Annotated in this window: 82 protein-coding genes, 1 tRNA gene and 3 pseudogenes (1 of these 86 only partly in view); 52 read left to right on the forward strand and 34 right to left on the reverse strand. The window is 66.7% G+C overall.

The genetic code is table 11. The features are described 5' to 3' along the window. Positions 1-1,528, forward strand: the final stretch of a protein-coding gene (mfd, locus tag ACZYY4_RS14870; protein ID WP_463810760.1) for a transcription-repair coupling factor. Its footprint begins 2,159 nt before the window's first position; only the last 1,528 of its 3,687 coding nucleotides appear in the window; the start codon falls outside the window, past its left edge; the stop codon is at positions 1,526-1,528. Next, positions 1,525-2,415 (forward strand): nucleoside triphosphate pyrophosphohydrolase, encoded by an 891-nt coding sequence (locus tag ACZYY4_RS14875; protein WP_463810761.1) that lies wholly within the window; start codon positions 1,525-1,527, stop codon positions 2,413-2,415. The genes mfd and ACZYY4_RS14875 overlap by 4 nt, the downstream gene beginning before the upstream one ends. Before the next feature lie 8 nt (positions 2,416-2,423). Here the strand turns inward: ACZYY4_RS14875 and ACZYY4_RS14880 are convergent, their stop codons facing one another. Beyond that, positions 2,424-3,944, reverse strand: a complete 1,521-nt coding sequence (locus tag ACZYY4_RS14880) for a PPE domain-containing protein (protein WP_463810762.1) — start codon at positions 3,942-3,944, stop codon at positions 2,424-2,426. Between the two features lie 134 nt (positions 3,945-4,078). Here ACZYY4_RS14880 and ACZYY4_RS14885 point away from each other — a divergent pair. From ACZYY4_RS14885 to ACZYY4_RS14915, 7 genes and pseudogenes are all read left to right on the forward strand, one after another. Next, positions 4,079-4,714, forward strand: a pseudogene (locus ACZYY4_RS14885) (DUF2275 domain-containing protein); the annotation flags it as partial. Between the two features lie 177 nt (positions 4,715-4,891). Then, positions 4,892-5,461, forward strand: coding sequence for an RNA polymerase sigma factor SigC (gene sigC, locus ACZYY4_RS14890; RefSeq protein WP_463810846.1), 570 nt, complete (start codon positions 4,892-4,894; stop codon positions 5,459-5,461). A gap of 139 nt (positions 5,462-5,600) precedes the next feature. Beyond that, positions 5,601-6,335, forward strand: coding sequence for a lytic transglycosylase domain-containing protein (locus ACZYY4_RS14895; protein WP_463810763.1), 735 nt, complete (start codon positions 5,601-5,603; stop codon positions 6,333-6,335). 94 nt (positions 6,336-6,429) lie between these two features. Next, positions 6,430-7,719, forward strand: a complete 1,290-nt coding sequence (eno, locus tag ACZYY4_RS14900) for a phosphopyruvate hydratase (protein ID WP_463810764.1) — start codon at positions 6,430-6,432, stop codon at positions 7,717-7,719. 18 nt (positions 7,720-7,737) lie between these two features. Then, complete coding sequence (locus ACZYY4_RS14905; protein ID WP_463810765.1) at positions 7,738-8,400, forward strand: FtsB family cell division protein; 663 nt, start codon at positions 7,738-7,740, stop codon at positions 8,398-8,400. Next, on the forward strand, positions 8,393-8,884 hold the full coding sequence (locus ACZYY4_RS14910) for a DUF501 domain-containing protein (RefSeq protein ID WP_463810766.1): 492 nt from the start codon (positions 8,393-8,395) through the stop codon (positions 8,882-8,884). The genes ACZYY4_RS14905 and ACZYY4_RS14910 overlap by 8 nt, the downstream gene beginning before the upstream one ends. Further along, positions 8,881-9,831 carry a Ppx/GppA phosphatase family protein gene (locus ACZYY4_RS14915; RefSeq protein WP_463810767.1) on the forward strand — a complete coding sequence of 317 codons (951 nt, stop codon included), beginning with the start codon at positions 8,881-8,883 and terminating at the stop codon, positions 9,829-9,831. The genes ACZYY4_RS14910 and ACZYY4_RS14915 overlap by 4 nt, the downstream gene beginning before the upstream one ends. Positions 9,832-9,835: 4 nt before the next feature. Here the strand turns inward: ACZYY4_RS14915 and ACZYY4_RS14920 are convergent, their stop codons facing one another. From ACZYY4_RS14920 to ACZYY4_RS14970, 11 genes and pseudogenes are all read right to left on the reverse strand, one after another. Beyond that, the gene (locus ACZYY4_RS14920; protein WP_463810768.1) at positions 9,836-10,291 is read right to left on the reverse strand and encodes a DUF1942 domain-containing protein; all 456 of its coding nucleotides are present in this window, start codon (positions 10,289-10,291) and stop codon (positions 9,836-9,838) included. Positions 10,292-10,342: 51 nt separating this feature from the next. After that, a complete protein-coding gene (locus ACZYY4_RS14925) occupies positions 10,343-11,026 on the reverse strand; it encodes a response regulator (protein WP_463810769.1) in 684 nt (227 codons plus the stop codon). Continuing rightward, positions 11,026-13,527, reverse strand: coding sequence for a sensor histidine kinase (locus tag ACZYY4_RS14930; protein ID WP_463810770.1), 2,502 nt, complete (start codon positions 13,525-13,527; stop codon positions 11,026-11,028). Before ACZYY4_RS14930 ends, ACZYY4_RS14925 begins: the two co-directional genes overlap by 1 nt. A gap of 37 nt (positions 13,528-13,564) precedes the next feature. Further along, positions 13,565-14,749: a PPE family protein, SVP subgroup gene (locus ACZYY4_RS14935; RefSeq protein WP_463810771.1), complete on the reverse strand. Its 1,185-nt coding sequence runs from the start codon at positions 14,747-14,749 to the stop codon at positions 13,565-13,567. 40 nt (positions 14,750-14,789) lie between these two features. Then, complete coding sequence (locus tag ACZYY4_RS14940; RefSeq protein WP_463810772.1) at positions 14,790-15,617, reverse strand: PE family protein; 828 nt, start codon at positions 15,615-15,617, stop codon at positions 14,790-14,792. A gap of 112 nt (positions 15,618-15,729) precedes the next feature. Then, positions 15,730-15,924 (reverse strand): annotated as a pseudogene (locus ACZYY4_RS14945) (hypothetical protein); the annotation flags it as partial. Positions 15,925-16,097: 173 nt separating this feature from the next. Then, positions 16,098-16,382 (reverse strand): WXG100 family type VII secretion target, encoded by a 285-nt coding sequence (locus ACZYY4_RS14950; protein ID WP_085265358.1) that lies wholly within the window; start codon positions 16,380-16,382, stop codon positions 16,098-16,100. A gap of 15 nt (positions 16,383-16,397) precedes the next feature. Next, positions 16,398-16,694 (reverse strand): WXG100 family type VII secretion target, encoded by a 297-nt coding sequence (locus ACZYY4_RS14955; protein ID WP_463810773.1) that lies wholly within the window; start codon positions 16,692-16,694, stop codon positions 16,398-16,400. A gap of 48 nt (positions 16,695-16,742) precedes the next feature. After that, positions 16,743-17,999 (reverse strand): PPE family protein, encoded by a 1,257-nt coding sequence (locus ACZYY4_RS14960; RefSeq protein WP_463810847.1) that lies wholly within the window; start codon positions 17,997-17,999, stop codon positions 16,743-16,745. Positions 18,000-18,091: 92 nt separating this feature from the next. Next, positions 18,092-19,336, reverse strand: coding sequence for a PPE family protein, SVP subgroup (locus ACZYY4_RS14965; RefSeq protein ID WP_463810774.1), 1,245 nt, complete (start codon positions 19,334-19,336; stop codon positions 18,092-18,094). Between the two features lie 9 nt (positions 19,337-19,345). Further along, positions 19,346-19,645 carry a PE family protein gene (locus ACZYY4_RS14970; RefSeq protein ID WP_463810775.1) on the reverse strand — a complete coding sequence of 100 codons (300 nt, stop codon included), beginning with the start codon at positions 19,643-19,645 and terminating at the stop codon, positions 19,346-19,348. A 496-nt stretch (positions 19,646-20,141) separates the two neighbouring features. Between ACZYY4_RS14970 and ACZYY4_RS14975 the strand changes: the two genes are divergently transcribed. After that, on the forward strand, positions 20,142-20,447 hold the full coding sequence (locus ACZYY4_RS14975) for a DUF732 domain-containing protein (protein WP_463810776.1): 306 nt from the start codon (positions 20,142-20,144) through the stop codon (positions 20,445-20,447). 362 nt (positions 20,448-20,809) lie between these two features. Here the strand turns inward: ACZYY4_RS14975 and ACZYY4_RS14980 are convergent, their stop codons facing one another. Continuing rightward, on the reverse strand, positions 20,810-22,633 hold the full coding sequence (locus tag ACZYY4_RS14980) for a DUF262 domain-containing protein (protein WP_463810777.1): 1,824 nt from the start codon (positions 22,631-22,633) through the stop codon (positions 20,810-20,812). A 171-nt stretch (positions 22,634-22,804) separates the two neighbouring features. Beyond that, positions 22,805-23,905, reverse strand: a complete 1,101-nt coding sequence (locus ACZYY4_RS14985; RefSeq protein WP_463810778.1) for a DUF2971 domain-containing protein — start codon at positions 23,903-23,905, stop codon at positions 22,805-22,807. A gap of 1,890 nt (positions 23,906-25,795) precedes the next feature. Here ACZYY4_RS14985 and ACZYY4_RS14990 point away from each other — a divergent pair. The 4 genes from ACZYY4_RS14990 to ACZYY4_RS15005 are packed head-to-tail and all read left to right on the forward strand — an operon-like array spanning position 25,796 to position 31,696. After that, positions 25,796-26,164, forward strand: coding sequence for a recombinase family protein (locus ACZYY4_RS14990; RefSeq protein ID WP_463810779.1), 369 nt, complete (start codon positions 25,796-25,798; stop codon positions 26,162-26,164). Next, positions 26,161-29,025, forward strand: a complete 2,865-nt coding sequence (locus ACZYY4_RS14995; protein WP_463810780.1) for a DNA methyltransferase — start codon at positions 26,161-26,163, stop codon at positions 29,023-29,025. The genes ACZYY4_RS14990 and ACZYY4_RS14995 overlap by 4 nt, the downstream gene beginning before the upstream one ends. A 50-nt stretch (positions 29,026-29,075) precedes the next feature. Continuing rightward, a complete protein-coding gene (locus tag ACZYY4_RS15000) occupies positions 29,076-30,305 on the forward strand; it encodes a hypothetical protein (protein ID WP_463810781.1) in 1,230 nt (409 codons plus the stop codon). 59 nt (positions 30,306-30,364) lie between these two features. Next, positions 30,365-31,696 (forward strand): ApeA N-terminal domain 1-containing protein, encoded by a 1,332-nt coding sequence (locus ACZYY4_RS15005; RefSeq protein WP_463810782.1) that lies wholly within the window; start codon positions 30,365-30,367, stop codon positions 31,694-31,696. Between the two features lie 217 nt (positions 31,697-31,913). Here ACZYY4_RS15005 and ACZYY4_RS15010 read toward each other — a convergent pair whose 3' ends face one another. Further along, a complete protein-coding gene (locus ACZYY4_RS15010; RefSeq protein ID WP_463810783.1) occupies positions 31,914-32,408 on the reverse strand; it encodes a septation ring formation regulator EzrA in 495 nt (164 codons plus the stop codon). Positions 32,409-33,315: 907 nt separating this feature from the next. On the opposite strand from ACZYY4_RS15010, the gene ACZYY4_RS15015 reads away from it, so the two are divergent. The 7 genes from ACZYY4_RS15015 to ACZYY4_RS15045 all read left to right on the forward strand — a co-directional run bounded on the left by ACZYY4_RS15015 (position 33,316) and on the right by ACZYY4_RS15045 (position 38,801). Next, positions 33,316-33,930 carry a uracil-DNA glycosylase family protein gene (locus ACZYY4_RS15015; RefSeq protein WP_463810784.1) on the forward strand — a complete coding sequence of 205 codons (615 nt, stop codon included), beginning with the start codon at positions 33,316-33,318 and terminating at the stop codon, positions 33,928-33,930. Next, positions 33,927-34,409 (forward strand): hypothetical protein, encoded by a 483-nt coding sequence (locus ACZYY4_RS15020; RefSeq protein WP_463810785.1) that lies wholly within the window; start codon positions 33,927-33,929, stop codon positions 34,407-34,409. Before ACZYY4_RS15015 ends, ACZYY4_RS15020 begins: the two co-directional genes overlap by 4 nt. A gap of 310 nt (positions 34,410-34,719) precedes the next feature. Next, positions 34,720-35,010: a hypothetical protein gene (locus ACZYY4_RS15025; protein WP_463810786.1), complete on the forward strand. Its 291-nt coding sequence runs from the start codon at positions 34,720-34,722 to the stop codon at positions 35,008-35,010. 107 nt (positions 35,011-35,117) lie between these two features. Further along, complete coding sequence (locus ACZYY4_RS15030) at positions 35,118-35,552, forward strand: hypothetical protein (protein WP_463810787.1); 435 nt, start codon at positions 35,118-35,120, stop codon at positions 35,550-35,552. 1,001 nt (positions 35,553-36,553) lie between these two features. Continuing rightward, positions 36,554-37,942 (forward strand): hypothetical protein, encoded by a 1,389-nt coding sequence (locus ACZYY4_RS15035; protein WP_463810789.1) that lies wholly within the window; start codon positions 36,554-36,556, stop codon positions 37,940-37,942. Next, entirely contained in the window at positions 37,929-38,510 is a 582-nt protein-coding gene (locus ACZYY4_RS15040) for a hypothetical protein (RefSeq protein WP_463810790.1), read from the forward strand. Before ACZYY4_RS15035 ends, ACZYY4_RS15040 begins: the two co-directional genes overlap by 14 nt. A gap of 36 nt (positions 38,511-38,546) precedes the next feature. Beyond that, positions 38,547-38,801, forward strand: coding sequence for a hypothetical protein (locus ACZYY4_RS15045; RefSeq protein WP_463810791.1), 255 nt, complete (start codon positions 38,547-38,549; stop codon positions 38,799-38,801). A gap of 269 nt (positions 38,802-39,070) precedes the next feature. On the opposite strand, the gene ACZYY4_RS15050 is transcribed toward ACZYY4_RS15045, so the two are convergent. From ACZYY4_RS15050 to ACZYY4_RS15085, 8 genes are all read right to left on the reverse strand, one after another. Continuing rightward, positions 39,071-39,718 (reverse strand): hypothetical protein, encoded by a 648-nt coding sequence (locus tag ACZYY4_RS15050; RefSeq protein ID WP_463810792.1) that lies wholly within the window; start codon positions 39,716-39,718, stop codon positions 39,071-39,073. 5 nt (positions 39,719-39,723) lie between these two features. Next, entirely contained in the window at positions 39,724-41,415 is a 1,692-nt protein-coding gene (locus ACZYY4_RS15055; protein WP_463810793.1) for an alpha/beta hydrolase, read from the reverse strand. Between the two features lie 6 nt (positions 41,416-41,421). Beyond that, on the reverse strand, positions 41,422-41,829 hold the full coding sequence (locus ACZYY4_RS15060) for a type VII secretion target (RefSeq protein WP_463810795.1): 408 nt from the start codon (positions 41,827-41,829) through the stop codon (positions 41,422-41,424). A 27-nt stretch (positions 41,830-41,856) separates the two neighbouring features. Then, on the reverse strand, positions 41,857-42,018 hold the full coding sequence (locus ACZYY4_RS15065) for a hypothetical protein (protein ID WP_463810796.1): 162 nt from the start codon (positions 42,016-42,018) through the stop codon (positions 41,857-41,859). A 103-nt stretch (positions 42,019-42,121) separates the two neighbouring features. Beyond that, positions 42,122-42,451: a hypothetical protein gene (locus tag ACZYY4_RS15070; RefSeq protein WP_463810798.1), complete on the reverse strand. Its 330-nt coding sequence runs from the start codon at positions 42,449-42,451 to the stop codon at positions 42,122-42,124. A 150-nt stretch (positions 42,452-42,601) separates the two neighbouring features. Next, entirely contained in the window at positions 42,602-42,868 is a 267-nt protein-coding gene (locus ACZYY4_RS15075; RefSeq protein ID WP_463810799.1) for a hypothetical protein, read from the reverse strand. Positions 42,869-42,941: 73 nt separating this feature from the next. After that, positions 42,942-44,447: an ATP-binding protein gene (locus tag ACZYY4_RS15080; RefSeq protein ID WP_463810800.1), complete on the reverse strand. Its 1,506-nt coding sequence runs from the start codon at positions 44,445-44,447 to the stop codon at positions 42,942-42,944. Between the two features lie 130 nt (positions 44,448-44,577). Beyond that, positions 44,578-44,772 (reverse strand): helix-turn-helix transcriptional regulator, encoded by a 195-nt coding sequence (locus ACZYY4_RS15085; protein WP_463810801.1) that lies wholly within the window; start codon positions 44,770-44,772, stop codon positions 44,578-44,580. Positions 44,773-44,859: 87 nt separating this feature from the next. Between ACZYY4_RS15085 and ACZYY4_RS15090 the strand changes: the two genes are divergently transcribed. The 3 genes from ACZYY4_RS15090 (at position 44,860) to ACZYY4_RS15100 (ending at position 46,895) form a co-directional block, all read left to right on the forward strand. Then, on the forward strand, positions 44,860-45,483 hold the full coding sequence (locus ACZYY4_RS15090) for a helix-turn-helix domain-containing protein (RefSeq protein ID WP_463810802.1): 624 nt from the start codon (positions 44,860-44,862) through the stop codon (positions 45,481-45,483). A gap of 107 nt (positions 45,484-45,590) precedes the next feature. Then, positions 45,591-46,805 (forward strand): tyrosine-type recombinase/integrase, encoded by a 1,215-nt coding sequence (locus tag ACZYY4_RS15095; RefSeq protein WP_463810803.1) that lies wholly within the window; start codon positions 45,591-45,593, stop codon positions 46,803-46,805. A gap of 16 nt (positions 46,806-46,821) precedes the next feature. Further along, positions 46,822-46,895 (forward strand) — tRNA-Leu (locus ACZYY4_RS15100). 5 nt (positions 46,896-46,900) lie between these two features. On the opposite strand, the gene ACZYY4_RS15105 is transcribed toward ACZYY4_RS15100, so the two are convergent. Further along, positions 46,901-47,059, reverse strand: coding sequence for a hypothetical protein (locus ACZYY4_RS15105; RefSeq protein ID WP_463810804.1), 159 nt, complete (start codon positions 47,057-47,059; stop codon positions 46,901-46,903). Between the two features lie 516 nt (positions 47,060-47,575). On the opposite strand from ACZYY4_RS15105, the gene ACZYY4_RS15110 reads away from it, so the two are divergent. The 6 genes from ACZYY4_RS15110 to ACZYY4_RS15135 are packed head-to-tail and all read left to right on the forward strand — an operon-like array spanning position 47,576 to position 53,520. Continuing rightward, positions 47,576-48,556 carry a YncE family protein gene (locus ACZYY4_RS15110; RefSeq protein ID WP_463810805.1) on the forward strand — a complete coding sequence of 327 codons (981 nt, stop codon included), beginning with the start codon at positions 47,576-47,578 and terminating at the stop codon, positions 48,554-48,556. A 41-nt stretch (positions 48,557-48,597) separates the two neighbouring features. Further along, on the forward strand, positions 48,598-50,238 hold the full coding sequence (locus ACZYY4_RS15115) for a long-chain fatty acid--CoA ligase (RefSeq protein WP_463810806.1): 1,641 nt from the start codon (positions 48,598-48,600) through the stop codon (positions 50,236-50,238). Continuing rightward, positions 50,238-51,296, forward strand: a complete 1,059-nt coding sequence (locus ACZYY4_RS15120; protein WP_463810807.1) for an NAD(P)H-dependent amine dehydrogenase family protein — start codon at positions 50,238-50,240, stop codon at positions 51,294-51,296. The genes ACZYY4_RS15115 and ACZYY4_RS15120 overlap by 1 nt, the downstream gene beginning before the upstream one ends. 16 nt (positions 51,297-51,312) lie before the next feature. Further along, the gene (locus tag ACZYY4_RS15125; protein WP_463810808.1) at positions 51,313-51,780 is read left to right on the forward strand and encodes an SRPBCC family protein; all 468 of its coding nucleotides are present in this window, start codon (positions 51,313-51,315) and stop codon (positions 51,778-51,780) included. 7 nt (positions 51,781-51,787) lie between these two features. Further along, a complete protein-coding gene (locus ACZYY4_RS15130; RefSeq protein ID WP_463810809.1) occupies positions 51,788-52,654 on the forward strand; it encodes a class II glutamine amidotransferase in 867 nt (288 codons plus the stop codon). 5 nt (positions 52,655-52,659) lie between these two features. Then, the gene (locus tag ACZYY4_RS15135; RefSeq protein WP_463810810.1) at positions 52,660-53,520 is read left to right on the forward strand and encodes a patatin-like phospholipase family protein; all 861 of its coding nucleotides are present in this window, start codon (positions 52,660-52,662) and stop codon (positions 53,518-53,520) included. On the opposite strand, the gene ACZYY4_RS15140 is transcribed toward ACZYY4_RS15135, so the two are convergent. Next, positions 53,517-54,530, reverse strand: coding sequence for a patatin-like phospholipase family protein (locus ACZYY4_RS15140; protein ID WP_463810811.1), 1,014 nt, complete (start codon positions 54,528-54,530; stop codon positions 53,517-53,519). The genes ACZYY4_RS15135 and ACZYY4_RS15140 overlap by 4 nt on opposite strands. A gap of 274 nt (positions 54,531-54,804) precedes the next feature. Here ACZYY4_RS15140 and ACZYY4_RS15145 point away from each other — a divergent pair, with 274 nt between their 5' ends. Both ACZYY4_RS15145 and ACZYY4_RS15150 read left to right on the forward strand, forming a co-directional pair. Next, the gene (locus tag ACZYY4_RS15145; RefSeq protein WP_463810812.1) at positions 54,805-55,335 is read left to right on the forward strand and encodes a cysteine dioxygenase; all 531 of its coding nucleotides are present in this window, start codon (positions 54,805-54,807) and stop codon (positions 55,333-55,335) included. A gap of 32 nt (positions 55,336-55,367) precedes the next feature. Further along, the gene (locus ACZYY4_RS15150) at positions 55,368-55,799 is read left to right on the forward strand and encodes a rhodanese-like domain-containing protein (RefSeq protein ID WP_463810848.1); all 432 of its coding nucleotides are present in this window, start codon (positions 55,368-55,370) and stop codon (positions 55,797-55,799) included. Here the strand turns inward: ACZYY4_RS15150 and ACZYY4_RS15155 are convergent. The 3 genes from ACZYY4_RS15155 to ACZYY4_RS15165 are packed head-to-tail and all read right to left on the reverse strand — an operon-like array spanning position 55,731 to position 59,228. Further along, positions 55,731-57,398: an alpha/beta hydrolase gene (locus ACZYY4_RS15155; protein WP_463810813.1), complete on the reverse strand. Its 1,668-nt coding sequence runs from the start codon at positions 57,396-57,398 to the stop codon at positions 55,731-55,733. The two genes, ACZYY4_RS15150 and ACZYY4_RS15155, sit on opposite strands and share 69 nt — an antisense overlap. 4 nt (positions 57,399-57,402) lie before the next feature. After that, positions 57,403-58,176, reverse strand: coding sequence for an enoyl-CoA hydratase (locus ACZYY4_RS15160; protein ID WP_463810814.1), 774 nt, complete (start codon positions 58,174-58,176; stop codon positions 57,403-57,405). A 14-nt stretch (positions 58,177-58,190) separates the two neighbouring features. Further along, the gene (locus ACZYY4_RS15165) at positions 58,191-59,228 is read right to left on the reverse strand and encodes an enoyl-CoA hydratase/isomerase family protein (RefSeq protein ID WP_463810815.1); all 1,038 of its coding nucleotides are present in this window, start codon (positions 59,226-59,228) and stop codon (positions 58,191-58,193) included. A gap of 178 nt (positions 59,229-59,406) precedes the next feature. Between ACZYY4_RS15165 and ACZYY4_RS15170 the strand changes: the two genes are divergently transcribed. Then, a complete protein-coding gene (locus ACZYY4_RS15170; protein WP_463810816.1) occupies positions 59,407-60,267 on the forward strand; it encodes a Bax inhibitor-1/YccA family protein in 861 nt (286 codons plus the stop codon). A gap of 97 nt (positions 60,268-60,364) precedes the next feature. Beyond that, positions 60,365-60,436: pseudogene (locus ACZYY4_RS15175) on the forward strand (hypothetical protein); the annotation flags it as partial. A 122-nt stretch (positions 60,437-60,558) separates the two neighbouring features. Here the strand turns inward: ACZYY4_RS15175 and ACZYY4_RS15180 are convergent. Both ACZYY4_RS15180 and ACZYY4_RS15185 read right to left on the reverse strand, forming a co-directional pair. Then, positions 60,559-61,776 (reverse strand): acetyl-CoA C-acetyltransferase, encoded by a 1,218-nt coding sequence (locus ACZYY4_RS15180; RefSeq protein WP_463810817.1) that lies wholly within the window; start codon positions 61,774-61,776, stop codon positions 60,559-60,561. 33 nt (positions 61,777-61,809) lie between these two features. Further along, a complete protein-coding gene (locus ACZYY4_RS15185; protein ID WP_463810818.1) occupies positions 61,810-62,664 on the reverse strand; it encodes an SGNH/GDSL hydrolase family protein in 855 nt (284 codons plus the stop codon). A gap of 183 nt (positions 62,665-62,847) precedes the next feature. On the opposite strand from ACZYY4_RS15185, the gene ACZYY4_RS15190 reads away from it, so the two are divergent. The 4 genes from ACZYY4_RS15190 (at position 62,848) to ACZYY4_RS15205 (ending at position 67,278) form a co-directional block, all read left to right on the forward strand. After that, positions 62,848-63,900 carry an alpha/beta hydrolase fold domain-containing protein gene (locus ACZYY4_RS15190; protein ID WP_463810819.1) on the forward strand — a complete coding sequence of 351 codons (1,053 nt, stop codon included), beginning with the start codon at positions 62,848-62,850 and terminating at the stop codon, positions 63,898-63,900. Between the two features lie 47 nt (positions 63,901-63,947). Next, a complete protein-coding gene (locus ACZYY4_RS15195) occupies positions 63,948-65,342 on the forward strand; it encodes a cystathionine beta-synthase (RefSeq protein WP_463810820.1) in 1,395 nt (464 codons plus the stop codon). A 65-nt stretch (positions 65,343-65,407) separates the two neighbouring features. After that, the gene (locus ACZYY4_RS15200; RefSeq protein WP_463810821.1) at positions 65,408-66,127 is read left to right on the forward strand and encodes an RDD family protein; all 720 of its coding nucleotides are present in this window, start codon (positions 65,408-65,410) and stop codon (positions 66,125-66,127) included. Further along, positions 66,124-67,278 carry a cystathionine gamma-synthase gene (locus ACZYY4_RS15205; protein ID WP_463810822.1) on the forward strand — a complete coding sequence of 385 codons (1,155 nt, stop codon included), beginning with the start codon at positions 66,124-66,126 and terminating at the stop codon, positions 67,276-67,278. Before ACZYY4_RS15200 ends, ACZYY4_RS15205 begins: the two co-directional genes overlap by 4 nt. Positions 67,279-67,319: 41 nt before the next feature. Here ACZYY4_RS15205 and greA read toward each other — a convergent pair whose 3' ends face one another. Both greA and ACZYY4_RS15215 read right to left on the reverse strand, forming a co-directional pair. Beyond that, positions 67,320-67,820, reverse strand: coding sequence for a transcription elongation factor GreA (gene greA / locus ACZYY4_RS15210; RefSeq protein ID WP_463810823.1), 501 nt, complete (start codon positions 67,818-67,820; stop codon positions 67,320-67,322). Positions 67,821-67,958: 138 nt separating this feature from the next. Next, complete coding sequence (locus ACZYY4_RS15215) at positions 67,959-68,381, reverse strand: DUF4307 domain-containing protein (RefSeq protein WP_463810824.1); 423 nt, start codon at positions 68,379-68,381, stop codon at positions 67,959-67,961. 112 nt (positions 68,382-68,493) lie between these two features. Between ACZYY4_RS15215 and mca the strand changes: the two genes are divergently transcribed. Genes mca through ACZYY4_RS15235 form a run of 4 tightly spaced genes read left to right on the forward strand, consistent with a single transcriptional unit; the run spans position 68,494 to position 72,031 of the window. Beyond that, complete coding sequence (mca, locus tag ACZYY4_RS15220) at positions 68,494-69,366, forward strand: mycothiol conjugate amidase Mca (RefSeq protein ID WP_463810825.1); 873 nt, start codon at positions 68,494-68,496, stop codon at positions 69,364-69,366. Then, positions 69,363-69,626 carry a hypothetical protein gene (locus tag ACZYY4_RS15225; RefSeq protein ID WP_463810826.1) on the forward strand — a complete coding sequence of 88 codons (264 nt, stop codon included), beginning with the start codon at positions 69,363-69,365 and terminating at the stop codon, positions 69,624-69,626. Before mca ends, ACZYY4_RS15225 begins: the two co-directional genes overlap by 4 nt. Before the next feature lie 3 nt (positions 69,627-69,629). Then, positions 69,630-71,651: a thioredoxin domain-containing protein gene (locus ACZYY4_RS15230; protein ID WP_463810827.1), complete on the forward strand. Its 2,022-nt coding sequence runs from the start codon at positions 69,630-69,632 to the stop codon at positions 71,649-71,651. Further along, entirely contained in the window at positions 71,648-72,031 is a 384-nt protein-coding gene (locus tag ACZYY4_RS15235; protein ID WP_463810828.1) for a nuclear transport factor 2 family protein, read from the forward strand. The genes ACZYY4_RS15230 and ACZYY4_RS15235 overlap by 4 nt, the downstream gene beginning before the upstream one ends. A 7-nt stretch (positions 72,032-72,038) precedes the next feature. Here the strand turns inward: ACZYY4_RS15235 and trhA are convergent, their stop codons facing one another. Next, positions 72,039-72,752 (reverse strand): PAQR family membrane homeostasis protein TrhA, encoded by a 714-nt coding sequence (trhA, locus tag ACZYY4_RS15240; protein WP_463810829.1) that lies wholly within the window; start codon positions 72,750-72,752, stop codon positions 72,039-72,041. Between the two features lie 70 nt (positions 72,753-72,822). On the opposite strand from trhA, the gene ACZYY4_RS15245 reads away from it, so the two are divergent. The 4 genes from ACZYY4_RS15245 (at position 72,823) to ACZYY4_RS15260 (ending at position 76,158) form a co-directional block, all read left to right on the forward strand. Continuing rightward, entirely contained in the window at positions 72,823-73,641 is an 819-nt protein-coding gene (locus ACZYY4_RS15245) for a (2Z,6E)-farnesyl diphosphate synthase (protein ID WP_463810830.1), read from the forward strand. Between the two features lie 5 nt (positions 73,642-73,646). After that, positions 73,647-75,014: a hypothetical protein gene (locus ACZYY4_RS15250; RefSeq protein WP_463810831.1), complete on the forward strand. Its 1,368-nt coding sequence runs from the start codon at positions 73,647-73,649 to the stop codon at positions 75,012-75,014. 100 nt (positions 75,015-75,114) lie between these two features. Further along, the gene (locus ACZYY4_RS15255) at positions 75,115-75,522 is read left to right on the forward strand and encodes a hypothetical protein (RefSeq protein ID WP_463810832.1); all 408 of its coding nucleotides are present in this window, start codon (positions 75,115-75,117) and stop codon (positions 75,520-75,522) included. Between the two features lie 54 nt (positions 75,523-75,576). Continuing rightward, a complete protein-coding gene (locus ACZYY4_RS15260) occupies positions 75,577-76,158 on the forward strand; it encodes a DUF732 domain-containing protein (protein ID WP_463810833.1) in 582 nt (193 codons plus the stop codon). Between the two features lie 50 nt (positions 76,159-76,208). On the opposite strand, the gene coaA is transcribed toward ACZYY4_RS15260, so the two are convergent. After that, positions 76,209-77,147 (reverse strand): type I pantothenate kinase, encoded by a 939-nt coding sequence (coaA, locus tag ACZYY4_RS15265; RefSeq protein ID WP_463810834.1) that lies wholly within the window; start codon positions 77,145-77,147, stop codon positions 76,209-76,211. A 45-nt stretch (positions 77,148-77,192) separates the two neighbouring features. On the opposite strand from coaA, the gene ACZYY4_RS15270 reads away from it, so the two are divergent. The 6 genes from ACZYY4_RS15270 to ACZYY4_RS15295 all read left to right on the forward strand — a co-directional run bounded on the left by ACZYY4_RS15270 (position 77,193) and on the right by ACZYY4_RS15295 (position 83,161). After that, positions 77,193-78,398: a DUF885 domain-containing protein gene (locus ACZYY4_RS15270; RefSeq protein ID WP_463810835.1), complete on the forward strand. Its 1,206-nt coding sequence runs from the start codon at positions 77,193-77,195 to the stop codon at positions 78,396-78,398. A 46-nt stretch (positions 78,399-78,444) separates the two neighbouring features. Next, a complete protein-coding gene (gene glyA, locus ACZYY4_RS15275; RefSeq protein WP_463810849.1) occupies positions 78,445-79,719 on the forward strand; it encodes a serine hydroxymethyltransferase in 1,275 nt (424 codons plus the stop codon). Between the two features lie 69 nt (positions 79,720-79,788). Next, entirely contained in the window at positions 79,789-80,616 is an 828-nt protein-coding gene (locus ACZYY4_RS15280; RefSeq protein ID WP_463810836.1) for an acyl-ACP desaturase, read from the forward strand. 201 nt (positions 80,617-80,817) lie between these two features. After that, a complete protein-coding gene (locus ACZYY4_RS15285; RefSeq protein WP_463810837.1) occupies positions 80,818-82,125 on the forward strand; it encodes a PhoH family protein in 1,308 nt (435 codons plus the stop codon). A gap of 53 nt (positions 82,126-82,178) precedes the next feature. Further along, positions 82,179-82,994, forward strand: coding sequence for a polysaccharide deacetylase family protein (locus tag ACZYY4_RS15290; RefSeq protein ID WP_463810850.1), 816 nt, complete (start codon positions 82,179-82,181; stop codon positions 82,992-82,994). Between the two features lie 14 nt (positions 82,995-83,008). After that, positions 83,009-83,161, forward strand: coding sequence for a hypothetical protein (locus tag ACZYY4_RS15295; protein WP_463810838.1), 153 nt, complete (start codon positions 83,009-83,011; stop codon positions 83,159-83,161). Positions 83,162-83,411: the final 250 nt, after the last annotated feature.

Genomic DNA, 83,411 nt, shown 5'->3' on the forward strand with positions numbered 1-83,411 from the left:
GATGGCCGGGTTCCCGGTCACCGTCAAGGGCCTGTCCCGGTTCACCGACACAACCGAGTCCAAGCTGGTGATCGACGGACTGGCCGACGGGTCCGTCGACGTCGTGATCGGCACCCACCGGCTGCTGCAGACCGGCGTGGCATGGAAGGACCTCGGCCTGGTGGTGGTCGACGAGGAACAACGGTTCGGCGTCGAGCACAAGGAGCACATCAAAGCGCTGCGCACCCACGTCGACGTGCTCACCATGAGCGCCACCCCGATCCCGCGCACCCTGGAGATGAGTCTGGCCGGGATCCGGGAGATGTCGACGATCCTGACCCCGCCGGAGGAACGCTATCCGGTGTTGACCTATGTCGGCGGCCATGACGACAAGCAGGTGGCGGCCGCGTTGCGCCGAGAACTGTTGCGCGACGGCCAGATCTTCTACGTGCACAACCGGGTCAGCTCCATCGACGCGGCCGCCGCCCGGGTGCGCGCGCTGGTGCCCGAGGCCCGGGTCGTGGTCGCGCACGGCCAGATGCCCGAAGAGCTGCTGGAGACCACCGTGCAGGGTTTCTGGAACCGGGAGTACGACATCTTGGTGTGCACCACGATCATCGAGACGGGCCTGGACATCTCCAACGCCAACACCCTGATCGTCGAACGCGCCGACACCTTCGGGCTCTCCCAGCTGCACCAGTTGCGGGGCCGGGTCGGCCGCAGCCGGGAACGCGGCTACGCCTACTTCCTCTACCCGCGGGATACGCCGCTGACCGAGACCGCCCACGATCGGCTGGCCACCATCGCCCAGAACAACGAACTCGGCGCCGGCATGGCGGTGGCGATGAAAGACCTGGAGATCCGGGGCGCCGGCAACGTGCTGGGGGCCGAGCAGTCCGGGCACGTCGCCGGGGTGGGTTTCGACCTGTATGTGCGGCTGGTCGGCGAGGCCGTCGAGGCCTACCGGGCGGCATTCAACGGCGAGACCGTCACCAGCGAGGAGACCAAGGACGTCCGCATCGACCTGCCGGTCGACGCCCATCTGCCGCCGGAGTACATCAACTCGGACCGGCTGCGGCTGGAGGCTTACCGCCGGCTGGCCGCCGCACCCGACGATGCCGCGATCAACGCGGTCATCGACGAGCTGATCGACCGTTACGGGCCGCTGCCCGAGCCGGCCGGCCGGCTGGTGGCGGTGGCCCGGTTGCGGTTGTTGTGCCGTGAAGTCGGCGTCACCGAGATCAGCGTGGCCTCGGCGACGACGTTGCGGCTGTCCCCGATGACACTGGCCGACTCCGCCCAGTTGCGGCTCAAGCGGCTGCACCCGTCGGCCGGGTACCGCGCCACGACCGCCACTGTGCAGGTACCGATACCTCGTTCTGGCGGGGCCGGCGCGCCTGTCGGCGCGCCGCGCATCCGCGACGTCGAGCTCGTCCAGATGGTCGCGGACCTGATCTCGGCGTTGAACGGCAAACCGCAGGGCCATGTCGATGTGGCCGGGTCGGCGCCGGCCGCTGCGGACAACGCCACGCCGGCCGGTCGACGATGACCGTCGTCCTGGTCGACCCCCGCCGGCCCTCGCTGGTGCCGGTGGAAGCGCTGGCGCTGCTGGCCGGCGACGTCGTCTACACCGAGGAACTGCCGATCGCGGTGCCGTGGTCGCTGCCCGCCGCTCAATCGGTGCTGTCCTGTGCCGGGGATGCCAAGGATGCGGTGCTGCTGTCCTCGGACCGTGGTCATCCCGCCGTCGTGGCCCGCCTGGCGGCCGGCGAGACGCTGATCGCCGCACCGGATGCGCCGGCGGGGGAGCGGCTGATCGATGCGGTCGCGATCATGGACCGGTTGCGCACCGCCGGCCCGTGGGAGAGCGAACAGACCCATGATTCGCTGCGCCGGTTCCTGCTGGAGGAGACCTACGAGTTGTTCGACGCGGTCCGCAGCGGGGATGCCGACGAGTTGTGCGAGGAACTCGGGGATGTGTTGCTGCAGGTGCTGTTCCACGCCCGCATCGCCGAGGACGCGCCGCAGCACTCGTTCGGCATCGACGATGTCGCCGACGCGCTGCTGCGCAAGCTGGGCAATCGGGTGCCGGCGGTGCTTGCCGGCGAGGAGATCTCGCTGGCGGACCAGGTAGCGCAGTGGGAAGAGCGCAAAGCGCTGGAGAAGAGTTCCAGGAACTCGATCATGGACGACCTGTCGACCGCTCAGCCGGCATTGGCGTTGGCGCAGAAGGTACTTCAGCGCGTCACGCGTGCCGGCCTGCCCGAGGATCTGATCCCAGACGCGGTCACCACGGTCAACATCACTGCCGATATTGATGCCGAAAACGACTTACGCACAGCTGTTTTGGAATTCATGGACACCGTGCGTACCGTCGAGAAGACGATCATCGGCGAAGTCGGCGAACAGGAGTGGCGCGCCTACTGGCCGCGTTAGCAGCGTCCTCAGCTCGGGTCTCGGCCCCAGCCGCCCGGCAGCATCGGCATCCGCGGCTCGGTGTCGAGCCCGTCGCCGGCGAGCACGGTGATCCCCGCCGCCCGGCGGCGCACATCGGTTGCCGTGCCGGCGAAGCCCAGCGCGCCGGCACCGGAGTCCGAGGCGCCCGTTGCGCTCGGTGGCCGGCCCCAGTCCGGGGTCACCCCGATGTTCATGTCCATGTACTCGTCGCCGAACCCGTGCTGTTGAGCGCGCTGGCGCCGACGGCGCTTCTGGGCGTGCTGTAGCGCCGCCGCTTCGCCGGGGGTCCCTTGGCTCTCGGTGGCCTCCTCCTCGGCGCCGCGGGATCGGCGGGCGCCGCCGGCCTGCCTGGCTGACGACGAGGCGCTGCTCACCAGATACAGACACGAAGTCGGTCCGAAGCCGACCCCCGGCCCACCGCCGGCCGCTCCGCCGCCGGCTGGCATCCCGCCGCTCGCGGCACTGGGCGCAGTGCTGCCGGCCGACGAGATCGGATCCGCGCACGCGCACACCTCCGAGCCGACCGGCACGACGGTGCCCACGGAGACCGGGGCGGCGGCGGCGCCCGTTACCGGCAGCACCGGAGCCGGATCGAGCACCGGGTTCGCACCAGCGGCGCCGATCGCGCCCAGCGCACCGAGCCCGGCGGCAGCGGCGAGGGCGGGTACCGCCGCCATGACGATCGGGATCGCCAGCTGCACCGCAATCTGTCCTATCGGCCACAACAGCATCAGCGTGTGGAAGGTGGTCCATCCCAGGGCCGCGGCCAGAACCGGGGACATCCCCGGGATCTGCGCCAGCATCTGGCCCACCGCGCTGGCAAACGGAAACGCCTCGATCGGATATCCGTTGACACCCAATTGCCCCCACAGCCACTTGGCGATCGGGTCCGCAAAGCCCATGTTGAACTGCGTGAGCCAGTCGGCGACTTGTTGATCCCAGCCCGGACTGGCGGCGGCCTCACCTGCCGGGGCCACGATCGGCGGCGCGGGTGCCGCGACCGGGACCGACGCCAGCGCCGACCCGGCGACCCCCTGATAGACCGTCATCATCTCCGCGGCCTGAATCCACATCCGGACGTAGTCGGCTTCGTTCAGCGCGATCGGGATGGTGTTGACCCCGAAGAAGTTCGTTGCGATCAGTGTGGCGTGGACCGCGTGGTTGGCGGCCAGTTCGGCCATCGTGGGCATCCCGGCCAGCGCGGCGGTGTAGGCCGCGGCCGCCGTCTGGTGCAGCGCGGCCGCCGCGGTGCTCTTGGCGGCGCTGTCGGTCAGCCAGCTCAGATAGGGCCCGTGTGCGGCCGCGTACTGCTGGGCGCTGGGCCCCTGCCAGGCGCCGGTCTGCACTCCGGCGAGCACCGCGTCGAGTTCGGCGGCCACCTCGGCGTACTCGGCGCTCATCACCGACCAGGCCGACGCGGCTTCCAGCAGTGGACCGGGTCCGGGTCCGGCGCTCAACAGCGTTGAGTGCACCTCCGGCGGCGACGCCAGCCAGACCGGTGCGGTCATCAAACGCACCTCCTTCGGGGATCTCCGGCGAACTCGCGATCTTGCTCGGTCAACCAGTGGTCGCCTGATCGACCGGTTTGGTTCCCGCACGACGAACCTTTGTTTCCCAGCGCCGAATGAGCGACGATGTCGGCATGCGGTGCGAGGTGGTGCGCGAAACCCTGTCGGCGCTGCTCGACGGCGAGCAGCAGGAGCTGCCCGCGCAGCAGGTCGACGCGCATCTGGCATCCTGCCGCAGCTGCCGGCGCTGGCTGGTCGGCGCCGCCGCGCAGGCCCGCAGGCTGACCGTGATCGACAACGGCACCGATGCCACAGGCGGCCCTGACCTGGCCGCACAGATCCTGGCGGCCGCCGGGGTGACATCGGTCACCGGCGAGGTCATCTCCGGCAACCGCTGGTCGCGCTGGGGTTACCGGCGGCTGGCGCTGATCGCGGTCGGGGTGTTCCAGGTGGCTATGGCGCTGGCGCAGATCGTCGGGGTGGACTTCGGCATGGTGTCGGCGCACGGTCACGGGGCCGCCACCGGTGCACATTTGCTGCACGAATCCACCGCATGGCTCTTGGCGCTCGGCGGGGCGATGATCGCCGCCGGCGTCTGGCCGGGCGTGGCAGCGGGTGTCGCCGCGATCGCCGGGGTGTATGCGCTGGCGCTGACCGGATACGTGGCCATCGACGCCTACCACGGCCAGGTGACTGCCGCGCGGATCGCCAGTCATCTTCCCGTCCTGGCCGGCCTGCTTTTCGCTTTGCTGGTGATGCGCGAGCGGACTGGTGGTGCCGGCTCGCGGGCGGCTGCCCCAGCTGCCGACGGTGCCCTACCGCCCGCGGAGGACGGCCGTCCGGGGCAGCGTCGGCGTCGCCGCCATCTGCGGTCCGTCAACCGTTCGAACGGCCCTACGACCATGCGTCGTAGGAGCGGTAGGACGTCGGGTCTAGGGTGGGTGTTCATGGCGGGAGCTGACCGGGGCGCTGGCGACGCTGACGATGCGGTCACCGCGCTTGCCCTTGCTGCCGCTGACGGAGACGCCCGGGCTTTGGAGGCGTTCATCAAGGCCACCCAGCACGATGTCTGGCGGTTCGTGGCCTACCTGTTCGACGGTGTCAGCGCCGACGACCTGACTCAGGAGACCTTCCTGCGGGCGATCGGCGCGATCCCGCGGTTCTCCGGGCGTTCCAGCGCCAGGACCTGGTTACTGGCCATCGCGCGCCGGGTGGTCGCCGATCACATTCGCTACCTGCGGTCGCGTCCACGCACCGCCCCCGGTGCCGACCCCGAGCTGTTGCTCAACCGCGAACGCCCCAGCCGTGGCTTCGAGGACGTTGTCGAAGTGACCACCCTGATCGCAGGCCTCTCCACCGAGCAGCGCGAGGCACTGCTGCTGACTCAGCTGTTCGGCCTGTCCTATCGCGACGCCGCCGCGGTGTGCGGCTGCCCGGTGGGCACCATCCGCTCGCGGGTCGCCCGCGCCCGTGACGCGCTGCTCGCCGATCCGGAACGCGACGAGCTGACCGGTTAGCCGGCGGTTCAGCCGAATCCGCCCTGGCAGGACGAATTTTTCCGGAATTGTTCCTGTGTCGGGGCCCGGTGAAGGCAGTCAATGACGCCGCGGTCATGGAACGATGGACACGAACAGGGCTTCGAGGTTGGGGAGAAGGGTGTCGGCGCTTCGTTGGCTGCGGACCACCGCCGTCGTGGCTGCGACGGCCGTGCTGCTGGCTTCCAGTTGCAGTTGGCAGCTCGGTAACCCCATCCCGCAGGGCGTGCCGCCACCGCCCGGGGACCCGGTGCCGGCGGTGAACACCGAGCTGGTGGCCGGCCGTCCGGCCGACCAGCTGTACCACTGGGCCGCTGAGCGGGCCGCGGTGCTCGACGTCCCGGTCACCGCGCTGGAGGCCTACGCGTATGCCGCGCGGGTCGCGGAGGTGGAGAACCCCAATTGCCACCTGGGCTGGACCACGCTGGCCGCGATCGGCCAGATCGAGAGTCATCACGGCCGTTACAACCACGCCACGGTGGCCCGCAACGGCGACGTGCGGCCCAAGATCCGGGGCGTGCGGCTCGACGGGTCCGGCGGCACGCTGCACATCGTCGAGAACATGCAGCCGGACCTGGCCGACGATGACGGCGTGGTCCGCGCGATGGGCCCGATGCAGTTCATTCCAGAGACCTGGCGGCTCTACGGCGTCGACGCCAATAACGACGGCATCGTCAGTCCGGACAACATCGACGACGCCGCGCTGTCCGCGGCGGGCTACCTGTGCTGGCGCGGCAAGGATCTGGCCACCGCCAAGGGCTGGATGACGGCGCTGATGGCCTACAACGATTCGGAGATCTACGCTCGCGCGGTCCGGGACTGGGCCGCCGCGTACGCGGCGGGCCGCCCGCTGTGACATGTCTGCTACCGAGCACGGTTAGGCTCCCCATTAGCCAACAGGCCGGACCATGCCAATCAGGGCCGGCAAAACCCAGCTCAAGGAGAAGTCAGTGCCCATCATCCAGCAGGTAGGCGCCCGCGAGATCCTCGATTCCCGCGGCAACCCCACGGTCGAGGTCGAGGTCGCGCTGGAGGACGGGACGTTCGCCCGGGCAGCGGTGCCCTCGGGAGCCTCCACCGGTGAGCACGAGGCCGTCGAGCTTCGTGACGGCGGCACCCGGTACGGCGGCAAGGGTGTGCAGAAGGCGGTCAACGCGGTACTGGACCAGATCGCACCCGCCGTCATCGGGATCAGCGCCGACGACCAGCGACTGGTGGACCAGGCGCTGGTGGACCTCGACGGCACCCCGGACAAGTCCAGGCTGGGCGCCAACGCCATGCTCGGGGTGTCGCTGGCGGTGGCCAAGGCCGCCGCGGACTCCGCGGCGCTGCCGCTGTACCGCTACCTCGGTGGTCCCAACGCCCACATCCTGCCGGTGCCGATGATGAACATCGTCAACGGTGGCGCGCACGCCGACACCGGTGTCGACGTCCAGGAGTTCATGGTCGCCCCGATCGGTGCCCCCAGCTTCGCCGAGGCACTGCGCTGGGGCGCCGAGGTCTACCACTCCTTGAAGGCGGTACTCAAGAAGCAGGGGCTGTCCACCGGGTTGGGTGACGAGGGCGGTTTCGCTCCCGACGTCGCCGGAACCACCGCGGCACTGGACCTGATCAGCTCGGCGATCGAGTCCACCGGCCTCAAGCTGGGCACCGATGTGGCGCTGGCACTCGACGTCGCGGCCACCGAGTTCTACACGGACGGCACCGGGTACGCGTTCGAGAAGCAGACCCGTACCGCCGCCCAGCTGACCGAGTTCTACGCCAAGCTGCTCGACTCCTATCCGCTGGTCTCCATCGAAGACCCGCTGTCCGAGGACGATTGGGACGGCTGGGTGGCGCTGACCAACGAGATCGGGGACCGGGTGCAGATCGTCGGCGACGACCTGTTCGTCACCAACCCCGAACGCCTCGAGGAAGGCATCGAGCGGGGCGCGGCGAACGCGCTGCTGGTCAAGGTCAACCAGATCGGCACGCTGACCGAAACCCTGGACGCCGTCACGCTGGCACACCACAGCGGCTACCGCACCATGATGAGCCACCGCAGCGGCGAGACCGAGGACACCACCATCGCCGACCTCGCGGTGGCCGTGAGCAGTGGCCAGATCAAGACCGGTGCGCCGGCCCGCAGTGAGCGGGTGGCCAAGTACAACCAGCTGCTGCGCATCGAGGAGGAACTCGGCGACGCGGCCCGCTACGCGGGTGAGCTGGCGTTCCCCCGCTACGCGCCGGAGAGCAAATAGCCCGTCGGGGCGGCTGTCATGTCCGATCCGAAACGGCCCGAAAAGCGGCGCGCTGCGACGTCGCGGCCGGGCCGGGCCGGTGAGACGGGACGTGCGCGCCCACGCCACTCACCGGTGGCTCGCCGTGGGCCGGGCACCTCGCGCACCCCACCGGAGTCACCGGCCCAGCCCGTCAAACAGTCCGTCTCGGCGGCCGCGGACCAGCGCTTGGAGCTGCGGGTCGGTTTCACCGCGCGACGTGCGGTCATCCTGGCCGCGGTGATGTGCGTGCTCACGTTGACCCTCGCCGGACCGGTCCGCACCTTCTTCGCCCAGCACGCGGAGATGAAGCAGCAGTCCCAGCTGGAAGCGACCCTGCGCGGCCAAATCGCCGACCTGCAGCAGCAGAAGACCAACATGGACGATCCGGCGCACATCCGGGCCCAGGCCAGAGAGCGGCTCGGCTTCGTCATGCCCGGCGAGATTCCCTATCAGGTCCAACTGCCCGCCCCGGTGGAGGTGCCGGGAGAGCCGGGCGCCGAACCGGGCGTGATCGGGCCCAGCGGTGATCCCTGGTACACCTCGCTGTGGCACACCATCGCCGACGCTCCGCATCCGCCGCCCGCCCCGGAGCTGCCCCCGGGCCCTCCCGGTCTTCCCGCCCCGCCCGTCCCCCCCGTCCCGGTTGTACCCGGTGGTTGACCCCGCCGACCTGGAGGCGGTGGGCCGGCAACTGGGCCGAGAGCCGCGCGGCGTCCTGGAGATCTCCTACCGGTGTCCCAACGGCGAGCCCGCCGTGGTGAAGACGGCGCCGAAACTGCCTGACGGAACACCGTTTCCGACCCTCTACTACCTGACCCACCCGGCGCTGACCGCCGCGGCGAGCCGGCTGGAGTCCTCGGGTCTGATGGCCGACATGACCGACCGGTTGCACCATGACCCCGAACTTGCCGCCCGCTACCGGGCCGCCCATGACTCCTTTCTCGCCGAACGGGATGCGATCGAACCGCTGGGGACCACGTTCTCCGGCGGCGGAATGCCCGATCGGGTGAAATGCCTGCATGTGGTGATCGCGCACGCGCTGGCCAAGGGGCGCGGGGTCAACCCGTTCGGCGACGAGGCCTTGGCGATCCTGGCCGCCGAGCCGGCGATGGCCGCAATCCTGGTACCGGAGGAGTGGACGTGAATCGTGTCGCCGGAATCGACTGCGGCACCAACTCGATTCGGCTGCTGATCGCCGACGTCGTCGAGGGTCGCCTGCGCGATGTGCACCGCGAGATGCGGGTGGTGCGGCTGGGCGAAGGCGTAGACGCCACCGGCCAGTTCAGCCCTGATGCGCTGGAAGGCACCCGGGCGGCCCTCGCCGATTACGCCGGATTGTTGGTTGCACACGGTGTTTCGCGGGTGCGGATGGTGGCGACCTCGGCAACCCGTGATGCGGCGAACCGGGACGTGTTCTTCGCGATGACGGCGCAGGTGTTGGGCGCCGCCGTTCCCGGAGCAGTCGCCGAGGTGATCACCGGTCACGAGGAGGCGGAACTGTCCTTCCGTGGCGCGGTGGGCGAATTGTCCACTGCCGACGGGCCGTTCGTGGTCGTCGACCTGGGCGGCGGTTCCACCGAAGTGGTGCTGGGAGACTCGGCCGCCGGGGTGTCGGCCAGCTACTCGGCCGACATCGGCTGTGTCCGATTGACCGAACGCTGCCTGCATTCCGACCCGCCGACCGCCGACGAGGTCAGTGCCGCCCGCAATGTCGCCGGCGAGCTGATCGGGCAAGCGCTGCAAGCGGTTCCGGTTCAGCACGCCAAGACCTGCGTGGGGGTGGCGGGCACCATGACGACACTGTCGGCGCTGGCTCACGGCCTGACCGAATACGACCCGGGAGTCATTCACCTGTCCCGGGTCGGCCTGCCGGAACTGCTGGCGGTCTGCGATCAGTTGATCGGGATGACCCGGGAGCAACGGGCCGCGCTGGGGCCGATGCACCCGGGTCGCGTCGACGTGATCGGCGGCGGGGCGATAGTGGTGCAGGAACTCGCCCACGCCTTAGCCGACCGCGCCGGCATCCACGAGCTGGTGGTCAGCGAGCACGACATCCTGGACGGAATCGCGCTCTCGATCACCGACGCTTAGCAGATCACTTCTTCCAGACGACCTTGTCGTGGCCGCCGGCGTCCCGGTAGACGACGCTGTCCGGCGTGGTGCCGCTCTTGACGTCGAAGTAGATCCGCCCGCTGGTCTCGCTGCCTTGGGCGATCGGCCCGTTGGGCAGCCCGTCGACCTCATTGCCCTTCATCACCGCGAACGTCGAACTGTTGACGGCGCGCGCGTTGAAGTCAGCGATATTCGGGGTGGGAGAACCACTTACCGCCTCGGCAGTCACGTCGGAGTACCAGACTCCGTCGTTGTGACCGCTGGGTTGCAGGTTTTGGACGGTGTAGTCGATGGCCCCGCCTTGGCTTTGAATCTCCTGCGTTTGGCCGAACCCGACGACTGTGGGGTCCGCAGAAGCCGGCGCCACGGTCAGCATTCCTGCCGTCGCGAGGCCGGCCGCTGTCACCGCCGTCTTCTTGGCGATCTGGGAGAACATCACGGCAAAACTCCTTCCGTTAGGTCTGAAAGGAGATATCCGCGTGGGCGGATTTCAAACCTCGAAGCGGTAACCCATGCCCGCTTCGGTCAGCAGATGCTTGGGGTTCGACGGATCGTCTTCGAGTTTGCGCCGCAATTGCGCCAGATAGACCCGCAGATACTGGGTCTCCTTCGCGTAGGCCGGACCCCACACCTGGGTGAGCAGCTCATCGCGGCCGACCAGCTTGCCCCGGTTACGCACCAACATCTCCAACATGCCCCACTCGGTGGGGGTCAGGTGCACCTCGCAGGAGTTCTTGGTGACCTTCTTGGCGGCCAGGTCAACGGTGAACGAAGCGGTTTCGACTATCGGCTGGTCGATCTCGGCGGTGGCGGTGTTACGCCGGGCGGCGGCCCGCAGCCGAGCCAGGAACTCGTCCATCCCGAACGGTTTGGTCACGTAATCGTCGGCCCCGGCGTCGAGTGCCTCGACCTTGTCGGCGGAGTCGGTACGGGCGGACAGCACGATCACCGGCACCGTCAACCAGCCGCGCAGCCCGGCCAGCACCTCGATGCCGGAGATGTCTGGCAGCCCCAGGTCGAGGATCACCACGTCCGGGCGCTGTTCGGCGGCGGCCCGCAGCGCCCCGGCGCCGGTCGCCGCGGTGACGACCTCGTAGCCGCGCACCGACAGGTTGATCTTCAGCGCGCGCAGAATCTGCGGTTCGTCATCGACGACCAGGACACGTGTGCTCATCAGGTTTCTCCTGCCGGTGCCGCCAGGTCCACCACCATGGTCAACCCGCCCCCCGGTGTCTCCGTCGCCGAGACGGTGCCCCCCATCGCCTCCACGAAACCCCGCGCCACCGACAGTCCCAGGCCCACCCCGCTGGTGTTGTCCCGGTCGCCGAGTCGCTGAAACGGATCGAACGCGTGCAGTTCGCCACCGCGCGGCAGCCCGCGGCCCTCGTCGGCGACATTGATCAGCACCCGTTCGCCGATCTGGCTCGCCGTCACCCGGACCACGCTGTCCGAGGCGTAGCGCAGCGCGTTGTCGATCACGTTGGCCAGCACGCGTTCCAGCAGGCCGGCATCGGCCATCGCCACCGTCGGACCCACCTCGACCTTCACCTGGTCTAGGCCGCCACGACCGAAAGTGTTGCTGCGCTTGCCGATACCGATCAGGGCGCGCTGCACCACCTCCTCCAGATACACCTTGGTCAGCGCGGGCCGGATCACCCCGGCGGCAAGTCGGGAGGAATCGAGCAGATTGCCCACCAGGTCGGTGAGCTGATCGATCGACTCTTCGACGGTGGCCAGCAGTTCCGCGGTGTCGTCGGGTGAGAAGGCGACGTCGTCGGCGCGCAGGCTCGACACTGCCGCTTTGGCCGCCGCCAAGGGGGTGCGCAGGTCATGGCTGACCGCCGACAGCAGGGATCGGCGTAGTTCGTCGGTCCGCATCACCGCATCGGCCCGGTCGGCCTCGGCGGTCAACTCCTCCTGGCGGACCAGTCCGGCCGCCTGACGTGCCACCACCGACAGCACCCGTCGGTCGCGGGAGGCCAACTGTCGGCCGACCATCAACATCCAGAACTCGTCGTCGCCGACGTCGATCGAGGTGTCCGCGAGATCCACCGAGGTGCAGGGCTGCTCACCGACCGAGGCGACCACCTCGGGCTTCGCAGATCCGGCCGGGACGCGGACCAGGCTCACGGCTCGCTGTGCGTACGTCTCCCGGACCCGATCCAGCAGCGTGTCCAGGTCCGCTCCGCGCAGCACCGACCCGGCGAACAGCGTCATCAGCTCGGCTTCGCGCGAGGCGCGGCCGGCTTCCCGGGTCCGCTTGGCCGCGCCGTCGACCAGCGCCGCCACCGCGACGGCCACCAGCAGCAGCACGACTTCGGTCACCGCGGCGTCGGTTTCGGCAATGGTGAAGTCGCGGCGCGGCGCGAGCAGAAAATAGTTCAGCAATACCCCGGACAGCAACGCCGAGAGCACCGCCGGAGCGATACCGCCGAGCAGGGCCACCAGTAGCACCCCGACGACGAACAGCGCACTCTGGCCGGTGTCGAGGTAGTGGTCCAGCAGCCCCACCACGATCGCGCAGATTGCGATCGGGACGGCGATTGCGGCCAGCCAGGACACCGCCCGTCGTTCCGGAGGCGAGATCGACAGTGTCCGGAAATTGGGCTTGGCGTCTTCGTCGGTGACGATGTGGACATCGATGTCGCCGGATTGCTGGACCACCGCAGCGCCGACGCCCTCGTCGAGGATGCGTGCCCAGCGGGAACGCCGCGAACTGCCGATCACCAGTTGGGTGGCGTTGACGTCCCGGGCGAAGTCCAACAGCGCGGCCGGCACGTCATCGCCGATCACGGTATGCAGGGAGGCGCCCAGACTGATCGCCAGCTGGCGGAGCTTGCCCACCCACGGGGCCGGCGCACCGGAGAGGCCGTCGCCGCCCAGGACATGCAGCACCAGCAGTTCGCCACCGGCCTTCGACGCGATCCGGGAGGCTCGGCGCACCAGGGTCTCGGACTCCGGGCCACCGGTCACCGCGGCGACGATGCGTTCCCGTGCCTCCCACGTCTCGGTGATCTTCTTGTCGGCGCGGTACTTCGTCAGCGCCGCGTCGACCTGTCCGGCCAGCCACAGCAGCGCCAATTCCCGTAGGGCGGTGAGCGTCTCGCCGCGGAAGTAATTGGCCAGCGCCGCATCGACCTTCTCGGGCGGATAGACGTTGCCATGGGAGAGCCTGCGGCGCAACGCCTCCGGCGCGACGTCGATGAGTTCGATCTGAGCCGCCTGACGCACGACTGCATCGGGGACGGTGTCGTGTTGGATGGTTCCGGTGATTTTGGCGACGACGTCGCTGAGACTTGCCAGTTGCTGCACGTTGACAGTGGAGATCACCGTGATGCCGGCGTCGAGCAACTCCTCGATGTCCTGCCAGCGCTTCGGATTAGGGCTGCCGGCCGGATTCGTGTGCGCCAGATCATCGACCACGACCACCTGCGGGCGTCGTTCGAGCACCGCGGTGACGTCGAGTTCGCCGCCGAGGGTACCGACAGTCTCTATACCCTGGAGCAGCTCCGCCGTCTTGCTACGGCCGTGAGTCTCGACGGCGGCGGCGACCACATCGGTGCCGCGCTCGGCCCGGCGGTGGGCTTCGCCGAGCATCGCATAGGTCTTGCCGACCCCTGGCGAGGCACCGAGGTAGATGCGGAGTTCGCCTCGTGGCTCTCCAGGCTGCCTCACGACGCTCACCAGACCATCATCCCGGCAACCGCGGCCATCAGCCAGCAGCGACGGGCCGCGCCATCACGGTTGGTTTGAATCCGTAGCGCGGATCGCTGAAACCGCGGCCGCTGCGCGCTGCGGCCGCCCCGGCGGTACCCATTCCGGCGGGAACCGCCGCCATCGATTGGCCTTCCTCGACCGCACCGGGGATCCATTCGGAGGTGATCAGTGGTGCCGCACCGGCCTCCGGGGGCAGTGCCCCCGGCCAGGTCGACGGCACGGACAGCCCACCGACCGGGGCCGCCTGGGCCATGCCGGCCAGCACCGGCGCCGACCCGGCTGCTGCAGCACCGGAGACGGCCGGGCCACCCGGGCCATCGACCGAATCCACCAGCATCGCGCCACTGGCACCATTGACGCCGGGTGAGGCGATGGCGATGGCGCTGGCGATGCCGGCGAACAGATGCCAAGACCCGGCGGTCACGCCGTAGGTGCTGTAGGTCTGAATGGCGTTCCAGATCCCGATGTTCTGCGTGGAATTGATGAAATTCGACAGGAAATCACCGGCCTGCGCCGGGCCTGCCGCTGCGCTCAGCGGCGCGGCGAGGGTTTGCACAGTGTTGGGCAGCCCGGAAACCAGCTGCGACAACCCGCTCTGTGTGCTGCCGGCCGCCGCCTGGCCGACCGCGGCCGCCTGACCCGCCGTACCGAGCGGGTTGCTGACCGGGGTGGGTGACGACAGTGGCTGCAAGGTTCCGGCGGTCGCCGAGGAGGCCGCATAGCCGTACATGGCGATGGCGTCCTGTGCCCACATTTCGGCGTAATGGGCTTCGGTGGCGGCGATCGCCGGAGTGTTGATGCCCAGGAAGTTCGAGGCGACCAGGGCGGTCAGTTGCGCCCGGTTGGCGGCGATCACCGGAGGCGGCACCATCATCGCGAACGCCGCTTCGAAGGCGGCGGCCGACGCGGTTGCCTGCGCGGCCGCTTGCTCGGCGGCGGCCGCAGTGGTGTTGAGCCAGTTGATGTATGGCGTCACGGCGGCGGCCATCGACGCCGAGGCCGGTCCCTGCCACTCCTCACCGGTCAGCGCCGCGATCGCCGACTGGTAGGACGTCGCGGTCGTCGTAAGCTCCGCGCCGAGGCCGTTCCACGTCGCCGCTGCCGCCATCATCGGTGCCGCTCCGGCACCGGCGTACATCCGGCCGGAGTTGATCTCCGGGGGTAAAGCGCCAAAGTCCATGTTCGTCAATTTCCGATCGCTGGTAATCGATTGTCTGCCGTCAGCCCACCGGCGGGCGGGGCATCACCTTCGGCTTGATGCCATAGCGCAACCGGCCGCGACTGCCCTGGTCGCTGGACGACGCGGGCATTCCGGCGGGCACGGCACCCATAGCGGCGCGAGGCGCGGCGGCGGCGGTGCCTGTGCCGGCGAGTGCTGCCGGTGTGGTCCCCGTCGGGGCGGCTTCGCCGGCCCAGGCCGGTGGCACCGGCGTGCCGAGAGTTCGCGCCGCCGCCTGGCCCGCGGTCGCTGAAACCGGTGCTGCCGCGGCGACCGGCGTGCTCTGGCTGGCCAGACCCGCCGAGGGCGACGTCAGGGATTCGGGTGCGACACGGTGAACCACCCCGGACGGGGCGGTGATGTAACCCTTGCCCAACCCGGTGAACTCCGAGGCGGCCGAGCCGATCGTGCCGCCCTGCATGGCGGCCAGGATGGCGGAGTTGCTGGCGATGCCGCCCAGCCCGAACGTCGGGTCGGCGGCTCCCGTGCCGGCAGCTGCCAGACTCGTGGCGGTGCCCAAACCGGCCGTCGAGGTGGCCGCCGCGGAGTTGGCCGTTTCGGTGCTGCCGTAGGAGTCGGCGCTGGTGCGCAGGGTGTTGACGAACATTTCCTGGATCACCGCGGCCTGCGCGCTGATCTGCTGGTAGAGCTGTCCGTAGGCGGCGAACTGGGTGGCCTGTAGAACCGAGACCTCGTCTGCGCCCGCCGGGGCGATTCCGGTGGTGGGTGCGGCCGCCGCGGCGTTCTGCGCCGTCATCGCCGATCCGATCGCTTGCAGGTTGCTGGCGGTTGCCGCCATCGCCTCGGGATGGGTGGTCACGAACGACATGACTTCTCCTGGTGGGAAACGGGCGGCCTTCGGCCGAGTGCAGGGTCCACTGTTTCCGCCCGAACGGCGGATAGCGGAGGTCGTTTACGGGTTCTTAACGCCCCTGCCAGGATTATTGACGGTTTATTCGCACAGGAACTTCACAGCGATTCGACGGCCCAAATCCGGCCCAAAAGGGCTCCGCAGCTGTATCGGTGCTGGTCATGGTGTTGCCGGCCGTCTGCACCGGCTGGCCGTGAGCGTTGGCCTGCCGGTAGCTGACCTGGAAGTTTCTTCCGAGTTGGGTGGTGAATTCCTGGCAGGCCATCGGCACGTGCCGGCCACGAGGTCCACCGTGCCGCAACGGTGCCCGGTTAGCAGTGACCCTTGCGCGCTCGTAACGGCGCCGGATCGAACCTTGATGAGTCCTTGACGTCCAGGGAAGACAAAACAACCGGCGCAGCCCCCTCCGCTGCGCCGGTCTGCTTTGTCAGGGCTTGATCAGGCCCAGCTGGAGCCCACGGAGGCGTCGGTGTTGGCCATGTTGTTGCCGGCGGTCTGCACCTTCTGACCATGAGCATTGGCCTGCTCATAGATCACCGCGAAGTTGCGGCCCAACTGCGCCACGAACTCCTGGCAGGCCACCGAACCGGCACCACCCCAGAAGTCCCCGGCAGCCAGCACGTCGTGCACGATCGCCTGGTGCTCGGCCTCCAACGAGGCAGCCTGGGCACGGATCAACGCACCGTGGGCATCCACATCACCGAACTGATAGTTGATCGACATCGGTCAAAGCTCCTTCTAGCTCGACAAGATCTGCTGCGAGGCAGCTTCTTGGCTCTCGTAGTGGTTGGCGTCGCGGATCAGACCATCGCGCACCCCGTGCAGCATGTTCACGATGTTGCGAAACGCCGTCTGCATCTGACCCATGGTGTCCATCGAGGTCCGCTCGGCCAGACCACCCCAGCCCGCACCCGAGATGTTGGTCGAGGACGCCCACATCCGCCGGGCCTCATCCTCCACCGTCTGCGCGTGCACATCGAAACGACCCGCCATGAGGCGCATCGCGTCCGGATCGGTCATAAAACGTGTAGTCATTGCTGTATCTCCTTACCTGAAGTCCGTTGCCGTAGTGAGAATTTGGTCTTACCCGGCGACCACGGGCCGGGCCATCACGGTTGGCTTGAAGCCGTATCGCGGCGTGCTGAGGCCGAAGCCACCCCGGTCGGCGCCGAGCGGCATTCCGCCGGGCATGGCGGCCATCGTTTCGACGTCCTCAGGGGCGGCCGACCAGCTGCTGGCCTGCAACGCGCCGCTGGTGGCGGCGGAGGCCTCCGGTGCGGCCGCGGCCCACGTCGGCGGAGTGGACAACTCCCCGACCAGGGTCGCCTGGCCGACGCCCGCCGATATCGCCGGCGTGGTGGAGCTCGCTGTGAACGCACCGGCTGCGCCCGCCGCGCCACCGCCCAGCTCGCCCAGGCTGCTCAACGGGCCACCGGGGGCCAGCAGGGCACCGATGCCGGCACCTGCTGAACCACCGCCCAAGGCGTTGAAACCGCTACCGGAGAAGAAGGTGGTCATGGTCGGGATCAAACTCGCCGGGGTGAAGGCCGCGGATGTTCCCACGAAGCTCATCCCGCCGTTGAGCGGGTAGGTCAGCAGTGAAACCACCCCGTTGATCGACGCGTTCCTACCGATGGCCTCGATGAGTCCGGCGAGCGTAGATGGGGGCAGGCCCGCATCAGCAGGTCCCGGCGAGGTCAGTGTCTGTAGTGCATTCGGCAGCGACGAGATGGCCTGCGCCGTCTGCGCGGTGTTGCCGGCGGCCGTCGTGCTGGCCTGACTGACCGCGGCAGCCTGGTTGGCCGTTCCATCCGGATTCGTGGTCGGGTTGGGCTCGGTGAACGGTGTCACCTTGGTGGCCGCCGCCGAGGAGCCGGCGTAGCTGTACATGACGTTGGCGGCTTGCGCCCACATCTGCAGATACTGAGCGTCGCTGGCCATGATCGCGGCGGAGTTCTGTCCGACGACGTTCGTGGCCACCAGTTGCTTCTGTTGTGCGCGGTTGGCGGCGATCACCGCCGGGGGAGGGGTGGCCGCGTGGGCCGCCTCGAATGCGGCCGCTGCGGCCGTGGCCTGGGTGGCCGCCTGCTCGGCCTTTGCCGCGGTGTCGGCCATCCACGTCAGATAGGGCTGGGTGGCCGCGGTCATCGACGCCGACGCCGGGCCCATCCACTGTTCGTCGACGAGTTGGGTGATCGTAGTTTCGCAGGACGTCAAAGCCGAGGAGATCTCCGCGGCCAGCCCGCGCCACGCCGACGCCACCGTCATCATCGGCGTCGAGCCGGGACCGGCGTACAGCCGCCCCGAGTTGACCTCCGGCGAAAGGACCGCGTAGTCGATCATCGTTGCTCCTCGCGGGCCTCGAGCGCTCCGGTGAAGTGCGAAGCCATGGCTCCTCCTGCGTTGCGAAAAGATGTGGGCGGCATCATGATTCAGACAACCATGTGTTTCGGCATGAATTTCGGCCTGAACCCGTAACGCGGAGTGCCATAGTTCATGCCCTGTCGGCCGGCACCGGTGGGAATCGGTGGAGGCACGGAGGCCATGTTGTTGTGGGTTTCCGCGGGCACCGCCCACCCGCCGGGCTGCGCGGTAAGAGCCGCGGCGCCGGTCGGAGTGGCTGCCGCCCAGCTCGCCGGCGCGGAGAACGATGTCCCGACCAGCGAGGCCTGGCCCAAGCCCGCGCTAACCGTCGGGGTGACCGCACTTACCCCGAATGCGCTGCTGATCCCCCCGCCGAGCGCGCCCAGGGCGCCCAGGGCACCACCGGGACTCAACGCCGCACCCAGGCCGCCTCCGAGGGCGCTCCCGGTGGCGCTGGTCAACCCCCCACCGGTCATGTAACCGATGAGGCTCGGCAGCAGTGCCGACGGGATGAACGCCGCGCCTGTCCCCATGGTGTTGAACAGGTTGTACAGCGGGGTCCCCACCAAGTATCCGGCGCCGTTCAACGGGTCGTTGTAGAGGAACTGGATGATGGGCGTGATCCAGTCGGTCGAGGCCGTTGACCCGGTGGCGACTCCCGGCGAGGACATGCTCTGGAGTGCGTTCGGCAGTGACGAGATCATCTGCGCCGTCTGCGCGGTGTTGTTGGCGGTGCTGCTGCCGGCCTGGGCGACCGCGGCGGCCTGGGCACTTTGGCCGGCCGGGTTGGTGGTCTGGGCGGGTTCGCTGAACGGGGTCACCTGCGAGGCGACGGCGGAACCGCTGGCGTAGCCGTACATCGCGGCGGCGTCCTGGGCCCACATCTCGGCGTACAGCGCATCGAGGGCCGCGATCGCCGGGGTGTTGATGCCCAGGATGTTGGTCGAGACCAACGCCGACTGTTGCACCCGGTTGGTCGTGACCGCCGCCGGGGGCACCGTGGCTGCGCGAGCCGTCTCGAACGCGGCCGCGGCGGCGCTTGCCTTGGAGGCGGCCTGCTCGGCCTGCGCGGCGGTCGTGTTCATCCAGGCGATGTAGGGGGTTGCCGCGGCGGACATCGACGCCGATCCCGGGCCGAGCCATTCCTCACCGGACAGTTGTGAAATCACCGTCTCATACGAGTGCGCGGCCGACGACAGTTCGGCGGCCATCGTGCGCCAAGCCGAGGCGGCGGACATCATCGGCGTCGACCCCGGGCCGGTGTACATGCGCCCGGAGTTGATCTCGGGGGGCAGGGCTCCGTAATCCAGCATGGGTTCCGCCTAACCGGCCGCGACGGCGTTGGCGGCTTCGGTGGCCGCATACGACTCGGCACTGCCGTTCAGCGTGGCCACGAACATCTCGTGAATGGCCGCGGCCTGCGCGGCAACCGACTGGTACAGGCTGGCGTGCGCGGCGAACTGCATGGCGGTCAGCGCCGAGACCTCGTCGGCGGCCGCGGGAACGACACCGGTGGTCGGCGCGGAAGCGGCGGCGTTCTGGGCATTGAGCGCCGAACCGATCGTCTGCAGGTTGCCGGCGGCAGCCGCCAGGGCCTCCGGCTGCGTAGTCACGAAAGACATTTGGGTTTCTCCTCACGGAACGGATGGTTGTCGGTTCCTGGGACCACGGTCCCGTATCGCTGGGTGATTGTGAAAGCTGGTTAACCGCTTCTTAACCCGGTGCGCGAACTTTTTACGAGGGCCTCCGGCGTGCCCGCCCGGGAGGCATGACGGGCGTCACACCGAACTGTTCTCCTGCAGCTGGTGCCTCCGGGAACCAAAAGCCGTGCATGGCGGTGTTTGGCGACCACCAAAGCCCCTTCGATGCGCAACCCGAAGTGGCTCAAGTCACAAGTGATCCACAATGTGCGGTGGAGGCCATTTCGGCCGCCGGGTACTGATCGTCAAATGTGTTGCCGGACAATGCATTCAGTGGGTAAAAACCGAATTGGCCGGGTCGCCCAACCCGGGTGTGGACGACTGCGTGAGGCCTCGGTAACGCGGATTTAACATATCGATCCGGGGGAGTAAACGGTCCGTAACATGCATTTAACGAACGCTCAGCACACTACGAGCCATGAAACGGTTTCTGCTGATAGCGGGCGTTACCGCCATGGTTGGTCTGGCGGCGCCGGCGCACGCCGACCCGGTCGGCAGCGACGCTGCTTTCCTGACCGCGCTGTCCGGGGCCGGCTTGAGCCACCGAGGCTCTGACCAGGTGGCGATCTCCGCCGGTCACTCCGTGTGCCAGCTCATGGATGGCGGCCTGAGCCCGATGGACACCGTGGTCGCGATACAGACCACCAACCCGGGCTTCACCCTGCAGCGCGCCGCTGAGTTCGCCCGGATCGCCGCCCTCAACTACTGCCCCCAGCACGCTTAAGTCCTACAGTCGTCTGATCCGCCCCCGCCGGAGTGCCGGTGGGGCGCTGCCGCTGTCGCCGCGTTAGATTCGCCGCGAGCCCCCATAGCCCAATTGGCAGAGGCAGCGGACTTAAAATCCTCTGAACTGGGCGTTTGTTGTGTTGGGCCGAGACGAGTGCGGTCGAGCAAGTCCGTTCTAGCTGCGGAAATGGTGTTGACCGCGTTGGTTGGTGCACAGGCTGAACGAAACTGCTGCGGTATCGACTGCGGTACAGCATGGAGGCGCCAGGATTGCTCTGTCCGCGTGGGATTACGGCTCATGGAGTCAAAGCCGCGCTGCGCTAGGTCAGACGGTTTGACGCTCCCGGCTGCGGTACGCGCCTACTCGATATCGGCCAGCTCTTCGTCAATGCTGGCTATCGCGCTCGGTTGGACGACGTCCTCCCCGCGAAGAGCGATGCCGTCGCCGAGGATCGCCGTAATTCGTTCAGCGAGGGCGGCTCTGCGTGCATTGAAGAAGTCATCGAAGCCGGTCGCGTCCTTCGGTAGCGAGGGAATGTGATTGCGATCCAAGTAAGCCTGGTAAGTCTCCGGCGTTGTGAACATAGACCCCGCCCAGTCAGCAGGAGGTTTGTCCGACTTGGAAATATTCACCGGGCCTTCGAGTAGTTGCAGGTTGGGAAGCTGGTCCAGTTTGCTTTGAATGTCGTCGATCGACTCGCCATCGAGGCCGGCCTGCTTCAGGCGTGACCGGGAGAGTAGCGCTCGCGGGAAAACATGGTCCACGTGGTGGACATTGCGTGTGTTGACGTAGGAGAACACCGTCGCCAGCACGGCGAAGGCACGCGGCTTCCCGTACCCGAGCATCAGGATGTCCTCGATCTGTTCAGCGGTGACTACCAGTGACTTGCCGCGTGCGGCCATCTTTTTCTCGATCTCCGCCACCGGGAAGCCGTTTTCTCCGTGCTCATTAATCGCCAGGCGGATGTCTCGAAGCAGGGAGTCGAGTCCTGAACCCCAGACGCCCTGGACGATCAGCGAACGAAGCGTCCAGCCACGTAGTGCGTTGCGGTCGGCGGTATCGGCTACCGCCTCCCGGTACTTCTGGGTGAAACCTCGTCGGTGGACGTAATAGGCAATGGGGATGAGGACGCTCGCCGCAGACAGCGTGGCACCCGAAAGCCCGAAGTCATTCAGCAGTTCAACAGCGACTCTGAGCGAATCACTGATCTCATCCCATTCGCGGTCGAGGATCGCCATGTTCTCCGCCGTGAAGTTCTTGACCTTGAATCCGATATCCTGGATGCCAGCGAGGACCAGCCCGGATTTCAGCACGACGTCCTGGTTGAAGTTGAAGCCCTGTCCGGTCGAGTTGAGGGAATCGATCAGTCCGTGGATGGCGCTTCGGGCATCACGTTCCTTCCACTGCGCCGTTGCGATGGAAAGAAGCAGGTCACTGTAGGACAGGACAGTCCCCGCTGAGTTCACCCGGATGAAGATGTCCAGTACGCGCTCGACATCCTGATCGGTCTCCTCGTAAATGTGGATGCCCGGAGTGCTGTGGATGGCCTTCCACAACTGGCTCAACATGTTCCGCGCCGACCGATCATTGGCAAGCCCAGCGTCACCGGCGAGGTCCCACAGATCACCGAGGTCGTCAGTCTCGTAGACGCGGTGGACCGGGAACCAGTAGCGTGCTTCGTCAACGTCCACCGCGTCGAGCTGGTCCTTGGTCAGGAACCGAAAGTCATAGCGCAGTCCGGGCTCGTTCTCCTCAGCTTCGCGGAGCACGTTCAAATAGAGCTTCCGCGTCGGGTAGTTTTCCGGGTTATTCCGCCACGCGCGCATCCTCTTGTAGGCGTAGGTGCCGCGCAACCCGATGTTCAGCGATGTCAGTCGTTGCTGTCCGTCGAGCAATGCCGTCACCGCGTCGCCTGGTGGGATGTCGAGCGTGGGGCTGTGGCGTCCGTTGAACTCGTTGTAGTTCTTCAGAAATCCGTAGAAGCGGAACTTCCTGGCGGTATCTGCTTCGACCCGCCACGAAAGAAAGCTGCCGATCGGGTAACCACGCATGATGGAGTCGAACAGGCTGACCACCTGCGAAGGCTTCCAGACGTACTCCCGCTGGATGGCCGGGAGGATCAGCTGACCCCTCTGGATACGTTGCAGCGACTCCGCAACGGTGATCGGCGGCAGATAGACCATGCGCCGTGACCCTACCGGCTTCGGCTACGACGGCGGCTGACTTCTCCCCACTCGGGTCGCAGCATCAGCTTCCCCCGTCTCACCTCTAAAGATGTGGCACGGTGTAGCGGAGAGGAAAATCATTGGTACACGCGACGGACGGCTTCCGGCGACGGAAGGGTTCCCATCCACTCACCACCCTCGGTACGGCGTTTTGCTCGCGTGTACGACTCGTGGGTCGTGTCCGTTGGCTATGAGGAGTCGCTGAACAGCGTGCACGACGCGGGCCTGGTCGGGGCCTGGGCCGACGATGAGCTTCGAGATGAGTGCGCCCCCTTCGGGGTTCTTGACGATGACCGACCTGTACGGCACCAAGCGGTGGCCCTTCAGGCGGAATTTCAGCGGATACGTATCACGGAGTAGGAAGTCAGCGAACTGATCACTGTTGCCCGCGACAAGTAGACGCCACTCCTTCTCATCTGAAAACGCGCCATCCTTGCATTGGGCTGCTGCCACGGTTGCCGCAGCAATGAGCGGGCTAGCAGGATGGCGTGGGAGCTTCAGCTTGTGTTCTGGATCCTGTACTCCATCCCAGACTGCTTTCGCTAACGACACCAGTCCTGCGACCCCCAAGGCCGCGGCAAGTAGGCCGGCCGACCCCGGCGCGACAAACGGCAGGCCGTCAATGATGCCGCGTGCTTCATCGCCGTATTTGATCTCGGCAAACGAGCACGGGAACTCCTCAACTCCGGAACTGATGGGGTCGGAGATGGTATACGGGACATCCCGCAGGAGGCTGCCATTGATTCCGATCGCGAATCCTCCACCCGCGCCGTATCGCACCCACTGGCTGAGAGCATCGGACTCAGTGCTGAAGCTTGCACCGCACACGCTCGGTCGAGGCTCGATGCTTCGGTTCTGATCCAACTCCGGGACGCCGAGATACTGGTCTAGGACCGATAGCATTCCATCGAATCGGGGATGTGTGCTCGACGGGGAACTGTCGGGACGTTCCTTCGCGGCACGTTGGTGCATAAGTTCGAGTCCGAATGCCAGTTCGGTGGCGTCGTTCATATCCAGCAGGTCTGACGCCCAAAACTCAAGCGGGCGTGGGCGGTCAGCAACCTGATCATCCTTGCGATCGTTGTTTACGATGCCGAGAAGCCCTGCAGCTGTGGTGTAGTGATAGACGACTTCCGGCAGTAGCGGGAGGGGCTCGCCGTGCGTTCCTCCGACCGTTTGCTCGCCCGCGATCGACTCGCCGGCCTCCACCCGGTCTTCGCCAGCGCTCACGCTAGCTCGAATTCGGAAGAGTCGACCTTGCTCATGACGGGCATTCTTCCAAACGCCCATGACACTGGCTTCGGGATGCCCCTTCGGTAGCGCACTTGCGGGCTGGGTATCAGGACGCCAGGCCCGTGGCGTTGCTCACGACGTCAGCTTCGATGACAACGTCGCCAGACTTGAGGAGTGCTGGCATCGTTCGGCTGCCGATCGATAGCGCCTTCCGGTCCTACGGGCGCCCTCGATGCCTCACCTTGTCCCGAAAACGGTAGTTGCGGGGCGCGCCTCGCAGCATCGCGTTACTCGCGCAAGCCGCACCAAATTCCCCGCTAACCGGTCGACATTGCCAGCTGTCGCCGGATCCATCACCGCTACATCCAGACGATAGCTAATCAGGCATCACCAGGCCGCTCGGCGTAATGATGCATTTGGTTCTTTACGTAACGACGTCGCTTCCTGGCTCACACATTGTGGTGGCCTTCCGGTGGTGGGTGTCAGGCCACGGCCGCCACGTTGGCGACCACAGGCCGACCCTTGACACCCACCACCGGACGCATAAGCGAGGCCAGTTCGTGGAAGGGGCAGCTACCGTCGGGAATGGCGACGGTTCATTGACGATGACCGCAGCGGGCACACCGCTGATTCGGAAGTGCCGCTGCACGATTCACGCTCGTGAACAAGGTCAGCAAGGCCAGCAAGACGTGCGTCGCGGTTACCAAGTCAACGGCCTGGGCGACGACGAGAGCACAGGCTATCGCGATGGCCACTTGCAGCGATGGCGACGCCGCCGACCGGTAGGGCTTCTCGTTCGGGATCTTCGGATCTATCATGTGCAAGAGGTTCCTTTCCAGCAATCGGGACCGTGGAGCTGGCCGACACCGCACGCCATGCCCGGCGTGATATTCGGGTCGGTCAGTTTCCTTTTGTGCCGGATCGTCCGGCCCGCCAGGTCACGTGGATCTCATTTTGAGCGTCGAGTTGGACACGTGCAATAGGACTCGACCGACATACCGACATTTCTACTCGAATTGGGCCGGCAGCTGTGCTCCGCGCCGGTGGGCTGATGTCCAGGCATGTCATGATCCTCACCCCGGCGGGGGTGAATAATCCAACGGTAGCGCCACTTTTCGCCAAAAAAATTCCATCGATGACGCCCTGACCCGTGAAATCGCCGCCGAGTCGCCGCAGGACCCAGGCTTGCCGCCCCGGCAGCAGCGTGACTGCATTCAGGAGCGAGCCACCCGTATCCGGGCCAGCATCACCATACGCAGATGGCGGCTGCTATACGGCTCGGCGACTCACGACCCCGAACGCAATTTCTACTTCACAAACCCCTCGATGGCCTGCCGCGTCACCCCAAACTCGGCCGCGATCCACGCCATCGTGTACCCGACCCAAGCCGACGTGGCCTGGCGCGGCCGCTCACGGGCACAGGCACTCACCGCTCACAATCGGCTCAGGTGTCCGCGTGTACGCCTACGAGCTCTTCCAGAGTGGCATCCTCATCCACGCCGACCGTCTCAATGTCGTCTGCCACGTCAGGCCTCCGTCACCGAGTCAACCCCCCGGTAGCTCGGGCACGGTCTCACGTATGGCAGTCCCGCCGCCGAGTGGCGTTGCCTGTCAACAGCCGCGGACTGATGGTCGTGATGAGTGTGAGGGCTACGGAGGGTGATATCCGTAGCCGCCGGCTCAGGGACGACAGCGTTGGCCGCAGCTCCGTGTGCTCGCGACATCGCGTCCCAGTCGTCGTCTTCGTAGTTGTCTGTCGACCACTGGGCGATCCCGAGGGTAATTTCAAGCTGTTTGCCGCGCAGTTCGCACCACTCTCATCTCCCGTTCTCGACGCGCTTGGCTCAGCTCCCGCGAGATGTCAGAGGTGATACCTACCATTGCGATATGCCAAGATCAGCCGCCTACCTCCTCGTATCCACCACCGGGCTGCCGGTAGACCAGCGGCGCGACGCCATCGCCACCACGGGGACCATCACCCCAGATAAAGCGTTCACCGACACCGCCTCGGGCCGCGCTGGGTCCGCCCGGCCAGGCTCGATCGAGTGCCTGAACTGGTTGTGTGACGGTGACACGCTGGTGGTCGTCGCCGTGGACCAGTTGCGCCGGTCAATCGGGGAGGTCGCCCAGCCAATGCACGACCTCTCCGGGCGCAAGGTTGCCGCGCCCTCGCTCCGCGAGGAAGTGGACGTCTCCAGGTCGGACCGCCGGGCGATGGCGCTCCGAGCACTGCGTCGGGCTCGGGAAGCCGCGTGACCGAAGTGACACAGCAGGCAGGCCCAAATCTACTGTCTCGTGGGACGTTCCGCGAGAACCTCAATAAATTCAGCCTGCTCTGGCGCGAGAAGATCGATGCCTGGGACGACGCCGAGCGGGGACACTCCGAGTCATCGCACGCGCAGACCTTCTGGTCTGGACTGCTGCGCTGCTTCGACATCATTCCCGAGCGGATCAACCTGTTCGAGAAGGACGCGGTGCGTGCCTCGACCGGTGGTAGCGGCAGCATCGACGTGTTCCAGTCCGGGGTGTTCCTCGGCGAAGCTAAGTCGGTGGGCAAGGACCTCGACGCTGCCTACGAGCAGGCGCTGGACTACCTCAAGGGCGGCAGTATCGCTCAGCACGAGTGGCCGAAATTCGTCATCGTCACCGACTTCGAGCGGGTCCGCGTGGTGCAGCAGACCCCCGGCGGGTTCGATATCACCATCCCGCTGGGCGAACTCGCCGATCACGTTGACCAGCTGATCTTTCTCGCCGGGAAGGAGGTCGTCACTCCGCAGGAGGAGAGAGACGCCTCCATCGACGCGGCGAAGATCATGGCTCGGCTCTATGAAGCAATGACCGGCACCAGCGCCGACGACCCGGTAGGAGAGGAGGCCGCAGACGACCCGGGAGAAGAAGACCCCAAGGTGCAGCAAGCGTCGGTATTCCTCACCCGAGTGCTGTTCCTGCTCTATGGAGACGACGCCGGACTCTGGCGCGAAGACCTGTTCTACGAATTCATCTTGAACTACACGCGCGAGGACGGCAGCGACCTCGGTGGGCAGCTCCATACCCTCTTCGACACTCTCAACACCGAGGAGGACAGGCGGTCTCCTCACACCCCGGACATGATCGCGCGCTTCCCGTATGTCAACGGAAGCCTGTTCACCGATTACAACCCGACCGAATACTTCGACGCCGAGATGCGCGAGGCCCTGCTGGACGCCTGCCGGTTCCGGTGGACCCGCATCAGTCCCGCGGTGTTCGGGTCGATGTTCCAGCTGGTGAAATCCAAGGAGGCCCGCCGCGCCGCTGGGGAGCACTACACCTCCGAGAAGAACATCCTCAAGACCATCGGACCGCTGTTCCTCGACGGCCTACGCGCCGAGGCTGACCGGCTGATCCGCAATGCCTCCACCACGGTCAAAGCGCTGCGGGAGTTTCGAGACAGCCTCGCCACACAGATTTTCCTCGACCCTGCCTGCGGCTGCGGCAACTTCCTCGTCGTCGCCTACCGGGAGTTACGCCGGATCGAAACCGACATCATTGTGGAAATTCGTAAGCGTGAAGGCGAGCACGGAGCTTCGCTTGACGCGACGCTGGAGACCAAGCTAACCATCGGCCAGTTTCACGGCATCGAAATCCATTGGTGGCCCGCCAAGATTGCCGAGACCGCGATGTTCCTGGTGGACCACCACGCCAACCGGGAACTTGCGGCTGCCATCGGACAGGCTCCTGGCCGACTCCCGATCAAGATCACAGCCCACATTCACCACACCAATGCGTTACAGCTCGAATGGAAGACCGTGATCCCGGCGGCGGGCGGCACCACCTACATCTTCGGCAATCCACCGTTCGTGGGGCAGTACACAAAACGAGCTGAGCAGACCGCGGACATGAGAGCCGTGTGGGGAGATGACTACGACGGCTATCTCGACTACGTCACAGCGTGGCATGCCCAGGCGATGAATTTCTACGCAGATGGCCGCGCTGGCGAGTTCGCATACGTGACGACCAATTCAGTCACTCAGGGACAGCCCGTCCCCGCATTGTTCGGACCACTGACGCGAGAAGGTTGGTGTATCAAATTCGCCCATCGCACCTTCGCGTGGGACTCCGAGGCTCCCGGGAAGGCAGCGGTTCACTGTGTCATCGTGGGTTTGACACGAGACGCCGCTGTGAAGCAGTTGCTGTGGGACTACCCGGACGTCAACGGTGATCCGGTGCCGCTACCGGTCAGCACCGGGATCAACGCCTACCTAGTTGACGGGCCTTGGGTGCTTGTCCGGAAGTCCATGGCACCCCTGTCTCCAGCCATTGCCGAAGCAAGTTTCGGGTCTAAGCCGGTCGGCATGGGTTTGATCGTCGAGGCAGAGGACTACGCAGCGGTCGCATCCGATCCAATCGCCAAGAAATACCTCAAGCCCTTCCGCATGGGCGAGGAGCTGATCAACCGTCTCGACCGCTGGTGCTTGTGGTTGGCGACCGATGAATTCGACCCGCAGGACATCACCAAGTCTGAAGTCTTGAAGACTCGGGTGACGGCGGTACGTGCATCACGCGAAGCGAGCAGAAAAGAAGCGACGCGACGCAGTGCCACTACATCTCACCTGTTCCAGGAGAACCATCAGCCCGAAAGCGACTACGTGGGCATCCCGGCAGTCGTCTCCCAGACCCGCGCGTACTATACGGTCGCCTATCTTTCCCCGGACATCATTGCCGGGAACAAGGTCTATACGGCGGCTGACCTCGACGGATTACAGTTCGCCCTGCTGTCCTCCTCGATGTTCATCACCTGGCAGCGGGCGGTCGGGGGACGCCTCAAGTCCGACCTTTCATTCAGCAACACGGTCGTGTGGAACACATTCCCTGTACCGAGCCTTGACACAGCGGTCAGAAGCCGAATCATCAAGTCGGGAAAAGATGTACTCGCCGCCAGGGAGTTGCACCCAGAGCGCAGCCTCGCAGACCACTACAAACCGGGCGCGATGGACCCGGCTCTGGTGAAGGCTCATAACGATCTGGACCGGGCGGTAGACAAGGCATTCGGCGCTTCCCGGCGGCTCACTTCGGAGCGGCAGCGACTGGAGCTTTTGTTCCCGCTTTATCTGAACCTCGTGCAGGATGCCGGGTCGTAGTCCCGATGCTTCAATACCCAGATCGCGCACCATGATGGGAACCACTAATAGTGGCTCGACCTGACGAGACCCAGTACCGTCTGATCTTCTGGAGCGGGGATGCCGGCGCAGCCGAACGCCTCGCCGCCCAGGTTTTGCTGGCGTCGGGGTTCGAAGACCCCGACCCGTCGCATCCGTACGGCGGTCCAGACGGGGGACGCGACGCGGTGTTCACGCGAGACAGTGAACTGTGGGTGATGGCTGTCCATTTCCCTCACGGGACAAAGCTGTTCTCGGAGACCAAGGCCAAGTTCACCGCCGACATCGAGTCGGCGAAGAAGCACAACCCGGCCGGGGTCGCGTTTGTCACTAACCAGGAAATCACGCTAGGTCAACGAGATACGCTCCGCGGACTTGTCCCTGGCTTCGAGGTGCTGATCGTCCACATGGAGCGGATCGCCGCGGTTCTCGACCAACCGCGCATGGCGGGCGTTCGCCAGCAGTTTCTCGGCATCGACCCCGGTCCGGTTCCCCTCAACCTCCGCCTCGAAGTATCTGGGATCGGCTACCTCCCCGTCCATGGAGACGAACTCCGCGAGGTACTTCTGGCCTCCGCGGACGAGCGTGACCGCCAAGCTGCCGCCAGCCGGCGTACTGCGCGACCGGGGCAACAGTCGCACTCGACCATGTTGACACGCATCATGGGCAACGACCCGCCGCCGCGTCCGCCATCCCCGGATGAGGTGGAGCAGTTGATCGTCGAGCGGCGCAACCTGGTCGAGAGAGAGTGGGGACGAATCCGGGATTACGTGATCGGCCTGACACGCCCCGCGCTACATTTCACGATCACGAACACCGCCGAGTCCTTCCTGCATGAACTGCGGGTGGTTATCACGTTCGTCGGTGCGCACGGTGCTGAGAAGCTACAAATCGAGGACTTCGAGTACGAGAAATTGCTCGACCCCGATTACGAACGCCCCCAGTCTATTTACGATCCGCCGAGCTTCGGCAACCTCAAGCTTCGCGGTTATCCGATTGAGTGCCAGAACAAGGACTCAGGGCTGGAGGTCAGGATCACCCTGCCTGAGTTGCCGCCGGGCGAAGCGTTCGAGTGGGCCAGCGATGGCTGCGAGGACGTGGTCCTCCTCTCCCCAACAGATGAACCAGTCGGTGTCACCTGGCTTGCGGTCGCGAAGGGGTACGGCACGCCTTTCATAGGACCCACTGACACAGTGCCCACAGAGGAGCTTTCGACCCTTGACGCGGCGGGAGTGCTGTTCCGCTCGGAAGACGGGGATTAGGCGGTGTCACTAACCTCGCCACCTTGGCACCACAGTTGCCCAAACCGACTGGAACAAGTGTGACCGACAAAGATTTCCACGACCTTACAGATCGACTCGGTCGGGTGTGCGACGCTGCGTCCGGAGATCAGATCGGTAGCGGGCGACTGCAAGCCACCAGAGGGCGAATCGTTCTTGAGTACATGCCTGATGATGAGAGCAGTCCACCGCAGCTTGTGATGCCACCGAGTTCGGTAGCCGAGCAATTGATCTTCGTAGATCGTGACGGGCAGGTTGGTCTCGACGGCTGTAGGTTGCGTCAATCCAGTCGTAGAAGTTTGCTGCCGAGCTGGGTTGAGGTCCAGGCGAACCATGCCATCGAGCTGCGCCATCGCGGCCGTGACTTCGCCTTGGTCAACAACGTACGTACCGAGATCGCGGGCCTGGCAGCGTGGGAGACGATCATCACGCCGGTCGTCTCTACAATTCATTACAGCGACGACAACAACCTCTTGACAGGCGTGACTTACGAAGCAAAAGCAGGTGCTCCCAAGGAAATCGGGACGAGTAACGGTTTACGGTTCGTACCATATTTCAGCACCCACTCCTCGCGGAATTCCTCCGTAGCGCGACACGAGATCATCGAGCGAATGTTCGTCGAGACCCGAGTACAGGGTGATCCGGTGCACTTGAACGAGCATTTGGAGACTCATCGCAAGGTCCAAGAGTTGCTGGTCATCGCGTATGGACGACCATGTGGTCAACAACTGATCTCGGTGTCATCCACCACGAAACCGAAACGCGGTGCACGCACCGGCTCGGTCGTTGGGGACCACTGGCGCGGAGCCATTTCCGCATGGTGCGGACGCGGCAGTGCATCGGACCCGATGGAGCTTCCCAACGAGCACCCCCTGTTCTACTTGGGCGACATCGGGGTGGACGGGATTCGTCGGTGGGCTGAAAAGTCATCCGGTTGGACGCGTATCGTGGGTCCGCTGGTCGTCTGGACCTTCGATCACGGTAGGTCCGTCGAAGTCCAGGTTATTCAGATCGCCGTGGCGCTCGAAGCCCTCGGACACAAGATCGCGGTCCGGCGGGGACGCATCCAGCCGAGCGGAAGTCGCCCGTTTCCCGAGTATCTGGAGCTGATCGGACAGACGCTCCGCTGTGACCCGGCACCGGTGATCAAAGGGAGTATCGAAAACGGGGTGCCCGCACACGACGACTACGCAGCGTGGTCGGCTGACTTCAGCGAGGTGTACCGGCAATCTAAGCACGCTGATCACCCGTTGCCCGACGGGGTGCGCGGTGCGATCGCGGCAAGGTCCGGAGCGCTGCTGTTGCGGATGTGGCTGGCGCAGGAGTTCGGCGTTGATCCCGCGACGATCGACGGGTATGCGCGGCTCTCGTAGAGCAAGGACACGTCAGAGTCACGGTCATCGGTTGCGGCTTCGGTTCCGTGAATCGGTTGTCTCATCGAGGTGCGTACGGTCGCCATCCCCGGTGCCCACCGTCTTGGAGCGTATGAGGGCTGTTTTCGTCCCTCGCGCTCCTCGCGGGCATCGTAAACGCAAGTGCGCCCAGCGGCCTGGGGTCAGGATGTGCGCGGGGTTGTGCCGATCGTCGCACTCAGAGTTGAGCCTTGCGAGAAGCCCGTTCAACAGCCCGCCGTTGCTGACGACTCAACGCTGGCGAAGCAAGCTGTGGCGACCGGTCGCCCTCTGTTCGCGCCCGGGCAAGCGCCTCATGCAAGTCTTCAATCTCGCCGTCTTTCCGACGCAGTTCGCTGCGCAGGTTGACGATTTCCACCTCGCGCGCATCGCTGCAATGTGCGTCGAAGGCCAGTCGTTGGCGTAGTTGCTGGACGTCCTCAACGGCTTGCCGATAAGCGGGGTCGTCGGCCAGGGCCTGTTGTCGGTGCGCCGTCGTGGCGAGCCGATCGACCGCCGCACGCAACTCATCGCCGAGCTTGTCCGCGGTGTATCTGATCACCAGGCTTTCCAAGAGCTGGCGGCACTGGAACTCCGAACTCAAAAACAATCGGGCCAGTACGTCCATCGACGGGACCGGCAACCGCGCGTCGGCATCAGGGCGGTGCGCGCGGGGGACCTCGACAACGCGCACCGCCGCACCGGCATTCTGCGCCGCAACACGTTCAGCAGAGGCCAGCCGGCGGCACCTTGATGAACACCAGACCGGCCGTCTGCCGCGGTTTCGAGGGGGCATGTCGAACTCGGCTCCACACCGTGGACATGTGCGGACCGCGTCGATCCGCGCACCGGTGAGGGCACTGCTGTCAGTCACTGATCCAGCGTCTCACAATAACGACCAGGACGGAATGTTATCTGTCTGTGACCTAAGTGCATGAGGTGTGTGGTGCGAGCAGGAATCTAACGACCAGGTGTTGCTGAACAGGGGAGTTGGTGGGCTGGCCAAACTGGCAGGGGTGGCCGTCGAAGGGCAACTAGGGATTGGCCAACAGCGGAAACCCTGACAATGAGTGGTGCGAAGGCCAGAGGCAAGAAGGCGTGGAAGTAGAGACGACGGCGCCTGAGCGTTGTGGCCGACGGCCGGCAGTGCGACGGTGTTGATCTTCCCAGGCGCGTGTGTAGTCGCGACGGGCTCCAGGCGGTGATCGTCGGTGTGCGAAATCGAGTTGTTCGGTTGACGCCACTGTTTGGATCGCTGCAGCGATTGCGGAGGCCGCGCCCAGCGCCGATCACCGGAACTACGGCGGCTGGGTCGCATCCGGCGGACTGTTTTCGAACTGGCACCACGGGCGGCGACGGTGCACCAGCGCTGTGGCGTTGGCATTGGGCGTCGCGAATTGACCCCGGTGATGCACATCCGGCGCGACGAAGAACCCAGCTGGACGTTGCCCACGATGAACCCACCGCAGCACGAGCGACTGTACGACCCAAGCGGGCGGTTGGGCATCCCGGATTCTGTGTTGACGCCGCCGACAAACCCGCGCGCCGGACGTTCGAACGTTGGCACATCACTGGTGGCCGACGCGAGGCACACTGTCGTGATGACTGATTCCCGTCAGCTGCGGAAGGCCGCTCTCGACCGCAAGATCAAAGCGTGCCGCAAGTGTGTTCACCCCGACCGATTGAATGAGCCTGGCGCGACCGAATCAGCACCCGGGTTCGGCTCAATCGACTCGCATGTTGCGATAGTTGGTGAGGCGCTGTGCCGCGCCTGCATGGAGAAGCAAGAGCCTTTCTATCGTGGTAGTGGGCGCGTCCTCGAGCGCTGCTTCAAGCGAGCCGGGGTCGACAAGACCGATCTGTTCATCACGAACTCAATCCACTGTCACCCACCGGATGATCGTGATCCGTACCCGCACGAGAGTGCGAACTGCTTGCCGTTCCTGCGTGCTGAGCTGCGTGACATCGTTCGGCCACGTTTGGTCATAGGCGTCGGTAAATTCGCGAGGGTAGCGCTGCTGCAGATTTACCCCGAAGCGCGACAACTGACCTGGCCGTTTCGAGTGCCGCGCCCACGTCGCGCTGACCCGCCTGACATCGCATATCTGTTGTTTCCGAAGCACCCGTACTTCATCATGACCCGACCCCCGGACGTCCGCGAAGACTACGAGCGCAGACTGGCTCGTGCGATCGAGTGGGGCTTCACAACGACATGATTGGTCCGATTGACCTGAAGGGGTTCACGGGCTGGGTTCCCTTCGCGCAGTTACCGGAAGCTAACGTGCCGACCAAGCCTGGCGTCTACGTCGTCGTGCGGCCGAGTGACGAGCCGCCGGGATTCCTCGATGTGTCGCCTGCGGGGCATTTCAAGGGAAAGGACCCGACCGTCCCGGTCGGTGGGCTGGCTGCGCTGTGGGTGCCCGGTGAGCGGATCGTCTACATCGGCAAGGCAAATCTCGGCGCTGACGGCAAGCGTCATCTGCGCAAGCGGCTGGATGAGTTTCGCAAGTTTGGTGCCGGCGTGCCGATCGGTCACTCAGGCGGGAGGCGCATCTGGCAGCTCGCCGATCACGATGAACTGCTCGTCGGCTGGCGAGTCACCGACGACGCGGACGCCGCGCAAGCCGAGACGAAGATGCTCGCTGCCTTCCGCGCGCATTACGGACGTCTCCCATTCGCGAACATGCGCGGCTGAGTCACCGCGCGGAGATCCGCGCGACCGCGCCAGCTGATCGCCACCAATCGCTGACTGCGCCGCCACCTCGGGCGTGGGGCTGGTTGAGCCGTCTCGAAGACCGTGTCGGGGCTTGCGAGATTCTGGGCCGCGACGCCGTCACTGGTAATCGGTATCCACTACTGCGCAGTGGGTGCAGCCTAAACGCTTCTCGCGCATGCGATGGTGGGCTATCGTAGACTGAAAGTTGTTGCACTGCAGTGAAAACGAGGCAGAAGTAAAGCAATCCGTGAACAAATAACACAATTCGTGAACAGTTCGAGGTGACGACATGGCCGATGTGATCCAGCTAAAGCCGGATGAGCTACCGGAGGCAGTCGCAGGCTGGCGAGCTGACGTGCCCGGCGCGCTCATCTATCCGTCTCTTCCGCCGGTGTCGAGTGTGGCCGTGGCGGCCGTAGGTGCGGCAATGCAGCCCTGGGAGGCGCACTTCGCCGCCCACGCCGCTGAGCGCGCGACGCTGGCCAGCAAGGTAGTGCAGGCCGCGGCCGTTACCAGGAGCTCCCTGAGTTCGGCAGATGAGTCTGGCGCAGCCGGAATCATCGCGTCGGTAGTGGTCTGATGTACCCGGGCTCCGGCGTGCCGCTGGCTCCACCTACTGGTGTTGCACTGCCGCAGTACTCCGGCGTTGGCCCCCGCTCTGCGGGTAACCGCCGCACGATACGGATCGTGGCGTTCCTCACGGCTGCGTTCGCCCTGGGATTGGCCGGCGGGCTCCTCGGTGCACACATCAGCCCACCGCCTGCCTCGCCCGGTCCGGTGACCACCGCCGAGCCTTCTGCGGATGAAGTGCGCGCGCAGACGATCGATCTCTGCACCCGTTTCGCCGCAGCGTACGCCGCAATTCCCGCACCGCAGACTGCGAGCGCCGACATGATCCCTGCGACCAATTACGTGTCGGACGCCTTGCGCGACAATGCCAATGCGGATCCGGCGGTGCGCGCGGCGGTTGTGGAGTCTCTGCGACTGATGCGCGAGCACAGCGCAGCTCTGAGCCATGAGCCGGTTCGCGGCGCGGTGCAGCCTCCGAACGGGTTTCGGGCTGAACCGGCCAACGCGGCGGACGACCGAGTGTGGGACCGCTGTTATGCGTACGGGGGATGAGCATGGATACCGGCGCTATTGATCTCGCCGCCGCGGTCCGGACGGGCCGGTACCCCAGCGACACTGAACTAACGGCATTGGACGAGCAGTGCGGCGTAGCCGCCCAGCATGCAGCGACCTTGGGCGTGGCGGCAACCCGTGCGGCGCACCACTACCGGCCCCGACTCGCGGATGCACTAAAAGGCGGCACCGGCGACGCGCAGGTCGCCGAGGTGACGGCGCAAGCATCGCGGTGGTGTGCCCACGCCGCCGATCATGAGCTCGCCCGAACTGCGGTAGAGAATGCGCTGGGCGAACTGCGCGGCTTGCGGTGCGATCTCGACCTGCTGATTGAGGCGGCGGAGCCGCAGTACAACGCCGCGCTACGGCTCGGAAATACGACTGCAGCCCAAGGAATTCTGGCAGCGACCCTCGCCGAGGCTGACGGGATGGTGACCGAGCGAAGTGCGACTGCAACCGGCCATATCACCGCAGTGAGCTTTTCGACTGCACCCGCTCCACGGCGACCCAGCACAGACACAAGCATTGGCGGATCAGACACGTCGCGGAAGCACGGAAAGCAATCCGACGACTGCGGAGAGGCTGGCAAGGAAGATGCTGCGGGTGAGCCCGCCGAGGAGTCTGGCGACAGCAGGCGGGACATCAAGGTCGACGCCGCGGCGACGAATGGGGATGCGCAGCCACGCGAGATCAAATCCGACACGGCGCTGACTCAGCCCGGTATGCCGGTGACGCCTACGCAGGCGCGGCCCGCGAGTGGTAGCGGCGGGGGCATGCCAGCTGGTCTCGGGTCTGGCCTGGGCTCGGGAGGGCCTGGTGGCCTGAGCTCCGGCATGGGATCGGGGTTGAATCCTGGCTCGCTGAGCTCGGGTCTCGGGTCGGCGAGCACGTCACCGGCTTCTGCCGGTTCCTCGTTCGGGTCTTCGATGCCGTCGCCGTTAGCTGACGCTGGCGCCGGATTCCAGTCGGGCTTGGCCTCGGGTATGGGTTCGTCTGGTGGAATGGTCTCGCCTTCCCCGGCGATGTCACAGCAGCCGCTGGCACCGTTCTCGTCGCAGCAGCCGATGGTCGCCGCACCGCAGACGACTGGCACCGGCGGCCCGGCCGGTGTGCCCCCGATGGTTCCGGGCGCCTCGCAACCGGCGGGCGCGGCCGGTGGTGGGGGCGGCTTTGGCGCTCCCGGGGGTATGGCTGGCGGCGGGATGATGCCCCCGGCCGGAGCGGTGGCCGCCGGGCAGCCGCTAGCGCCCTACAGTCCGCCCGGGGCGGGTGTGCCAGCTGGTGCGGCAACGGGTCCGGCCGGCGGTGGCGGGCTTGGCGCGGGTCCGGCTGGCGGGCCGGGGTCTGCTCCTGGTGGTGGTCCAACGCCGGTGATGGCTGGTGGCTCAGGGACGTCAGCGGCGATGGCGTCGGCGGCCGGCGCGACGGAGGACACGAACCCGGATGTCGTGACGGCCCAGCTGGTGCTCGCTGGCCTGGTGCGGGGCAGTGAGGCCTCGGAGATGCTGGTGGTGTGGGCGGTCGCGGTCCTGCGGTCGCCCTACGGGTCTCAGATCATGGTGGCCAACAACATGGGCGGTGGCGGGTATCTGCCGTCCAAGGTGTTCCTGCCGACTACCGCACACCTGGCGGTGAGTGATCCGGCGCTGCCGATCGGTTGGGCTGCGGATTGGATGGGCTGTCAGCGGCCGTCGAAGATTCTGGCGGACCATTTCGCTCGACTTCGTAAATTGATTGCGGGCGTCTCTGTCTCGGCCATGGTGACCACCGAGTTGTGGCCGGAGCCGCCTGGGTGCGGTGGGGATTTCATGCCGATGCAGCACAGGGATGTTCTTGGGATGCTCAGTCGGGTACCACGACTCGATGGCGGGTATCGGCACCGGCTGGCGGTGCTCGATCAGGGCCTGGCTCAGCGGGTAGACGCGCTGGATCGCGGTGGCGATGTCTCGGCTTGGGCAGCGGCCACGCTGACCGGCACAGTCTTCAAGGAGGCCGCCAAGCCCGACGGCACCGGCTCGGCACTGGTGCAAGCCGCTGACGCTGACATACTCCAGGCGGTCAACGACGGTACGGCCGATGCGGAGGGGTGGGCGGCCTACGACCGTGCTGCAGAGCAGCGGGACAACGGTGCTGCCCTGTGGCCCGATACCCACGCGCCTCGGGACAACGACGGCTCGGACGCGGCTCGGGCGGCGATCCTGTGGTACCAGCACTACTACCGGGCCGGGCGGATGATCGAGCTTGTCCGGTGCTGGAAGACTCGCCCGGCTCGGCTTGCTGAAGTCGTGTATTGCGCGATCACTGCCGGTTTCGGTTCCCTGGTGGTCTCCACGCTCGCTGCAATGGAGCACCACCTGGGCGAGCAAAAGGGGGTCGGTGTCGGTGTCTGACGCGATAACGTTCTCGGAGCCGCACGCGCTGTTTGCGGCGGACCTGTTGACCGAATGTGCGTCGACGTTTCTGCAGATGACTCGCGGTCTAGACGTGGAGCTTGAGCTGGCGGCGAGCACGGCCGCTTCGGAGCGACGGGTAGCGGCGGCGCTGCATGCTCAAGGGGATCGCGGCGAGCTGGTGGCGGCTGCGGCCTACGCCGCGTGGATCGGAGACCACATCCGGCAGCAGGCCGTGCGGGTCAGGGCCGCGGATGTTGAAGCGGCAGCGGGATACTGCGATCCGGGCACAGATGAAATGGCACTGCGGCAACGGGAAATTGCTGAGGCACGCGTGGCCGCCGACTCCTTCGCCTCGCTGCACTTGGCTCCTACTCCACGGGCGCGCCCGGGTGAACTGCAAGGCGAGCTGCATCCGGGCATCCTGGCCCAGCTGGAGCGTGCGCGAGAGTGGTGCGATCAGGCGCTTTGGGCGGCATCGGAGTCCAACACCACGGCCATGGAGGCCGTATGCAGTCATCTCCGCGTGCTGCTGTTTTGGGTGTCGGGCCAGTGTCCGGCGCCGTAACGGCCACGTAAATAGCATGTCAGCGAGGGAGCAGCGATGGCGCAGACGACCGAACCGGCACCGGCGCGCCGGCGAGGGAACTGGCGGCACCGGGAGAACCGGGCGTCGCCCAAGTTGGTGGCGAAACGCGTCACCGAGCAGGATCACGCGGCGCTGGTCCGGTACGCCGAAGACCACGGTGTCAAGATCGCCGAGCTGCTCGCGCCGTTCGTCGCCGAGCTGATCGCCCGCGCTCATGACTACTGCGCGCAGCTCGACACCGCTGCCGCAGTACCGGCCAGGCCCTGCTAGTCGGGATGTGGCCGGACCCATGCCGCCGCGGGCATGATTCATCGGTCACGGACTGTTCTCGATGCCACCCGGCGGTAACCACGGACGCGAGGACGCGCGAGATCATCTCGTGGATCAGGAGCCCGTGGCGGTTTGCTTGATCACACTCGGCGCGGGGATGTCATCGCGCGTGTGTCCACCGGGGCGAGGACACGTACTGCTCTCATGCCTGCGGCAGCCATCGGACCCGTTGGGGGACAGCGGGAACCCGCGAGGACGTCGGCACCCCGTCACCCGACTCCAGCTGTGATCGTCCTCGGGAACGGAATGTCGTCACGTGCAATGTCGTGCGGGAAACACGGCGAAGTCCCAATAACGCTGGGCGGGTATCCCGGCGGGTTGGACGCCCTGATCTGGAAGGTGTAGCCATCCGGCGAATAACCGAACCTGTTGGGTTTACGGAAATCGTCGCGCTCGAAGACCCACCAGCCCCAGCTCTTCCAGATGTCACCTGTCTGGGTGATGAGCTTTTCGGCGTCGACCTCTGAGGGCACAGTCAGGTCGCCGGTTGCCGTGAACTCGACTGGCGGGTTGGTGTTGAGGGGTGAATCGTTGCATGGCACCGCGGTGGTGCCGCCGCTGTATCGACTCGCGTCGAAGGCGATTCCAGGAGGTAGGGCGGTAAGTGTCTTTTTGAGGTATGCGAGCACCGTGTCCTGGGCTTGTTGCTGACTGGTCGGCGTGACGACAGCCGCTTTCCACCCCGGCGGGGGCGGGGGTGCCGATGTCATGGTGGAACCTCCCAAAATAGTTGCCCCTGTGGGGACAGGCGGACCCAGCGGCTGTTCGGTGTGGCAGCCAACTGTCAGAAATCCGAGCAGCGCAAGTGCCATGAGTCGCTGAAGCTGCGTAATACCGCGCCGGTACTCGTTGCCCATGATGTCTAGCCTCCTACCGGGTAGGGAGCTTGCACGCCGCCGATCACCGCGCCCAGGTTGGCCAGCGACGGAGTGTTCGCATCCCAGTAGCTGCCGTGGGTTTTCAGGCTCGGGAAGAGTCCGCCCGGTCCTGTGCCAACTCCACTTCCGGCGAAGAGGTTGTTTGCTCCGAAATCCGCGCCCATCGGGTTGGGGCCGAGGGTGTGGGAAGTGAAGATGTTGGCGGGGCTGATCGGATCGAACGGGTCAGTCATGGCATACACCGTGCCCCCAGGGTTGATGTTCAGGTCGCTGGCATGGTCTACCAGCATGCCTGGGCTGGCGACCGCGATGACATTGTCGGCGGCCAGATGGTGCCCGTCGCTGGCCGCCGCTCCGACCAGTGTGGTGCCGTAGCTGTGCCCGATCACGGTGTCGGTGGACGGTGCCCCGATGTGCGAGGCCCGCATCCCGTTCTCGAATGAGTCGAGGGCACCGGCCCCGTGCTGGGCGTAGCTGGGCCACGGCGCCTGTTCCAGTACAGACATCGGGCGGTCATACGCCATCCAGGTCGTCACCGATACGTCTCCGGTGTGGAGGTCGCGGTTTGCAACCATCGCCGCGTCGTACATCGCCGCTGACCTGGTCATACTGCCGCCGACGTGGGTGAGGTCGTCGCCAGTTCCGGGCACCAGGACGGCGTTGTGGCTGGCCTTGTCGGGATTGCCGATCGACACCGCGGCGTGGCCCTTGTCATCGAGGTAACCCAGGTAGCGAGACGGGCCATCTTTCGGCGCCTTCATCGCGTTTTGCACGCCCTGGTACTCCGCCAGCGAGTGCTTGGCCGCTTGTAATTGCGGTCCGAGAGCAGCCATCTCGCTGCTTGTCTCCGGGCTGTGATCGCCCATGTAGACCTGGCGGGCCAGTTGGTCGTAGCGCGCTTGCATCGCATCGACGTTGGACTGGGCATTGGCCATCAGCTCGGGCAGATGACGTTCGTTGTTGTAGTGGGTCTTGTCTGCGAACGGCATCCCCGGGTGGTTCCCGATGAAGTGGTCGCGGTCGTAGACGGCATCTTTCTGGGCCTCTGACAAGTGAGTCCACCACTGCGTGAACTGCTGCGGATCATCCGGCGGAAGTCCCGGCCCCCGCACGCCAACACCACCTGCACCGCCGTCGGCGCCCTCGTCGCCGAAGCCGAACTCGTGCAACCCCGCGCTGGCTGTGGTGAGGCTGCGGGAGAGGTCGTCCTCGTCGCCGGCGAGCTTGTAGACCTTGGACATGAGGTAGCTGCGGTGGCCCTCGGCTTCCAGTTCACGCTGTTCCAGCTCGGCGGCGGAGCTGTACCAGGTGATCCGGTCGGTGACGGACCAGTCTTCACCGACCCTGAAGTTGTCGTTCTCGATTTCGTCCACGGTGTCGAGCACCGAACTCTTGGTGCCGTCCTGGGCATCGGCACCGCGCTCGGCGATCCCCGCGAGGGTGTCGGTGGTATCAACGGGCGTGCGGATTTTCACCAGGTCGAGGTAGGCGCGGTCCTGGAAGGCTTCGGCACCTGCACCGGTCCAATCGGTCCCGCCGGGGCGCAGGGAGGATTGGTGCAGCTCGGTGAATGCGGACTCCCACGTGCGGCCGAGGTTTCGCCAGGCGGCTGCGCTGGCCCGCAGGTGATCCCAGCTGGCAGCGCGGACCTCGGACAGAGTCGGTAGACCAGACATCGGGTGTTACCTGCCTACGCCGAATCCGCCGGCTGCGCCGCCGTCGCCACCGGCTGCGCGCGGGACCAGGGGGGTGATGCCCGGCGGCAGTCCACCGGCCCCACCGTCGCCGCCCGGTCTGGCGGGCAGGTGCGAGGCCACCGCGGTGAGGCGCTGCGCCCCCTGCTCGTCCTGGTCCTGGTATTCGCTCGCCGCTTTGGTGAGCTTGCTCCCGTTCGCGGTCATCCGGGATTTGCAAGCGGTGCCGATGGTGCTCATCCCGGCGTTCACCGCGCTCGTGGCTGCGCCGGTGGACTGCCAGGTGGAGAGAGTCACGGTCGGCAGAGCCGGTGCGACTGCCGCGGCGAGAGCTTCGCAACGTTGCGCGACGGTACGCAGACCTTCGGGGGTGACCTTGAGGGTAGGGGAGGTCATGGGGGAACTGTATTTGAAGGACGCGATTCAGGCGATAAGCCCAACCCTCTCGTTTCCCTCGACGAATACGCCTACCGCGTCGGAGGTGTTCGGGGTCTTCTCGCTGTAGTACATTCTGACGGCCTCGTCGATGCCGCTAGCTTCGTAGAAGTACTTGTCGCCGCAGGCATTTACCACTACGCAGTGCACTCTCAGACCTCTCCGGATTTGGATTACAGCTGGCAGTGTAGAACTGCCTACTAGGACAGCAGGTCGGGTTGCAGTTACTTTGCCGCCAAGGTGGGTCACCAATTCAGGCGAAGCCACCGGCCCGCGTGGAAGCGACCGCATCGAGCACTTCAAGGGACCGCCCCCGGCGAATGAGATCCGCTGGCCGACGACCACGCAGCTCCGGGTTTAGGCCAACCAGCCAGCGCTGAGCGGCCTCGATCGGAAAAAGGCGAAGGAGGCCCGCCATGACGGCCTCCAAAAGATCCACCCGCGATGCGTTCGCGTCGTCGACTCCCTCGCCACGCTGCCACCGGACGAGTTGGGCTGGATCGACGGCAAGCAGATACGCCAGGCGGTCCGGCCCTACGTCGTGGACCAGCGCGGCGACCTTTTGCTCCGTCGATACGGGCACGATCCAAGGCTACCGCTCGGCCCCGCCGAGAGCGGCCCACGGACTACGCGGTCCGTTTGCATCACTGCGGTCGGTTCGCCGGATCTCAGCAGTCATTGGACAGGCGCACGTGACGACCGGCGCGGTCGTTTCGCCGCCGTAAGCAGCGTCCTAAACGTAGGTGCCTCGGAGTTGGACCCAAAGAGTATGGGTGCCATCGGCTTCGGCGCTGACCTGTGTCGAGAATCCGGCCACCACAACTTGCTGCTGCTCAAGATCCCCGACGATGTCGAGCCTTCCGATGCGACTTGCGTACTGCGAAGCGGCTTTCAATGCGGACAGCAGCCGAAAGTGGTGGTAGGCGACCTGGCCGGCGAGGACCGCACGCCTCCGGGCGATTTCGACGAGGTCCGTGCGTTTTCGCGAGTCGGTGTCCAAGCACCGAGCGCCCTCCGTGCGCGCTGACCAATGGACGGTTTCAGCCGCCCTGTCATCACTCGGTTCCATCGGTTCACGCACCCTCGACCGGAGAAAGCGAGGAACGCGAGCCTTGCGAGCCGACACCACACGGCAGATCGGGCGGCTCCGGCGGGGCGATGGTCCATAGGACGACATTGCGGTGGTTGTGGCCGCCGTCGTCTTCGACTTCCCAACGCAAGGCACGAAGGGCGGGCGCGTGCCGGCGCAGGATGGACGTGACGTCGCGGCCGGATCGCGGCCAGTCTTTCGGGCGTCGCCACTGGTCGCCTGGTGGCGTGGCTTCGGACAAGATTTCGGTGCCGGACATTCCATTCAGCCGAGATGACCGACGACGCAGGTACTCGATGAACGAATTCGAGGAGACGCTGTCCTCCGAGAGCTGGTCGGACCGCAGCAGGTATCGACGGAGACCCTGGGTGCCCAACGTGGCGTCGACGGCGGCAAGGACGCGAGCGAAATCAGCCATGCGGGGATTCGATTCCAGCTTGATGGATCTCAGCTGTCTGTGCACGGAGGCCGCCAGGTCGAGTAGCCCACCCCAGATCGCTGGACGGGCAGCGTGCCACTCGGCGGTGAGCTGGGACTCCGGGCGTCGCCGCCTGGGGTCGATCCGCTTCAGGTCAACGACCGCTAGCCTTTCGGCCAAATCTGGCCGGATGGCCCCTACGTCGATCCCATTGAGAATCACGCAGCGCCGGAAGCGAACGATCGCTAGGCCGGCGTCGGTATAGAGGGCACGTTTGACGCTGCCGTCCCCTGTGGCGGCTCGACAGATCGAGTCGGAAAGCCAGTGTGGAATCGCCGACAGATTGTCCAGTGCAACGACCCATGAGCCGGAAGCCGCGGTGACCCATGAATCGGGGTCGCGCGGTGCTTGGCGCACAGGTACCGGTGACGGATCGATCAGATCTACGAGCAGCCGGCTGGTCGTGCTTTTGGCGCTTCCCTGCTCCCCGAACAAGCCCAGAACCGGATGGGGGACGTCGTACTGCACGAGTGCAGCGACCAATGCCGCGAGCAATACCGGCTGGTCCTCGTCGGTCACGTTGACGAATTGCCAGAGACCAGCAACGTTTCCGCCCCTGGGTGGGAGCGGCATCTCGTCGGTCAGCCTCGTCCGTAGGAATCTCACCGGGGCCGTGTCTGTAACAGTCCAGTGGCCGTTGCCGATGTGGATGACTTTCCCGTCGGTGCGGCCCATATCGAGATAGATGCTGCCTTGATGCTCGGCAACTCGTAGGTGCAACCGTTCAGTCGGCAGCGTGGAAGCAACTCCCTCGAGGATCAAAGCCGCGTCCGTAAGTGCCTGAGCGCCAGCAACTTTGCGTGTACTTGCAAAGTACTCAGCGGCGAGGCTGGCGCGAAGGCCGTTCCGGCCCCCTCTGAGCAGCATCGCAATATGCGGCTGGGACCGAGCTGCGCCAAACGGCTCGCCGTCATCGGTCGATCCAAGGATGTAGCGGTCTTGTGCCATATCGACCAACTGCGCCGCAACGGAACGCTTTTCGGATGGATCACGATCATCGGGTGAAACCATCAGATCGTACTTTCGTTGTTGCTCGTGAACGCGTGCGGTATTGTCATCGGTGGAACTCCATCTGTGCGATTCTGTGGATTCTGATGAGTGACCTCGGATGGACCCCGAGGTCACTCACTTTTTGAAGGGGTCATGCCGCGCCGCCGCCGCGGCGAGTTGCAGTCTCCCGCTCGCGGATCCAGCGCAGAACCTCCTCGCGGCGATAGACGACCCGCCGGCCGAGGGTGAAGCTGGCCGGCCCGAGGTCTGCATGGCGCCAATATCGAAGTGTCCCCACCGGTACGCCCGTCATCGCGGACACCTGGCGAGCATCTACAAGCTCCATCAGTTGCACTCCTAACAAATCATGCTGATTCAACATGATAGAGAGTGCCACTATCGAGTCATGCATGTCAAGCATATGATGTGATTTATGCATGATGACCTGTTTCCGGACCTGGTGCGCGACGAAAACTTCGCCGGCTCCTTCGGCGGACGGCTGCGGACCGAGAGGGAGAGCCGGAATCTGAGTCAGCGGAAGCTGGCCGAGGAGCTGATGAGGTTTGGCGTCAAGCTCGACCCTTCGGCAATCGCGAGAATCGAAAGCGGCGCTCGTGAGGTCAAGCTCCGCGAGGCCGGTGCGATTGCCCGTGCCATGCACATGATGGTCGACGATCTCATGCCGTCGAATCGTGAGGATGAGCCGTATGAGAGATTCGACCGAACATGTGACGCGGCGATTCAGCACGCGTATAAGGCGAGGCTGCACCTTGCGGAGATGGCCCAATACTTCCGGCGGGCGTCCCAGTTCGTTGAGGTATTCCCTGAGATCGCCGACGAAATCGCAGCGCAGACCGGGCACGATCGCGGTAGCACCCCGGAAGGCTTCTTGGAGAGCTACATGAAGGATTTCCCGGAGATCGAGCCGGACGCGGTCTTGGATGTTGACGCCACCACGCGTGACCTGTTGAACGGGATTGCTGTCGCTGCCGTTCAAGGCATTGTCGAGCGGAAGGCGGAGTATGACCCAGAGACGCAATCGACGCGCAGCTGTTGAGGACCGTTGGCGGCGTGCTGACCGTCCGATCCGGCAAGGGGCGGCGTTGGCTGGCCCGCTATAGCAAGGCGGATGTATGCCACGGATTCCTGCGGTAGTTTCGATCTGTGATCACCCGGAACGAACGGGCGGGAATTGATGACCGCTGGCACAAGCGCGTCAAGGAGTCAGACGGCACCATGCGCACGGAGCGGTCTGCGGTATACGGCAAGGTTTCGCGATGGCGTGTCAGGTGGGTCGACAGCACGGGCACTGAACGCACCAAGAGTTTCCAGCGTAAGCCGGATGCGCAGGCATACCTCAACGGACTGACCGCCGATGTGCAGCGCGGTGAGTACGTCGATCCGCGAAAGAGCGCGGAGACGTTCGGGTCGGTCGCCGAGCAGTGGTTCTCCACCAAACAGCACCGTAAGCCGAAGACCGTTGCAGGCTATCGGTCGTTGCTCGACACCGTGGTGCTGCCGAAATGGGAAAGTGTTCCGCTCAAACGGCTTGACTACGAGTCCTATTCAACGTGGCTGGGGGCGCTGTCGGTCGACGGTGGGCAACGCGGAACAGGACTGTCGGCAAGTCGGATTACGCAGGCCCACCAGCTGGTAGGTGCTGTCCTCAAATACGCCCAACGGACCGGCAGGGTCGCGAAGAATGTGGCACTCGAGATCAAGCGGGACGAAGATCTTCCCGAACAGGCTGAGCGTGAGCGGCGCTACCTGAGCCATGCCGAGCTTCTGATGCTGGCCAAGGCCGCGGACCGATTCGAGACGCTGACGTTGGTGCTGGGCTATTGCGGCCTCCGGTTCGGGGAGGCAGTCGCACTGAGACGCCGGCACGTGGGGGATCGGGTGCTGACGGTGCGCTCGTCCGCAACCGCGGTAACCGGTAAGGGCATCGTGGAGTCGACGACCAAGACGAAGCGCGATCGCCACGTGCCAGTGCCTGAACCTGTCTGGAAGAAACTCAAGGACGAGTTGCCCGCCGACCCGAACGCGCTGGTGTTTCCCAGCCGGAAGGGTGGGTTCCTACCGCTCGGTGAGTACCGCTGGGCATTCGACAACGCGTGCGAAGACGTCGGTATAGACGGACTGGTACCTCACGGCCTGAGACACACCACGGCGTCACTGGCGATCAGTGCAGGCGCTAACGTCAAAGTCGTGCAGAGACTCCTAGGGCATGCAACGGCGGCCATGACGCTCGACCGTTATGGGCACCTGCTCAACGACGATTTGAGCGGTGTGGCCGATGCGCTGGGCAAGGCCATCAACAGCACTGCGGTATCACTGCGGTATTTGAAGCGTCAGAACGAGCCAAAACGGCCTAGATGATGCTCTGACCTGCAACGCCCCCATAGCCCAATTGGCAGAGGCAGCGGACTTAAAATCCGCCCAGTGTCGGTTCGAGTCCGACTGGGGGCACTCGGTCAGGCCGGCTTGTCCGCCCGAATGATCGCGGCGGGCATCCCATCGGCAACCGAGTGGGTGAAGGTCACCGAGGCGCCGCCGAATCCCGCTGCGGCCAAGCCGTCCAGGTACTCCTGCTCGGACAGCGCCCCGGCTATATACCGCCGACGTGGGAGCAAGTGGGCCTACCACCGGATCGGGCCGACCGCGCTGGACGCGCTGGCCGGGTCTTCGCGCGGCGCAGTCCGTCGTGACAAAGCCGGCTCCATACCCGCCCGCCCAACGCTTTGCAAGGACCGGTGGTCCGTACTGCAGAATTCGTCGACCGAGATTTCTTAATTTCTTATTCAATACTAATCGCGATACAGATCACAAGTTAGCCTTGTGCGGTGGACCTCCAGGTCAAGTCAACCGACATCAGTTGCTGTCAGGGTCCAGATCAACTGCGTCGGATGTGGTTGACGGGATTAGCCTGCGACGTCGATCACAATAGTTACGTCATTTTCCTTTCACCTCGAATTCACCGCTAGGATCGACCGAGCACCCCGTCCTGGCACCCCGGTCGTACTGACCGCGCTGCGGCAGCTACGTGGGCGTGTGCGGCAATGACGATACGAATTGTGATCGATGGGAGCGATGTGGACGACGTGGTGGCTTACGGATCAACCCGACCGAGAGCTCGCATCGTCGACACCGTGACGATCGGTCGCGGCCCGATCGGCGGCATCGCGGTCACCGCGGACGGCGGCCGGCTGCTGGCCACCAACTACGGCGACGACACCGTTTCCATCATCGACACCGCCAGCTGCGCCATCGTGGCCACCGTGTTCCAGGCCGACGAGCCGTTCTCGATCGCCGTGGGCCCCGCCGGTACCGCTCGGGCCTACGTCACCGCAGGCTCGATGGCGCTCGACGCCGTCCTGGCGATCGACGTCGACTCCGCCGAGGTCACCGGGTGCTACCCGGTGGCGATGGGCATCAGCAACCTGGTCGCCGACCCGATGGGCAGCCGCGTCTACATCACCCGCACCGGTTCCACCGGCGTCGAGGTGCTCACGCTCGACGCGACCATGCGCCCCGCCGGCGTCGTCCAGGTGGCCAAGAGTCCCGCGGCGGACGCGGCTGGTCTGCGGATCAGCCCCGACGGCCGGCGGCTGTACGTGGCGGTCCGTCAGCCGACCGGTGACACGCTCACGGTCCTGGACCGCGAACTGAACGTTATTGACACCATCAAGGTCGGCTCGACCGTCATCGACGTCGCCGTCAGCGCAGACGGTGCCCGGCTGTTCCTCGCGACCACCGGTTCCGACGGCCGCGGGGCGGTTCACGTCATCGATGCCCGCACCCACGCCGTCAGCGCCCATTTTGTTGTCGACACCCAGCTGATCCAGCTGATCGTGAGCCGCGACGGCGACCGCGTCTACCTGGTCACTGCGGCCGGCATCCTGGTGATGTGCGCCCGCACCAACGAGACCCTCGGCGTGCTGAGCGCGACCACGGCGCCGTCCTGCGCGGTGGAGAGCCCGGATGGCAGCCGCCTGTACATCGCCGGCTTCGACGGCGCGGTGACCGTCGCCTCGCTGGCCGACCTGCCGGCGCCGTCGGCGTCGCTGCATGAGCAACTCGCGCTCGACGACGCCGTCAGCCGGATGCTCCAACTCGAACCCGCTCTGTAGTCGAAGCCCCGCGGCGGGTGCCGGCGTGGTCGAATATGTCGATGCGCAGCACTATGCAGAATTGGCCGTTGACGGTCGGGGCCATCTTGCACCACGCCACTGGAATCCACGGCGCCCGCACCGTGACGACCATGACCGGCGACGGTTTTCGCACCACCACTTACCGTGAGTTGGGCGGGCAGGTGGCCCGGTTGGCGAATGCCCTGCGACGGCTTGGCATCACCGGCGATGAACGGGTTGCCACCTTCATGTGGAACAACACCGAACACCTGGCCGCCTACCTGGCGGTACCGGCGATGGGTGCGGTGCTGCACACGCTCAATATCCGGCTGTTCGCCGAGCAGATCGTCTTCGTCGCCAACGAGGCGCAGGACCGGGTGATCCTGGTCGACGTGTCACTGGCCGGGCTGCTGGCGCCGGTGCTGGCGCAACTCGACACCGTGCACACCGTGATCGCGGTCGGCGAGGCTGACACCACCGCTGTCGAGGCACTGGAGGCCTCCGGTAAGACCGTGCTGCGCTACGCCGACGTGCTGGCAGCCGAGGCGTGCGAGTTCGACTGGCCGGTCCTCGACGAGAATTCGGCGGCCGCCATGTGCTACACCAGCGGCACCACCGGCAACCCGAAGGGCGTGGTGTACAGCCACCGGTCCAGCTACCTGCACACCATGGCGGCCTGCACGACGAACGGTATCGGGGTGGGCTCGGGTGACTGCGTGCTGCCGATCGTGCCGATGTTTCACGCCAACGCGTGGGGGCTGCCCTATGCGGCGCTGATGGCCGGAGCGGATCTGGCGATGCCTGACCGGCATCTGGACGCCACATCGCTGGTCGCGCTCATCGAGGCGCAGCGGCCGACGGTGGCCGGTGCGGTGCCGACGATCTGGAACGACGTCATGCACTACCTGGATCGTGAACCCGGCCATGACATCTCGTCGCTTCGACTGGTGGCGTGCGGCGGTTCGGCGGTCCCGGTGTCGCTGATGCGGGCGTTCGAGGAGCGCTACGGCGTGCAGGTTCGGCAACTGTGGGGGATGACCGAGACCTCGCCGCTGGCCACCATGGCCTGGCCGCCGCCCGGCACCCCGCCCGATGAGCACTGGTCGCTGCGCGGTACCCAGGGCCAGCCGGTGTGCGGTGTCGAGGCACGCATCGTCGACGACGACGGCCGGGTGCTGCCCAACGACGGCGAAGCGGTCGGCGAGTTGGAGGTGCGCGGCCCGTGGATCACCGGCGCCTACTACCGCGGCCAGGACGAATCCAAGTTCTCCTCCGGGTGGCTGCGCACCGGCGACGTGGGCCGCATCGACGCGCAGGGCTTCATCACCCTGACCGATCGGGCCAAGGACGTGATCAAGTCCGGTGGGGAGTGGATCTCCTCGGTGGAGTTGGAGAACGAGCTGATCGGCCACCCGGATGTGGTCGAGGCCGCCGTCGTCGGGGTGCCCGACGAGCGCTGGCAGGAACGGCCATTGGCCGTTGTCGTCACGCGGGACGGCACCTCGGTGAGCGCCGCCGAACTACGAACGTTCCTGTCCGACAAGGTTGCCCGCTGGTGGCTGCCGGAGCGCTGGACATTCGTCGAGGAGATTCCGCGCACCAGCGTCGGCAAGTACGACAAGAAGACCATCCGAGCCCGATACTCCGACAATCAATACCAGGTGAGAGAGGTGCGTGACTGATGAGTCTGCGCGTTATCCAGTGGGCGACCGGCTCGGTCGGCGTGGCCGCGATCAAAGGTGTACTCGAACATCCCGACCTGGAACTGGTCGGCTGCTGGGTGCACTCGAAAGCCAAGAGCGGCAAGGATGTCGGTGAGATCATCGGAACTGCACCGATAGGGGTGAAGGCCACCGACAGCATTGACGAGATCCTGGCCGTCGATGCCGACGCGGTGATCTATGCGCCGCTGATGGCCAACGTGGAGGAGGTCGCCGCGCTGCTGCGTTCGGGAAAGAACGTCGTCACCCCCGTTGGTTGGGTCTACCCCAGCACACGGGCGGCTGCCCCGTTGGAAGCGGCCGCGCAGGCCGGCGGTGCGTCGCTGCACGGTGTCGGTATCGCTCCCGGCGCCGCCAGCGAGCTATTCCCGCTGCTGTTATCGGTGATGTCCACCGGGGTGACTTTCGTTCGCTGCGAAGAGTTCTCCGATTTGCGGACTTATGGCGCGCCGGATGTGCTGCGTCATGTGATGGGCTTCGGGGGTGCACCCGAGAGCGCGCTGACGGGCCCGATGCAGAAAATTCTCGACAGTGGCTTCGTGCAGTCGGCGAGGTTGTGTGTGGACCGGCTGGGTTTCGCCGCCGACGAGCAGATCCGCTCATCCCAGGAGGTGGCGGTGGCGACCGCTCCGATCGACTCACCGATCGGGGTGATCGAGCCGGGGCAGGTCGCCGCGCGTCGTTTTCACTGGGAGGCGATGGTAGGCGACACCGTGGTGGTGCGAATCACGGTCAACTGGCTGATGGGAGAGGAAAACCTCGACCCGCCATGGTCTTTCGGTCCGGCGAAAGAACGTTACGAGATGGAGGTGCGGGGCAATCCGAACACGTTCGTCACGGTCAAGGGTTGGCAGCCGGAAAGCGTCGAAGAGGGCCTGAAGAGCAATCCCGGTGTCGTGGCAACTGCGGCACACTGTGTCAACGCCATCCCGGCGACCTGTGCGGCTCCGGCCGGCGTCGTCGGGTTCTTCGACCTGCCACTGATCACCGGCCGAGCCGCCCCCGGACTGGCGCGGTAGAAGCTAACCTCGGCTGATGCCTCACGTCGTCGAACAATCCCGTGCGATCCCGGTAGCCGTCGATGACGCGTTCGCCGGAACGTTGCCGCTACCGCTGCCACAGCTTTTCCGGCACTGGTACGGGCCGATCCCGCCGATCAAAGAGGTCCGGGACCAGGACGGCGAGTGGGCGACCGTCGGCCAGACCCGAACCGTGCGACTGACCGGTGGCGGCAGCATGCGAGAGGAGCTGACCGGGGTCGACCCACCGCGGTCGTTCGACTACCGGCTCACCGACATCACCGGCCCGTTGGCGCCGCTGGTTCGTCTCGTCGAGGGTCGATGGGAATTCAGCCCCACCGCAGCGGGCACCACGGTCACCTGGCGGTGGGTCATCCACCCCAGATCCGTGCTGGCCGTACCCGTGATGCCGGTGCTCGGCAGGTTGTGGCAGGGCTACGCTCGGCGGTCGCTGGCGCAGCTGGCCGCGCTGTTGGAGGGCTGAGGCGACGATGTGCCGACTGTTCGCCCTGCATGCCGGGACCAAGGTCGTGACCGCAACGTTCTGGCTGCTCGACGCCCCGGACAGTCTGGCCGCCCAGAGCCGGCGCAACCCCGACGGGACCGGGCTGGGGGCATTCGACGGCTACGGGCAACCGCGGGTGCGTAAGCAGCCGATCGCGGCGTGGCGCGACGTCGACTTCGCCACCGAAGCGCACGACATGACCGGCACCACGTTCGTCGCCCACGTCCGGTACGCCACCACGGGCCGGTGCGACGTCGTCAACACCCACCCGTTCCTGCAGGACGGCCGTATCTTCGCGCACAACGGCGTGGTCGAGGACCTTGCCGCCGTTGACCAGCGGCTGCGCGAAGTCGACGGCTACGGCCTGGTGCTGGGCGAGACCGACTCCGAACGCGTCTTCGCCCTCATCACCGCCGCGATCCGGGCCCGGCGCAGCGACGTGGCGGCCGGCCTGGTTGACGCCGTGAAGTGGCTCGCCGCCAACGTGCCGATCTTCTCGCTCAATCTGGTGCTGAGCACCGCCACCGACATGTGGGCGCTGCGCTACCCCGAGGCCAACGAGCTCTACATCCTGGACCGGCGAGACGGCGTGGCTCCCGCAGGTCTGGCAATGCGCACCGAGCGGATTCGAGCCGATGCCAAGCAATTGCGCGGCCGGCCGGCGGTGGTGTTCGCCAGCGAACCGATGGACGACGACACCCGCTGGGAACCGATCGAGCCGGGCCAGCTGGTGCACGTCGACGCGGGCCTGCGGATCACCCGCCGCCTGGTGCTGCCCGATCCGCCCGCGCGGCAGCTGCGGCGCGAAGACCTGAACCCGGTGGCCGCAGCGGCTCAACACCCGGCGGTGTGAGCGCGATGACGAAGCGTGCGCTGGTATTGGCCGGCGGGGGAGTGGCGGGAATCGCCTGGGAGACCGGCGTGCTGTGCGGCATCGCGGACGAGTCGCCGGCCACCGCGGCAGCGCTGCTGGAATCCGATGTGCTGGTGGGGACCTCGGCCGGTTCGGCGGTGAGTGCGCAGATCGGCAGCGGGGCCGGTCTCGACGAGCTGTTCGCCCGGCAGGTGGCCGAGACCTCGCCCGAACTCGATCCCGGCGTGGGCATCGAGGGAATCGCCGAGCTGTTCTTGGCAGCGATGACCGAGCCGAACACGTCGGCCGCGCAGAAGATGCAGCGTATCGGCGCGGTGGCGCTGGCCGCCGAGACGGTCCCCGCCCCGGTGCGCCGGCAGGTGATCGAGCACCGGTTGCCGTCGCATCGGTGGCCGGACCGCTGCCTGCGGATCACCGCGATCGACATCGACACCGGCGGACTGATGGTGTTCGACCGGGACTCGGGCGTCGACCTCGTCGATGCGGTGGCGGCCAGCTGCGCGGTGCCGGGCGTCTGGCCACCCGTCGTGATCGGTGGGCGGCGTTACATGGACGGTGGGATGCGCAGCTCGATCAACCTCGACGTCGCCGACGATTGCGACGCGACCGTCGTGCTGGTGCCGTCCGGGGAAGCGACTCCGTCGCCGTTCAGCGCCGGTGCGGGCGCCGAGGTCGCGGCTTTTCGCGGGCGGGCGTACGCGGTCTTCGCCGACGGTGTTGCGTTGCGCGCCTTCGGCAGCAATCCGCTGGACCCGGCGTGCCGGGTGCCGTCGGCGCAGGCCGGACGCGAGCAGGGGCGCCGGCACGCCGCCGCCATCGCCGAGTTCTTGGCGCCAGGGGACTAAGGCGAATTCATCGCGTCCAGGGCGCGCCCGGTGAGTTCGCGGCCCACCTCGATCAACTCCGCTGCGCGATGAAAATCCAGGCTGCGGCAGGCGATACGAGGCACTTCGATGAGTAGATCCGGTGGGTGCGACGCCAGCTGATGGCGGGTCAGTGCTGCCTGGGCGATGTCGATGGTGCGGTTCATCACCTCGAAGCTGCCGAGTTTGGGCACCCCGGCTGCGCCGGATGCGGCGTCCGCTGTGTCGTCGTCATCGGTTTCGTGCTCGGATTCCCCGCTGCTGAACCGATCCAGGATCGCCCGTGCTGTCGGCCGGTCCAGCAAGCCCCGCGCCCCGCTGGTGTCCAGCAACGCGGATGTGCTGCGCAACATGCGATTCAGTCGCCCGGCCGGGGCACCGCGTTCCGAATCGTCTGCGGCGGGGCCGACGACTGTCGGGTCACCGCCGTTGAGGCTCACCGCCAGCGTCAGGTCGGCGTTGACGGCGCACAACGGCGCCATCGGCAGCGGGTCGAGGATGCCGCCGTCGGCGAGCAGACGGCCGTCGACCACATGCGGTGCGATCACCCCCGGGATGGCGATCGAGGCGCGGATAGCGGTGTCGACCGGGCCGTGCTGCAGCCACACCGACCGGCCCGCGATCAGATCGGTCGCGACGGCGGTGTAGGGAATCGGCAGTTGCTCGATGTCGATATCGCCCAATATCTCCCGGACGACATCGAGAATCTTTCCGGCCCGCAGCACCCCCGCCGCGGTGAACGACGGGTCCAGCAGCCGCAGCACCGCCCCCTGAGTCAGCGACTTGGCCCACTCGGCGAAGTCGTCGAGTCGCCCGGCCGCCTGCAGCCCGCCGACCAGCGCACCCATCGACGAACCGGAGATCCCGACGATGTCGTAGCCGCGCGCGCGCAGTTCGGTGATCACCCCGATATGGGCGTATCCGCGCGCGCCGCCGCTGCCCAGCACCACCGACACCCGGGGTGCAGTTGTAGGTGCAGTTGTAGAGGTCATGCCCACCATTTTGCGGGTAATGCCGCACCGGCCTTTTGGGTCACCGTGATCGCAAACGCAGTTTCGGCACAAAGGGCCAGGTCACGATGGGTAGACGGTAGCGCGCCGACCGGTAATGTGCGCTGCGGCGCGCGGCTGGCGGATGCGCGCCGGCGCCGCTTGGGCCTAACATGGCCGTTGTGATGGAGCACGTCGGATTCCAGGGTTGTTGTCGCCGCAGCTGAGCGCTGCCGTCGACCCCCCAATCCATCCCCATCCGTTCTGGAGTTTCACCATGGTTATCGCTGATCCTGTCTCGTTGCGGCGTTCGGCCTCCCGGCCCCGCTCGCTGCGCCTGCCCGACCTGCTGGCGACCACCGACCTGGCCGCCGAGTCGGTGCTGGCCGGCCGCTACGAACACCTGCTGCCCGCATCGGGGCTGCCCGTCGACAGTCGCTGGTTCACCCGGATCCACGGCGACGATCGGCTCGACATCTGGCTGATCAGCTGGGTGCCCGGCCACGCCACCGAACTGCACGACCACGGCGATTCGCTCGGAGCCTTGACCGTACTGTCCGGCTCACTGGATGAATTCCATTGGGATGGCAGTCAGTTGGCGCAGCGGCGGCTCGATGCCGGCGATCAGGCCGCGTTTTCGCAGGGCTGGGTGCACGACGTCGTCTGGGCGCCGTCTCGCCCCGGCCCGACGCTGAGTGTGCACGCCTACTCGCCGCCGCTGGTCGAGATGTCCTACTACGACGTCGCGCCCGACAACGCGCTGCACCGGCAACGCACCGAACTCACCGAATACCCGGAGGCATCGTGACCGCGACACAGGTGACCAGTCGTATCGACGGGATGCTCGCCTCGGCGCGGGAGCGGCTGCAGCGGCTGACCGCCGACGAGGTGCCTGCGGCGCTGCGCAATGGCGCACACCTGGTCGACATCCGGCCGGCAGCTCAGCGCGCGCGGGAGGGGCAGGTGCCCGCCGCTCTGGTGATCGAGCGCAACGTGCTGGAGTGGCGCTGCGACCCGACCAGCGACTCCCGGCTGCCGCAGGCCGTCGACGACGACGTGCAGTGGGTGATCCTGTGCTCGGAGGGCTACACCTCGAGTCTGGCGGCGGCCGCACTGGTGGACCTGGGCCTGCATCGCGCCACCGACGTCATCGGCGGCTATCACGCACTGGTCGCCGCCGGGGTGCTGGTGGAATCGAAAGGGTCAGGCGTTGGAGTGCAGCAGCGGCCGCAGCCGCTCGGTTTTATCCGCGCTCCACGCCGGTGGATGTAATATCGCCGCCCACGCATTGGCGACGTCGGCGACATAGTGGTGACCGTGACCATCCGGCACGTCGACTGCCACCGCCATGTCGGCTGACACCTGCAGGAACGTCACGATCGGTTTCCACTGCACCTGCGGCAGCACGTCGTAGCCGCGCGGCTCGCTCAGCCAGTCCGGCTTGTTGAACAGCAGATCCGGGTTCCACCAGGCGATCGGGTCGGAGGCGTGCTGCAGGTACACCACCCTTGGAGAAGCCGGCGCATCCGCCATGCCCCAGGAATCGTCCGGGCGCGCCAGGTCGTCCGGGCGGGCGACGAACCGGACATTGCGCCCGCCGTCATAGACCGGCAGCCATTGCGGGGACCCGGGATCGCGGTTCACGGTCAGGCCTTTCCAGATGGTGTTCTGAAACGTCGGCCCGGAGAAGAGCGCGCCGTCAGTACGCGCCAGCACGTTGTTGAGGCTCATGAACGATGCCTCGCCGCCGAACGACCCGAGACTCTCGCCGAACACCACCAGCTTGGGGCGCCGGGACTCCGGCAGGGCCCGGACCCGTCTGTCGACGGCCTCGAACAGCGCCTGGCCGGCCTGGCGGGCGTTCTCCTTGTCGACCAGGAAGGACAGCCAGCTGGGCAGGAACGAATACTGCATGCTCACGATCGCGGTGTCGCCGTTGAAGATGTACTCCAGCGCGGTGGCCTCCGCCTCATTGATCCAGCCGGTGCCGGTCGTCGTGGCCACGGCCACCACCGCGCGGTTCAGCCCGCCGGTACGGGCCAGTTCTTCGGCGGCCAGTTCGGCGGTCGCCTTGATTCCGTCAGCAGAATTGAGACCGGCGTAGGCGCGGATCGGCTCGACCGCCGGTGTGGCGTTGAACGCGGTGAGCTGGGCGACGGTGGGACCTTCGGCCACAAAGGCTCGGCCCTGATGACCCAGCGACTCCCAGGACGCGAGCGACCCCGGCCCACCGGAGCGCAGCGGTGTGGTCGGAGCAGGAAGGTCGGGGCTCATTTCGTTGTTGGCCGAGGCGAAAGTGTGGTTCATCGCGCGCATTCCAGCTTTCGCCACCACGCCGTTGAGGACCGCGATGAGCAACGCCACCAACAGTGACACCGCGACGACCGCCGAAACCCGCGGTGGCGCCACCCGCTCGAGTTGGCTCATCAGGAAGCGGATCAGGATTTTGATCAGCTGGCCGATTTCGACGAGGACGAACATCGTGACGATGGCCAGTGCGGCCGCCTGCGGGTAGTTGTACCAATTCAGCCGCGGCACGCCCATAAGGTCGCGGAGCCGGTCCTGCCAGATGTGGACCCAGATGACGATGGCTAGGTGGCCGATCGCCCCGACGGAGATGAGCACCAGCCACGTCCACCGAGGCGCCGGTGGGCTGGAATCCCGGGACTGCATGAACCGGACCAACCAGACACTGAATACCCCCACGGCGTACCCGGTTGCGCCGGACGCGCCACTGACAAGGCCCTGGAACAGCGGCCCCCGGGGCAGCAGCGACGGTGTCATCGACAACCACAGGAACACCAAGCCGACCGCTGTGCCGGTGAACGTGTAATGCCGTATCCACCAGGGCTTTTCGGAAGGATCGGGCATGAGCTCAGCGGTGGGTGAAGTTCGGCGGTCGCTTCTCGGTGAATGCCGCCATTCCTTCGGTCTGGTCCTCGGTGGCAAACGCGGAGTGGAACAGTCGTCGCTCGTAGAGCAGTCCTTCGGCCAGGGTGGATTCGAAGGCCCGGTTGACGGCTTCTTTGGCCATCCGGGCCGCCGACAGGCTCATTCCCGCGATGGTGGCGGCGACCTTGGCGGCTTCGGTCAGCAAGTCCTCGGCCGGCACTACCCGCGAGACCAGCCCGCTGCGTTCGGCTTCGGCGGCATCGATGGTGCGTCCGGTCAGGATCAGATCCATGGCCTTGGCCTTGCCGATGGCACGGGTCAGGCGCTGCGAGCCGCCCATGCCGGGCAGTACGCCGAGTTTGATCTCGGGCTGGCCGAACTTGGCGGTGTCGGCGGCGATCAGCACATCGCACATCATCGCCAGTTCGCAGCCCCCACCCAGGGCGTGCCCGGCGACCGCGGCGATCGTCGGGGTGCGCACCGCGGCCAGCTTGGACCAGGCGGCGAAGAAGTCGGCGGCGAACACGTCGGCGAAACTCAAGTTCGCCATCTCTTTGATGTCGGCCCCGGCCGCGAACGCCTTGGCGCTTCCGGTGATGATGATCGCGCCGACGCCCGGGTCGGTATCCAATTCGGCTGCGGCGGTGGTGAGCTCGTTCATCACCTGGCTGTTGAGCGCGTTGAGGGCTTGGGGACGGTTCAAGGTGATGGTGGCCACGCGTGCGTCACGCTCGACGAGAATCGTTTCATATGCCATGGGAGACACTCCTTTTAGAAAACTAGGTCGGGTTCGGCTGGGGCGAAGTACGTATCGATGTCGGCGGCGCTCACCTGCGCCAGGCTCGCCGGTGACCACTGTGGGTTGCGGTCCTTGTCGACCAGTTGGGCGCGGATCCCCTCCACCAGGTCATGGGAGCGCAGCGAGGCGACCGAGACCCGGAACTCCTGGACGAGCACCTCTTGCAGCGTCGCGAGCTTGCCTGCCCGGCGCACCGATTCGCACGTCACCGAGCACGCGATCGGGGAGCGGGTGGAGATCAGTTCCGCGGCGGCGTTGGCCTCGGCGGCGGGGTGGCCGGCCAACGCTGCCACGATCTCAGCGACGGTGTCGTGGCCGTAGCACTCGTCGATCCAGTCGCGCTGTGCGGCAAGCGGGCTCGGCGGCGCTTCGAGGGCGTGGGCGGCTAGGGCGGCGTCGACTCCGTCGGAGAGGATCGCCGCGGTGAAGTCGCTCAAAGCGGCGTGCGGCACGTAGTGATCGGCGAAGCCCAGCGCGATGGCATCCGCCCCGGAAAACGGTGCGCCGGTCAGCGCCGCGTGCAGGCCGAGGTGGCCCGGTGCGCGCGACAACAGGTACGTGCCGCCGACATCGGGGATGAACCCGATACCCACCTCGGGCATCGCCATCTTCGTGGTGTCGGTGACCACCCGGGTGTTGGCGTGTGCGCCCACTCCTACGCCGCCGCCCATCACGATGCCGTCCATCAGCGACACATACGGCTTACCGAACCCGCCGATCGCCGCATTGAGCAGGTACTCGTCGTGCCAGAAGCGCCGCGCGTCCGCACCGTCGGCCTTGGCGCTGTGATAGATCGCGACCACGTCGCCGCCGGCGCACAGGCCGCGCTCACCGGCGCCGGACAACACCACCGCGGCTACCGCCGGATCATCGGCCCAGGCGCTCAGCGCCGCCCTCATCCCGGTCACCATCGCCAGGTTCAGCGAGTTGATCGCCTGCGGGCGATTGAGGGTCAGCAGACCGACCCCGTTCTCGACGTGGGCCACTACCTCGTCAGATTCACCTGTCACGCCTTCGCAATGTAGATCCCTACCCGTGGTCGCCCATCCGCGGGTAAGGTTTGGCACCAGAACGGCCCGCAGTCCGTTTGGGGAACCCCGGCGGGTCGTGGATCGTTGATCAAGTTGTTCACACATCTCCGTGTGAGAGCAGTCAGAGCACAAGACAGCATTAGAGAGGATCGGGACGGTGCGGGAAACCAGCAACCCGGTATTTCGTTCGTTGCCCAAACAGGGCGGTTACGCGCAGTTCGGAACCGGCTTGGGGCAAGCCACCGCCGCAACCCAGCAGGTGGGCCAGGGTTACCCCGGCCAGCAGAGCCCGCAGATCGACTACCAGCGGGAGGTCAGCCGCCCGCTGACCATCGACGACGTCGTCACCAAGACCGGCATCACGCTTGGGGTGCTCAGCGTCGCCGCCATCGTGTCCTTCTTCCTGGTGTCGGCCAATCAGGCCCTGGCCGGGCCGCTGACCTTCATCGGCGCGTTCGGCGGCTTGGCGCTGGTCATGGTGGCCATGTTCACCCGCAGGCAGGACAGCAAGGCGCTGGTGCTCAGCTACGCCGTGCTGGAGGGCCTGTTCCTCGGGGCCATCTCCTTCGTGCTGACCGCGGTCACCGTCGGGACCGGCAACGCCGGCTCGATGATCGGCCAGGCGGTGATGGGCACCTTCGGGGTGTTCGGCGGCATGCTCGTCGTCTACAAGACGGGCGCCATCCGCGTCACCCCGAAGTTCACCCGGATGATCGTCGCCGGGATGTTCGGTGTGCTGGCTCTGATGATCGGCAACCTGGTGCTGTCGCTGTTCGGTGTCGGCGGTGGCGAGGGCCTGGGCCTGCGCAGCGGCGGGACCCTGTCGATCATCTTCTCGCTGGTGTGCATCGGGATCGCCGCGTTCAGCTTCCTGATCGACTTCGACGCCGCGGACCAGCTGATCCGGGCCGGGGCGCCGGAGAAGGCGGCCTGGGGTATCGCACTCGGACTGACCGTGACACTGGTCTGGCTGTACCTGGAGATCCTGCGTCTGCTCAGCTACTTCCAGAGCGAATAACCCGCTAGCTTTTCCCGTTGACTCTGCGCTGACCAGGCAAGTTACTCGTACTTTTGCCTGGTACGCGCAGAGTCAACTGCTATCCGGGGTGCTGTCGCTGCGGCAACTGGAAACGGCCTTGGACCTTGTCGACGCGGGTGCCCAGTCACCGAAGGAAACCTGGCTGCGGCCGAGCACCGGGGCTACGACGTGACCCGCCGGGTCCGGTGTGCCTGGGACACGTTGACTCTGCGCTGACCAGGCGAGTTACTCGCACTTTGGCCTGGTAGGCGCAGAGTCAACGGTGGGAAATTAGGACAGTCTTTCCACCACCATGGCCATGCCCTGGCCGCCGCCCACGCACATGGTCTCCACGCCGAAGGTCTTGTCGTGGGTCTGCAGGTTGTTCAGCAGGGTGGCGGTGATGCGCGCGCCGGTCATACCGAACGGATGGCCAAGCGCGATCGCCCCGCCGGACACGTTCAGCTTCTCCTCGTCGATACCCAGCTCGCGGGCGGAGCCGAGCACCTGCACGGCGAACGCCTCGTTGATCTCGAACAGGTCGATGTCCGAGACCGACATCTTGGCGTTGGTCAGTGCCTTCTTGACCGCCTCGATCGGGCCCAGGCCCATGATCTCCGGCGAGAGGCCGGAAACCCCGGTGGCCACGATGCGGGCCAACGGCTTGAGGCCCAGCTGCTTGGCCTTGGTGTCGCTGGTGATGATCACCGCAGCCGCGCCGTCGTTGAGCGGGCAGGCGTTACCGGCGGTGATCGTGCCGTTGGGACGGAACACCGGCTTGAGCTGACTGATCTTCTCGTAGGTGGTGCCGGCGCGCGGGCCGTCGTCGGTGCTCACCACGGTTCCGTCGGGCAGCGTGACCGGGGAGATCTCCCGGGCGAAGAAGCCGCTGTTGATGGCCTCCTCGGCGCGGTTCTGGCTGCGCACGCCCCAGTGGTCCTGGTCTTCGCGGCTGATCCCGGTGTGCAGCACGACGTTCTCGGCGGTCTGGCCCATCGCGATGTAGACGTCGGGCAGGTTGCCGTCGGCGCGCGGGTCGTGCCATTCGGTGGCGCCCGCGGCGGCGGCCTCGGAGCGGGCCATGGCGTCGTTGAACAGCGAGTTCTTGCTGTTCGGGGCACCGTCAGCGGCCCCGATGCCGAACTGCGACACGGTCTCCACCCCGGCGGAGATGAACGCATCACCCTCGCCGGCCTTGATCGCGTGGAACGCCATCCGGGTGGTCTGCAGCGACGACGAGCAGTACCGGTTCACCGTGGTGCCGGGCAGGAAGTCGTAGCCGAGCAGCACCGAGACGACGCGCCCGATGTTGTAGCCGGAAGCGCCGCCGGGCTGGCCGCAGCCCATCATCAGGTCGTCGATCTGGTGCGGGTTCAGCTCGGGCACCTTGTCCAGGGCGGCGCGCACCATCTGGGCGGCCAGGTCATCGGGCCGGATGGTGACCAGCGATCCCTTGCCGGCCCGGCCGATCGGCGAACGAGCAGTTGAGACGATGACAGCTTCGGGCACTTCTGACTCCTCTGATCGGGTATAGAGGCGAATCTAGCCCGACGGGACCACCTCACGTGAATCGGCCTCGCCCATCGCGGCGCACAGCGCCGGGATCACTTGACCGGCCGCCAGCGCATAGCCCGCGGCCGACGGGTGGTACTGGTCCTGGGCGAACAGCAGCCCGCGGGCGTCGCGGAACGCTCTCGCGCGAAAGTCGGCGAACGGTACGGCGATACCGCCGGCGGCCTTGACCGCCTGGGTCTGGGCCCGGGCCAGCTGCAGCGCCCGGGCGTGCGCGACCAGCCGCAGCGGCTGGGGGATCGCACTGACCGCTCCGAAATCCGGGCAGGTGCCGACGACCACCGCCGCACCGCTGGCGCGTAACCGCTTCACCGCCGCATGCAGTCGCTGTGCCGATCCGGCGACGCCATTGAGCGCGGTGACATCGTTTGCGCCGATCATGATCACCGCCGCGTCCGGTGGCGGTCCCGCCACGAACATCGCGTCGACCTGGCCGGCGAGTCCCTTGGAGGTGGCGCCCACGATTGCCTTGGTGCTCAGTCGAACCCGCTTGCCGGTCCGCTCCGCCAGTGCCCTGGCGATCAGCGCGCCGGGGACCTCATCGGGTGAACAGCAGCCGTATCCGGTCCCGGTCGAATCACCGAAAATCATCAGGTGCAGATCGACGCTCACGTCACGCTGAAAGCGCGCCACCGCGACGTCGCCGGCAATGTAGACACCGTCGGCGCGCGGCGGGACGTTGCATGCCCTGGGGATCGTTTGGCGGGCCAAGTCGGCCTGGCCGGCAAGCAGATTGCGTAGACCCACGTAGAGGGTGCCGCTGGAGGCGAGCGCCCCCGCAGTGGCCAGCGTGATCGCCGACCGCCGCGCCACCCGGATTCCCATCCTGCGAGTTTACGGAGCCGATCTGCCGGACGCCCCGCGTCCAGCAAACAAAAGAGGTCACGATGCGGACCCGATGACGCATCGGAACGAATCCTAAGATTTCTTCACAAGCTTTTGCGTGTGACGATACGTTGTAACCGCGTTGGCTGTGCCGGCCGGGGCCGGCTGGAGGGAGTGTGCACCATGACCGCACCCAGCAAGATTCCCAGCTCGTCGCGTGCATTCACCGGTCTGCGTCCCGCCCAGCGAACCCGCCGCCTCGCCCGCAATGACGGATTGCCGGTTGAGGTCGTCGAGGACGCGCCCAGCGTCGAGGGACGGCTGGCGTGGCTGGCGGCCCGGCTCACCGTCCGGCCGGTGCTTTCGGTAGGCAGCTACCTCCCCCGCATGCCCTGGCCGTTCGGTGTACTCGACTTCGCCGCCAAGGCGATGCTGCCGGCGCCGGGCACCGTGCGCGCCACCATCCGGTTGCCGCGCTGCAAGGCCCAGATGGTGCGTGCCGCCGGTGTCCTGCCCGCTGACGGCACCCGCCGCGTCGTGCTCTACATGCACGGTGGAGCCTTTCTGACCTGCGGAGCCAACACCCATGGCCGGCTCGTGACCAAGCTGTCGAAGTACGCCGACAGCCCGGTCCTGGTGGTGGAATACCGGATGATCCCCAAGTACTCCATCGCCGACGCCGTCGATGACTGTTACGACGGCTACCGCTGGCTGCGCCGTCAGGGCTACGAACCCGACCAGATCGTGCTGGCCGGCGACTCGGCCGGTGGCTACCTGGCGCTGGCGCTGGCGCAGCGGCTGCTCGACGAGGGCCAAGAAGAAGTCCCGGCGGCGATCGTCGCGATGTCGCCGTTGCTGGAGATCGCCAAGGAACCCAAGAAGGCGCACCCCAACATCCATACCGGAGCGATGTTCCCGCCCAAGGCATTCGACGCGTTGGTCGAACTGGTGGAAGCCGCGGCCCGGCACGACCGCACCCACGGCAGCGAAGTCCTCGAACCGCTGCAGCACGTCAAGCCGGGACTGCCGCGCACCCTGATCCACGTCTCCGGCTCCGAGGTGCTGCTGCACGACGCCCGCCTGGGCGCCAAGGTGCTGGCGGCGGCCGGCGTCCCGGTGGAGCTACGGGTGTGGCCCGGCCAGATCCACGACTTCCAGATCGCCGCACCGTTCGTGCCGGAGGCCACCCGCTCGCTGCGCCAGATCGGCGAATACATCCGCGAGGCCACCGGCTAGCCAGGCCGTTGGCCTGGTGAGCAGGACCGCCTGAGACGATGGCAGGCATGCGGATAGCGCGCCACATCAGTGACCTCATCGGAAACACCCCCCTGGTCGAGCTGAGTTCGATCGTTCCGGCCGGGGCGGGCCGGGTGGTGGCGAAGGTCGAATACCTCAACCCGGGTGCGAGCTCCAAGGACCGCATCGCGGTGAAGATGATCGACGCGGCTGAGGCCAGCGGGGCCCTGCGGCCCGGCGGCACCATCGTCGAACCCACCTCCGGCAACACCGGTGTCGGCCTGGCCCTGGTCGCCCAGCGGCGCGGTTACAAGTGCGTGTTCGTCTGCCCGGACAAGGTCAGCGAGGACAAGCAGAACGTTTTGCGGGCCTACGGCGCCGAGGTGGTGGTGTGCCCGACAGCGGTGGCGCCCGATGACCCGGCCAGCTACTACAGCGTGTCCAACCGACTGGTAGAGGAGATCGACGGCGCCTGGAAGCCCGACCAGTACTCCAACCCGGCCGGTCCTGAGAGCCACTACGAGACCACCGGCCCGGAGGTCTGGGCAGACACCGACGGCCAGGTCACCCACTTCGTCGCCGGGATCGGTACCGGGGGCACCATCACCGGCACCGGCCGCTACCTCAAGGAGGTGTCGCAAAACCGGGTGCGCATCATCGGCGCCGACCCGGAAGGCTCGGTGTACTCCGGTGGAACCGGCCGGCCCTATCTGGTGGAGGGGGTAGGCGAGGACTTCTGGCCGGCCGCCTACGACCCGAAGATCCCCGACGAGATCATCGCGGTGTCCGATGCGGACTCGTTCGACATGACCCGGCGACTGGCTCGCGAGGAAGCGCTGCTGGTCGGCGGATCATGCGGGATGGCCGTGGTGGCGGCCGTGGAGGCGGCCGTCAAAGCCGGGCCCGACGCGCTCGTCGTCGTCCTGTTGCCGGACGGGGGCCGCGGTTACATGTCGAAGCTCTTCAGCGACTCCTGGATGTCGTCCTACGGGTTCCTGCGCTCCCGGCTGGACGGCTCGACCGTGCAGCCCACCGTCGCCGACGTGCTGCGCGCCAAGTCCGGGGTGTTGCCGGATCTGGTGCACACCCATCCCTCGGAGACGCTGCGCGACGCCATCGGGATCTTGCGGGAGTACGGGGTGTCGCAGATGCCCGTTGTCGGCGCCGAGCCGCCGGTGATGGCCGGTGAGGTGGCCGGCAGTGTGTCCGAACGCGATCTGCTCTCCGCGGTGTTCGAGGGCCGCGCCAAGCTGGCCGACGCGGTGGCGCAGCATATGGGCCCGCCGCTGCCGTTGATCGGCTCCGGTGAGGTGGTCGGCATCGCCGCCACCACGCTGGCCGAGGTCGACGCGGTGATGGTGGTCGAAGATGGCAAGCCGGTCGGCGTCATCACCCGCCACGACCTGTTGGGTTTCCTGTCCGACGGGCCACGCAAGAGGTAGTTACCGCGCGAGCGCACTGCGGTAGCGTGACAATCCGCAGCAATCGATTCGCCAGAGGGGTGCCCATGACTGACTACCCGCCGCCGCCACCGGGTAACTATCCGCCCCCTCCCGGCGATTACCCGCCTCCGGGCAATTACCCGCCCCCGCTGCCCGGCGATCGGCCGCAGCCGGGCAATTACCCGCCGCCGCCCGGCAATTACCCTCCGCCGGGCAACTATCCGCCACCCCCGCCCGGCAACTACCCTCCGCCGCCGCCCGGCAATTACCCGCCGCCGGCGCCGGGATACGGCGCGGCCGGCAGCCCGGTCGGCCAACTTCCGCCGGAGTCCTACACGTCGTGGCTCACCCGAGTGGGTGCCTACTTCATCGACTTCATCCCGATCCTGGTGATCTACGGAATCCCGGCGATGATCGCCGGGTCCACGGCGCAGAAGGAGTGCATCACCACGTCGGCCGGCTTCGCCTGCACCGTCACGCCGTCGGGCGCCGGCGCAATTCTGATGTTCGTGGGTTGGCTGGGGGCGGTCGGCTTCGGAATCTGGAACTACGGCTACCGGCAGGGCGTCACCGGATCGAGCATCGGTAAATCGGTGCTGAAATTCAAGGTGGTCTCCGAGGCCACCGGTCAGCCGATCGGGTTCGGGCTGTCGATCGTGCGGCAACTGGCCCACATCATCGACAGCATCATCTTGTGCATCGGCTACCTGTTCCCGCTGTGGGATGCCAAACGGCAGACGCTGGCCGACAAGATCATGACGACCGTCTGCCTGCCGACCCAGTGAGCAGATCGCACGGCCCAATAGGCCTGTCCACCACGGCGATCCATGCCGGTTTCCGCCCCGACCCGGCCACCGGTGCGGTCAATGCGCCGATCTACGCCAGCAGCACTTTTGCCCAGGACGGCGTCGGCGGCCTGCGCGGCGGTTACGAGTACGCCCGCACCGGCAACCCGACCCGGACCGCGCTGGAGGCCGCGCTGGCCGGGGTCGAGCGGGGTCGCTTCGGCCGGGCGTTCTCCTCCGGGATGGCCGCCACGGACTGCGCGCTGCGGGCGATGCTGCGCCCGGGCGACCACCTGATCATCCCGGACGACGCTTACGGCGGCACCTTCCGGCTGATCGACAAGGTGTTCACCCAGTGGGGGGTGGCCCACACCCCGGTCGCGCTGTCCGACCTGGACGCGGTGCGTGCCGCGCTCACCGACCAGACCCGGCTGATCTGGGTGGAGACACCCACCAACCCGCTGCTGTCGATCAGCGACATAGCAGGCATAGCAGCCATCGGCACGGACGCCGGGGCAAAGGTGCTGGTGGACAACACCTTCGCCTCTCCCGCGCTGCAGCAGCCGCTGACGCTGGGCGCCGACGTAGTGCTGCACTCGACCACCAAATACATCGGCGGCCACTCCGACGTGGTGGGCGGTGCGCTGGTCACCGATGACGAAGAGCTCGACGCGGCCTTCGCGTTCCTGCAGAACGGCGCCGGGGCGGTCCCCGGTCCCTTCGACGCCTACCTGACCCTTCGGGGCTTGAAGACACTGGTGCTGCGGATGCAGCGGCACAGCGAGAACGCCAGCGCGGTGGCGGAGTTCCTCGCCGGGCACCCGGCGGTGGACAACGTGCTTTACCCGGGCCTGCCCGGCCACCCCGGACACGACGTCGCCGCACGCCAGATGAGCGGGTTCGGTGGCATGGTGTCGGTGCGGATGCGCGGCGGGCGGGCAGCCGCCGAGAAGCTGTGCGCCGGAACCGAGATCTTCATCCTGGCCGAGTCACTGGGCGGAGTGGAGTCGCTGATCGAACACCCGGGGGCGATGACGCATGCGTCGACGGCCGGCTCGCAACTGGAGGTTCCCGACGACCTGGTGAGGCTGTCGGTCGGCGTCGAGGACATCGACGACCTGCTCGAGGACTTGAAGCAGGCGCTGGCCTGAGCGGCCGCGCGCCGAAATGCTCAGTTCAGGAGTGATAGGGCTCAGGAGTGATAGGGCTTGGCGCTGAGCAGCTTCACCTTGACGGTCTTGCCGTTCGGGATCTTGTAGCTGCGCACATCGTTGACCTTGGCGTCCAGCAGGGCATGGCCCAGTGGTGAATTCGGCGAATAGACCTCGAGCTTGTCGTCGCTGACGCCCTCCTGGCGGGTGGCGATCAGGAACGTCTCGGTCTCGGTGTCGCCGCTCTCGTAGGTCAGCTCGACCTTGACCACCGAACCCGGCAGTGCCACACCCGATTTCGTCGGCGCCTCGCCGACCTTGGCGTTGTTGAGCAGCTCCTGCAGCAGTCGGATGCGGGCCTCCTGCTGGCCCTGCTCCTCGCGGGCGGCGTGGTAGCCGCCGTTCTCCCGCAGGTCGCCCTCCTCGCGGCGGTCGTTGATCTCCGCGGCGATTACCGGACGGTTCGCGATCAGCTGGTCGAGCTCGGCCTTGAGCCGGTCGTGCGACTCCTGCGTCAACCAGGTCACCTGGGTGTCCGTCATCTCACTGTGCTCCTTGTGTCGTCGGACCCGGCGATTTCGGTCAGCGGGGGTCGACGTCTTTAGTAATGCAGTCGTTCTAATGCAGCAATACACGGTCCCACCCGGAACCGTGTATCCGTAAAGGGTACCACCGCCAGGTCAGGGCGACTTCAGGTAACCGGGCACGTCGGTACCGCACCCGTAGACATCGCCCATGACCGGCGGCTGGGAGGATTTGACGATCGTCGTCACCTGTACGGTCGCCGACTCCGACGGTGGAACCAGCACTTCGCGCCGGCCCGTCTCGCTGCCGTCGCCGGCCCGGACCCGCACAATGCACACCACCGGTTGGGATGGCTCAGATCGGGTCACGCTGATCTTTACCGACACCGTTTGGTCGTCGATCACCTCATACCCGTACAGGTCGCCCTTCACCTCGGCGGTGGTCAGTCGTTGAAAGCCCAGCACAGCGACGGCGGCCGCCGTCGCGATGGCCAGCGCACCCAGCGCGATCGCCAGCAGACGTCGGGGCAGAGCACGGCCTCGGGTGTCCCCGTAGCGGGGCGGCTTCGAGTCGGTCATCGTGGGGTATGTCCCATGGTCGCCGGTGGAGTCGGGATCGGTTACCGCGCCCGCCGCACATGGTGGAACGATAGGGACCGGAAACCAACAGGAACTATAGGGGACTTTGCACATGAGCGGACTGCGGTTGATGGCGGTGCACGCGCACCCCGACGACGAGTCCAGCAAGGGCGCGGCGACGTTGGCCCGCTACGCGGCCGCCGGCCACCGGGTGATGGTGGTGACGCTGACCGGCGGCGAGCGCGGCGACATCCTCAACCCCGCGATGGATCTGCCCGACGTCCACGGGCACATCGCCGAGGTCCGCCGCGACGAGATGGCCAAAGCCGCCGAGATCCTCGGCGTCGAACATCGCTGGCTGGGTTTCGTCGACTCCGGGCTGCCCAAGGGTGACCCGTTGCCCCCGCTGCCCGAAGACTGTTTCGCCGTGGTGCCCCTGGAGGTGTCCGCCGAGGCTCTGGTGCGGGTGGTTCGCGATTTCCGGCCGCATGTGATGACCACCTACGACGAGAACGGCGGCTACCCGCACCCCGATCACATCCGCTGCCACCAGGTCTCGATCGCCGCCTTCGAGGCCGCCGGCGACTACCGCCGTTACCCGGACGCCGGCGACGCATGGGCGGTCTCGAAGCTGTACTACAACCACGGGTTCCTGCGCCAGCGGATGCAGTTGCTGCAGGACGAGTTCGCCAAGATCGGCCAGGTCGGTCCGTTCGCGAAGTGGCTGGAGCACTGGCTGCCTGACCACGACTCCTTCGCCGACCGGGTGACCAGCCGGATCCAATGCGCCGAGTATTTCAGTCAACGCGACGACGCGCTCCGCGCGCACGCCACCCAGATCGACCCGAACGGCGACTTCTTCGCCGCTCCGATCGAGTGGCAGCAACGACTCTGGCCCACCGAGGAGTTCGAGCTGGCCCGGTCTCGGGTGCCGATCACCCTGCCGGAGACCGACCTGTTCGCCGGGATCGAGGAAGACCGATGAATCATGCTGCGCTAACCGCACTTTGGATCCTGGCCGATGAGGTCCCACGGGAAACCGGACCGGACTTCGGCAAGGCCAGCCCGTTCGGGCTGCTGGTGATCGTGCTATTGCTGCTCGGCACGTTCGGGCTGGTCTGGTCGATGAACCGGCAGCTCAAGAAGGTGCCGGAATCGTTCGACCGGGAGGATCCGGCGGTGGATCAGGCCGCCGACGAGGGCACGCTGGACCCGGGACCGGACTCGGCGGGTCAGACGGGATAGTTCGTGACAAATCGTCTCGCCGAATCCACCAGCCCGTATCTGCGCCAACACGCCGACAACCCGGTGCACTGGCAGGAGTGGACGCCCGAGGCGTTGGCGGAAGCCGCCGAGCGCGACGTGCCGATCCTGCTTTCGGTGGGCTATGCGGCCTGCCATTGGTGCCACGTGATGGCGCACGGGTCCTTCGAGGACCTCGGCGTCGCCGAAGCGATGAACGACGGTTTCGTGTGCATCAAGGTCGACCGGGAGGAACGCCCCGACATCGACGCGATCTACATGAACGCCACCCAGGCGCTCACCGGGCGCGGCGGCTGGCCGATGACCTGCTTCCTGACCCCTGACGGCCGGCCGTTCTATTGCGGCACCTACTACCCGAAAGACACGTTTCTGAACCTGCTTTCGGCGATCGTGACTACCTGGCGCGAGCGCCGCGACGAGGTCGAGCACGCTTCCGAGCAGATTGCCGGTGAGTTGCGCTCGATGGCCGCGGGCCTGCCCGGCGACGGCCCGCCCGTCGACGCGATGCTCTGCGATGGCGCGGTGGCGGCGGTGTTGCGCCACGAGGACACCGAACACGGGGGCTTCGGAGGTGCGCCGAAGTTCCCGCCGTCGGCGCTGCTGGAAACCCTGCTGCGCCATTACGAACGGACTGCGGCCCGCACATCGCTGGACACGGTGGCCCGTGCCGGCGCGGCGATGGCCCGGGGCGGCATCTACGATCAGCTGGCCGGTGGCTTCGCCCGTTACAGCGTCGACAATGCCTGGGTGGTACCGCATTTCGAGAAGATGCTGTACGACAACGCGCTGCTGCTGCGGGCCTATGCGCACTGGGCTCGGCGCACCGGTGACCCGCTGGCCATCCGGGTCACCTCGCAGACCGCCCGGTTCCTGCTCGACGAACTGTCCGACGGCGGCATGTTCGTCTCGTCGCTGGACGCCGACGCCGACGGCCGGGAGGGCTCCACCTACGTGTGGACTCCCGAACAGCTGACCGACGTGCTCGGCGACGACGACGGGCATTGGGCGGCAGACGTTTTCGGGGTCACAGTGGGCGGGACCTTTGAAGCCGGCGCCTCGGTGCTGCAATTGCCGATCTACCCCGACGATCCGTCGCGACTCGACCGGGTGCGGCAACAATTGCTGGCCGCCCGCCGTGCCCGCCCCCAGCCCGGACGCGACGACAAGGTGGTCACCGCCTGGAACGGCATGGCGATCACGGCTTTGACCGAAGCCGCTGTGGCGCTGGGGGATCCGAGCCTGGTCGCCGCCGCGCAGGGCTGCGCGGCGGCACTGGTCGAGTTGCACTTGGTGCACGGGCGGCTGCGCCGGGCCAGCCTGGGCGGCCGGGTAGGGGACAGTGCGGCGATCCTGGAGGATTACGGCGCGCTGGCCACCGGACTGCTCAGCCTCTACCAGCTGGACGGCGACGAGCGGTGGCGGGCTGCCGCGACCGGGCTGCTGGACACCGCGCTGGCGCATTTCGCCGACCCGACGCAGCCGGGGCGCTGGTTCGACAGCGCCGACGACGCCGAAGCGCTGGTGTTGCGCCCGAGCGATCCCCTGGACGGGGCCACTCCGTCGGGAGCGGCACTGGTCACCGAGGCGCTGCTGACCGCGGCGCACCTGGCCGACGTAGACCGCAGCGACCGTTACCGCCGGGCGGCCGCCGACGCGTTGGCCGCGCACAGCGCTCTGCTGGCACGCGCGCCACGCTCGGTGGGGCACTGGCTGGCGATTGCCGAGGCCTACGTCCGGGGCCCGCTGCAGGTCGCCGTGGCCTGCGACCGCGCGGACTCGGCGCTGCTGGCCGACGCGCGCCGACTGGCACCCGGCGGGGCGATCGTCGTGGGCGGTGCGGCGGGCTCCTCGGAGCTGCTGATCGGGCGGGACCGCGTCGATGGCGCCGATGCCGCCTACGTCTGCCGGGGACCGGTGTGCGACCTGCCGGTGAGCAGCGCGGCGGAGTTGGCGGTGGCTCTCGAGGTGCCCCCCAATACGGTGTCCGGTGTAACCTGCGGCACATGACGAGCGCACCCGACAAGACACGGGCCATCACTGAGACCGTCCACCGCTACATCGAGCTGGTTGGCGGCGGCGACGCGGACGACCTGGTCGGGCTGTACGCGACCGACGCCACCCTGGAGGACCCGGTCGGCGGCGAGGTGCACATCGGTCACCAGGCCATCCGCAATTTCTACTCGAGCATCACCGGACTGGACCGCAAGTCCGAGCTGGTGACGCTGCGGGTCGCCGGCAACGAAGCGGCGTTCCACTTCGCGCTGACCATCACCAACGGTGAGCACCGGATGCGCATCGAGCCGATCGACGTGATGGTGTTCGACGGGGAGGGCAAGATCGCCGGGATGAAGGCGTACTGGTCGGCGGAGAACATCACCCAGCTGTAGGCCGGGTTCAATACAGCGCGGCGAACCAGATCGCGATGTATTGGCAGATGGCCGCGACCGCGGTGCAGGCGTGGAAGAACTCGTGGTAGCCGAAAGTGTGAGGCCACGGGTCCGGCCACTTCAGCGCGTACATGATCGCGCCGACGCTGTAGAGCATGCCACCGACGGTCAGTAGCACCATCGCCGCAATTCCGGCGTTGTGCATGATCGTCGCGATGAAAAACGCTGACACCCAGCCCAACAGCAGATAAAGCGGCACCCCGACCCACTTCGGGGCGGTCGGCCAGCACAGCTTGAGCGCCACGCCGGCCAGCGCACCACCCCACACGATGGTCATCACCAGCCGCTCTTGGGCGCCGTGGTCCATCGCCAGCAGCGCGAACGGGGTGTAGGTGCCGGCGATGAAGATGAAGATCATCGCGTGGTCGAGCCGCTTCATCCGGACTCGGGTGGCGACCGATTTCCAGGTCACCCGGTGATACGTTGCGCTGACTGCGAACATGCCCACCACCGAGATGGTGTAGGCCAGTGTCGCCAAACCGGCTTCGAGTCCGGCCAGCGGCCAGGTCACCCCGATGAGGGCGGCCCCGGCGATGACCGCCACGATGGCCGACACCAGGTGAATCCAACCGCGTGCCCGCGGCCTGGTGTGCGCAAGGCCGAGATCGGCGGGGAGATCCCCCGGGTTCGGCTCGGCTATGGCGTCGGCGTGGGTGCTCATGAACCTTCCCCTCGTGGATTCCCGGACTGACCCGCGGCAACTTCTGTCGATCACAGTAGTCTGGGTTTTTGTGGCGATCATCCCGGCGCGCATGAAGGAGCCGCTGTACCGGCTCTACGAAATGCGCCTCCGGCAGGGGCTGGCGGCTTCACGCTCCGCGCTGCCGCGCCACATCGCCGTGCTCTGTGACGGCAACCGGCGGTGGGCGCGCGATGCCGGCTACGACGACGTCAGCTACGGCTATCGGATGGGCGCGGCCAAGATCGCCGAGATGCTGCGCTGGTGCGCCGACGCCGGCATCGAGATGGCCACCGTCTACCTGCTGTCCACGGAGAACCTGCAGCGCGACCCCGCGGAGCTCGCCGCGCTGATCGAGATCATCACCGACGTGGTGGAGGAGATCTGCGCACCCGCCAACCGCTGGAGCGTGCGCACCGTCGGGGATCTCGAGCTGCTGGGCGAAGAGCCCGCCCGCCGGCTGCGTGAGGCCGTAGAGAGCACCGTAAGCACAGTGAGCACGGCGACCGCCGACGGCGGCAGCTCCACCCTTCATGTCAACGTCGCCGTCGGCTACGGCGGCCGCCAGGAGATCGTGGACGCCGTGCGCAGCCTGCTCGGCAAGGAACTGGCCAACGGCGCCAGCGCCGAGGAACTCGTCGACGCCGTGAGCGTCGAGGGGATATCGGAGAATCTGTACACCTCGGGACAGCCGGACCCCGACTTGGTGATCCGCACCTCCGGGGAGCAGCGGTTGTCCGGCTTCCTGCTGTGGCAGAGCGCCTATTCGGAGATGTGGTTCACCGAGGCGCACTGGCCGGCGTTCCGTCGGGTGGACTTCCTGCGGGCGTTGCGTGACTACAGCGTGCGGCACCGGCGATTCGGGCGGTAGCGGCCATGACTGTGCTGTCAGCGCTGGTCTTCACCGTGAGTTGGTGGCTCGGGATGTACCTGCTGGCCCGCGACCCACGCAAGCCCGTGCTGGTGCATGCGGCCATCGGGTTGTGCGGTTTCGCGGCGGTGGTCGCCGCCGACGCCGTGCGCTCGGTGTGGCAGCCGGTGCTGCTCGGCAAGCTGGAGATCTACCTGGCCGTGCTGCCCGGGGTGGCGTGGTTCGCGGTGCTGCTGGAGCTGGCCCGCCCCTGTGATCGCTGGTCCGGCCGTGGACGCGACACCCTCCTCATCGGCTTGGTCGCCGCCGCTGCACTGGCCGGGGCGGCGTGGGCCGGCAGCGTCGACGGCCCACTACGTGCCGGGCACTGGCTGCTGTTCGCGGTGATCTCGCTGTCGACGTTGGGGGCGATGCTCAAGGCGCTGACCCGGCCCGCGCAGCCAGGATCGGTGCTCGGCGTGGTGATCGTCGCGACGCTGTTCTTCGCGCTGGCCAATGCGATCCTGATCATCCCGCTGGGGGTGATACCCAGCGGGATCGCGCTGGCCAGCACCGGCATCGACGTCCTGCTGCTGGGCTTGGCGGTGGCGCTCTGGGACGCCTTCGACGAGGGCCAGGCGCTGCGGCTGGACATGCTGCGCTCGTTTCTGGCCGCCACGGCGATGGCGGGACTGCTGGGCGGGCAGGTGCTGATCGGACTGGTGCTGACGCGCAGTGAACCCACCGCGCAGACCGCGCTGACGGTGCTGCTGTTCACCACGATCGCGATCGCGATCGAGGTTCAGGTCTTCGTCGACCTGCTGGCCCGGCTCTGGGACCGACTGGCGTTCTGGCGCTCCCCGGCGTTGCGCGCCGACCGCGCCGTGCTGCGCGACACCGAGGCCGCGCTGGCGTTGCGCTCGACCGGCCCCCTCGACGACGTCGACGAGGAGACCTTCGTTCGGCTGACCCGACGGGCGTTGGGTCACTACGGGGATCTGTCGAAGCTCGTCGCGAGCCCGCTGACCGCGCTGTCGGCCATCGACGAGCGGTTGGCCGCTCGCGGTGCGCCCGACGCGCCGCTGGAACGGGCCAACGAACTCAAGGCACTGCTGGCCGACCGTATCGCCGCGCTCAAACCGCGCGACGGTGGCGAGTTCGGCACCACCGAACAGTGGCGCTACTACAACGCCCTGTACTTCCCCTATGTGGTCGGGGTGCGCGCCTACGCGCAGAACGCCACCGCGGCCGGGCTGGATCCGACCGCCCGGCAGGCATGGCAATGGTTGGTCACCGAGGTGCCGCAGCGCTCGCTGCACAACTGGCAGAACGCCGGTGCTCGGGTGATCGCCGCCGACCTGCGCGGCTGGGCGACGGTGTCGCCGGGGCTTTGACCTGCGGTTGGCAGTGCTTGGCAGCGTCGCGGGTCGATGTGGCAGCGGGCAGCGAGAAACGTCGGGGGCGTTCGTAGTCGACTCTCGAAGGGAGCTCACCATGACCGCCATCACCACTCGGGTCCTGTCCGACTCGACTGACTCACTGTTGCGCTTCGCGCTGCGCGCCGACGCTGTCATCGTCGGAACCGTCGGTCTGGCCGGCGTGATCGCCGCCCGCCCGATGGCGGCGCTGGAAGGCTTGACCGCCGCGCACGAGTACGCCCTGGCCGCCTTCTGCGTCCTCTACGGCGTCACCGTCTACTTCCTGTCCGCGCTGCCGGACCTGCGTCGAGCCGGTATCGGCGTGATCACCGCCAATGTGGTGTGCACCGTGGCCGCTGTCGCAGTGGTCGAAGCCGGCGTACTGCCGTTGACCGGGTTCGGCGTCGCGGCGGTGCTGGCGAGCGCCGTCTACACCGCGTCCTTCGCCTACGCGCAGTACCGCGGACTGCGCCGCCTGCCCTGACTTGCGGCCAGTGGAGCGCGTCGCCCCGGCCGCCACCGTCTACAGTTCTCTCCCATGATGTGGCGGCTGGCGGCGATGACCCTGATCCCCGGAACCCTGATATTCGCCGTCGCGCCGGCACAGGCCGACGAGAAGAGCTACCTCGGTTACCTCGAGTCGCACGGATTCAAGTACCAGAACACCCCCGGGCTCAACTCGTCCTCCGGGGCGGTGAAATTCGGCGAGATCATCTGCCAGAACCTTCGGCGGGGCCGTCCGGCCAAGGACCGGTTCGGCAAGTCGATCGCCGACGGCATTCCCAAGGTCGTGGTCGACGCGGCACAGAATGAGATGTGCCCGGAGACCTTGGCCGCCGCCACCCCGAAGCCCACGCCGGTGACGCCGCCGCCGGGCGCCCCCGAGCCTCCGCCGCCGGGCGCTCCTGACCTGCCGCCCCCGGGTGCTCCAGAGTTTCCGCCGCCCCCTGGGTTCCCGCCGCCGCCCGAGTTCCCGCCGCCGCCGCCGCCCGGGTTCCCGCCGCCTCCTGAGTTCCCGCCGCCGCCGCCCGGGTTCCCGCCGCCCCCTGAGTTCCCGCCTCCGGCGCCCGAGCCGGCGCCGCCGGGATCCCCGCAGCCGGGTACCGCAACGCAGCCTTAGAGCTTGGCGGCGACCCGCTTCGCCCGGCTCCGCCGCGCTTGCGATCGCCGCTAGAGCTTGCGCAACCGCAGCCGGTTGATGGAGTGATCGGCATCCTTGCGCAGCACCAGGGTGGCCCGCGGCCGGGTGGGCAGGATGTTCTCGACCAGGTTGGGCCGGTTGATGGAGCGCCAGATGTCGCGCGCGGCGATCACCGCCTGCTGGTCGTTGAGTCCTGAGTAGTGGTGGAAGTGCGACTCCGGATCGGCGAACGAGGTGGAGCGCATCGCCAGGAACCGCGAGACGTACCAGTGCTCGATGTCTTCCACCCGGGCGTCGACGTACAGCGAGAAGTCGAACAGGTCCGAGACCATCAGCGTCGGCCCGGTCTGCAAAACGTTGAGACCCTCGAGGATCAAGATGTCGGGGTGGCGCACCACCTGTTTGGCGCCGGCGACGATGTCGTAGCTCAGGTGTGAGTACACCGGCGCGCACGCGTAGTCGGCGCCGGACTTCACCGAGGTGACGAAACGCATCAGCGCCCGGCGGTTATAGCTCTCCGGAAATCCTTTGCGGTGCATCAGGTTCCGGCGTTCCAACTCCTGGTTGGGGTAGAGGAATCCGTCGGTGGTGACCAGGTCCACCCGGGGGTGGTGGCCCCAGCGAGCCAACAGCGCCTGCAGCACGCGGGCCGTCGTCGACTTGCCGACCGCCACGCTGCCGGCCACGCCGATGATGAACGGCACCGGCCGGTCCGGGCTCTGATCGTTCTCACCGAGGAACTCCGCGGTGGCGGCGAAGAGCTGCTGACGAGCGGCGACCTGCAGGTGTAGGAGTCGGGCCAGCGGCAGGTAGACCTCTTCGACCTCGAGCAGGTCGACCTGCTCGCCGAGCCCGCGCAGCGCCACGACTTCGTCCGCGGTCAGCGGCATCGGGGTCGACATACGCAGCGTCCGCCACTGACGTCGGTCGAACTCCACATAGGGACTCGGCTCGCTAAGCCGCCGCATGACCGTACAGTCTTGCAGGAGCCGCGGCGGTTAGCCTGATCGGGTATGGAGCCCGACGATTTGATCCGTGAATACCTGCTGCTCGGTCTGCGCTTCGACCGGATCGAGGCAGGTTATGTCGACGCGTTCACCGGTGATCCGGCGCTGCAACGACGTGTCGAGAACGAGCCGAAGCCCGACCCTGCCGCACTGGCCCACCAGGCCGAGAAGTTGCTCGCGGCATTGCCGGCCGGACTCGAGGCGGCGCGGGCCGACTATCTGCGGGTGCACCTGCGGGCGCTGGCGTGCGCCGGACGCAAATTCGCCGGGGAACAGGTCGGTTTCGTCGACGAGGTCCGCGACTACTTCGATGTCGACATCGCCAAGGGCGACCCCGACCGCTACCGGCAGGCGCACGCCCGGCTCGACGAAGCATTGGGCGGGACCGGGCCGCTGGCCGACCGGATGGCCGCGCACCGCCGGGCCGAGGAGATACCGCCGGAGCGGCTGGAAGTGGCCATCCACGCGTTCTCCTCGGCGCTGCGCGACCGGGTGCGCGCGCACTTCCCGCTGCCGGAGACCGAGACCATCACCTACGAGGTCGTCACCGACAAGCCCTGGTCGGGATTCAACTACTACCGCGGCGACTACCGCTCCACGGTGGCCGTCAACGCCGACCTGAAACAGCTGATGTCGAATCTGCCGAGGCTGGTGGCACATGAGTCCTACCCGGGCCATCACACCGAGCACTGCCGCAAGGAGGCCGGGCTGGTCGCGCGACTGGGCCAGGCCGAGCAGACCATTTTTCTGGTCAACACTCCGCAATGTCTGATGGCCGAGGGCCTGGCCGACCTGGCGCTGTATGCCGCGGTCGGACCCGGGTGGGGCGCCTGGGCCGCCGAGATCTACGCCGACCTGGGACTGCGCTTCGACGGCGAACGGGCCGAAGCGGTGTCGGAGGCCGCGGCGAGCCTGGCCGACGTGCGGCAGGATGCGGCGCTGATGCTGCACGACGAGCACCGAGACTCCGACGAGGTGGCCGACTATCTGCGCCGCTGGCTGTTGGTGCCCGAGGATCGGGCCCGGCAGACGCTGCGGTTCCTGTCGTCGCCGCTGTGGCGGGCCTACACCTCGACCTACGTGGAGGGCTACCGGCTGCTGCGCGCCTGGCTGGACGCCCGCCCGGACGGCGTGAACCTCACCGAGCGGTTCGGTCGGCTGCTCGACGAACCGCTGATCCCGTCGTCGCTGCGGGCCGAGCTGGCTCTATAGACTGACCGGCGTGACTGCCGCACCCCACACCCGCCCCGCCTCCACGATGTCGACCCCGCTGGCCGAGCTCGACCCCGATATCGCCGAGCTGCTCGGCAAGGAACTGGGACGCCAGCGCGACACCCTGGAGATGATCGCCTCGGAGAACTTCGTGCCGCGGGCAGTGCTGCAGGCACAGGGCAGCGTGTTGACCAACAAGTACGCCGAGGGGCTGCCGGGCCGGCGCTACTACGGCGGTTGTGAGCATGTGGACGTGGTGGAGAACATCGCCCGCGACCGTGCCAAGGAGCTGTTCGGCGCCGAGTTCGCCAATGTCCAGCCGCACTCCGGCGCCCAGGCGAACGCCGCGGTGCTGCAGGCGCTGATGGAGCCCGGTGACCGGCTGCTGGGCCTGGATCTGGCCAACGGGGGACACCTGACCCACGGCATGCGGCTGAATTTCTCCGGCAAGCTCTACGAGAACGCCTTCTACGGCGTCGACCCGGTCACCCATCGCATCGACATGGACGTCGTGCGCTCTCAGGCGCTGGAGTTCAAGCCGAAGGTGATCATCGCCGGCTGGTCGGCCTACCCGCGGATCATCGACTTCGCAGCCTTCGCCGCGATCGCGGCCGAGGTCGACGCGACGCTGTGGGTGGACATGGCGCATTTCGCCGGGCTGGTGGCCGCCGGTCTGCACCCGTCGCCGGTGCCACACGCCCAGGTGGTGTCGACCACCGTGCACAAGACCCTCGGCGGCCCGCGGTCCGGGCTGATCGTCGGCAAGAAGGAGTTCGCCAAGCAGATCAACTCGGCGGTCTTCCCGGGTCAGCAGGGCGGCCCGCTGATGCACGTCATCGCCGCCAAGGCCGTCGCGCTGAAGATCGCCGGCACGCCCGAATTCGCCGAACGTCAACAGCGGGTGCTCTCGGGGGCCAAGATCATCGCCGAGCGCTTGCTGGCCGCCGATGTCGCCAAGGCCGGCGTCTCAGTGGTCAGCCGGGGCACCGACGTACATCTGGTGCTGGTGGATCTGCGGGACTCGCCGCTGGACGGTCAGATGGCCGAGGACCTGCTGCACGAGGTTGGTATCACCGTCAATCGCAACGCCGTCCCCAACGACCCGCGGCCGCCGATGGTCACCTCCGGGCTGCGGGTGGGCACCCCGGCGCTTGCGGCCCGCGGCTTCGGCGATGCCGAGTTCACCGAGGTCGCCGATGTCATTGCCACCGCGCTGGCCGCGGGTTCGGCAGCCGACGTACCGGCGCTGCGCGCCCGGGTGGCGAAGCTGGCGCAGGACTTTCCGCTCTATGACGGCCTGGAGGACTGGAAGCTCGCCTGAGGCTCGGACGCAGTGACACGCCGCGCCCGAGTTGACAAGATAGTGTGAATTTGGGTTACAGTTACTTTCATGGCCGAACGTCCCGTTGCTAATGCACTGATCCGTGAGCTGGAGCCGGTGGTCGCCGCGAACATGGTTCGCCACATCGACACCGTGGATCCGTGGTACGCGCACGACTTCGTGCCGTTCGAGCAGGGCGAGAACTTCGCCTTCCTCGGCGGGAAGGACTGGGACCCATCGCAGGTCAGCCTGCCCAAGGTGATCACCGACGCGTGCGAGATCCTGCTCATCGAGAAGGACAGCCTGGCCGGCTACCACCGCGAACTGGTCGAGCACTTCATCCTCGAGGACAAGTGGGGGCGCTGGATCGGTCGATGGACCGCCGAAGAGCACCTGCACGCCATCACGCTGCGCGAGTACCTGATTGTGACCCGGGAGATCGACCCGGACGCCAATGAGCGCGTTCGTATGGAGCATGTGCAGAAGGGTTACCGCGCTGATCGCTACAGCCAGGTCGAGACCCTGGTGTTCATGGCCTTCTATGAGCGTGCGTGCGCCGAGTTCTGCCGCAACCTGGCCGACAAGACCGACGAGCCGGTGCTCAAGGGCTTGATCGGGCGGATCGCCGGCGACGAGGAACGCCACGAGGAGTTCTTCGCCAACCTGATCGCGCACTGCCTCGACTACGTTCCCGAGGAGACGGTGGCCGCCATCGCTGCGCGGGCCGCCGAGCTGAAAGTCGTCGGCGCCGACATCGATGCCTATGCCGACCGGCAGGCCGGAATCGCCGAGTCCGGCATCTTCGGGCCCGACCATTTGCGCCGGGTGATCTCCGACCGGATCAGCGCCTGGGGCCTGGCCGCGCACCCTGATCTGAAGCCGTTCGTCATCGGCTGAAAACTCCGGCGCGCCTGCGCAGCGCGCCCGCGCCGACGGGGGTACCGTCGCAATCGATGGCTAGCCACACGCTTCGCTGTCTAGGCGGCACCACCGGTCGTGTACACGATAGGACCGGCCCTGGTCCTGGTCCTGGTGCTGCGTCTCCCCGTCGAATTGCTCGCGCGGGGTCGCGCGTGCCCTCACCCGCTGGAGCGCTCAGTGCCTGAAATCCGGACGTATGTGCTCGACACCTCTGTGCTGTTGTCGGACCCGTGGGCCTGCGCCCGCTTCGCCGAACACGAGGTCGTCGTCCCGCTGGTGGTGATCAGCGAGCTGGAGGCGAAACGCCACCATCACGAGCTCGGCTGGTTCGCGCGCCAGGCGCTGCGCATCTTCGACGACATGAGGTTGGAGCACGGACGTCTTGATCAGCCCATTCCCGTTGGGAAACAAGGCGGTAGGCTGCATGTCGAGCTCAACCACAGCGATCCCGCGGTGTTGCCGACCGGATTCCGCACCGACAGCAACGACTCCCGGATCCTGACCTGCGCCGCCAACCTGGCAGCCGAGGGTCGTCGAGTCACGTTGGTGAGCAAGGACATTCCGCTGCGGGTCAAGGCCGCCGCGCTCGGCCTGGCCGCCGATGAGTACCACGCCCAGGACGTCATCGTCTCCGGCTGGACCGGGATGGACGAGGTCGAGGCGTCCGTCGAGGACATCGACGCGCTGTTCGACGAGGGCGAGATCGACCTGGCCGCTGCACGGGATCTCCCATGCCACACCGGAATCCGCCTGCTCGGTGGCAGCTCGCACGCGTTGGGCCGAGTCAACGCGGCCAAGCGGGTGCAGCTGGTCAGGGGTGACCGGGAGGCGTTCGGCCTTCGCGGGCGCTCCGCCGAGCAGCGGGTGGCGCTGGATCTGCTGCTCGACGAATCGGTGGGCATTGTCTCGCTGGGCGGTAAGGCCGGCACCGGGAAGTCCGCGCTGGCGCTGTGCGCGGGCCTGGAAGCGGTCTTGGAGCGGCGAACCCAGCGCAAGGTGGTGGTGTTCCGCCCGCTGTACGCCGTCGGCGGTCAGGAACTCGGTTACCTGCCGGGCAGCGAGAACGAGAAGATGGGCCCGTGGGCGCAGGCGGTGTTCGACACCCTGGAGGGTCTGGCCAGTCCGGCGGTGCTCGAAGAGGTGCTGTCCCGCGGCATGCTCGAGGTGCTGCCGCTGACCCACATCCGCGGTCGGTCGCTGCACGACTCGTTCGTGATCGTCGACGAAGCTCAGTCGCTGGAGCGCAACGTGCTGCTGACGGTGCTGTCGCGGCTGGGCACCGGGTCGCGGGTGGTGCTCACCCATGACGTCGCCCAGCGCGACAACCTGCGGGTCGGCCGGCACGACGGCATCGCCGCGGTGATCGAGAAGCTCAAGGGCCACCCGTTGTTCGCCCACATCACGCTGCTGCGCAGTGAGCGTTCGCCGATCGCCGCGCTGGTCACCGAGATGCTCGAGGAGATCAGCGGCCCCGATCTGTGTTGAGCCCCCGGTAGGCTGCCAGGGTGGCAAAACCCTGGCATGCCGGTGTCGTTGCGATGGCCGTTGCGGTGCTCGGCGCCTGCACGAGCCACGTACATGAGGCGGCTGCTGAGCCGGTCGACTGCGCCGTGGTCAAGTGTGTGGCGCTGACGTTCGACGACGGGCCTTCGCCCTACACCGACCGCCTGTTGCGGGTCTTGAACGACGCCGACGCGCGCTCCACCTTCTTTCTGATCGGCAACAAGGTGGCGGCCGACCCGGTACGCGCCAAGCGGATCGCCGAAGCCGGGATGGAGATCGGCAGTCACACTTGGGAACACCCGGACATGACCGCGATCCCCGCTGCCGATGTGTCCGCGCAGTTCTCGAAGGCCACCGATGCGATCCGGTCGGCCACCGGGGTGACGCCGACGCTGTGGCGTCCGCCCGGTGGGCTCACCGACGACGCGGTGAATCAGCAGGCCGCCAAGTTCGGTCTCGCCGCGATCCTGTGGGACGTCATCCCGTTCGATTGGATCAACGACGCCGACACCGCCGCCACCCGCTACATGCTGATGACTCAGATCAAGCCGGGCTCCGTGGTGCTGTTCCACGACACCTACTCATCCACCGTCGATCTGGTGTACCAGTTCCTGCCAGTGCTCAAAGCCAATGGCTACCACATGGTTACGGTCAGCCAGATGCTCGGGCCCCGCGCACCGGGCAGCGTCTACGGAGGACGCGACAACGGCCCGCAGGTCAACGACCTGCATGACGTCCCGGCCGCGGACATCCCTGGGCTGCCGGCGACACCGTCTCCGCCGCCGATGCCGAACATCCCGATCACCGACATCGCCGGGGCGAATTCGGGAGGACCGAACAACGGCGCGTGACAGAATCCGGACGCATGACTGATTTCACCAGGCGTGCGTTTTCGGTCGTTTCGCAGCCGTCGGCGTCACCGCCGCGGCCCAAGGCCGCCAACTCTCAAGTGCTTGACGCGCTGCCGTTCAGTCACATCAGCGACTTCGAGGGTGCGCAGCGCAACCTTGTCGTGTGATGTCTCAAGACATCGGTGACAGTTCTGCCCGCGGGCGATGGGTTCATTCACAGCCACCGCTTGAGCCTCCGGTCAGAAGTGTCACCACCAGAACCGTCACCGATGTCCTGTGAGATGAGAGTCGGCGCGTGTCACCAGGTTCATGTCTTGAGTCAAGAAGTTGGCAGGGTTTGGTGGTGAGTTGTGGTCAGGTAGGCCTGTTTGGGGGTGCGGTCGTCGAGGGCCTGGTGGGGTCGGATGGTGTTGTAGA

This window comes from Mycobacterium sp. IDUB_21, from assembly GCF_055419425.1.

Coding starts and splice junctions, on each gene's coding strand:
- ACZYY4_RS15135 (WP_463810810.1), top strand. CDS start 52,660: ATGACGAAGCGTGCGCTGGTATTGGCCGGCGGGGGAGTGGCGGGAATC.
- ACZYY4_RS15085 (WP_463810801.1), bottom strand. CDS start 44,772: ATGGAGCTTGTAGATGCTCGCCAGGTGTCCGCGATGACGGGCGTACCG.
- ACZYY4_RS14950 (WP_085265358.1), bottom strand. CDS start 16,382: ATGTCGATCAACTATCAGTTCGGTGATGTGGATGCCCACGGTGCGTTG.
- ACZYY4_RS14975 (WP_463810776.1), top strand. CDS start 20,142: ATGAAACGGTTTCTGCTGATAGCGGGCGTTACCGCCATGGTTGGTCTG.
- ACZYY4_RS15255 (WP_463810832.1), top strand. CDS start 75,115: ATGACCGCCATCACCACTCGGGTCCTGTCCGACTCGACTGACTCACTG.
- ACZYY4_RS15150 (WP_463810848.1), top strand. CDS start 55,368: ATGCTCGCCTCGGCGCGGGAGCGGCTGCAGCGGCTGACCGCCGACGAG.
- ACZYY4_RS15295 (WP_463810838.1), top strand. CDS start 83,009: ATGACTGATTTCACCAGGCGTGCGTTTTCGGTCGTTTCGCAGCCGTCG.
- ACZYY4_RS14965 (WP_463810774.1), bottom strand. CDS start 19,336: ATGCTGGATTACGGAGCCCTGCCCCCCGAGATCAACTCCGGGCGCATG.
- ACZYY4_RS14925 (WP_463810769.1), bottom strand. CDS start 11,026: ATGAGCACACGTGTCCTGGTCGTCGATGACGAACCGCAGATTCTGCGC.
- ACZYY4_RS15060 (WP_463810795.1), bottom strand. CDS start 41,829: ATGACCTCCCCTACCCTCAAGGTCACCCCCGAAGGTCTGCGTACCGTC.
- ACZYY4_RS15250 (WP_463810831.1), top strand. CDS start 73,647: ATGACTGTGCTGTCAGCGCTGGTCTTCACCGTGAGTTGGTGGCTCGGG.
- ACZYY4_RS14970 (WP_463810775.1), bottom strand. CDS start 19,645: ATGTCTTTCGTGACTACGCAGCCGGAGGCCCTGGCGGCTGCCGCCGGC.
- ACZYY4_RS15115 (WP_463810806.1), top strand. CDS start 48,598: ATGCGCAGCACTATGCAGAATTGGCCGTTGACGGTCGGGGCCATCTTG.
- ACZYY4_RS15050 (WP_463810792.1), bottom strand. CDS start 39,718: ATGGGCAACGAGTACCGGCGCGGTATTACGCAGCTTCAGCGACTCATG.
- ACZYY4_RS15080 (WP_463810800.1), bottom strand. CDS start 44,447: ATGGTTTCACCCGATGATCGTGATCCATCCGAAAAGCGTTCCGTTGCG.
- ACZYY4_RS15195 (WP_463810820.1), top strand. CDS start 63,948: ATGCGGATAGCGCGCCACATCAGTGACCTCATCGGAAACACCCCCCTG.
- sigC (WP_463810846.1), top strand. CDS start 4,892: ATGGCGGGAGCTGACCGGGGCGCTGGCGACGCTGACGATGCGGTCACC.
- ACZYY4_RS14880 (WP_463810762.1), bottom strand. CDS start 3,944: ATGACCGCACCGGTCTGGCTGGCGTCGCCGCCGGAGGTGCACTCAACG.
- ACZYY4_RS15130 (WP_463810809.1), top strand. CDS start 51,788: ATGTGCCGACTGTTCGCCCTGCATGCCGGGACCAAGGTCGTGACCGCA.
- ACZYY4_RS15015 (WP_463810784.1), top strand. CDS start 33,316: ATGACTGATTCCCGTCAGCTGCGGAAGGCCGCTCTCGACCGCAAGATC.
- ACZYY4_RS14980 (WP_463810777.1), bottom strand. CDS start 22,633: ATGGTCTATCTGCCGCCGATCACCGTTGCGGAGTCGCTGCAACGTATC.
- ACZYY4_RS15215 (WP_463810824.1), bottom strand. CDS start 68,381: ATGACCGACTCGAAGCCGCCCCGCTACGGGGACACCCGAGGCCGTGCT.
- ACZYY4_RS14990 (WP_463810779.1), top strand. CDS start 25,796: ATGCCAAGATCAGCCGCCTACCTCCTCGTATCCACCACCGGGCTGCCG.
- ACZYY4_RS15160 (WP_463810814.1), bottom strand. CDS start 58,176: ATGGCATATGAAACGATTCTCGTCGAGCGTGACGCACGCGTGGCCACC.
- ACZYY4_RS15155 (WP_463810813.1), bottom strand. CDS start 57,398: ATGCCCGATCCTTCCGAAAAGCCCTGGTGGATACGGCATTACACGTTC.
- ACZYY4_RS15280 (WP_463810836.1), top strand. CDS start 79,789: ATGGCCGAACGTCCCGTTGCTAATGCACTGATCCGTGAGCTGGAGCCG.
- ACZYY4_RS15020 (WP_463810785.1), top strand. CDS start 33,927: ATGATTGGTCCGATTGACCTGAAGGGGTTCACGGGCTGGGTTCCCTTC.
- mca (WP_463810825.1), top strand. CDS start 68,494: ATGAGCGGACTGCGGTTGATGGCGGTGCACGCGCACCCCGACGACGAG.
- ACZYY4_RS15125 (WP_463810808.1), top strand. CDS start 51,313: ATGCCTCACGTCGTCGAACAATCCCGTGCGATCCCGGTAGCCGTCGAT.
- ACZYY4_RS15235 (WP_463810828.1), top strand. CDS start 71,648: ATGACGAGCGCACCCGACAAGACACGGGCCATCACTGAGACCGTCCAC.
- ACZYY4_RS15185 (WP_463810818.1), bottom strand. CDS start 62,664: ATGGGAATCCGGGTGGCGCGGCGGTCGGCGATCACGCTGGCCACTGCG.
- ACZYY4_RS15055 (WP_463810793.1), bottom strand. CDS start 41,415: ATGTCTGGTCTACCGACTCTGTCCGAGGTCCGCGCTGCCAGCTGGGAT.
- ACZYY4_RS15140 (WP_463810811.1), bottom strand. CDS start 54,530: ATGACCTCTACAACTGCACCTACAACTGCACCCCGGGTGTCGGTGGTG.
- ACZYY4_RS14905 (WP_463810765.1), top strand. CDS start 7,738: ATGTCCGATCCGAAACGGCCCGAAAAGCGGCGCGCTGCGACGTCGCGG.
- greA (WP_463810823.1), bottom strand. CDS start 67,820: ATGACGGACACCCAGGTGACCTGGTTGACGCAGGAGTCGCACGACCGG.
- ACZYY4_RS15270 (WP_463810835.1), top strand. CDS start 77,193: ATGGAGCCCGACGATTTGATCCGTGAATACCTGCTGCTCGGTCTGCGC.
- ACZYY4_RS15035 (WP_463810789.1), top strand. CDS start 36,554: ATGGTCTCGCCTTCCCCGGCGATGTCACAGCAGCCGCTGGCACCGTTC.
- ACZYY4_RS15090 (WP_463810802.1), top strand. CDS start 44,860: ATGCATGATGACCTGTTTCCGGACCTGGTGCGCGACGAAAACTTCGCC.
- glyA (WP_463810849.1), top strand. CDS start 78,445: ATGTCGACCCCGCTGGCCGAGCTCGACCCCGATATCGCCGAGCTGCTC.
- ACZYY4_RS14935 (WP_463810771.1), bottom strand. CDS start 14,749: ATGGACTTTGGCGCTTTACCCCCGGAGATCAACTCCGGCCGGATGTAC.
- ACZYY4_RS14875 (WP_463810761.1), top strand. CDS start 1,525: ATGACCGTCGTCCTGGTCGACCCCCGCCGGCCCTCGCTGGTGCCGGTG.
- ACZYY4_RS15260 (WP_463810833.1), top strand. CDS start 75,577: ATGATGTGGCGGCTGGCGGCGATGACCCTGATCCCCGGAACCCTGATA.
- trhA (WP_463810829.1), bottom strand. CDS start 72,752: ATGAGCACCCACGCCGACGCCATAGCCGAGCCGAACCCGGGGGATCTC.
- ACZYY4_RS15145 (WP_463810812.1), top strand. CDS start 54,805: ATGGTTATCGCTGATCCTGTCTCGTTGCGGCGTTCGGCCTCCCGGCCC.
- ACZYY4_RS15120 (WP_463810807.1), top strand. CDS start 50,238: ATGAGTCTGCGCGTTATCCAGTGGGCGACCGGCTCGGTCGGCGTGGCC.
- ACZYY4_RS15045 (WP_463810791.1), top strand. CDS start 38,547: ATGGCGCAGACGACCGAACCGGCACCGGCGCGCCGGCGAGGGAACTGG.
- ACZYY4_RS15225 (WP_463810826.1), top strand. CDS start 69,363: ATGAATCATGCTGCGCTAACCGCACTTTGGATCCTGGCCGATGAGGTC.
- ACZYY4_RS15200 (WP_463810821.1), top strand. CDS start 65,408: ATGACTGACTACCCGCCGCCGCCACCGGGTAACTATCCGCCCCCTCCC.
- coaA (WP_463810834.1), bottom strand. CDS start 77,147: ATGCGGCGGCTTAGCGAGCCGAGTCCCTATGTGGAGTTCGACCGACGT.
- ACZYY4_RS15025 (WP_463810786.1), top strand. CDS start 34,720: ATGGCCGATGTGATCCAGCTAAAGCCGGATGAGCTACCGGAGGCAGTC.
- ACZYY4_RS15290 (WP_463810850.1), top strand. CDS start 82,179: ATGGCCGTTGCGGTGCTCGGCGCCTGCACGAGCCACGTACATGAGGCG.
- ACZYY4_RS14955 (WP_463810773.1), bottom strand. CDS start 16,694: ATGACTACACGTTTTATGACCGATCCGGACGCGATGCGCCTCATGGCG.
- ACZYY4_RS15190 (WP_463810819.1), top strand. CDS start 62,848: ATGACCGCACCCAGCAAGATTCCCAGCTCGTCGCGTGCATTCACCGGT.
- ACZYY4_RS14940 (WP_463810772.1), bottom strand. CDS start 15,617: ATGTCGTTCGTGACCACCCATCCCGAGGCGATGGCGGCAACCGCCAGC.